Here is a 115,343-nt window from a genome sequence, read left to right as displayed (position 1 = left end):
ATGTGGCACTTGGTCATTTGCACGGTAAAGATGCGTTACATGCGGACCGCGTTCGTTATAGCGGCTCACCAGTGAAGTTTTCAATTTCAGAAGCAACGCAAACCAAAGGTGTTTGGATTGTCGACACCGATCCATTTGAAGCGACTTTTAAACCGTTGACGCCGTTACGAGATGTTCGAATCTTAAAAGGCAGCTTTGATGACTTAACCACGCCAGCTTTTTATCAGCAGCAGGCGCAGGATGACTACTTGTCCATTCAGTTAACTGATCGGCAAGTCATTCCTAATGTGATGGCCGTGTTGCGGGAAATTTACCCTAATATTATCAATCTAGAACGGGTCAATGGCCCGGTTGTGACAGATAATCAGATTACCGAAATCGACCCGAGTCTAGATCCAATGTTACTAATGGCAGATTTTTTCAAACAAACGACAGATGAAACACTGACGAAACAGCAACAGCACTGGGCACAAAACGCGCTAACTGCTGCGACCAAGGAGGACTAAACCCATGCGACCCTTAACCTTAACCTTAGACTATTTTGGGCCTTATCGGCATCAAACGATTGATTTTACCAAATTCAACGATTTCCCTGTATTCCTAATTAGCGGCAAGACGGGAGCTGGTAAAACAACGATTTTTGATGCGATGTGCTTTGCCCTTTTTGGTGGCACTTCTGGCGGTGATCGTGAAGTTAAACAAATGCGGTCAGACTTCGCCACCGACGATGAAAATACTCAGGTGAGTTTTACGTTTGAACATCAACAACGAACTTATGAGATCGTTCGAGAACCTGAGCAGATCATCGCCAAAAAACGTGGTACGGGGACGCATAAACAGATTGCCAAAGTATCATTAACGGTTTTTGATGAAGCTGGTCAAGAAATTGAGCAATTTGTTAAAGTCAATGCGGTCCAGAACTACATTCGTGACTTACTACAGTTGACCCGGGAACAATTTGCTCAGATTGTACTATTACCACAGGGCCAATTTCGACAATTCTTAATGGCCAATAGTGACGATAAGGAAAAAGTTCTGCGTGATATTTTTGGGACGCGGTTATATAGTCGTTGGTCGTTACAATTAAGGCAACAGTTAAAGCAAGCTCAGGCGACTAATGCGGCGGCAACGCAAACCTTACAGACGTATCAACATCAGTTAACTTGGGCTGATTTGTCAGCTGATGATGCGGCAGCGTTAGCGCCACAAGCGGCAGTTGATCAGAAAATGATTGAACAAGCGGCCCAGACTCAGCAACAAAGTGAGTTAGCAATAGCCTTAAAAACGGCTAAAACTGCGTTGGAAAAAGCCCAAGCTGATGAGCAAGCCGGGAAAGCCTTAGAACAACAGCAAATTGAGCTAACCCGACTACAAGAAGAACAGCATCAATTGATGGCGCAAGCGCCTACGATTGATCAGCAACGTGATCAAATTGCGACATTGGAATGGGCACAACAACTTGCCCCTACCCTGAAACAATTGACGTCGGCACAAACGCAAGTGACACAACAAACAGCTACTCAACAGCAATTAGCTACGAAAATGGCGCAAGTGACAGCGGCGTTGCAAGATGCACAAGTCACAATCAAGCAATACCAAGCTCAAGCCGATGGTGCTAGTGAACGGCAGACTTTGATCACGACATTAACAACTGCTCAAGCGGTCTATGAGCAAGTTGCCCAAACCCAGGCAGCGCTACAACGAGCTGAGATTGTTGCGCAACAAGCCCAGGCTTTACCAGCAAAGTTAGCCGCGCAAATCGATCAATTAACGACGCAACAAACGACGTTAACGCAAACTAGTGCTACGTTGCCGACGTTACTTAAACAGGCGGCCCAATTGACTAGTCGTGCACGTGATCTGGAAGCCGTAACGACTCAAGTGGCAGCAGTCGTTCAACAACAGCAAGTCGTGGCTAAGCAAAAGGCTGCGGTTCAAGCCCAAGCAACCATGGTCACAACCCAAACGATTCAAGCCCAACAGGCGTTGGCACATTATCAGCAATTGGATAGCGACTGGGCCCAAGCACAGATCGCCATTTTGAGTCAGCGGCTAAAACCAGGCACGCCTTGTCCAGTTTGTGGTGCCACTAGTCACCCGCAGCCCGCCAGCACGAGTGCAGTGACGATTACCGAGGATGATCTCAAAACGGCTCAAACTGATAGTACTGCGGCTGCCGCACAACAGGCGGCTGCTGAGAGTCAATTGACTAGTTTAACGACACAATATGAAGCTGGTCAGGCCCAATTACAAGAGTTGATGGCGACTTTAAAGACGGTTGCCACTGACAAATTAGCGTTGACGTGCACGACTTTGTCGCAAGTACGGGCGGATTTAGCGCAAATACAAACGCAAGTGGCAACCGATCAAGCAACCAATCAAACCGCACAAACAGTTGCACAACAGGCACATGATCAATTACCAGCATTGGCCCAGCAGCTAACTGACTTAACTAAACAGCAACAACAAGCAACCGATCAAGTGACCACCGCGCAACAAAAAGTGGTGCAATTAAAACAACAATTAGCTGATCAACAGGCACGCTTATCTCCCGAATTTGCGACATTGGCCGAATTGCAAACCCATTTGCAACACTTAAAGCAAGCGCAACAACAATATGAACAAGGTCACGCCGATGCCCAAGCAACTCAGCAACAGTTAAGTGAACAACAAGCTGCCTTGAAGGCGCAACAAACGTCAACAGCTCAATATTTAACAACGGCTCAGACGACGGTTACTGAGACGATGGCGACTTTAACCACCGCGATGCAAGCCCAATGGGAGGCAGTAGATCTCGACCGACTCACGACATTAGTCAACCAGAATGATCAATTGGCCCAGTTGCGGCAACAAGTGCAAACTTATGAGCAACGAACGGCTCAATTAGCGGGGCAATTAGCGGCTATTCAAAAAAATATTGGCGATCAACCCGCACCTGATTTGGCCCAGTTAGCTGCCGCTACCCAGGCTGCCAGCGCGACGGCTACCCAAGTTGAGCAACAGTATTATGATTTAACGCAACAGTTGCAGCATAACCAGCAGTTGGTCCAACAGATGCAAGCAACTTTAGCGCAGGTGAAGACGCAGCAAGCCGATTTAGCCCAACTGGCTGAATTATCGGCGGTAGCGAATGGGACGGGACAACAAAAGCTTAGTTTGGAACGGTTTGTCTTACAGACTTACTTGCAAAAGGTGTTAATTGTGGCTAACCCACGATTACAACAATTAACTGGCGGCCGCTATCAATTCCAATTAGAAGCGGCTGTTGGGACTCATCGTAACGGGACCGGACTGGAAATTAATGTTTACGATGATAATGCGGGTAAGGTTCGTAGTGTGCATACGTTATCTGGAGGCGAAAGCTTTATTGCCGCTTTATCGTTGGCGTTAGCTTTAGCGGAAGTGATTCAAGCCCAAGCCGGTGGTATCAAGATTGATGCGTTATTTATTGATGAAGGGTTTGGGTCCTTAGATGAAGAGGCTTTAGCGATGGCCATGGAAGCCTTACAAACGGTGGAAGGACAATCACGGATGATTGGCATTATTAGTCATGTGAGCGAATTGGAAGAACAGTTGCCCGCGCAACTACAAGTAATACCAAATGGCAACGGTGAAAGCCATATTGAGTATCAGTTGAGCTTTGACTAAAGGTTGAAAGTTAAGTATGACGGTAAAAGCTTTACTAGAATTGACTTAAGTCATGTTAAATTGATCACCTACGCCAGTCAGTGATTCTGCCGGGTGGGGACCGGCTCCAGCCAAAGTACGGGCTTCCACCTCGCTTTTGAGTCTAGCCAAAACCACTAGTCTCAAAAGTCGTCCATATCGTAAAGTCCGGAAAAATCACCCGGACTAACGATATTTTTACGGCCGGCGCCATCACTGGCTGGCTCCGGTTGTATTGCGAATACCAATAGCGGTCACTATCATAACCGAGAGTGAGCGCACATTGAGCCCAGCCGTGGGGGCTCTTAGCGATTTATCGCTTAGAGCCAGGCGTTTTTGAAACGCGGTTTAGGCGGTTCAAAAACGACGGTTCAGACCGTTTTTTGGCTGAACCGGTCCGCCCACAGCGTTCCGGCTCAAGGTGGGCGAACGGTAGGTGGCAAGTATGACTAGTTTTGATCGATAAATGCTTATCATATCAACGATTATTACTAAAAATAGCTTTCAACCTTTAGGCTTTGACTAGAACAGTGAGAAAGGCGGTTAGTGTGTGAAAAAATATGCCATTTTTGATTTAGATAATACGTTATTAGATTTTACGCGCGGTGAGACAGAGGGGGTCACCCACTTCCTTCATAAATATGGCGTAACTGATTTACAACGTGGATTACAGGTGTATCATCAAGTGAATCAACGGGCGTGGCAAGCGATTGAACAAGGTGCTGAGCGCGATCCGTTACTAAATCGTCGCTTTGAACAAACCTTTCAACGTATGGGATTAACGGTGACTGATCCGATCGTGGAACAACAGTATCGTCGGCATTTAGACCATAATTACTATACCTTAGCGGGCGCCCATGCGTTGTTGGCCCATTTGAAGAAGGCCCAGGTGACATTGATTGCGGGGACCAACGGGATAAAAGCCACGCAGTTAAGCCGTTTGGCCGGGTCAGGATTGGATGTTTACTTCGACCAACTCTATATTTCAGAGGATGTTGGGTTTGCTAAACCCGATGCACGCTTCTTTCAACCGATTTTTAAGCAAAATCCAAGCTTAGACTCAACCAATACCTTAATGATTGGTGATGGCTTACGGTCGGATATTTTAGGTGCGCAACAAGTTGAATTGCCGAGTGTTTGGTTTAATCCGGCTCATTTAACGAATGAAACGGCCGTAAAACCGACCTATGAGGTTGATCATTTAGCGACGATTGAAACATTGGTTTTAGCGTAACGGGGTGTTTCACGTGAAACAGTCATGAAAGGAGTCTTAGTGGATGGCGTTATCCTATCAAGCGTTATTGGCGGCAGTACCGGTGGTTTTAAAAGCCGGCAATGTCCCAAATATTGTAGGTGAAGCAGGAATTGGTAAATCTGCATTAGTAGCTGAAGTGGCACAACGGATGCATGCCAAGTTGTTTACAACGGTGGTGAGTTTATCGGAAAAAGGTGATCTTGCCATTCCGGTGCCACCGCTAACCAGCGACTCGTTTATTCAAACGCAAGCTTATGGTCAATTGGCCGATGTGCAGTTTGGGTATGCACATACGTTGATCCAAATTATTCAGGCGGCCGAAGCTCAGCCAGAACAGCCGATTATTTGGTTTTTAGATGAATTCAATCGCGGGACGCAGGCTGTCCAAAGCGAGTTAATGAATTTAGTATTGCAACGCACGATCAATACGCTAACCTTGCCGTCACAAGTCCAATTGATTTTAGCGGAAAACCCGGATGCTAGTATGACTGGTTTTGAAAATAGTCATTACGGGGTGGTGGCTGGAGATGCAGCGATTAAGGATCGAACTGTCCGATTGGTTATGCGAGCCGACGCCGGTGATTGGTTGAAGTGGGCTGCTGAAAAACCAACTGGGCAGACTCAGCCTAATATTCACCCATTGATCCAACAGTTTATTGGTGCGGATGTGACGCGCTTAAATCAAACTGATGCCCAAGGTGATCTTGTGGCAACGCCGCGTGCGTGGCAGCGTGTCTCACGCAACTTATTTGAATTGGAAAAGTTGCCGGCTGATACTCAAACGATCGTCGCTTTGGATATATTTCAAGGGGACATTGGACCAGTACTGGGATTAGCGTTTCAACAGTTTCTGGAACAACAAGCGATTCAACTTACGCCGGCACAACTCTATGCGAGTCAACCAGTCGGCGCGGTGGTCCCGGCACCAGTTTTACGGCAATTCAAAGCCATGAGTGAGCCGCAAAAAAGTGCCGTGCTAGGTAGCTGTTTACAATTGACCAGTCAGTACCCGCTCGTTCAGGATCAGTATGCTGGGCGCTTCTTGCAACTGTTACAGACGATCAGTCAAGATGGTCAGTTCGCGTTGGTTCAACAAATTGGTCAACAGCAAGATTTATTGAAACAACTTTACACGGCAACTATTGCGCAACAAAGTCCGTATGTAACGGCTCTTTATCAGTATTTACAACAAGTGGCTAGTTGGTCGAACCAGTAGGGAGGGGCAACCATGATTAATCATGCTAGTGCCTATGCACAGTGGCGAGAACAACTGCTGCAGTTGCCAGCCGCGGAACAAACAGCAACTGGGACGATCATGTTACAACGGGCGTTGATTGATTTGTTGGCAAGTGATCAGTTTTATGGTGAAGTTTTGCTACGATTGCCGCGACAAGTAGCGGTTCAATTGACAACGCCATTAGCGTTAACGTGGCAAGCCAATCGGTTAACGTTGCAGTTTGCACCGCAACGATTGGCCCAAACCTTTACCCGTTTTGATGAATTAGAAGCGGGGCTAAAACACGTGGCTTTACATGTCATTTGGCAACATCCCTTGCGCTATCGTCAGCAAGTTCGATCTCAAGGTGAACTGGTCCGTTTGGCAACGGATTTGGCAGTCAATCAATACGTGACTGGCTTACCAGCCAACAGTCCACAACTTGCGACTGTGCAGCCGATGGTTGCGCAGCCGTTACCGCGATATGCAGATTCGCAAGTTTATTTACGGTTACTACAGCAGCAATCTCAGTCCCAATCAGCATCACAATCGGGACCGACTGCCGGCAATGGGCAGCACCTAACGACTGGCTCACAACCAACAACGATGATTGACAATCCTGATCAGTGGTCAGCGGATGTTGGACAGATATCGAATCCTAATCTCGCCCAAGCCCGACTACAACAATTAGTACAAACCGCTTGGAATCAAACGCCGACAGCCGCGCGAGGAACAGTTCCGGGACGTGTTCAAGCTGCTTTAAAACGATTGCGACAACCAGCAGTTGTTGATTGGCGGCAACTGTTAGCTCGTCGTTTGGGCCAAATGCCAGCTGGTCGACGGCCGTCACGGGCCCGGTTTAATCGGCGTCAACCTGCCCGGATGGAATTACCGGGACAAGTTAGTGATTATCGGCTGCAAATTCAAGTGTACGTCGATCATTCTGGTTCAATTAGTGATCAAACGTTGCAGCAGCTGCTAGGTCAAGTCGCGACCTTAACGCAGGTGATGACGGTCACGATTACGGTGCAAGCCTTTGATGCCAAGGTGCATACTGGTCAACGCTACCAAGTGACTGATCCGCAACAAATACAATTTAAACGAACTGGTGGCGGGGGAACGGTTTATCAAAGGGTGTTTGATGACCTACAGCAGCGCCACATGACTAATCAGCAGACCATCGCGTTAATCTTGACGGATGGTCAAGGCGAAACAACGGTTGACTCGCATGACTTTACCAATGTTATTTGGTTATTGGCAACACCACAGGCTAAGTTGTCGGTGCAGCCGGTGATTGGTCAAGTGGTTCCGTTGACGTTAGGAGATGATGTCGATGACTAAACCATTAGCACCAGCGGATATGCAGTCATTATTGACGCATGATCAGCGATACGTCCGGGCAGCGGCGATTTTGAAGGATCAGTGGTTGAACGTTGTTGCCAATGAAGACCGTTTGGATCGCCAACGAATTCAACCCGAAGATTTACAATTCGCTAAAGCTTTAGTTGCAAGTGGGGCGTTAACCAGCCGATGGGATTTTGGCAGTTATGCGGGTGTCCAAAAGATACGCCAACAGTTTGGCAATCAGCTTAGTTCGGCTGCACAGCGTATATTAATCCAACCTTATGTCTAATAAAATGGTCCAAGACAAAAAGTCTTGAACCATTTTATTTTTTTATGATCATGAACGGTAAGTATACTTTCAATCGTAATGAGTAAGTAATGATAAAGCAGTTAAATATATATAACATTATTAATAATGTAGGTGTGTAACCTTGACCTGAAAACGGATTCTTGATAATATACCATAGATTAGACTTAACTATTAATAATTAATTTATTTGTTTATTTTTTTGAGGGAAATTGCAATAATTTGTAGCGTGATTAATGGCTATAGCCGTCAAAGAAAATGTGACAACTTATCATTGGCGCATGGTTTAATATAATATGTTTTAGTCAAAATTATAAGAGATCGTACACTTATATAGTGTACCAAGTTAATCATTGATCACTATTAATTTAAAGTAAGGAGGGGATAGCGATGCGCAAATGGCCGGTCACGGTGGCGCTATTAATCTTTAGTTTTGTAGCTGGTATCGTTAGTCAACCAGTTGCGACTTTAGTGACCGCGCAAGCCGCTAGCGAGACAACCGCGACTAGTAGCAGTGCTGCAACGTTGAATACGGAAACGACTGCTAGCCAAGTTTTGGCTCAAGATAATGCAGCTAGTGATGATGAGTCGAGTACTGAAACGACCACAGCCACTGAAGAAAGCCAGACAACTGATAGCTCAAGCGACGTCGCGACAAGTAGTAGTGATAGTACTGACACTAATGAAAGTACCAGCAATAGTTCAGCGACGGCATCAAGTGTGGCTAAAGCCACGAAGAGTGCTGCCGCGGATGATGCTAGTAATATTGGTTCGGGAAATGTTGGCACGGTTGAGTGGTATATTAACGCTGCTGGTGAGTTACATTTGGCAGCCGGCGATTTTGGAACTGACTTGCAGGTGCATCAAGGTGCTGCGGAGTCACCGTGGGCTTCTGCTTGGAGTACAAATTATGCGAGTCAAATTAAAAAAGTGGTCTTTGATGGCGCCGTCACGGTTTCAACCAATACGTCACTAAAAAGTCTGTTTGCTGGGCTAACGGCTTTAACGAGTGTCGAAAATCTGAGCCAATTACAAACAGCGAATGTGACCAGTCTACAAGGTATGTTTCTTGGTGATACGGCCTTAACATCGGTTGATTTTACTGGAAACGACTTGAGCCATGTCACCGATATGAGTGGAATGTTTAAAAATTGTACCAGTTTAGGAACCCTCGCCACGACGAATTGGAATGTTAGTAGTGTGACAACCATGGCTGACATGTTTAATGGTTGTAAAAATTTGACGACACTAGATGTTGCTAATTGGAAGGTTGGACAAGTCACAGATCTTGGTAATATGTTTGCGTCATGTAGCAAATTGTTGAGTTTAGACTTAGGTGCTTGGGACGTCAGTAAGGTGACAACCATGATATTAATGTTTTCTGGCTGTGCTGCGTTAAAAACGATTGGGGATACCGATAACTGGCAAACTAATAGCTTGACTAATTTGGGGTCGACGTTTATAAATTGTGCCGCGCTAACAACGATTGGCGTAACCAATTGGAATGTCAGTAAGGTGACGTCGATGTACAACTTGTTTTCTGGTTGTACGAGCCTAACGAGTCTATCCCTTGACAATTGGCAAACGGATAGTGTGACGATTATGAGTTATATGTTTCGTGGTGATAGCTCGTTAACAACACTGAACGTTAAAAATCTTAAGACAAGTAAAGTATCGTCACTTGCGTCTGTATTTTACGGTTGTTCAAAGTTAAAAGCTTTAGATATCGGTGACTGGGATGTTAGCAGTGTCAACACAATGGCTAGTACTTTTTTTGGTTGTACTGCGCTAACAAGTTTAGCGATTAGTAATTGGGATACTAGTAAAGTGACTATACTGTCCTCTACGTTCCAGGGCAGTGGCCTGTCCACTTTAGATTTATCCGGTTGGCAGACCAATCTTGTGACAACCATGGCTACGACGTTTAAATCAATGGCTAATTTAACCGACTTAGATATTAGTAGCTGGTCAACGGCAAAAGTGACGACTTATACTGACATGTTTGCCAGTAGTTCCAAGCTATCACATGTGAAGCTGGGCTCGAATTTTGGGTTTAAAGGTGCGTCGATGGCGTTACCAACGCCTAGTACAACGGCACCCTATTATGGTAAGTGGCAATATGGCACTAAGGGTTCGACTTACACGGCGGCCGAATTGGTTAGTGCCTATGATGGCACCACCATGGCTGGTGACTATTACTGGGCCAAGCAAGGAACAGTCAACGTGGTTTATTTAAATGAAGATGGTGATCAACTGGCAACCGCGACCCTCAATGGGCCGATTGGGGATGCTTATACGACCACTGCCAAAACATTGACTGGTTATACGTTGTCTGAAACACCGTCCAACGCCACGGGGGTCTACACAGATGCCCCAATTACGGTCACGTATCAATACACGGGACAATTGACATTAGTATCGGCACCAACAACGTTTGACTTCGGTACACATACGATTAGTGCCGATACCGAAACTTATGATTTAACGGCGCAAGATACTGATTTGACGGTTCAAAGTACTCACAAAAATGGTTCAAGTTGGTCGTTACAAGCACAACTAACCCAAGATTTTATAGGTACCGACACGAATCGAGCATTAAATGCCAAACTTTACTATCAAGATGAAAGTGGTCAACAAACACGGATCACGACCACTGGTTTTACACCCGTTATAACAACGACGTCTACTTCCAAAGATCAAGTTGATGTGTCACAAGATTGGTTAGGCAGCGGTGCCGGCTTAAAATTAACGGTTCCTGCTGGGAGTGCACTTAAGGATAATTACAGTGCGACGATTGAATGGAATTTGTCAGATACGGTTGCCAACGAATAGGAGACGAGATGAAAAAGCGACGGTTAATGCTAATAGGAGTGGCCTTGTTGGGGTGGTATGGACAGCCGTTGACTAGTCAAGCAAATACGACTAATAGTCAAGCGCAAGTTGGTTTTTACGGCACTTATCATCCAAAGAAAAAAAGTGAGCAGGCATCGTCGGCTGCTCACATTCAGGATGACCAAGTCAAGACCAACAAACAGTCCCACAAGCATCAGGCAAAGGTAGTTAAGAAGACCACTAGTCACGCGGCCATCAATGATCCGCCAAGTTGGCGGCGGTGGTTGCCACAAACCGGTGAAGAAATAGGTTACGTGGCAGCGTTGCTAGGCATGATTTTGTTATTGTTGTTAATTCTTGTCAAAAAAAGAAAACGGGGTAAATACGAATGAAAAAAGCACTTTTAAGCGGCATGCTCGCCACAGCGTTATTAACTGGTTTAACGGTAACAGCTAATGCTGACTCTACCTCTACAGGTACGATTGGCTTTGAAGCTGGGAGTTTGATTATTGATGATGGTGGGACAGATTTGAGTACGGCTAATTTGGATTTTGGCTCAAATGAGATTAGCAATGCCGATAAAACTTATAGCAATACGAATACCACAGCGCAAGCAACGGTTAACGATTTGCGTGGGAGCAATGCTGGTTGGACATTAGGTGTCGCTCAAACTGGCCAATTTAGTTATACTGATAGCAACAGTAAGACGCATACATTAGATAATGCGACGATGACGTTAAATGGGACATTAGGATCAGATTCAACAACGGGCGTCGGGTCAACTGTAAAGACTGGGGTAACGTTAACGCCGGACAACCAGTCAGCAACGTTGATGTATGCCACAGAAGGCAATGGTAATGGGAAGTCAATCGCCGACATTTCCGGTTCAACATTAGCGGTTCCAGGTGCAACGGTTAAAGTTCAAGGCAACTATACGACGACTTTAACTTGGGAACTAACGGATGGTGTTACTAACGGTTAGTCGGGTAAAACTGACAATATTGACGGTCATTATCGGCGTAATGGCGATGGTTACCGGAGCCCAAGCTGCGAACAGCGGTGTCGGTTTTGAAGTAGCGGCAGTGCGTTCAAGTCGGCAGGTCAATCAGCAAGTGTCATACTTTGATCTTAAGCTCAAGCCCGGTCAAACGACCAATATTGCAGTTAAAGTCAAAAATACTAGCGATCACGTGATTACGGTTAATACGGCGGTGTCCAAAGCCACGACTAATAATCATGGTGTGGTTGAATATAAAAAAATTAAAAGTGATTTGAGCGTTGATTTGCCGGCGAATTTTGAACAAGTGGTGACAACTAAGACACGCAAGCTACATTTGGCTAAAGGCGCCACCAAAACAGTCACTTATCAAGTTAAAATGCCTAAAAAACGATTTAGTGGTGTGCTGGTTGGGGGCTTAACCTTTTTGAAACCAGCTGATCAGCAAAAATCAAAATCGGCAATGGCAGTACGTAATCAGTATTCATATACGATTGCGACAGTTTTGCATGGGACCAAAGACTTAACCAAAAATAACCTAACGTTAGGCAAGGTTAAGGCTAGCCAAACCAATGGTCACAATGCGATTAGTTTGTTTTTGGAAAATCACACGGCCGCCTTTTTAAATCAAGTGAAGACTAAAGTTAAGATTTATCAACGCGGTGGCCAAAAGGTTGTTTATCAACAAACAACGAGCAATGGTCAAATGGCCCCTAGTTCGATTTATAAATTACCGTTACAAGTTGGTCAAACCAAACTTAAAGCGGGAAAATATACGGCTAAGGTAAAAGTGACGTCTAAAAAGCAACATTGGACGTTTACGAAAGACTTTACGATTACTAGCGATGAAGCTAATAAGCTCAACCAGCGGGCTAATTTACCGCAATCACACTGGTTACGGTGGTTGCTCTTAGGCTTGTTATTACTCTTGCTACTGTTATTGCTGATTTGGTACATTCATCGCAAGCAGAAACGGATTAAAGCTTTAGAACAACAGCTAAAAGATAAAGAATAACTGATGATAGTCGTTAAAGAAAATTAGCCTGATCTAAGGTATTTTCAAATGAAAAATAGTGGGATAAAAGGCGAAGAATAGCCTTTTATCCCACTATTTTACTTTAAATTGACTAAAGGTTGTGATGATTAAAAATAGAAGCGACTTGCCGCCTACCATTCGCCCACCTTGAGCCGGAACGCTGTGGGTGGACCGGTTCAGCCAAAAAGCGGTCTGAACCGTCGTTTTGAACCACCAACCCCGTGTTTCAAAAGCGCCAGACTATAAGCGATAAATCGCTAAGAGCCTCCCACGGCTGGGCTCAATGTGAGCTCACTCTCGGCTATGATGGTTACTAAATCAATTAACGACTACAAGATAACCGGAGCCAGCCAGTGATGGCGCCGGCCGTGAAAACATCGTTAGTCCGGATGGTTTTGCCGGGCTTACGATGTGGACGACTTTTGAGACTAGCGGTTTTGGCTAGGCTCAAAAGCGAGGTGGAAGCCCGGTCTTTGGCTGGAGCCGGTCCCCACAGCTGGCAGAATCACTGGCTGGCGTAGGTGGAAATTTAGCCTGACTCAAGCTTAACTTTCACCTTTAGTTAAACTGAGAGCAACCGCGTCCAGAGTTGTTGTCGTTGAGCTAGATCCGGTTGTGCCCCTCGCCGTAATTGGGTTTGCAGGCCGATTCGAGCTTCAAGTAGGCCTTGTGCTAATGGCATGCTAGCTTGGTTGGCAATAATCGTTTGGCTGGCTTGTCCTTTTAAGATGACAGAGGCAAGTAAAGTTAAATAATCAGCGTAAAATTGATCGGTGAGTTGTTTAACCTCAGCATCACTAGTAGCGAATTCGACGACAGCGTTATTGATGAGGTCACCAGTTGGTTGATCAGTGGCGGTTAAACCTTGAGTTAAGAGTGCCATCAAAATATCAACGGGACTAGCACCACTTTGTTCAAGCTGTTGCATCGTTTGCGTGGTCGCAGTTAGCATTAATTGGTGATAATGTTGTAATGACTTTAAATAAAGGGTGTGCTTGTCGCCTAAAGCGTTATAAAGACTTTGTTTTTTAACGCCGCTAGTGGCGACAATTTCATCCATTGACGTATGATAGTAACCATTTTGCCAAAACAACCGCATGATCTGGTCGATGACTTGGGTGTTATCAAAAGTTTTCTTGGCGGGCATATCCGTTCCTGCTTTCGTATAATAAGTACTTTTAGTATAGCATAGGCTTGATTAAGCTTAATAACGGTGATATTACGGTTGAGTTAATTTTGCTGTTTTTATAGTAAGTTTTAATCTAAACGGTGAGCTAAAGGTTAGAAACGTCAATGTTATAGATGCTATTTTACGGGTTTAATAGGAATGGTTGCTTTTTTAAAACAACTTATATAAACAATGAATCCGATATCATTGAGAAAATGGGCTTTTTAAATAGTTATACAAACTCAAAATAATAACTAATAGATATTCACATTAAAATCTAACAAAAATATAATGTTAACAATTTCATTGGTTAAGCGGGTCAATAAATTCTAAGCCGTAGATTTTTTTGATAACTTACAAACACTGATGTTAAACTGATTGCGGTAGTTTATATAAATCATTTTATGTTTTTATGAATATGAGAGATTGCCAAAAAAGCCGTTAAAATAGCCATTTAGAACGTTAGTTAAGGCGTTTCATCAATTGACAATGATTCCGATTACATGATATATTTTCGTTGCTGATAGGGACCGGTTGGTCGAAACTTATCGGTCGTTGTCGATAGATAGCGTGACTAAGATAATTGTATAACGAAGCGAAAGGAGTGATGGGTTATATGCGCTGGTTGCTAGGGATACTTGGTCTTGTAAGTGGTTGGACAACTTTAGCCGCTTCAGCCGATGTCCAACAAAGCACATATCATGTAACAGTCGCGTCACCTGGTAGTACGACGGTCTCAGGTGATCAAATTAATCCTGGACCACTATCCGGTGTTTTACCACAGATGAATGAATTGCAACAATGGATATTATGTGGTTTTGCTTTGCTAATCACTTGTCTAGTCGGGCTACTAATCAAACTATGGTGGAATCGCCATCAACAAATAAAGGAGCAATCGTGATGAAGAAATATGTAGGAACTTTAGTTTTCAGTCTCTCACTATTAACTGCACTACCCTTGGCTGCCCATGCTGATGACTCAACAAAGGATACAGAAGCTAATATTGAATTAACGCAAGATGAAGATAACAAGGATGTGACCTTGGATGCCGTTCCCGGCGTTAACTTTGGATCACATGTGAACTCAAAAGAAACCAAGACTTATACCGCTGAAAGTGTGAGTGGCAATGTTCAAGTAACCAACCCTGGTAGTTCAGATGGTTGGGCCGTTCAAGCTAAACGGACCGCGTTTACTGGTTCAAATACAAGTATGAAGGGTGAAAAGATTACTTTCGCCAATGGGACGGTTGCTGCAACAGATACTGGCAATGCCTCAAAGACACCAACTACGCAAGACTTTGAAATAACCACGGAAAATAGCAATATCTTGGTTGCGACTAAAGGCGAAGGGGTCGGTGAATTTACCATGACCCATGATAAAGGTGATGTGTCACTCTACGTTCCGGCTGGTAACGTGGCCGACAATTACACGTCAACCATCACCTGGAGTTTGACGAATACGCCAGATACGAAGTAAGCGTTAGGTTAAGAACGGTATTAACCTTGAGGTGCGACCATGAGCAAGTTTAAACATTTGACGTGGTGGTTATTGAGTTGTGGGAGCTTAGCAGTCATTGGTAGTGGGCTCGTCACACCGGTCCAAGCGGCTCAACAGTCGCCGGTCCAAATTGAACTAGCCCCTAATAATGATGAAACTGCGGTCACACCGGTTGATCCGAATGACCCATCCAAGCCTTATCCTGGGGACTCGGTTGATCCGGGAAATTCAGGCACTGGCTCAAAAGGTAGCCTGACAATTGACTTCATTAGTAATTTGACCTTTGAAGCAACTAGTGTCAGTAGTGGTCCAGTAACGGTGGCCGCTAAAAATCAGTTAGCAATGGTCCAAGTGACGGATCGCCGTGACACTGGTGCTGGTTGGACACTACAGGTCGTACCGGAAGCCCCGTCGAATGGCAAGCAAACACTGGCCACATCGATTGACCTGGGTGCGGTAAAAATAAAGGCTGCCAGTACTAACGTGAGCGCGGCGCCGCAATTGGTTTCTCGTCAACTAACAGCTGGGCAAGTCAATAATGTGTTGGTAGCGGATAAAAATGCTGGGATTGGAACATGGTTGTTGGTACTCAATCAAAGCAATCCAGCGACCAAGCTGACAATTCATGATACTCAATTAACCACAGGTGATTATCAAGGCACGATGACCTGGATGCTAACTGATGCACCCAGTTCATAGATAGTAAGTTTAGGGGGTAATTACGATTCGTAATTACCCAAATACATAGCTCGTCACTTTTGAAAAAAGGAAAGGTAACTTATATGAAAAAGAAAATCTGGCAATTAATGTTGTTAATGAGTGTTGTTTGGGGTTGTTTAGGAATTGTTGCTAAGGCAGATAGTTTAAATTACAAGGTCACGACAGATTTGCCTAAGAATCAAATCACGCAAGGAACCACGTATTTTGATTTGAAAGTGAAACCCGGCCAAAAACAGACACTAACTATTCATATTAAGAATAGTGACAGTAAACAACATCAATACCGGATTTCAACGAATCGGGCGGTTACGAATGGTAATGGGGTCATTGATTATAGTCAACCTAAGGCTAAGGCCGATTCATCATTGACGTTTAATTTGAATGATGCGGTTTCAAAGGCATCAACCGTGACGGTGGCCGCTAAATCAACAAAAAAGGTTCAGATTAAACTGATCGTCCCAGAAAAATCCTTTAAGGGGATTGCCTTGGGTGGCATCAATATCACCCAAGTTTTAGATAAGGCCAAGAAGACAAGCGGTGTCTCAATTCGTAATCAATATGCCTATGTCATTGGACTGCAATTACGAGAAACTAAAAAAATTACGACTAAGCCAGTCATGAAGTTAATCGATATTAAAGCTAAACAGATCAATTATCAAAATTATGTCACGGCAAAACTCCAAAATACGCAACCTGTCATTATGCATGGGTTGAAAGTGACGAGTTACGTGACGGCGGTTAATTCAGATAAAAAGGTTCTCTCAACGACAAAAGAAAATATGGCGATGGCGCCTAACAGTAGCTTTAATTTTGCAATTGGCGATGGTAATAAACAACTCAAAGCTGGTAACTATACGTTGCATTTAACCGCCACCGCTAGTGATGGCAAGTATAAGTGGAACTTCACGCGCAACTTTACCATTAGTGAACAGAAAGCTAAACAATTGAACAACACGGCAATTAATCAACCAAAATCAACTAATTACTTCTGGTGGTTTGTCGGTTTCGGAATTGTCATTGTCCTCTTGCTGGGTGTTGTAATTTGGTTACTAGTTAAGAATCGTCGTAAGAACCAGGATTAAGTTAACTCATGATGAAGGGAGCGGTAAACCATGCGCAAACGGACGCAACTATTATTAGCAGGGCTTGTAGCCCTGGCTGGTGTGGGAACGGGTATCACGCGAGCACTGGCTGCCGACGCTACGGCGGCCCCCATCACGACAGCTCCGGCTGGGCTCAATCAATTAGATAAATTATTTGATTTACCCACGACCTTTACGAATGGCGTGAGCAATTCGGCTAATATCCAAACGGTCACGAATTCGGCCGCTCCTAATACGCAAGCCATTGAATTTACGAGCGCCAAGAAACAACTAGGCGGTTTCTGGTCGAAGGACGCTAATCGCTTAAATTTAAATGAAGATGCAACGATTAAAATGTGGCTCTATCATGGCGCTTCAACGAGTAAAGCTGGCGATGGTTTAGCGTTTGTTCTGCAAAACGATGCCAATGGGACGGGTGCCGCTTCAACGTACACGAAACAAACGATTATCGGTGAAACGATGGGGGTTTGGGGTGTCGATAATGATACGAAGCGAAAAGAGGCGTCTGAAATCGCAGCCACAGCTATTCAAAACAGTTGGGCACTAGAATTTGACACTTATGCTAATACGTCAACATCGTTTAGTGATGCGGGTTCTGGGGTGTCATTTGACTCTGGCATTAAGGGTCAACACATCGCTTCTGGTTATCCGGGTGAAGCGAGTCAATATCAGTCTGACAGTGCCAGCTCAATATTGAGTTTAGGGCTAGTGACCCGATATTTCTTTACGCAGAACCATCAAAATCCTAAGCCAAGTTTGAGTATGACGGATGGGCAATGGCATCATTTGACCTTGAAATGGGATGCTAGTGCCAGCACCATGACCTATGCGTACAATGATCTTAATGCTGACGGTACCGAAAATGCCAGCGCGATTACGCAAACGGAAACGATTGATAAAAGTAAGCTCAATACTAGTGACGGGATGATTCGTTGGGGACTAATTGGCGACACTGTTGGGAACGCCGGTAATAGTTTCGTCGTTTTCGAAGAGATTCCGAACTTGATGTCGGCAGAAGCTGATGTGAAAGTCACGGATACGACGAAAAATAAAACTGTGACCACTGATACAAAAGTGAAGGCCCAAGACGGTCTGAAATATGACTACACGTTAACGTATGATGCCAGTAGTCAGCAAGATTGGGAAAATGTTGAAGCCAAAATTAACCTACCTAAAAACGTGACCTTTACGAAAGCGGTGGTTGAATACGCGAATGGCGACACTCAAACCGTGACTGTTCCAGATGGTAGCCCGGAGACGCTGAGCTTTACGTTAAATCAAGCGTTAACGGCTGAAAATACGACAGCTAAGATTACCTTGACGGGGACTGCTGATACGGTGAAGATCAACAGTCAAACGACGGCCACTAAAGCCACGTTTACGAGTAATAATTTTGAAACTGATACGACAGCTCCTGACTATATTATTACGGTTAAACAAGATATTAGTTTCTATTGGATGAAAGGGACGCAAACGGTTGATAAAGGAACGGATGCTAAAGTTCGTGGCTTAGTCTTCGGTGAAGGCTCTGAACAGCTGACCAATAGTAAAATCACAGTTCATCTAACCTTAAATGGTAAAAAAATTGATGATTTTAAGATGAGTGATGACGATGAATCCGGTATGTTTGATTATACGATTGCTGCTGATGACTTGAATGTTGGTAAGAATACGTTAGTCGGTTATGTTGAGGATGATGACGAAAACGAATCTGAGGAAATTACGGCAACTATCACTGTTAAAAGTGGTGAACTTGGGTTTAAAACGGTTGCTAGCAAAAGTAATTTTAGTGCCGTTACCTTAAATGGTAAGGCTCAAACCGCTGATCGCGCTGATGACTGGGCCTTGGTAGTCAGTGACGAACGCGGTAAGGGATCGAGCTGGCAATTACAAGCTAGTGCCACAACGTTTACGAATGAAGATGGTCAAGCCGTTCGTGGTCAACTTGTTTACAAGCAAAATGGCAAAGCAACCGAGATTAACAATGAAGCGGTTAAGATCGATAGCCATGAATCCACCAGTGATACGGATGACTATGATGTCACTAAACAGTGGGGGAGCGATACCGGGATGTTCTTTGATACAAATGCCGGGGCCGTGCCAGGTAACTATTCTGGGACCGTGACCTGGACGTTATCAGATGCACCAAGCTAATCAATAATTAGCCGATTAGTCACCTACGCGAGCGAATGGTAGGTGGCAAGTATTAAAGCAACTAGATAACCACTAAAAAAGCTAACCACGTGGGTTAGCTTTTTTAGTGCAGATAAGTTAGTTGGTAACTTTGTTAGCTTCTTGAGCAATTGCGGCTTGACCTAAAATGTTCAAGTAGTTAAATGGCCGGTCGAATTGTGGTTGGAAGAACATATCGACAAAACCAAGATCATCGATGGTGTTTTCGTTTTGAATCATCACAGAAATAGTATTCGCTGATTGCGAGACATCATATTTGCTCATGAATTGTGCGCCTAAAATTGCCCGAGTTTCTGGGTTGTAGACTAGTTGCATGAGCACTGGTGTCGTCGTTGGCATAAATTCTGGCCGGTAGTTGTCTTCAACGGTCACTGCTGCGGCTGGGATATTTTCCAATTTAGCATGTTCGAGGGTCATCCCGGAAGCCACGATGGTGGTGTCAAATAACATTAAGCCAGAAGTTGACTGAGTGCCCATGTATTTCCGCGTTGGTTTGAAGATGTTTAACCCAACTAATGTTCCTTGTCGAACAGCATTTGTCGCTAATGGAATATAAGCATCTTTATGAGTTGGGTTGTAGTGAACCGCAACCGAGTCCCCAGCACCGTAAATGTCAGGATCAGATGTTTGCATGTAATCATTAGTCATGATTGAGCCATTTTTGTTCATATCGACTTTGCCTTTTAGCAAGCCAGTATTTGGTCGGAAACCAACACAGAGGATCGCCATATCAGCAGTATAGTCGCCTTGATCAGTTGTGACAGTGACGCCACCATCAGCGGCATCGCTGAAACTTTGAACCATTTGATTAAGTGCGAGCTTGATGCCACGATCGGTGAAGTCTTTTTGAATGCGATCCGTAAATTCGGTATCTAAGTATTTGTTTAAAATGCGTGGTAACCCATCAATCAAGGTCACTTCTTTACCTTGACGTTGGTAAGCTTCAACGAGTTCAGTCCCGATGTAGCCCCCGCCAATGACGATGACACGTTTGGCGTCTTTGGCGTCGTCCCAGAGCTTTTGGGCATGTTGCCAGTTCTTGCAGAGGTAAACATTAGGGTTATCAATACCATCAATTGGCGGAATAATTGGCCATGAACCAGTTGTTACTACTAATTTGTCGTAATGATCAGTTTTTTCGTCACCGCTAACTAAATCTTTAACTGTGACGGTATGAGCAGTGGTATCAATATCCGTGACATCATGTTGCATATGGACGGTCGCACCAAGTTCAGCGAGTTTTTCTGGACTTGAATAGAAGAGCCCTTGAGGATCTTTGACTTCACCGCCTAAGTATAAGGCGATCCCACAGGATAGGAAGGAAACATTATCATTCCGTTCATAGACGGTTACTTCGGTGGTCGGATCACTTGCTAAAATCTGATTAACAGCTGCGGTCCCAGCATGGGTACAGCCAATAACGATAACTTTCATAGATGGACACTCCTTAGTTAATGTGTGATATTTCACAAACTGGCTCGAATTTATAAAAACTTGTTAACAACTACATTGTACTAAATTAAAAAGAAAACGCAACCAAAAACCCGTAAAAAGTTAACATCTTTGATTAATCAAGTGATAACTAAATTACAGCTTGATGTAATTGAATGAATGAGCGTCAATCTGCTTTGTCCCTAGGGCTAAGAGAGATTAATCATGTTAATAAAAAAACGCCGACTCAATCCTTGAGTCGGCGTTTTGGTAACTTATTGTAAGCTGAAGTGCGTTGGCATAGTGGGATCAATTCGATAACCTAAGGCCGTTAAAATTGGGACACTGATTTGATCAGTAGCGGTCAAAGTGATGCTCAGGTGTGGTCGCTTAAGTTCGTCAGTCGCAAAGTCAGTTAGTCGTGGATAGAGTTCAGTCAAGACTGGGGCGGTGTGCGCACTTGGAATTAACCGAACCTTTAGTGTCGCTTGATCAGGGCTACTATCCAAATGATCAAAGCCGGCCTGGCCGATGAATTGGTCATTTTGACGATCAGTGATCCCCCAGACAAGCTTTTGATCATGGAAAATATCACGCATGATTTGGTTAACCGCATCGGCAGTCGTCAATAGCGTTGCGGTTGGATCAGTTAGTTGATCAAAAGCTAAAATTGCATTCATACGGCTTTGGGTTAACCAATCTAACGTGTAGTGTGGCGTCAAAATCGGATGATATTTTTCGAATTTGGCCATGAGTGACTCCTTTCTAAACTAAAAGTGCCGAGCCTATGCCCGACACTTTTAACAGCATTGAACTACCAGATTTTGACACGTTGATCAGGTGCAAGATACATTGGATCGGTTGGTTGAATGTCAAATGTGGTGTAAAAATCATCGAGGTTCTTTGGTTGAACGTTGGCCCGGAGTTTAGCCGGTGCATGAACGTCAATGGATAATAGGAGTTGCATGTATTGTTTGGTAGCTTTCATCCGCCAGATCATCGCCCAGTTGGTGAAAAAGGCGTGTAAGTCAACGTCGGTTTCGCTTTTAGCAGCTTCTTCGGCACAGCTCAGCCCACCAGCATCCGCGATATTTTCAGAGACGGTCAGGGTTCCGTTAACTTTAGCACCAGCAAAGTCCAAACCATCGAATTCAGTAATCATGGCTTTAGCAAGTTCTTTGAAATGAGCCGAATCGTCATCCGTCCACCAATTGTTTAAGTTCCCGAATTCATCAAACAAGGCCCCATTGTTATCAAAGGCATGTGAAATTTCATGGGCAATCACGGCCCCAATACCACCATAATTAGCGCTGGATGATTGGTCCAGACTGTAGAATGGTGCCTGCAAGATCGCTGCTGGGAAAACAATGATGTTCATGAATGGATGATAATAAGCATTGACGGTATTTGCACTCATTTCCCAACGAGTACGATCAGTTGGCTGCCCCCATTTGGCAAACATATCTTTGCGGGCAACTCGGCCAAAGTGTAAGGCATTGCTGAGAAGATTGCCACCTTCTTCAGCGGTATGGGTCTTAAACTTAGTATAGATGGTTTCCAATTTGTCAGGATAGCCGACTTGAATACCCAAATTATCTAACTTTGTAATGGCTTTAGCCCGAGTATCGGCGCTTAACCAGGTGTTGGCTTTGAGTCGCTTCTTATAAACACCGATCATTTTTTCGACCATTTGATGCACATCAGCTTTAGCCGCTTCACCGAAGTATTTGTGGCCGTAGTATAAGCCCACGACTTGATCGAAAGTGCCGGTGGCTAAGTAATAGGCGCTCTTAGCTTGGTTACGGGGTGTTTTTTGACCAGAAAGTGTCCGTGAATAGGTCGTGCTAAGCGTCCGCAAGTCATCACTCAGGTAGCCACTTAACCGTTGAACAAGTTTGGCTTTCATCCAGTTCTTCATTAAGTTGAAGTTGTCGGGATTAACGACCTCGTTGAAATGATCAAAGTAGGCTGGTTCCGGTAAGATCACCTTATCTGGATTGCCATCAATAACGGCATACGTAATCGCTGCTAAGTCGAGGTAGCGACTGTTATTGGCAAAGTCTTTGAAAGCTCGTGGATTATACATTTTACTGTAGTCAGCGGCTTCTTCGGCACTTTTAACCCAAGGCACAATCAAACGGTCAAAGGCTAACGTATCATCAACAATTTTTTGAGCGGAGATATCATCATAGCCGACTTTTTGTAGCAATTTGGTCATCATTTGGGCATAAACAGCGAGGAGTTTGGGTCCTTGTTGATTACCTTCATCGTAGTAAGTCTTATCTGGTAAAATCGTGCCCGGTGCTTGGACAAATAAGGTGTTGACCTTGGTGTTCTTCATATCGGCGTCAACATCTAAACTGAATGGTAATGGTAACCCATCATAGATCCAGTCTGGCATCCGATGCTGTAAGTCGGCTAGATCACTCAAACTGTCGATTTGCTTCAAGCAAGGTTGAAGTGGTTTGGCACCATCTGCATCGCGTTGTTTAAAGTCTTTGGCTAATTGATAAAATTTAATGAATTCAGCTAATTGTGGGTTGTCGGGAGTTACCTCACCAGCAGCCATGGCGTCAAAATCATGCATTAACGTCTTTTCAATCGCGTCAACGAGGTCCATGAAGCCCCCGGTTGAGGCATGATCGTCAGGAATTTCGGCGGTCTTGAGCCAGTTGCCATTGACGGCGTCATATAAGTCTTGTTTTACTGCGGTTTGACTGATTGTTGCCATTAAATCCACTCCTCAATAAATTTTCTAATTCAATCCTAATTATACCTTAGATGATCGTGAGTTGCGCAAATCTTGTCGTCAGAAAATCGCTTGTAACTTAGCCTTAACGGAATATTAATCTAGCCTGAGGTGGTTAACCAATGGTTCTTAAAGTGGTGGAGTTCAGGCTTGTCACAATTGTAACGGGTATCTCGTGCATTCCTGTAACATTTATTTACAATGTGAACTATTTTCGGGATGTCGTTTGACGTGGGCAGTTATTTTTCGTAAGGTAGATCCAAGCGATATGTGTGACCGGGGGTGCGGGAAACGCCTAGGCAGGCATAAGCTTATATAACACTGATCGGCCCGATAGCCACGGCGTATTCGTCATGGCTATCGGGCCGATTGCTTTTTTATTCAACTAACTAAAGGTTGAAAGTTAAATGTATTGGTCGAAGCCTTACCAACATTGACTTAAGTTGGATTAAATTTGTCACCTACGCCAGCCAGCGATTCTGCCGGCTGTGGGGACCGGTTCCAGCCAAAGTGCGGGCTGCCACCTCGCTTTTGAGCCTAGATAAAATCGCTAGTCTCAAAAGTCGTCCACATCGTAAGCCCGGGAAAGCCACCCGGACTAACGATATTTTCACGGCCGGCGCCATCACTGGCTGGCTCCGGTTGTATTGCGACTACCAATCAATTTCGTAATCACCATCATAACCGAGAGTGAGCACACATTGAGCCCAGCCGTGGGAAGCTCTTAGCGATTTATCGCTTAGAGTCTGGTGCTTTTGAAACACGGGGTTGGTGGTTCAAAACGACGGTTCAGACCGCTTTTTGGCTGAACCGGTCCGCCCACAGCGTTCCGGCTCAATGTGGGCGAACGGTAGGTGGCAAGTATGACTAGTTTTGACCGATGAATACTTATCATGTCAACGATTATTGCTAAAACCTAGCTTTCAACCTTTAGTCAACTAATAAGAGTTGATCAGCATCATTAATTTGAATCAATTTGCCAGGTTTTTGGGTAATAAAGCCTTGCTGTTCAAAACGAGTGAGTTTGCGACTGATGGTTTCGGGTGTCGTGCCTAAAAAGGTCGCCAAGTCTTTTTTCTTTAAGGGTAATTTGAAAGTTGAGACTTTTAAACTAGCGGCCGTCTCGGTTAAGTACGTTGCTAACCGGGCTTCGACGGATTCAGTGGCAGTTCTGGTCGTTTGCTTTTCTAACTGAGCGAGGCGTTTACCAAAAACATTCAAGACATTGATGCTGATGCTCGGGTAAGATTGCATCAATTGTTGAAAGTCTTGGCGCCGAATCCGACAAATGTCAGTTGGAACGAGTGCTTCACCATAAGAAGTTCGCTGCTGATTTTCAAATAAAGCGGCCTCACCATCGATGTCCCCAGTTTGGAGTAAGTAAAGCAACTGTTCACGACCGTTGGCGGCAAGTTGATAGACCTTGACTTGACCGTTAGCAACAATCATGAGACTATCCAGATCGTCAGTTGCGCTGAACAAGGTTTCGCCAGCTTGGTAATGACGATGCTGCACGATTGATTCAATCGTATCTAGTTGCTCGTCCGCTAAGGCTTGAAAGATAGGGACAAGCTGTACACATTCATGTGTGGCGTGGTTCGACATGACAATTTCCTCCTTTGAAGTTCACCATAACGATAACAGATTTTTGATTAAATTAAGCATACAACAAAAAAAGATGACTTTTCTTGATGGCGATCAAGTTTTGAAACGAGAATTGCCGGTATGCTAGAACCATCAAATGAGTGATGGAGGTTATTCAAGATGAGTAAAGCAATCTTACAATTAGGGACGCTAACCTGTCCCTCATGCATGACGAAAATTGAAAAAGCAGTCGCTAAGCAACCAGGCGTTGAAACGGTCAAGGTTTTGTTTAATGCCAGCAAAGTGAAAGCAAGTTTTGATGAGACCACGACAAGTGCCGATCAATTGTCCCAAGTTGTTACTGGATTAGGATATGACGTTGAAAGCGTCAAAGTCAAATAAGGGGTGTTAAGATGAGCGAATTAACAATTGAAGACCAATATGCAGCTGAGTTAAAGCAAAGTGATATTGATCATCATGTGCCAACTGCGGGTGCGATGACGAATCATATTTTATCAAATTTGATGGTCGAATACGTCAAGTTAAACCAAGTGAAATGGTATGTTAAGGGGCCACAAAGCGTGGCGTTACAGCCAATCTATACCCAACTAATTGACCTGAATACACAACATTTTTCAGAATTGGCCGACTTATTATTAGATGAAGATCAACAACCATCGTCCACAACGGCGGAATTAGTGAAGTATGCGATGTTAGAAGAAAATGGCGCTTTTAAGTATCAAGATGCCGCGACTTTAGTGGCCGGTACGGTTAAAGATTTTGATACTGAAAACTTATTCGTTGATCGTGCAATTAAATTGGCAGAAAAAGAAGATCGGCCGGCTTTAGCGGCTTGGTTAGTGGCCTATCGTGGTCGTAACAATCGGCAGATTCGTCAACTCCAAGCGTTCTTAGGACATACGGCTCGTTTTGGATTAGGTGAAGAAGACGATGAGGATTAAAGGTGATCATTGAGCGAAAACGATTGGGATGAAACCCAACCGTTTTTTGTGCCAAATATTTATAGTCGAAACGTGCGCTAAAAGATTGAAAGCACACCATCAGTTGACTGTCTAGACTATGCTCGGTAGCAAACCGCCTTTTGTCGCACTCTTTTTAGGATGAGACCAACTGGCATTTTTAGAACTGCTGCGCTATACTAACGCTAACTTAACATTGGGGGTAGTTGTATGCCAGTTAGTGATATCGTCGTGTGGACCTTTATCTTTATTTTATTTACGGCTTTTGTCACCATCGTCACCACCGCCGTGTTGATGCGACAGGCGAAAAAACGGCCATCTAATTTGCAAGATCCCGAAGATGATCCTTGGAAAAAGGACGATTGGGCGCATGATGATTGGAAAAAAGGTAATTGGGATAAATAACGAGATTAAAAAATCGAGCCACTTGAATAAGCGACTCGATTTTTTAGTCTCGTTATTTGGTTTTTAAAAGCAAATCTAAAGAGTGGGCTAGGTTCTCAACATCGTCAGTCGACATTTGATCAACACAGCCACTGATATTACGCGCAATGACGAGCTTCATCGCCTTATCGACACTAGACTTAACTGCGGCTAGTTGGACGAGGACATCCTCACAAGGCCGATCTTCAGCCATCATTCGTAAGACACCATCTAATTGACCTGCTGAACGTTTTAAACGCGTGGTGATTTGTTTTTTAGTGACATATTCATCGGTGGTTGTGGAGGCTTTTGCGGCTGTCATTAGTCTAACGCCTTTTTGAGTTCAGTTTCAAAGACGCCTTTAGGCCGAGCACCAACCATGTGGCTCACAACTTGACCGTCACGCTTGATCAAGAAAGTTGGAATACCTTGTACTTGGAATTGGCTGGCGACCTCTTGATCATTATCAACATTTAATGAAACGAAGTTGACTTGATCTTTGTAAGCAGGATCTTCTGAGAGTGATTTTAGGATAGGGTCCATCATGCGACAAGGTGGGCACCAGTCGGCACGAAAGTCGACAACAGCAATCCCGGTATCTGTTTCAGCAGCAAAATCTTGATCGTGAATTTCTTTAATCATAATAAGTAACCTCCAACGTTTTTTATCATAAGTAGTCAAACAATATTTTAAATATACCCCCATAGGTATATAGAAGCAACTATTTTGTTTGTTGCTAAAGATCGAAAGTAGATCGGTGCTTACTTGCCACCTGCCGTTCGCCCACATTGAGCCGGAACGCTGTGGTCGGACCGGCCCAGCCAAAAAGCGGTCTGAACCGTCGTTTTGAACCGCTAAAACCGCGTTTCAAAAGCGCCAATCTCTAAGCGATAAATCGCTAAGAGATTCCCACGGCTGGGCTCAATGTGAGCTCGCTCTCGGTTATGATAGTTACTAGATTGATTAATTCCACGATATAACCGGAGCCAGCTAGTGATGGCGCCGGCCGTGAAAACATCGTTAGTCCGGACGATTTTTCCTGGCTTACGATGTGGACGACTTTTGAGACTAGCGGTTTTAGCTAGGCTTAAAAGCGAGGTGGAAGCCCGATTTTTGGCTGGAATCGGTCCCCACAGCCGGCAGAATCACTGGCTGGCGTAGTTGGCAAACTTAGCCTGACTCAAGCCGTTACTGGCGTTGTTGGTGATTGAGCTTGGGTTTTATCGAAGTTAGTTTTGAATTTAAGCAAGCGCATGGCATTAAAGATAACGACCAAAATGCTGGCTTCGTGGACGAACATACCGCTAGCCATATAGATATAGCCAAAGATTAGGCCAACTAATAAGAAGGCTACAGTCGCAATTGCAATAAAGATGTTTTCACGTGTATTCAGTACCGTTTTCTTAGCTAAGCCATGGGCGTGAACGAGCGCGGGAAAACTCGATTGCATCAACACGACATCGGACGTTTCGATCGTGACGTCGGTGCCGCTGCCCATCGCAATCCCAATATCGGCGTTGGCAATGGATGGACTGTCGTTAATGCCGTCTCCAATAAAGGCGACGGTATGCCCAGCTGCTTGCAGTTGTTGGACGTAGGTGACTTTTTCGGCGGGCATCAAATTAGCATGAACGTCATCAATGGCTAATTCATGAGCGACGGCGTTGGCTGTCAGTTGGTTGTCTCCAGTGAGCATGACTAGGCGCTTGATGCCTTGAGCTTTCAAAGCAGCCAAAGATGCTTTAACTTGTGGTCGAATTTGGTCAGCAATGCCAAAGATTGCTTGAACTTGACCATCAGTGGCCATGATGACCGTTGATTGGCCAGCTTGTTGCATCGTATTTAGATCGGCCAATTGAGCAGTAGTGAGCTTAATATGGTGGGCTGCAAGTAATTTTTGATTTCCAATGACCACCTGTTGTTGTGCAATTTGGGCAGTGATACCTTGACCTTTAACGGTTTCAGTTGTGGTTAGCGTTGGTGCACTCATTGACGTTGGGTGTTGTTGCGCATATGTCACGATTGCTTGACCGAGGGGATGATCGGAAAGCCTTTCAATTGCCGCAGCGGTTGTCAGAATAGCGGTGGTTGTTGGCTGATAAGCTTTGAAACTCGTGACAGCTGTTTTGCCTTGGGTTAAGGTACCAGTCTTATCAAAGACTAACGTGTCAACTTTGGCGAAGGTATCGATTACTTCGCCGCCCTTGATGAGGATCCCGCGTTTGGCGCCGTTACCGATCCCTGCGACGTTTGAGACGGGGGCCCCAATGACCAAGGCTCCTGGGCAGCCGAGCACTAATACGGTAATGGCGAGGCGAAAATCACGTGAAAAAATGAACACCAGCGAGGATAAGACTAAGACAGCAGGGGTATAATATTGGGCAAAGCGGTCGATGAATTTTTCGGCTTTGGATTTGGTATCTTGTGCTTCTTCAACCAGCTCAATGATTTTAGCGAAAGTGGTATCATCACCAACTTGGGTCGCCGTTAATTTAACGTAGCCGTTTTCAACCAAGGTCCCTGCATAAACAGGGTCACCGGTCGTTTTAACGATTGGCCGTGATTCGCCAGTAATTGAAGCTTCATTAAGGTAGCCATTACCTTCAGTAACGAGACCGTCAACGGGAATTTGCCCACCGGTTTTAACGAGGACGAGATCGCCTTCATCGACGTCATCAACGTCAACCGTTTTAGTGCCAGTCGTCGTCACGACAGTCGCAGTGGTTGGGGCCATTTCCGTCAGGCCTTTAATGGCCGTTCGTGTTTTTTGTAAAGTCTTGCTTTCGAGGTAAGATCCAAATAAGAATAAGAAGGTCACAATGGCCGACTCGTTGAATTCGCCAATGATAAAGGCACCGATGACAGCGATGCTGACCAGTAGTTCGATACTAAAAACTTTATTGATCAAAGCGCTCCAAGCGCGACTCGCAATGGGAACGACGGCGATAATTGACGCCGCGATGAGGCTGAGTTGATAGCCGCGGGTAAACTGTAAGAGATATTGACTGAGATAACCGAGGATAATTAAAATCCCGGTGATCAGGGTGATTTGAGTGGTATGCTTCGTTAAGAATTGTTGAAATTTCATATTAAGCGCTCCTGACTTGAGTTGATGTCTATAGTATAAGGAGCGGAGATTGATTAGAACTTGATGGCTATCAAGTTTACGGATTTTAACTAAAAACTTGGAGGAAAAGTGAATGGATTATGCACAAACAACGGCTAACAATCCAGTGACGACAGCTTATTTTCAAGGCCGCTGGGTGGCCAAAACGATTGGTCAAACGCCGGTAATGTATACCACAAATTTAGGAGCAGCCTTTTGGTTTCAAGTCCAACAAGCGACTTATGTGATTGTGGATGTATTGAAGACAACGCCAAGTAGTAGTTGGTTAGCCATTCAAATTGATGGCTTGCCTTATCAACGGGTGGCAGTGGCCGACTTGCCATACCGATTGATGTTAGATGGTCAGCGCCATATTATTCGGGTCGTCATGAGTGGCAATACCGATGATGATCAAGTTTGGACGGGAAATGCGGGTTTTGCGATTAAGGCGTTACAAACAGACGGTGAATTAGCCGCGATTAAACCAGGTCAGCACAGTATTACTTGGCTGGGGGATTCAATTACAGCCGGGTGTTGGGTAGCAGGACGGACGCCAGCGACAGATTATCGTGGCGAAGCGAACTATGCCGCCATTGCGAGTGATTTGTTGAACGCGCGTGATGTTCGGGTGGCCTATAGTGCGATTGGCTTAACGAGAGCGGGCAAAGGTGGTGTGCCAACATTACCAGATGCAATGACGATGTTAGATGCGCAAACAACTTGGCAACCAACACCAACCGATGTGGTTGTTATTAATGTGGGGACAAACGATGGTTTAGCGGGCGCAGCCGGATTTACGAAAGCGTTCAGTCAATTCTTAAATCAAGTTCAAGCGTTGTATCCTAATAGTCGACTGGCGGTCTTGATTCCATTTAGTCAACGGTTTGACCGTGTGATTCGACAAGTTGTGCCGACCTTTAACGACATCGATCTTATCGAAACCGCTGATTGGTCGTTAACCAAGACCGATCAGACACATTTAGACTTGGCGGGCTCAAAAGTAGCCGGTCAACAGGTTGCAGCGACACTAACACAACTGTATCCAACGTTATTTAAAGCCTAAGCTAAAAAAGTGATTGCCAAATTCTGGCAGTCACTTTTTTAACGTTCTCGAGTTAAAGGTTGCGCTAATAATCGTTGATAGGCAGCTAAAACGAGTGCTGGTAAATCAACGTGTCGGAAGTAATTGGCACCGGCTGGCCCATAACCAGTGGGGGTATCCCACAAACGTTGAAGTTCACCTAATAAAAGTTCGGTAAAGTAGGCAGGTGGCCAAGCGTTTTGATAAGCTGGCGTGTCAACGAAAGTAAGGGGATCAAGTTGGGTTAGCTGGAAATCTTGCGGTAAGACACGGCTAAATCGCGTCGTGGGTCCCCAAACTTGCTCAAATGTTAATTGCGTTCGGTAAGCCAATAATGGATCTTGTACCAGTAAAACCTGTTGCCAACTTTTGGGTGCTAACGCGCGGGTATTTAGCGCATTGGCACCGGTATTGGTTGAGGTTTTATCAAGTAATAGGTCGCCTTGATAACCAGCGTCACGCATTAATTGTGCCATCAGTTCGGCTTCGCTAAGGTCATTGTCAACGTGCAAATTTTGCCGTAGATATTTGGTTGCATGTCCGATGCCTCCCGCAATGATAACTGCTGGCAATTGCGTTTGGATGGCGATTTTGGCCGCTGTTGTGGCGGTAATCGGTAAACTATTACCACATAGCACTAGGCCGTCAACGTGCACTAAAGGCTTTGCTGGGGCGGTTAACCAGGCTAAGCAACGATTTAAATCAGTTAAACTAGTCATGATGAACCTCCGTTGTGGCCGGCTTGGTGCCAAAGTGTGCGGCCGCCGCCCCGAAGTTAAAGCGTTGGTAATGGACTTGGGTGAAGCCGGTTTGTTGGAATAAGGTCACGAGCTGGCGATAACTGACAAAGTGCCGGGTCGTTTCTTGCAAATAAGCATATTCCTGATATTGATGGGCAAATAAACGACCAAACCATGGGACGACACGGGTGAAGTACCATTGCCAAACGGGTTTGATGAGTGGCTGATCTGGTTGTGATGTTTCTAGGCAAATGAGTTGGCCGCCAGGTTTTAACACTCGATAAATCTCGGCTAATCCTTGCACTTTGTCTGGTAAGTTTCGCAAGCCAAAACCAATGGTGACGACATCGAATTGGTTGTCGTGAAACGGTAAGTGCATCGCGTTGCCGCGACGTAGCCAGACTTGCTTGTCAACGTGGGCTTGATGCACTTTTTGCTGCGCGATTTTTAGCATGGGTGCGGAAAAATCTAAGCCGATGACGCCATCGGTCGCGGTCAACTCTTGGGCCAGGGCAATCGTCCAGTCACCGGTACCACAGCAAAGATCTAGGACGTGATCAGTAGGGCGGAGGTGGATTTGTGCCATCGTTTGACGCCGCCAATGTCGATGAGTCCCTAAGCTAATGATATTGTTCATCCGATCATAATTGGGGGCAATGGTATCGAATAGCCCTTGAACGTTATGTAAGTAGTGGTTTGCCATGAAAATGGCCTCCTTAATTAAAGCGCTTTAAGGCTACTATAGCAGAAGAGACGCATAAAATCCCGGCAAAATTACTGCCGAGATTTTATAGAACACTAAAGTTGGTAAACAGTCTGAGCGTTTTGACCCAGGACTTGTTGGCGAACTGCTTGATCGATAGGTAAGTCTTGAATCATGGCCGGCCCTGCAGTCATCCAAACATCCTTGACTGGATAAGATGAACCGTAGATAACATTCTTAGCACCCAAGACTTTAATCGCAATTGCTAAATTGTCAGGCCCCCATGGTTGGGCGTGCGATAATTCGTAATAAATGTTTTGTTCAAACCGTGTTTGAACAGCTGAGTTATCAGTGTCAAAACGACCATTGCCAGAATCATGTGGTAACAGCATGGTTTTATAAGTGAAGAAGCCGCCGCCTAACATGGAATGAATGAGTTTTAAGTCCGGAAGTTCTGCGAAAAGATCACTGAAAACTTCACGACTAATGGCGATGATTTGATCAGCACAACGGCCATACGATCGTCGCAAGTTTTCGTAGTCCTTAATGGTTTCGTACTCAATTGGTACTGGTGAGTGATGGACGTATACGGGAATATGCCGTTTTGCCACGTGCCGGAAGAATGACCGATAAGCAGGGTCATCTAAATAACCATCGGCATAATGCGTTGATAATTGTAGTCCAGATAAACCAAGTTCATCAATACAGTAATCGAGTTCGGCTAAGTTTTCGGGTGTTGCATAGGGTGGTACCGTCGCTAAAGCCGACATACGACCGTGGCTTGCCTGAATGTGTTTAGCGACGGCACGGTTGAAAACCTTACATAAATCAAGTGGTAACCAAGCTTGACAGCCTGGTAGCTTTAAGATCGCTTGGTCGACCTGACCGGCATCCATATCAGCTAATTGCTTCGTTAGTTGGTAATCATTTTGGAAGTAGTCTAAGCTACTTTGTCCAATCGGTTGTTCAATGACGATCTTTTTAGTGCCATCGGTTAGCGTACTAACTGTGGCTTTAGCATCGTGGCCATTGTCGACCGCTTGGATGAATCGTTGTTGTAGCTGTTCATCAGTGAATAATTCAGCTGGTAGCCAGTAGACGTTGGCATCGATAATCATAGTAAACACTCCTTGTTTTTAATCATTAACCATTGCAGTATCAGTAATGGTGGCTGGATCTTGTAAGTCAACGGCTAGAACTTTTGTCGTATTAGTGACGGGGCCGAATTGGACCGGCATCACATCTTTAAGTTGTGCTGATTTAGTGACAATCAGCATGACGGTTGGATCGTAACCAGCAGCTTGAATGGCTGGCAAATCAAAGTCGACCAGTAAATCGCCCTTTTTAACGCGCATGCCTTGATTAACATGAAGGTTGAAATGTTTGCCTTCAAGGTTAACGGTATCAATCCCAATATGGATTAAAAGTTCTTCACCATCATCACTGGCGAGCCCAACAGCGTGACCAGTTGGATAAGCCACTCGGATGATCCCGGAAACTGGGGCATAGACCTTGCCTTCAGAGGGGGTAATGGCAATCCCATCACCTAATGTTAATTTAGAAAAAACATCATCGTTAACGGTGGTTAAATCAAAGCTTTCACCAGCAACTGGGGCATAGACGTCACTGTGGTCGGCCGGATTAATCTTGGCTGGCTTGGTTTTAGCATCTTTATTAGCACCAATAATAAGCGCAGTAATTAGGGTGAAGGCAAAAGCAACAATGCCACTAATACATAAACCGATAAAACCAGCATCAATTCCTTTAGGATTAATAAAACATGGTAAGCCTAAAAGACCATTAGCTCCGAATTCGTATAATTTAGAACCAGCGAATCCAGCGATGGCACCACCAATCCCAGCACCCAAGAAGGAGGTAATCATAATCCGTTTACGTGGAATCAAAACCCCGTATAGCGCTGGTTCATTAATACCGAAGAAAGCTGAGATAGCAGCGGCAACGGACATACTACGAACGCTTTCTTCACGAGCGCGAATGGCCACGCCTAAAGTTGACCCTAAGACAGCTAGCGCACCAGAGAAAATCAACGGGTTGATGACATCATAACCGTAATGGGCGATATCGATGGCAAAGAACGGAATAACCGCCCAGTGAAGACCAAACATCACCAAAATACTCCAGAAGGCACCTAGGAAGAATCCAGCAACACCTTTGTTCAGACCAACTAACCAAAGCACCGTATCACTTAAGATGTTTTGTAAAATCATGGCGATTGGGCCGATAATAATTAAGCTTAAAACACCTGCAATGAGTAAGGTAAAGAAGGGAACGAAGACCATTTTTAAAACATCAGGAATAACTTTGTCGCAGTATTTATAAACGTAACTGGCAAACCAGACAATAATGATAATGGGAATAACGGTACTTGAATATGATTGCAAGGCAACTGGAATACCCATAAAGGTCATTTTATATTTCAAAGCAAAGATAGTGCCTTTGAAAATCGTTGTAACGGCTGTACTGCTGGCGGCGGAAACTAGGGTTGGATAAACTAAGAAGGCACCCAAAGTTACCCCATAGATTTCTTTAAGACCGAACCGTTTAGCGGCACTCCAACCAATGATAACGGGGAAAAAGTAGAAGAGTGTATCGCCAAGCGCATTTAAAATAATGTAGGTCCCGCCGGTTGTCGACATGAGCCCGGTAACGGTACATAAGGAAACGACGGCTTTGATCATCCCAGCCCCAGATAAGAGGCCAAGGACTGGAATAAAGATGGAACTAATTAGGCCTAGCGCTTTGCTGAGCCAACCCTTTTGTTCGTCTTCGTCATTATTAGTGGACGTACTAGTTTCGCCACCGTTGATGACATCGTCTGAAAATTTAGCCACGTCTAAAATGGCATCATAAACTTTAGCGACACTAGGGCCAATGACAACTTGATATTGCCCACCTTGTTTGACAACATCCAAAACGCCATCTAGCGCTTTAATTGCCTCATCATGAGCTAAACTTTCATCCTTTAGCACGAAACGAACGCGAGTCACACAGTGGGTGATGCTTTTGACATTATTTTTTGAGCCAATCTGACTTAATATTTCTTTGGCTAATGGTTTATAATCCATTTTTGACAACCCCTTAAATTGTTGTTTTTATCGGTTAAAAGTGACATCCAATAATCGACTTATTTACCAGGGAGTCCCGATTATGACTCGTTAAGACCTATTTAGTTTGTTCGTAAGCATCTAATAAGTAGCTACCGCTAACGAATTTGGCAATGATTTCTTCGAAGGTCCCAGCAGGAACCGGATTACCAATGGTTTCAAAAGATAGCCCGTAATCTTGTGCTTGCAGAAAATAGTAGTGGAAACCATTGCAATAACCGGCAACTAAGACGGTCTTATCCGTTGAGGCACGTAATAGCTTAGCACCAGCCGATGCCAATTCACCCGGAAAAACGAAGAGGCGTAAGTCGCCAATATCTAACAGCTGTAGACTGAGCAGGTCGTGGAATTGCGGCTGAGCTAATTGATCAGTGCACTTTTCGATAACGGCTTCAATCGGTTGCGAGCCGACTGACTTAACGGCACCATTTTGTAAGTTGGCAATCATGGTCTGCAAGTCTTGGTCATAATTGGCCTTGTCATTAACAACCTCATGGCTTAACGTCAAGGTCCGAATTTTACCTAGCTGCAAAGTCTTAGGCGTTTGAATTTGTGAAATCGCAGCGGCTAGGCCACTGGATGCTCGTTCTAATTCAGCGAAATCACGACCTTGACGTTCGAAGCGGTTACTTGAATCGGCGGCACAACCAATCAACATTAAGGGGAAGAATCCCCAGTCATCAGCGAGTTTAGTACAAGTGTTACCCGCCAAATCTGCGGTTAAGTATTGATTATCTGGACCTAGTACAGTTGAATGGACCGCCATATTCACGATTCCGGCAACGGGCTTGCCATCTTGCAAGAATTTAATGACGCTGACGGCGTTGTCGGCGGGTTTATTGGCATGGTTACGGTTGCTGTAAAAGCCTAAAACTTCCCGTTGTCCATATTGAACCGTGACATCAGTGAGGGTTTCACGACAATCTTCAAAGGCCGTGACAAAACTATTAATAAAAAAGTCATAGTAACTTTGACTGAATTTGCCAAATTCCCAAGTCCGATGGTAATCGCGGACTGAATGATGGTCGTGAGTGACGCCAATAATAACGTGATCCATTGCAATTCCGAAGCGCCGGCTAATTTTTTGACGAATATCAGCGGCAACAACATCTTCGATTTCTAGTAAGTCACCAGTAGCTAGAAAACATTCATCGCCTTTTTCATCGTAAAAGAGTAGTGCATTGATGAAGATGTGATCGTGAACACCTTTTGCCGGTTGATTTCGTAAATCGGTTTTATAACCTAATAAATAAAATGGTTCAGTAGGAGTGATATCTTTGCGGGCATGGCCAACTAACATGAGTGGTCAACCTCCTTTCGAATTTGAGCGCCAACTTGCGCAAATGTTTGGAGCACTAACTGATCAGCACCTTGAGCCAGTGGTGTGTTCATGGCCTGATACGTGATCCGTTGATAATCTAAAGCTGTCGGTAAATATTTTGCGCCACCATTAATTAAAGTGACCACCATTGTTGTCGCGTTGGTGTTTAAAGCGTCACGACATTGATTAGCAAAAGCACTGTTAAGTTCCGGTTGTGTGCCGGCAATCAGATGCTGGTTGAGACATAACGCAGTCACGCTAAGTGGCATGGTCTGTCCCGCCGCTTCAAAGTTGTAGTGATGGGTTGGTTTAAGTTCAAAAGTGGTTAGTTCTTGAACCTGTGTGGGCACCTGGATTGCCTGAGTGACCAGGGTTAGTTGCGTGAGAGCTTGCCAATTGTCGATGGCCTGGCATGCATGCTGTAATCGCTCAGTTACGATGGCCCCTTGCTCGGCGACATAGGCTTTAGCCACTGCAAATGGCTGCTCAGCGTCACCTACGAATAGCGGGCGCTGATCACCAGCAGCACCAGGTAAAAAGATGGCAACTTGGTCGTTAGTTTCAAAGGATTTTAGGCCATAGCCCATTAGATCACTCGAAATCATGCGTTGATTGTGATCATCAGTGACGTGATCTAAAACACTTTGTTGAATATCATAATTAACAATTAAATGTGTTTGACCAGTTGCTTGTTTAAAGGCGAGCACCCGTAATTGATGATTTGAGTAAGCCTGAAAGTTACGACCGAGCCACCAGCCATCCGTAGTTAATAGATTGCGATTAACGTTTAAGGAACAATCAACTGTGGCCGAACCGATCTGGACGGGTTGCTGGTTTTGTTGTGCTGCGATACAGCTAGCAGATAAGCTGGCGGTTAACTTATCAAAGATCAGCCTATAGGGTTGTGGGGCTTTATCCGGTTGACTAGGTAAATGTGGGGCGGCAAAAGTATGGGTAACGGTAATCCAAATGTTCTCGGTTGGAATCCCCGTTAAGGCAATGACCTGAGCCTTGAATTGATCAATTGCTGCATTGGTTAAGGATGTTAGATCGAATGACACTAACGCAAAGTCTTGGTGACCATGGATCAGCATAACTCGGACATATAGGTCATCCATCTTAGCGGCAAATTCACGAATCGGTAGATCTGATTGGTTAAAATCAATACTGGCTTTACCAAAGCCGGCTTTTAAAGATTCATTCAAAATAAAACACGCCTTTCGTTTGACTGAAATCGCTTTCTTTATTAAATATTATGTGACTGAAACCGTTGACAAGCAATTCTAAGTCTGACTATACTTATTCCCAACGTGAATAAATGAGTTAGGAGCGGAAGAAAATGGATTTAAAATACCTAGATAACTTTCTAGCATTGGCACAATATCAAAGCTTTTCAGCCGCAGCCGAAGCGTGTTATATCTCGCAATCATCATTTTCAAAACGGATTATGCATTTAGAGCAAGAGTTAGGGGTCACACTATTTGAACGAACAACGCGGCAGGTTAACTTAACGGCTTATGGTGAGATTTATTTAAAATATGCGTTGAAAATTAATACCTTGTCTCAACAAGCAACAGATGAAATCAATCGGCGGCATGCAGAGGATGAGAGGCTAGTTATCGGGGGGATTCCATCCATTAATGAATATGGCATTCTGGATTTAATTACGGGGTTTATTGCTAAGACGCATATTCGGTGTCAGGTGAAGACGGCGCCGTCGGAAGAATTGGAACAGATGCTGGCGGCACAAACAATTGATTTTGCGTTCATCAAGGATGTGCAAAATACGACCGATTTGACGCAAGTTCCTTATATGGAAGATCATCTAGTTGCGGTACTACCACGTCAGCATCCGTTAGCGCAACAAACGAGTATTCAAATTAAACAACTAGCACAAGAGGACTTTATTTTTCAGCCAGTACACTCACGCCCATATGACCTATGTGTCAAGCTTTGTCAGGAAAATGGATTTACGCCTAATGTGATTTATGCCGATCGGATTGTTGAAAATATTTTGAACTTTGTTAAAAAGGGGCTAGGTGTTTCACTGCTAATGGAAAAATTGGTGGTGGACGATGAGCTGGTAGTCTTGCCAATTACACCGACGATTGTTGCAGATATTAATTTATGTTATACCCAAAAACAAACTTTAAATCACTTTCAGCAACAATTTATGACTTATTTCAATCAGAAAAATCAACACTAAAAATCTGTTGCCAGTAATCAAGACCGATCTTGATTACTGGCAACAGATTTTTAGTGCCCATTTTATGGACGATGACTCAAATTCACAGAAATATAAAGGTGCTATTGGTTGTACTCACAGTAAAAAAGGCAAGGGGTTATTTATTTTTTTCAATACGTCTAATGTTTTCTGTGGTCGTTTTATTTTGAATAAACGTCTGAAGTTGATGCCGAGCAATATCATTGAGTTTTTTTGTTCTAACTTCATTGGAAACTTTGTCTAAGATCATTTGTGCATTTAGATTTTCAAGGTTAGTTAAAACTAAAAGTTGTTCTATGGTAGCGTTGTCACGGATATTTCCTTTGGAGTCTGGATGTGCGGTACGCCATTCAGATGCTGTAACACCAAATAATGCAATATTGAGACGATCAGCTTCGTTAGCATAGGTAAATTTTACTTCTTGGGATGTTAATTTTTGTGGGATAAGTGTTTCTCTAATCGCATCAGTATGAAGAAGATAATTTGCTTTTGAAAGTGCTCGATTTAATGTCCAATCAAGATTGAAATGGCTTTCGGAACTCCGCTTCAACTGTTGATAATCCTTAATCAGGTAAAGTCGAAATTCAGGAGAGATCCAGGATGCAAATTCAAAAGCGATATCTGAGTGTGCGTAAGTACCGCCGTAGCGTCCAGGTTGTGAGGTAATACCAGTTGCTTGTGTAAGTGTGATCCATTTTTTGGGAGACATAATAAATGAATTGGCTCCGGCCTCAGAGAGGATTTGGGTGAATAGTTTATTATTGAAATTAGAATTATTCATTTGTTCCCAAATTCCTAAGAATTCAAGTGTACTTCTATTTCTAAGCCAATTTTTAATTAAATCTGCTGGAGCATCTGAAGATTTATATTTAGCAATACCGGTAAGGCTGATAAAGTCACTATTATTGGTGCCGTCATTAAATAAATCAATAGTAGTACCTTGAACGTCAATTGATGCATGTTCTCGGGGCATTGAAAACACGTCCTTTTCTAAACTGGTCGAAATCGACCAGTTTTAATGAATATCCTGTGGATAACTTTTAGTACAGACTACAGTATCACTTTCAATATAATTTTAAGGCACGAAACGAAAAGATACAAAGATGTACGATTATTGAGATCAATCGAAATGTTGGATAATCTAGTTAGATCCAAATAAAAAGTCATCGCCGTTTTTTACGGACAATGACTTTTTTTGATGGACCCTACCGGATTTGAACCGACGACCTCCTACATGCGAAGCAGGCGCTCTCCCAACTGAGCTAAGGGCCCGAGTACTATTTCAGTATACAACAAATTTAAGTTTTAGCAAGCGTTCCCAAATAACTTAATGGCGGCTAGAACGGTGATTCTGGCTACCTTTGATTTTGTGCACACGACGCTTAAAGGTCGTTTTCGAGTTGCTGACAAATTTAAAGTGTTGCATCTTACCGTTAAATACTTGGCCATTTAACCGCAACTTTAACCAATCTTGCATGACCGTGACCATGCTGTTAATTTGGTCGACACGCAGCTGATTTTTTTGTTGTTTGGCTAAGGGCAATAAGTTGGTTTGAAGTTGTTGACTGAGCTTTTGATGATAAGCCATTAATTCTGGGGTTAAGGGCGCATCGGTATAAGAATTAAATAGTTTTTGAATCGTTTGTAAGGCATCTTTGATGTCGGTTGGTTGATAATAGCGATCATTTTCGTTGGTCAATTCATTTTCCTCCCTAACTTAACTCAGTATAGCAAATTAATCCGTGAAATAAAGGGTTGAGAATAGCCAAACGAAGTCGGGCCCGTTAAAATAAGGATAATCTAAAAAGGGGGCTTCATGATGACCGAACCAACACGATTGACGCAACAAGCAACGCAAGTCCTTGATCAAGCTTACACTCAGTTTAAAACTGACCAATTAGCACAAACGAAGACCGATATTTTTGATCAAGCGACTAAGATTTTTATGGTCACCACGGTTGTGGATGCGACCCGTCAATATTTATTTGAACCTGCAATTGCCACCCGTGTCATCGACTTAGGTGACCAAGTGATTGCATCAATGTATCAACGGGCAACCGAAGCAGATGTTTTAAAATTGAATTTTACCGGAAATGATATTCGTTGGCTACTAGGGCTACCACGGGTTCGCCGTCATCACGCTGACCAGGCGACTGATTAATCGATAGCAAAAGTGGAGTTTGACTAAAGGCGTCAGACTCTTTTTTTATCGAGAACTCCATCATACTGTTAATCTTTTGTAACATATTGTTATTTAACTGGTACGCCGATGTAACACAAGCTGAGTAGGATAGAAGGTGGCTTGAAGTACATATGCGTGACTCTCTTGTTTTGGAGTGAATCATCATTAAAGTAAAATCAGTTATGTTAGGAACGGCCGCTTTAGCAGGCCTATTAGTGGCCGGCCAAGGGGTGGCCAACGCCGATACCTTTACCATCCAATCGGGAGACACCGTTTGGAACTATTCACAAAAGTATCATGTTTCAATTAAGAAAATTGTTGCTGAAAATAATTTAACCGATGCCAACTTAATTATTGCTGGGCATAAAATTACGATTCCAACCGGTGATACGACGACCACGTCAACCGCTAAAGCGGCGACAACTTCATCATCAACCACTAGTGCGAGTCAGTCGAGTTCAACCACGAGTGCCGCTAGTCAAAGTACGACTAGTACGGCGAGTCAAAGTAGTGTGAGCGCTGCTAGTGTCAGCTCAACGTCAACGGCCAGTGCTACCTCAAGTAGTGCGGCCACAAGTACCACGAGTGCTAGCAGTAGTGCCGCTAGCCAAAGTTCAACCAGTGCGGTGAGTCAAAGTAGTAGCAGTGCGAGTCAAACAACGACGCAATCTACTAGTCAAGCTAGTTCAACTGCCGCTAGCCAGTCAAGCACCACAACTGCTAGCCAAGCAACTAGTAGCGCTGCAACTAGTTCAACGACTAGCACCGCACAAAGCAGTGCTAGCACGGCTAGTTCAAGTGCCTCAACGAGCACGAATTCAACAGCGACTAGTTCAACAACTAGTAGTTCAAGTTCAACTAGTACAACTGCAACGACTGGAACGGTTAGTTCGAGTGCGATTGTTTCAGCGGCCTATTCTTACTTAGGGACGCCGTATGAAGAAATGGACTGTTCTGCCTTTACGCAAGCCGCCTATGCTAAAGCCGGCATTACGATTGGTCGCACGACCTATACGCAAGCGACTGCTGGGACCCATATTTCATTTAGCAAAGCCCAAGTTGGCGATTTGATTTTCTGGGGTTCTGATTCAGCACCTTATCACGTTGGGATTTACTTAGGTAATGGGAAGTATATTGCATCACCTGACTATGGTGAAACCGTCTCAGTTAAGAGTACGGCCTACTTCACCCCAAGTTTTGCGATCCACATTCGTTAAAATCGAGATCAAAAAAAGGCTCCCAATTGGGGGCCTTTTTGTGTGATTAAGCTTTGCTATTCATAAATTTTTTCAACAGTTGAACTTCTTCTTGTGTTGGCGTTAATTCACCAGATTTAATATTGTGAATGCGTTCAACTGATAGTTGACTGCCAAAGGCCAAATCATTGTCGGTTAAATGGTGTTCCCGTTCAAAAGCAATGATTTTTTCGGACAACTGACTTAATGGTAGTTCCATGCTCCTCACCCCGATTATTAGATTCGTAAAAGTTCAGTGCTTGTAACTGATAACTTCATTATAACCTTAATTCATAAAAAACGGGGCTGGAATGAATGGCAACTTCCTATTTTGTTAATTCTTGTTGTAATTTCAGTAAAGCTTTGGTGGTTTCATCAGGTAATCGATCATTGTGGGTATGTTGATAATGATCAATAAAGTTTGACCGAATATTTAATCGAGTCGCCACTAAATCGCGATAGGCTTGATCGTTGTAGTCAACGGGGAAATCAGCCAGTTTTAAGTTTTGCATATGATCCAAACCAGCGAAAGATTCCCATTCAGTGGTATTGTTAACGATTGCTTCTAAGGCACCGAGCGTGATTTCCTTTGGAATTTTGTGAGTACCGAATGAGCCGGTATTTAACAAGTAGCAATCGAGATGGCGTTCTTCAAACAGTGCTTTGAAATCATGGTAATCTTCCGATAATGGGTAAACTCGGAATGGATTAGCGAAGGGTTCAATAACCAAAGCATTACGATCAACGTCACCAATGAGGTTTTCAGCAGAACTCCGTTTAGTGGCTAAGGTTGCGCCAAAAGTTGCCGCGAGTACGGGGTCATCCACTTTGATCACTGGTGGTAAACTATCATCTTTCATGATCCAGAAAATTGCATTGATTGGGGCATTTTCCTTGTCCACACGATTGGTTGACGCGTAACGGGACTTAATAGTCCGACCGTTGCCGTTGCGCAGGTCTTCGGTGACGAGCACTTTTCGACCTTGGTCGTCTAAAGTGACGCCCACATTTTGAATTGTCATGAAGTATTTTGGTTCCGTTGAACTCATTGGATAGTCATTAGTTTTGTCAAAATAGGAAGGTTCCAAAGCAACCGAGCTCCCATTTTGTCGATTGATCACGAAGGCGTCATCATGCAACACCGTAATATCATATTTATAACCATGTTTCGCATGGGTCAACGTTGATTTGCCAGAACCTGATAAACCGAACATGGCGAAGACTTGATCGGACTTGTCCTTAAAGTGGAAAGCCTTTAAACCACCATGGCAGGCCACATAACCATGGCGATGGGCAATCGACCAAGCCAAAGTTAGTGTTGACTTCTTTAGTTCACCAAAATATGGCATCCCGAGAATGGCAGCGACGTTATGTTTTGGATCAAAAATCGCTAATCCATCGGGATAATCAGGATCATGATAGGTTGGGTCAGCATAAATGTAAATGTCGCCTTCAGGGTACGCCACGGATTGATCAAACATGTCTTGATAATGTTGTGTAATGGGCTGGAAGTTGAGCATGTAAGAGAGTAAATTATTCGCATAGTTACTTTGAATAGCTAAATGGGCTCGGACGATGAAGTCTTCGTCGAGTCCAACGACAACATCGGTCTTAATGAAGGATTCGGTTTGTGACCGGTAAATCGCTTCGCGTAGTCGACCAGCCATATCGGCTTCATCAACGCCAGCATCGCCTAAAATACGACGAGCTTGAGCGGTCCGGCCAACGACTTTGCCAGTATTCTCGACGAGCATCGTTGCATCGGCGGGTAAGCCCATGTCAGTTGGTCGATAAATTGGCAAATCCGTTTTCACGGTACCCGGACCTTTAGCGGCTAATTTATAAGCAGTGGCAACGTCTGGGATTGATGTCATGTTATTTGCGTAAAAAGCGGTTTCAACAGTAGAACGAATTTGTGAAAAAATCGGATTATTCCGCCCGATATCGGCTAATGGATATGCATTTTGTGTACTCATATTGACTGCCTCCCTATCACTTTGAATAGTTTAATTTTACCACAAAAGTCGTTATTGAAAGCGCTTTATTTATGATGATATCAACTATTGTCGATTGATGTAGATTGGCTGAAAAACCAGTTGATTTACTGCCGTGAGGGATTAAAAACGGCGTTTGAAAATTATGATAATTATTGAGCATTATTTGTTAAGTCACTGTTATATCCTGTTTTTTTAGTTAAACTATGTCGAATCAGCTTGCATTGAAAACTATATTAGTATAGCTTATAAAGTATGAAAAACGGGTAATTAGCCGGTTTTAACTCATTCGTATGCTAGAATGGTTTAGCTGGTTAATTTGATTAACCATTAAAGTTACAGAGGGGTGAAAGTAGTGCCACGGAAACGTAATACGCAACGACGCATGGAGATTGTGAATACGGCTTTTCGATTATTTGCTGAGAAACGGTATGACAATGTTCAAATGAAAGATATCGCGGAAGCTTGTGATATCAGTAAATCATTACTCCAACACTATTTTCCAAAGAAGATTGTTTTATTAAGTACGATGCTCAATGAGCTAATGTTGAGTGCCTTTATTTATAGTAATGAACAGCTCACTAATCTGTTGCCAGAACAACGAACGATGATTCAAATGAGTTTTTTACTGCGGACTTTAGATGAAAATCCTAAAATGGAAAGCTTTATTAAGGATATTTTTGAAAATCCAGAGTTGACAACGGAGCTGGTTTTGGTGAGTCTGGACTGGCTGGAATCTATCGGGGTTGCCGGTGAAACGTCAGTGATTCGATATGCCATCAACTTTGCTGTATCAGGCGGTATGGCAGTCTTTTTTAAACGCAAATTATTGCATGCTAGCGTGGAAGGCATTGCGGAAAATATTGCGCAAGCCTTTTATCTACTGATAGGTGAAGATCGCCAAAAAATCGACCGTGTTTACCTAAGTACCGCAAAATATAACACCGATCGGTACTTCCAGCAGTTCATCACGTACTTGCATGCACATGCCACGATTGACTTAAGCGCTGAAATAAAAATTTAATATAAAAGATAACCTAAAATCCTTGTATTTCGTAAAATATACTAGTACACTTTAAATCGGGGAAATGATAAAAGACGCTTACTAATTTTAAAATAACTTTGGAACGAATTATGAAGATTTTAACTGACTAATTCGACTTTTGGATTGAAAGGGAGATTTTTAATTATGAATGAAGATATGGAATTTTTCAACCGATTTAGCCACATGTATTTACACGGCTTCAAGAACTTATCTGACATGTTTGCGGAACCAGCCACGGAGCACGGGATTACGTTAGACGAATTTTACATTCTTTATGATATTGCCGAAGCTAAAGGCAAGATTCGTTTGATGGATATTGCGGAAACTCATGGCGTAACGCGTTCAGCTATTTCACGGTTAATCGGCCGCTTATTACGGAAAGATTATTTATACCAAGAAGCCGAAGATCATGATCGTCGTAACAAAGTTTTGAAGCTAACACCTGAAGGTGCGCGGGTTGAACACGTGGTCTTCTCTGAATTGTTACAACGGAATCGTGCTTGGGCCCAATCTTTCAACTTAGCTAAACAATATCAAACGTTAGACTTAGTTGAAGAATTCATGGACAAGTTTGTCAATGAAGGTACTGATACTAAGCAAGTCGAAAAACCAAACTTTACTGAAATTAAGCGCGAAGCCTAATTAAATTAGATTATCATTTTAAAAAGCGCTGTTGTCCAAGTTAAGAGTCTTGGATAACGGCGCTTTTTGTGTTCAGTGAAGTTGCGCCTACAGCGTTCCGGCTCAATGTGGGTGAACGGTAGGCGGCAAGATGATCTACTTCTGATCGGCCGATTTAATGTTCAATCTTTAGTTAAGAATTAAAATGGCCAGTCTACAATTAGCAGACTGGCCATTTTAGGTTTTAGTTAACCAAAAATTGATTTGAAAATAGAACTAAAGAAATTGGTAATTGAGGACCAAACCTTTTGCAAAGCGTTTTGATTTTCTTGGGTATTTAATTTACTAAAAATACCTTTAGCGTTTGACTGAATATTTTTCATTAACGAACTGGCTTGAGTTTTGAAGCTTGATGAATTCAAAGCGCCAGAATCACGAATTTTGACTAACAGGTTAATGATTTGTGTCTTTTGGTTATTGGTGATCACATTAGTTAAGTTATTATTGGTAATTTGATTGTTAACGATGGTGGTAATTTCACTCTTAGTGACGTTACTGCCTTTCTTCGCCATAGCTTGTTTGGCACCGGCAACGGCATTATTTAATTGCGCATCGGTATAACCGGACTTGCCTTTATTGGCTTGAGTGATCCCGCTTAAGGTACTCAATTCATTTTGCGCGGCGCTAACTTGCTTGGTATTCAAACTGTTACCACTCTTAGCATAAGCGGCATAGATCCCGGCCAAAGCTCCGGAACCATCAATCGGGGTGGCCGACGTGATGTAAATATTAGCATCAGCAATCCCAGCGGTTAAAGCCGCGTTTTTATATTGGTTAGCGGTAATGGTGGTGATGTTATTACTGCCGTTGTAGTCTAAAATCTTGACGTTGATCCCAGAACCAGAACTCGTCTTTTGAATCATGGCACTAGACCAGACGCCTGAACTACTAGTGAAACTTTCACCAGATGGGTTTAGATATTTGACCAACGTATCACCGTTAACGGTTAACGTTTGGTAGTTACTACTGTCGTCCAAACTGGCTGTTAAGGTGTCGATGGTACCTTGTTTTTGTGAGCTTGTTAAACTTGAGCCTAACGTGACGATTGGTGTGTCACTGGAACTGTCATCAGCATGTGAGGTTAGTTGCCAACCAGCAAAACTGATTAATAAGGTGGCCAATAAGCCGACCCATTTGAATTTAAAATGGCGTTGTTTATGCATGTTTTTTCCTCCGCAGTTTAACTAATGCACCTTGAATTATAGCAGATTTTCAAAGAACCATTATGTCCCGCGCTTAAACTTGACGGTTTACTAAACAATTTAAGCGGTTCTTTAAGATTTGCCGTGTCGGATGAGATTCGCTATACTCGGGGTAACTAAATGACAGGAGGGGTTAACGATGACACGCTATCGTGTAATTAATAGTTTAAGTTACTTGAGTGTTTTGTTCCTGCCGGTATTATTTCCATTAATTGTTTGGGTATTAACTGGGGATCAACCAGAAATTCGACGGACAGCAGGACGGGCCTTTTGGTTACAACTCATTCCCGCCATTCTTGGTATCGGTGCGTTGGTCATGATTGGTGTGACTGGCTTTTATTGGCAAGATGCAAGTAAGAGTGGTTGGTTAGTCGTGATCTTACTCGCATTACTCGGACTAGTGGCTTTAGCGAGCTACCTTTGGTCGATTGTCCGCGGTATTCAGATTTTGATTAGTGATTAGGAGGTTTCGGTAATGGGTAAAACGACATTAACGGCAGCGGCAGTAACTGAACAACTTATGATTCAGTTTTGGCAAAATGGCTATGCGCAGACAAGCATTGCGGATTTGGTGACAGCTAGTCAGCTATCGCGGTCACAGTTCTATCGACAATATCGCAATAAGTCCGTGGCTTTGCGGCGGAGTTTACAACAATATCAACTCGTATTAGATGAGCTGTTAACGCAATTAATTCAACGTGATCAAGCGTTGGGAACTCCGTTAGCGGCACTTTTAGCAGATTGTCTGTTGTTACCCGCGCAAAGTGATCGTTGGCCCAGCGGCTGTTTACTGGTAAATACCATGGCTGAAATTGGCGGTCATGACACGTTAATTGCTAATCAAACGCAAGCAATCTATGCGGCCCTGCAGACCCGCTTGGTGGGCCTATTGAGTCCGGTGGCGTCACAATTACCAGCCACCGTTGCTGAAACAGCGACAAGCTTAATGCAGGTTCGGAGTGGGCTACAATTACTGGCGAAACAAGCTGTTAACGTCTTGCAACTTAAGCAACAAGCAATGGTGAGCGTGAAGCTGATTTTGCAGGAGGGCTAAGGATGGTGAACATTGAGGTGATTCGTGGTGATATTACCACGATGGCAGTCGATGCAAGCGTCAATGCGGCTAATCCCAGTTTATTAGGCGGTGGTGGTGTGGATGGTGCCATTCATCGAGCCGCTGGACCAGCGCTACTCGCGGCTTGCCGGCCGTTACATGGTTGTGCAGTGGGGGAGGCTAAAATCACGCCGGGTTTTAACTTACCGGCTAAATTTGTGGTGCATACGCCAGGTCCCGTTTGGCATGGCGGTACCCAGCAAGAGTTAACCTTACTAGCCAATAGTTATCGCAATAGCCTTAATTTGGCGGCAACGAACGGTTGTCAAACAGTGGCCTTTCCGTCTATCAGTACGGGGATTTACCACTTTCCATTGCCATTAGCGGCAGCCATCGCGGTACAGACCTTGTTCACCACGGCTCAAACGACAGCCACGATGATTCAACGCATTGAGATTGTTTGTTTTGATGAGCGGACGAAAACGATTTATACAGCGGCTTTACAGGCTTTATCGGCCTAATCTTTACTGAATCCTTACTTAATTGTGCTATTCACGTTGCATTGGGATTGCTATAATAAAAGGGTTTGTGAGCTTAAACTAGTGATTGCGATTGGTAATCACGTCAACAGAAAGGAATTCAACTTGTGTTAGATATTATTAAAGCGGTAATCTTGGGGATTGTTGAAGGGATTACCGAATTCTTACCGATTAGTTCTACAGGACATTTGGTGTTAGTGGATGAATTTATTAAGATGCAACAATCCACGCAATTTACTGATATGTTCAATGTGGTCATTCAACTGGGGGCCATTATGGCGGTGGTCGTCATCTACTTCCATAAGTTAAATCCATTGTCACCACGTAAGAGTAACGTGGAAAAGCGTGATACATGGGTGTTATGGAGTAAAGTGATCTTGGCCGTAATTCCATCGGTCATTATCGGATTACCGTTAAATGACTGGATGGATGCTCATTTGATGAACTGGGCGGTAGTTTCAGCAACCTTGATCATTTATGGGATCTTGTTCATCGTGATTGAAAACCACAATAAGACCTTAACCCCTAAATTTGGGGATTTGCGGACCTTGCCTTATACGACTGCCTTATTCATCGGGGTTTTCCAACTATTATCATTGATTCCAGGGACGTCACGTTCAGGCGCAACGATTTTAGGGGCGATCTTAATTGGGACGTCACGGTATGTGGCAACTGAATTCTCATTCTTTATGGCGATTCCAACGATGTTTGGGGCGTCACTCTTGAAACTTTACAAGTATTTCGATCATGGCAACTCACTTGCGGGGTTGCAAGGGATGGTCTTAGCCGTTGGGGTCATTGTTTCCTTCGTGGTGGCGTACTTGTCGATTCGTTTCTTACTCGACTACATCAAGAAAAACGACTTTAAGGCGTTCGGCTGGTATCGAATTGTCCTAGGGGTCTTAGTGATTGGCTACTTCGCCTTCATTCATTAAAAACAGCAAAAGCGTTTGGGACAAGCCCAGACGCTTTTTTTGATCTCCAACTAAAGGCTGAAAGTTAAGTATGATGGTAAAAGCTTTACTAGAATTGACTTAAGCCATGCTAGATTGATCACCCACCTACGCCAGCCAATGATTCTGCCGGCTGTGGGGACCGGCTCCAGCCAAAATGCGGGCATCCACCTTGCTTTTGAGACTAGCAAAACCACTAGTCTCAAAAGTCGTCCATATCGTAAAGTCCGGGGAAATCACCCAGACTAACGATATTTTCACGGCCGGCGCCATCACTGGCTGGCTCCGGTTGTATCGCAGAGACTAATCAATCACTAATATAACCGAGAGTGAGCCCACATTGAGCCCAGTCCACCCACAAGCGTTCCGGCTCAATGTGGGCGAATGGTAGGCGGCAAGTATGACTAGTTTTGATCGATGAATGCTTATCATATCAACGATTATTGCTAGAAAGTAGCTTTCAACCTTTAGTCTCCAAATAAAACGTGTGTCAGAAATCCGTTAGCGAGCATGCTGTTTTTAATGGCTGAAATGTAAAAATAAATGATTGCAGAACTCCGCAATTAAAAACCCAATGGCAATGACGCCGGCGATAATGACGACTTGTGACAAATAGTGCGTGGCAAGTTGTGGATGTCCAGTCACGAGGTTACGGACCACGCGATAAGCTTGCCCCCCAGGGACGAGTGGCACGAGACTTGGAATATTAAAAATGATCATCGGCATCTGTTTATAACGAGCTGCTAAACCACTGGCAACGCCGATGACGACCGCGGCTACTAAATTACCAATAGCGAGTTTGATATCGACAGTCGTCGGTAACAACTGAAAGAGCACTTCATAAGTGAGCCAACCGGCAGCACCTACCCAGCCGCTTAAATTAACGGCGCGCCGTGGAATGTTTAACAAGACGCCAAAGCCAGCGGTCGCTAAATAGGCGAGTAGCGTTTGCAGTAAGCCGGTGGTGACTAACCAATGTCCCATGTGGCGACCTCCTTAATAGAAAAATGATGTTAATGCAATCCCGAGACCGATCGCGCTGGCCGAGAGAATGGCCTCAATCGCGCGAGCAGGACCGCTCAATAAATTACCGGTCATCGTATCACGAACGGCATTGGTAATCGCCACGCCAGGCACTAACGGCATGATGGCGCCAATAATGATGGCATCGGCGTGATAATCAGGGAGTCCGAGATAGTGGCCGGCAAGGGTGACTAAGCCGATGAGAAAGGCGCCCACAAATTCACTTAAGAATCGCAACGGACTGTGATGATTGAGCCGGTCAAAAGCACTAAATCCTATGCCGCCAGCTAACGCACACGTGATGAGATTAGCCGGTGACGCATGACCCGTAAAAGCGACCATTAACGTCACGCTGACGACTAATGACGCCAGTAAGAGCCAACTAAATGGAAAGGTGGGGACGGCCTGATTTACGCGCGTTAGGGCCGCAGAAAATTCTGATAAGGTTAACGTATGTGCCGCAAATTTGCGTGAGAGCGTATTTACTTGATCGACTTTTTCCAGATCCATCCCGCGTCGATGAATTGCCCGAACTTGACTAGCAGGCACTGCTGGCAGTGCAACCGTAATCCCGGTTAACAAGACGAAAATCTGGGCATCGGGATAGCCTGCGTTGGTGGTGATTCGTTGCATCGTATCTTCAACACGAGCAATTTCTGCGCCATTTTCAAGCAGGATAGCGCCAGCTAATAAGGTTGTTTGCATGACTAAATTGGTTTTTTCCACGAGAACGGCCTCCTTAGATAGATTTATTTTCTCACGAAACCTAAAAAATAGCAGTGGTTTGAAACAGTTTACTTGTGATTGGCGCGGCATAACCGGTAAACTTAGCGTGTAATTAAAAACAGGAGGGTTTTGTAGATGACACAGTTAACTAAACTAACCGATACTTATGAACTCAATAACGGCACACAGATTCCAATCGTTGGTTTTGGCACTTGGCAAACACCAGATGGTCAAGTGGCGTATGATTCTGTTTTAGCTGCTTTGAAAGCCGGCTACCGGCACATTGATACTGCCGCTGCTTATGGCAACGAAGAAAGTGTTGGTAAAGCGATCGCTGATAGTGGCGTTGCTCGTAAAGACTTATTTGTCACAACTAAGTTATGGAACGCTGATCATGGTTATGATCAAACCAAAGCGGCCTTAGCCACCTCACTGGAAAAGTTAGGGTTAGATTATGTTGATCTCTATTTGATCCATTGGCCTAATCCAGCGGCGATGCGTGATAGTTGGGAACAATTAAATGCTGATACTTGGCGGGCAATGGAAGAATTGTACGCTGAACGTAAAGTTCGTGCCATTGGCGTTTCGAACTTTCGTCCTAAGCATTTAGATGCGTTACTTAAAACGGCGAAAGTTATTCCAGCGGTAAACCAAATTTTCTTGAATCCTAGCGATTTGGAACCGGAAATCGTGGCTTACAACGATGCGCATGACATCTTGTCTGAAGCTTACAGTCCACTTGGTACCGGTAAGATCTTTGATGTGCCAGCATTACAAACGATGGCACAAAAGTATGACAAGTCAGTGGCACAAGTGGTTTTACGCTGGTCACTTCAACATGGTTTCTTACCATTGCCAAAGTCTGTTCATGCTGATCGGATTGCTCAAAATACTGAAATTTTTGATTTTGAACTCAGTGCCGATGATATGACGACAATTGATGGCTTACGTGGTGTTGCTGGTTTAGCCAACGACCCTGATACGGTTAATTTCTAAAACTTAATCAGCTGATAAACGAAATGCGCGTCCACACAAACTGGACGCGCATTTTTTATGCGGCTTAATAAAAGTTGAAAACGAAATTAGCCACCTCCGTCAGCCAGTGATTCTGCCGGCGCCATCACTGGTTGACTCCGGTTACTTGCGGACACTAATTAATTCAGAAACCATTGTAACCAAGAGTGAGCTCACATTGAGCCCAGCCGTGGGAGCTCTTAGCGATTTATCGCTTAGAGCTTGGCGCTGTTGAAACGCGGGTTTAGCGGTTCAAAACGACGGTTCAGACCGCCTTTCGGCTGAACCGGTCCGCCCACAGTGTTCCGGATCAATGTGGGCGAACGGTAGGTGGCAAGTTAGTCTATTTTTGATTGGCGATTATGGGTAAAAGTAACTTTCAACCGTTAGTAAATCACCTTAAAGTTAGTCGGTTGAGTGGCCGTGACGACTGGATGTTTAGCAAAGTAGTCGGCGATTAGTACGGTCATGTCAGTTGGTAACTGGCGATCAATTTTGGTGGTGTTATACATGGGATAATTGCCACCGCCACCAGCGCGGTAATGATTCAAGGTGACCGTTAATGGTTGATCAGGTTGGATCGCTTGACCATGATAATCTAATTGAACCACACGCTGCCCCAGTGGTCGTGTTAAATCGAAAGTATAGTCAACGCCACTGTAAACGTCATAAATATAATGTCGTAGTTTTGGATGCAAGAACTCCGGATTAACAATCACGTGCCCATCTTTTAAAAGAAAGTAACCGGCACAACGCTCTAAAGCGTGGCGTAAATCTTTACCCGTAATAGTCTCAACTGCGAGTTTATTAGGATAAACGTAACTATTCATGACTTCACGCAGTGTCACGTTTGGTTTTAACCCAGGGACATCATCATTAAAAAGTGCGGTTGCCGCAATGTCGGTGCCAGTTGCCGCCATTTCTACCTGATTGATAAAGTTGAGGTAGGGATGGTTATGTAACCGGGCCTGCAAGTGGTCGTGGACTAACATATCGCCGTTAATGGTGCCTAGTGGCGTATCGAGCCAATCTTCCATTTGGTGGTTAACCGGTTTGATTAACGCCATCGTTGCTGCATCAGGAATGGCATCAGCGGTACTGATGGTGTCAGCTTGGCTGGCGATGATTTGGCGTTGGTCGTTTAAGTTCAATGTAATCAAACCAACGTTACTGCCCTTCATACCGGGTTGTGTTACAGGGACACCATTGACTTTAACGGCTAAACGCCGATGTTGATGACCAGTGATTAAAGCATCGATCCCAGGCACTTCGTTCAATAAGGCAGACCCGCGGTTTTCACCGTTTAAACGTTCAGTCGGTTGGTTAGTTTGTGGATCACGTTCCAACCCGCCGTGGTAAGCAACTACGACGACATCAGCTAATTCACGTAATTTAGGCACATAATGTTTGGCGGTTTCAACGACATCATGGAATTTCAAGCCATCTAAGTGCGCCGGTAATTCCCAACGGCCAACGAATTGGGTGGTTAATCCAAGGATCGCGACTTTGACGCCAGCCCGTTCTAGGATGGTGTAGGGCTTGGCAAATAAGGTGCGGTGATGAGTATCTTCAATATTGGCAGCCAGCATGGGATAGTGACGGGCTGATTCACATAAGTCCAAGAAATCAAGACCATAGTTGAATTCATGATTGCCAAACACGCCGACTTGAACTTGGTTACGGTTAGCTAAGCGTGAGTATAAAGGCGCGGCCTCTTGATGTTGACGGGCAATAAAATACGTTAATGGTGAGCCTTGCACAAAATCACCGTTATCCACAACGATCGGCCAAACGGCATCGTTATCTGTTTGTGTGAGTTGTTGAATGATGGTGGCGGCACGACTGAGCCCAAATGGAGCGACGTGATCACGTTGGCTATAATCAGTGGGCGCTAAGTAGCCGTGAACGTCACTGGTTGAAATTAGTTTGATTTGCATGAAGCCCACTCCTTCAGAATTAGATTAATAGTTTAATTATAACAATATTCGGCTAAATGTCGTTAATCTAGCGAACAAACTATTTAATATTTTGTACAGTGAGAGGGTGAATTGGCTATGATATAGGTGCTGTAGATTAGTTTCCCATTAAAATAATCATACGGTGATTATAGTCGCAAGTATAAAAATTTGTATATGTCGATTGTTTTACAAAATTGGATCAAGGGTTTATCCGTTTCCAATTCATGATAAACTGGGATTAACCATGAAAAAGGGTTGTGGGGAGGAAATTTAATCATGAAACATAGTATAAACCGGCATCGCCATTGGGTGGCCGGGCTTGGAATGGTTACGATGGGTGTGTTGTTGACAGCGGGGAGTATGACGTTGATTCAACCAAGCGTGCCTGCCGCGGCAGCTACTAGTACGGTAACGGTCAATGCAAAGACGGCCGGTTTAGTAGGTAACAACGATGCGATTGATAATGTTAAGAACTTACAAGCCATTATTGATGCGCATACAAACGCGCCACTCGTGATCAATGTGCCTAAGGGTGACTATCACTTTGGGAGTGACACTGGGACTGAAATTGTGACCTTACATTCAAATATTACCTTTAATTTTGAAGATGGGGCTAATTTTATCGTTGATAATGCGCGTCGGGTCAACTTCGTTTATCCAAGCCCTAAAGCAGGTTACGATGGTGGGATTTCTAACATCACTTGGAAAAATGCCACGTTTAAGGGTAGTCAAACGTCAGCGGGACAATCAATCTTCACGCAAAGTGTGCACCATGCTTCAGCTGTGACGTTTGATGGCTGTACCTTTGATAATGCTGAATCACCAACTGGGCATTATATTGATTTAGATGGTAGTCATAACATTACGATTACCAACTCAACGTTTACTGGTTTTAATGGGACGGATAAGCAGTATAAAGAAGCGATTCAAATTGATTACTCAAATGCTAAGGCGATGTCTTACAAAAATGCGGGCGATCAATATGATAACTTACCAACCTATGATGTCCATGTGACGAACAACAAATTCTTGCCAGTCCAAAAGACCAGTGGCTATGTCCAAAGTTTTGCGCCTAACCCAATTGGTCAACATGCGCTTTATAACCATGGTGCTGCCGGTATTATTCATGATGTTTACTTTGAAAATAACTATGTTCAAGATGTTCGACCACTGTTAACGGCAGATGACGCTAATATTCATTTCCGCGATGTGTCGAATTTATACATTCAAAACAACCAATTTGTTAACAAGTATGCGTTAGGTTCAGGGAATTACATTCGGCTATACAATACCGAAAAGACGATTACCATGGACAATTTAAACATTAAAAACAATACCTTCTCAAATTTGAGTCCCGATAACCGTTACGTTTATTTGGATGCCGCCACTGGCACCAAGATGACCAACATTACGATTACTGGGAACACGATTCAAACGTCTAAAAGTAGTGTGCCATTTGTTACGGCTAACTTCGATACGACTGATGCAAAAATTAGTAATAACAACTCGAAAGCTTTGCCAACCACGCAAGTTGAAGAAGTGCCAACTGGCACACAAATTACCGATTCTGGTAAGTTGACGATCTCGATGCCAACGAAGAAGCGTAAGGCCACTAATAAAGTGGAAAGCTATTTCCATGGAACGCAAGTGCAAACGGCTAAAGTTAGTGCTAAAGCGGTTAGCAAGAAGTATGCCTTATATAACCATGTGAAGGGCCATAAGAACTGGAACTATGTGGTTCCAGACTGGAAGAAACTTGGGTCAACGATCTATGTTGATAAGTATGCTAAGGCATCAAGTGGTCAATGGTATCGGATTGCGTTCAGTAGTGATAGCAAAGCAACCCACTACTGGATTCGCATCGGTGGGGTTTCAGCTTCTGCCAAGAAGAAGAACAACTTACAATCATTGAGCAGTTGGAGTACGAAGAAAAACAAGCAAACCAATAAGACACAAACGTATCGTGCCGGTTTGAACACCCAACATGCCGAATTAGCGACTAATTTACAAGCCAAAAAATTTGCCTTGTATAACCATATCAAGGGTGCAGCTAACTGGAAGACCACTAAGGTTGATTGGACGAAGTTAGGTTACACGCGGGCTTACATTGACATGAAGGCCGAAGCTGATTCTGGGACTTGGTACCGGATTCGCTTCACGACTGCTAAGGATGCTACCAAATTCTGGATTCGTAAGAGTGGCTTAGTCTTTGACAAGATCACATATGAAGACTACAGCAAGACGTTGAACTTAATCAAACGTTACCCAGTCTATGACAAAGTCTTTGATGCCGAAGACTTGGCCAAGGATAAAGGGACGACTGGTGATGTTAGCCAGATGAACGTGAAGATTGTCCAACGGGCGCGTCGGACTGATTCTAAGGGTGCGGTTACCACTTATTATCAAATGGAAAATGGTAATTGGACTCGGGCTTCAGCCTTTGATATCAACTAAACTTGATTTAATAAAGATCGCTAGCGAAATGCTGGCGGTCTTTTTTTGATGGCCTTAAACTGCGCTAGGTCGCTTAAGGTTTGGGTGGTACACTGACCTTGTAAATAAAAGGGGGACGTCATGATGCGTAACTTGTTAATTGGCTGTGGACTGCTGCTAGCGGGTCTTAGCTTTGGGTCTGTTCGAAGTCAGGCCGCAACAACTAGCCAATATTCGGCCAAACGGTCGCGAAATGTACGGTTGGTTTGGCGTAAGTCGATGGGGCGACATGCTTATCATAATCAGCAACGCGGGGCCCGGTATTCGCAACACTTGGGGACAAAGTATGGGGTCAATACGACGACTGGTCAAGTGACCTGGTATACCGATGCGCACGAAAAGCTGTTTAATAAGACAACGAAAAAAAGTGCGATTTATTATCATGTAAAAAACGCGGATCATTCGATGAATGGTTGGATTTGGCGTGGCTATTTGACACCAACGATTGGGTCGAGTAGTCAAGACACTTTAGCTTTGCGGTTAATCGATGAGTTAGGTGGTCTTGAAGGCGCTCATGCGGATGCTACCACGATAGCTCAAGCGAAGACTGTATTGACACAAATGATGAGTACTAAATACCATTTTGTAAATAATACTGGGAATGACTATGACAATTTTGTTGAAACGGCAGCGATTGCGGCCAGTCAAAAAGACGCCAATGCGCAACAATATCAAAAATTGTTAAAGGCTAATCAATTGGTCGAAGGTTTTGGGATGGCTAAGGCTAAGTGTGTAGCGGCAATTGGGACTAAGACGCAATTAACGCAGGATCTTTATAATCGGTTTCAGGTGGATGAAAACTGGGGCATTCCGGAAGGCACTTTCTATCGTAAAGCCAAAGTTGGTATTGCAACCCAACCAGTGGCGAATGCCAAGTATGGGCGTTACGCGATGTTTGTGATTGTGCGTTTACCAGCAGCCTATGCGCAACAAGTTTTTGTGGATGAATAAAGAAAACGGCGTGGCCCATTAAGCGGGTCACGCCGTTTTTAGCTAGTCATCTTAGAATACGGGACGGTTAGCTGGTTTTGATTTTAAGTCATCACAATTGTAAGTTGCTAATTCTTGGAGGCCAGTCTTGCTGGCATCGAAGTAAGCTGTTAAACCTTGGGCAATCATCAAGTTTAGTTGCTTATCGGCATCGAATTGGACAACTAGGACGGGGGTCTTTTCGGCGACTGCTGCGCCAATTTCAAACATGGTCCCAGAATCAGGTTCGTTAGTATCGCTAGTCATGTCGAAGTCGAGTAAAGCAACGACTAAATCAGCGCGATGCACTTGGCGCATGTCAGAAGCGTAAACGTATTGTTGCCAAGCACGACTGCCAAAAGGTTCGTCCTCAAATTGATGTTCTTGGGGTAAGAAAATCCCATCAGCATTGATCGTTGGGTTGGCCATTAAAGCTGCCTTAACTTGTTCAATACGTTCTTTTTGAGCGTCATCGAAAAAGGGTGCCGCTAAATACACGTTATTCATAGGAAAGTCCTTTCTATAGGTGCCATAATTAGTAACCTCTCTATTTTAGCGGAAAACGTCAGCTGGATTCAAGTAAATTTCGCTCAATAATGGTGATTAATTACATAGATAATAATTCTATATAATCTAATTTATACCATAGCTATTCTTGAAATTAACTCTAAATTACGGTAAATTAAATAAGCAATCAGGAGGAAAGTAGATGACCCAAACTTTAGCAACATTTAAGTTACCGGCGTGGGCTGAATTACCTGGAGTACCGGTATATATGGAACAGCTCTGTCAATTGGTTAATCAAGCGTTGGCACCACTGGGCGTTCCCGAAGTGACCAAAACAATGGTCAATAGTTATGTGAAACAACATTTCTTTAGTCGTCCAACCGGTCGGCAATATACGCGCAACCAGGTTGTTGCAGTATTAGTTGTGACTTTATTAAAACAGGACTTTAACTTGACGACGATTAGTCAGGCAATCTTAAAGATTCGTGATTCACGGCAAATTGAGGCCCGTTATCAAGAATTCGTCGTAGCTTTTGAACAAGCGCTGCGGGCACAGCCGGTGACGATAACGACTGCGGACACGACGAGTCAGGCCATTCAATTTGCGGCGCAAACCGTCGCCTATCATTTATTAACACAACAAGCTTTGGCATAAGCGGCATTAAGAGAGGGATTGAAACATGCGTAAACGAAAAAAATGGGGACTGGTGGCTTTAGCTATCGTCATCATCCTCGGTATCGGTATTGCTGGGGGCAGCTTTTATTTGTATCATTTTGCTTTTGAACCGACGCCTAAAGTGTTAAATCACAGTTCACATAAAAGCAAAAGCACCTTAGCCACTAACCAAAAGTGGCTTAAAACAGTCAAAAAGCAAACTTGGCATGAAACATCGGCGACTGATCACCTGAAACTCGTGGCCGATTTTGTACCGGCGGCTAAAAAAACGAATCGGACGATTGTGGTCGCGCACGGCTATATGGGTAATAAAGAACAGATGGCGAGCTATATTCGACTATGGCATCGTCAAGGCTATAACGTCTTAGCACCAGATGATCGTGGTAATGGGAAAAGCCAAGGTCATTATTATGGGTTTGGCTGGCCAGATCGGTTAGACTATGTGAAGTGGACGAAGCAAGTGATTCAACGAGAAGGCACTAAGAGCCGAATCGGCTTATTTGGTGTCTCAATGGGTGGCGCGACCGTGATGATGATGAGTGGTGAAAAATTACCATCACAAGTCAAAGCGATTATTGAAGATTGTGGCTATACGAGTGTCGGTGATGAGCTCAGCTATGAATTGAAAGAACTTTATCATTTGCCGAAATTTCCATTAATCTATACGGCGAGCTGGGTCGCACAAGCTAAAGCCCATTTTAATTTCTTAACGGCGAGCTCAGTGACACAGTTGCATCACAATAAGTTACCGATCTTCTTCATTCATGGTAGTAAAGATACCTTTGTCCCAACCAAGATGGTCTACCAAAACTATCGAGCAACAACGGTCAAAGATAAGCAGTTGTGGGTGGTTCCGGGCGCCGGACATGCGGAATCTTATCCGCAACATCCAAAATTGTATACGAAAAAAGTCACGACATTTATGGCGCGATATCTAAAATAACGTTTTTTGAAGCTCGTTTTAACGACTAATTAGCCGTTAGAACGAGCTTTTTGGCAGTGCCAGCTTGTTGTATCCGGCCATGTTTGAGTTGAACGACATAGTCTGCCAGTTGGGTGGCCGCTACCTGATCGTCAGTGACGATGATCGTGGTCAGGGCTAGCTGTCGTGCTAGTGTTGCCAGTTGTTGTCGCAAACTGTTTGCGAGTAGCGTGTGGCCTAATTGCCAGCTGTCATTAAAGATTAAGACGGCTGGTTGTTGGGATAGACTGCGGGCTAGTGCCAACGCTTGTTTTTGATGGGCACTAAGGGATCCCGGATAGCGATTTTGATCATCAAGTAAGTCGACTTGCGCCAAGGCCCGAGTGATTCGTTGAGTCAATAACGGTTCTGATAATTGATGGCGTAATGGAAAGGCGATATTTTCGCGCAAGGTTAAGTGCGGCCAAAAGGCGAAATCACCACATTGAGCAATCTGGCGTTGTGCTGGTGAGTGGTTTAGATGTGGGGTCGCATGGCTGAATACCAAGCGATCATCAAACCAAATTTGGCCGGCATCAGGGCGTTGTGAACCGGTAATTAAGCCGAGCAGCGTGGCAGCGCCTTTTCCGGTAATTGTGGTGATTTGATGCCTCGGCAACGTTAAATCTAAGTCAGATAGAATGGGTTGATTTAAATATGTTTTTTGGACGTGTTTTAACGTGATGGTTGGCATCGTAAGCCTCCTAATGATCATTTAATAAGCTTAGTTTAACGTTGTCTACTCAGTGCTTAATCGCGAATGCGTAAAGAGTTGGTATTATTATTGTAAAGATTCAAAATGGTCGCTAAACAACACTATCGGGGTGTTGTTTAGCGACCATTTAGGTTATCCTTTTTTCTGAAATGGATGTCGTAACTCAGGAATGAAAAAGAGCACGACGATGAAGTTAAGCAGTAAAGATATTGCGGTGAAGATAAAGACCCCACTGTAACTGAACCAGTTGGAAACGACCCCACCGGCTAGGGAACCTAACATACTACCAAGGGCTTGAAACGACTGATTCCAACTAAAAATTGTGCCAGTTAAGTGGCGCGGGGTGTTTTTAGAGAGCAATGTTTGAACGGTTGGGAATAAGGCTCCGTCCGAAATTCCGATCATAAACCGAAAGACACCGAGTAACCAGATGCTGGAAACAAAGCCTTGTGGGAAATACATTAAAATGGCAAAAACAAAGCCAAAAACTAAGATCCGGCCAGTCCCACGAGTATCCCCTAAATGTCCTAAACGTGGTGCTGACAATAAAGTCGAAATTCCGGGTAATGCGGCGATGATCCCGGCAACGACCGTGATCGGTCCGACGTTATGCATCAATTGTTGAACATAGAGACTGATGATCGGAGTAATTGAGTTATTACCCATTTGAATAATCATTGTGGAAACGAGCAACACGATGATTAATGTTGGATTTTTGAACTGGCTGAGCAAACTGCCCGTTTGTTTAACGACCGCGTGTGGATCTGGCCGGTAATTTTCATGTACTAAGAACAGACTCAAGAAAAAGACGATGAGTAATAAGCAACCCGTGATAATAAAGGTTAAACGAATCGAAAAGACTTGTGCTAAGACCCCACCTAGGATTGGGCCGATCAGATTACCGGAGACATAACCGGTAGTTAAAATACCAATCGCTGTTCCACTACTTTCCTTCGGCGTTTCGGTGGCGATTAACGCGCTGGCATTCGGAATGTAGCCGGCACAAAGGCCTTGCAGGAAACGCAGAAAGATTAACATCCAAATGTTATGAACGAAGCCCATTAAGCCAATGACGATCGCCATCCCAAGCGAAGAGCGCAGTAACATAATTTTACGACCGCGGCGATCGGCCAATTTACCCCAGAGTGGCGACACCACGGCGACCACGAAGAAAGTGACTGCGTATGTTAAACCACTGTACATTGTTAATTGACTGTGTGAAAAATGTCCGAGTTCGCTCACGTATAATGATAAAAAGGGCATGACTTCTGAAAAGCCCATCCCAGCAATAAAAGTTCCTAACCATAGGACGGCCAAATTACGCCGCCAACCCACTAGTGCACCATGCACGTGTGTCACTTCCTTTTTTTATAGTTAAACCTGTCATGACTAAAAGTTGAAAGTTACTTATTTAGCAATCATCGTTGATATGGTAAGTGCTTATCAATCGAAACTAGTGATGCTTGCCACCTGCCGTTCGCCCACATTGAGCCGGAACGCTGTGGTCGGCCCGGCCCGGCCAAAAAGCGGTCTGGACCGTCGTTTTGAACCACCAAACCTGCGTGTTTCAAAAGCGCCGAGCTCTAAGCGATAAATCGCTAAGTGCTCCCACAGCCGGCAGAATCACTGGCTGACGTAGGTGACCCATTTAGCATCACTCAAATCAGTACGGGTACACTTCCTATTGCAATAATTATCTTTCGACCTTTACCTGTCATAAACTTAACTTTTATCTTACGGCTAAAGTTTAATTGCGGCAATATCAGATAATTTGTAAAATCGTGCTTGACCTCACTTGTTAGAAAAACCTACAATGGATAACATTGTAGAAAGGGTGAACAGCTTGAAACAGGAACCTAAATATCAAATTGAAGTTATTGCCACCAAACATCGTCATATGTCGAACTGGGACATGTTTGCGACCTGGATTGGGGCCAATGCCAATAATGGGACGTGGTATGTCGGCGGTGTTTTAGCCGCTTGTGGTCTATTAACGGCACTAAAAGTGATTGTGGCATCTTCAACGCTGTCATATTTATGTTTATCGTTAGTTGGCTTCATGGGTTATCGGACGGGAGCGGCGACGATGAGTTTGATTCGTGGTTCCTTTGGGATTCGTGGGAGTTATGTGCCATCGTTTGTTAATTTAACCCAGTATATTGGCTGGACTGCGGTGAATACTTTTATTGCGGCGACATCGGTCAGTTATCTGCTACACGATATTATGGGCTGGCCAGTCTATGGAAAACCAGGTGGTGCCAAGGGCCTGATTTTGGGAATTATTGTCATGAGCGTTTTACACTTGTTGAGTGTTTCGGTGGGACAAAAGTCTGTTCAGATGATCGAACGATTGGGTATTATTTTAGTGATTCTGTTTGTCTTATGGGAAACCGTCGTTGTTTTCAAAACGGTTTCGTTTTCGCAATTATTAGCATGGCACGCGCCAGCTAAGTTACACATGACAGCGGGGGCTGGGATGGACACACTAGCAGCCTTTAACTTGTCGTGGGTGACCGCTGGGGCGGACTTTACCCGATTCACGCGTAAACGGTCGGGTGCTACCGGTATGCCATTCTTAGGCGCTTTTGCGGGGCTATTCTGGTTCGCCTTTATTGGGTTAGCGGCGACCATTAGTATTGCGATTACGTCGGGGACCTATGATCCAAATAACTCTGATCCTAGTACGATTGCTAGTCGGTTAGGATTAGGTGTGTTGGCGTTACTCGTCATTGTTTTAACGAGTATGACCGCCAATGCGGTGAACTTACTGGCAGCGGGGTCAGCATTGTCGAATATTTTCCCTAAGATCCGGTTACGACCCGCACTTTGGGCAGTGACAATTATTGCAACGTTAGTGACCTTGGTGCCATTGTTCGTTGGGAGCTTTTTGACGGCCTTCACGGCATTTTTAGATTACATTGGGATGGTTTTAGGGCCGATGATCAGTGTGTTGCTAGTGGACTATTATTGGCGTCATCACCAACATTACGATGTTAATGAATTAGCGAACTCACATGGACAATATTGGTATCATCATGGGGTCAATTGGATTGCGTTAATCTGTTGGGTCTTAGGCGTTGGGATCTTCTTGTTGTTGAAGAAAGTGACGATTGTCGCTAATGTTTTTGGCGCAACCTTTATCGATATGATCGTAATTGCGTTAATTTATATGTTATTGATGCGGATTTTCTACCCTTTAAAACCTAAAGCAGCTTAATTTGGATTACAATAGAACAGTAAACTAAATTAAGGGAGATAAAGACGATGTTTAAATTAGCAACGATTGATGAATTATTAGCAAACTTGGGCGACCATACAGATTTTGCAACAATTGCCAAAAAAGAAGCGGATTTAGGGATTCAACACTTAGAATATGATGTTGATGCTGGGATGACCACTTATTTTGGCGAAAATGGCTATTTAGTTGAACGATTGAGTAATGGCCTTGGCACGCCGGTTACTGGCGGTGAGGTTAATGTGGACGCTGTTGAAAAAGCAGGTGCGGCTTACATTGCAGGCACGTTAAGCTTGGCCGAAGCAGTGAAAGCACTCGCGGCGGCTGGCTGTGAGACTTGGACGGCTAACTTGAAACGCAATATTATTGATTTTGCCGGTCCAGAAGGTAAAATTATTGCTGCGATTGAATTTTAGCTATGAGCTATCAGGTGCGCCTTTAAACAAATGATTATGCAAAAAATGGTTGATTCGGAATTTAACATTCTGAATCAACCATTTTTTAATAACGTATTATGAAAGTCTTGCTTGCCGCCTACCGTTCGCCTACATTGAACCGGAACGGGCCTAACCAAAGAGCGGTCTAACCCGTGTTTCAAAAGCGCTGGGCTCAATATGAAGATGATAGTGATTATAATTAATTAGTATCCGTATGATAACCGGAGTCAGCCAGTGATGGCGCCGGCCGTGAAAACATCGTTAGTCCGGATGATTTTGCCGGACTTTACGACGTGGACGACTTTTAAGACTAGCGGTTTGAGCTAGTCTTAAAAGCGAGACGGAAGCCCGCACTTTGGCTGGAGTCGGTCCCACAGCCGGCAGAATCACTGGCTGACGTAGGTGACTAAGTTAGCCTAGCTAATAACCTGCTTTTTTGTATTGCCGACTGAGTTGCCGTTCCAATGATAGCAAAGTCAGTGGGTTTAACTGCCGTAACTGACTGGAATCGTAGCGCAATATCAGTTGCTCAGGACTTGTGGCGGTCACTTGTTGGATACCTTTTAGTCCTTGAACTGCCTGAGATATTGCTTGTTGCAATTCTGGATGGGCGAGCCAAACCGATGATGTCAGTAACACCATGCCGTGTTCTGGATGTTGTAATGTGAGCTGATACTTCGTTAAGTACTTATTGATCAATGCAGATGAAGGCATTGTCGTCCCCCCTTAGAGGCTGGTCCAAAGTGGCACCATGACCCAAATGAAAAATCCGGCCAAACCAACGAATAATAAGCCAACAATTAACCAGATCCACGCCATTAATTTTTGTGAACCATGGCGAAAGCTGACAACCGCTTGCCAGAAACAAATGAGAGCCAGTAGAACACTAGTCCCAATAATTAAATTAACTGTCGTTTCCATTAAATGAATTCTCCTTGTAATGACTCACTTCCATTGTGGCGGAAAACAGGCAAAAGTGCAATTAGAAAAAACAATCACGTCACGATTTATTTGATCGTAACGTGATTGTAAATGAGTCATGGTTAATGAGCCGTTGCGGCTGACTGTTTTTCTACCAATGGATCAACAGATTTAGCTGGTTTGCCATCGACCATAAAGGATAGGCAAGAACCTAAGACGGCTAATGCTAAAGTGAACCAGAAACCATAATGAACGCCATGGACAAAGGCAGTTGCCCCAGTCGCATTGCTGGCACTTTGACCGATACCTAACAGACTAGTCGCAATCGCGGTAGCTAAGGCGCCGAGAATTTGTTGTAGCGTATTCAAAATTGTACTGCCATCGGCGGCAACCGGTCCCCGGAGTGCATTTAACCCGTAAGTTTGGGCAGGTGACATGGCTAGCGGAGCACCAATCATAATGATGACGTGTGCGAGGACAACATACCAATAGCCACTGTGTGTGGTGGTAAAAATTAACATCAAGGCCCCGATGAAGCTGAGTCCAAAGCCGATTCGTGTTAAATATTTTGCACCATAATTATCGAATAAACGTCCAGAAGTCGCGGAAACAACCGCGTTGATCACACCACCAGGTAACATTAAGACCCCAGTTAAGGCGACTGGTACAACCAGGCCTTTTTGCCAATACATGGGTAATAAATACATGGAAGACATGATAATGCCGAAGTCAATCATGACTAAAACTGTCCCGATACTGAAGTTACGGAAGCTAAATGCCCGAAGATTCAAAATAGGCGTCTCGAGATGGAGTTGCCGATAACCATAGAAGTATAAAGCAACCAGGCCAATAATCAGCGCTCCTAAGACTAAGGGATTTCCCCAACCGCGGTCACCTGCTAAGCTAGCACCAACGACGAGTCCGCCAAAACCGAAGGATGATAGGACAATTGATAAGGCATCGACCTTAGGTTTGGTCACTTCGGCGACATTTTGCATAAAGATGATGGTAATAATTAACGCAATCGCCAAGAGTGGGACGAATAACCAGAAAATCCAATGCCAAGATAACAAGCCCAAGATTAAGCCAGCTAAAGTTGGCCCGACTGCGGGGGCAAACATAATAACTAAACCGACTAGTCCCATGGCGGCCCCGCGTTTTTGTGGTGGGTAAACGGCTAATAAGACAATAAAGATCAACGGTAAAATTAAACCGGTTGCAATTCCTTGAATCATCCGACCGATGAGTAAGACTAAGAAGCTCCCGGCAAGGGCTGAGATAATAGCGCCGACCATGAAATCAATCAGCGCAAAGATAATCAGTTGTCGAGTTGTAAAGTGTTTGGTGAGCATACTGGATAATGGCAGCACGATTCCGACCATCAATAAGTAACCGGTCACGAGCCATTGAATTGTCCCGGTGTTCACGTTGAGTTGTTGTTCCAATTGCGGGAGGGCAATGTTCAACGCGGTTTCACTGAACATGCCGACAAACCCGCCTAATAATAATCCAATCATAATCAAAGTTGGATTAGTGTGTGACTTTGTTTGCATTCACGTTCTCTCCTTTTTCCGTACAGTTAACACAATAGGTCACTGTAGCAGAAAAAACGCTTTTTCGTAAGCGATTTCTGAAAAAAAGTCAATTTTTCAGAAATTTAGAACTTAAGTGCGCGCCTCAAATTGATGCCCACATTTTGGACAAGTGATCCGAACTCGACCGTGATGGCGTGGAATGCGAATGCGTTGTTGACACTGGGCGCAGTGAAAGAAGCGAAAACGCCAATGCTGGGTGAGTTGATGCTTGATCCAAGTGAATGGTCGTATGATTGGTTGCCATAATCGTTGAAAACGACGGTTGATGGCGACTTGTTGATAGATCTTTTTGGAAAATAAACGCCAATAACTCACAATTAGTAATAAGAATGCGATTAAGACTAACCATGGCCAACGACCAAATAGACTAATGATAATTAAGAGCAACGCAGTATTGTTTAAAACCCGGTTCAATGTATCGTTTTGACCGTAGCGGCCGCGCATAAATTGTTGGACACGCGCGATCCATTTTGGTGATGGTTTCATCTGATAAACCTCCAAATATTTGGTAAGGGAATAGTTTACCCTAACATAGCGTTATTGGTGTTGCAATTAGGAACTTTGACTGGTCGTTAATCGCAAATTAAGTGTATACTAATTGCTATCCTAGAAAAAAGGTGGGGCGATGGTAATGACCATTAAACAAGCAACAACTCAAACGATGGTTTTGGATGCCATTAGTCGAGCAGCATTAACTTTAGATGTTACTGATGACAATCAAGCCGGGTTACAGCAATTATTAAATGAATTTCGACGGACTTTGTTACAGACGAGTGGGGAACAATCAACGTCGGTGTTGTACCAAGGTCGAATTATGAGCTACTTATTACAACATCCAGCGACTTATCCGGAGACGGTTAACACACTGACAGCGGTTTTGGCTCAGTTTGTTAAACAACTAACTCAGGATTAATTAAATATTTGAGGTAGTTAATTAGGCGTTAACGCAATGAGCGTAACGCTTTTTTGATTATCTATATCCCACACATGTCAGGATAGTACATTATGAATAAAAAGCGATAATTAGCATCTGATCACTGCAATTTCAAAATTGGTATAGTTTTAATTGAATAGCCGGTATTAAGTAAAAGCCTAGACTTTTAATTGCCTTATTTAAAACGGATTTTAAAATCGGTATATTAATAATTTGTTATTGATTTATACTAGATATATGTGTTATTCTATAAATGTAGAAAGGGTTTATTCATTAACGAATGTGATTAAATTAAATAATAAACCCAAAATTGAAAAGACTGATTTATCAGTCTTTAAGTTAAATTTTGATTTTTCAGTATAAATATATGTAATGAAACTGGCATAAGCTTATGGTCGAAAAGCGGTTTTTGACCGGCTCTGGGGGGTATCAGCAATGCGTCAAACGACAACTTTTAAAAAATTACATCAACAAAGTCGACTTTTCTTACTAGCAGGAGCTACGTTAGTTGCACTCAGCTTTGGGACGGTTTTGGCTAACGCTGATGACACAACCACGACCGGTGAAACAACCGCCGTTACGGCAACGACTGATTCAACGACGACCGATGATACGGCCAGCACTGAAGCTTCAAGTGCTGATACAACGACTGATACTAGTGATCAAACTTATGACGCCAATGCTAAGACTAACGTGACTGAAAAAGATGGCACGACGACCACTACGTATGAAGATGGCACGACGACCGAAGAAATTACCGATAAAATTAATTTAACACCACGGCCACAAACGACGGCTAAAACCACTGCCGCTACTAAGACAAGTACCACTAAAATGGCAACGAAATCAGTAACACCAGCAACGTCGGCTAAATCAACGACCGCAACAGCAGTAGCGGCGACAAAAGCCACGGTTACAACACCAGTGTCAGTTAAAGCCACGGCTAAAGTTGCTGCTACGGCCAGTGTGGCAGCCAAGACAACACCTAGTACAACTAAAGCGGTTGTGACTAGTACGGTTAAGCCAGCTGTCAAAGTGTCAGCAACGACAACTAAGGCCAAGACCACGAGTATTACACAAGTGCCAACAACTGTTAAACGGCCAACGACAACCAAGTTAACATCAGCGGTTGCGTTCAGTTTACCAAGTCGTGATACAGCGACCACGAATACCACGTCGATCGCGGGAGGCGTGTTGTTAGCTTTAACCACGTTAACTGGTGCGGCGGGGATCAGCCGTAAATTGCGTCAAGCTTAATTGAAAATAGTAAACACCAAGTTAGTCAAAAACTAACTTGGTGTTTTTTTGATGTTTTAGCTAAATTGGTTGGGTTGATAATTGATAATTAGGGCGTAGATAGTTAGTTGGATATCATTATTTTATTTAAATAAAGGCAGTTTGCCATAATTGTGAATTCACTTAAATAATTAGTGGCTTTTATATAATTGTTGTGTGAGAGTTAGATCGGTTCAATAAAAAATGATATCTAAAAAAGAATAATAAAAGCCGCAAATCATCGCCTTTTATCGATGCTTAATTAAAGTCTGAAAGACAATAAATAAATAACCAATATCTAGAAAATTAGAATGGTTTAATAAACTAATTTATGCTATATTATAATTACGAAAGGCGCTTATTAATCAATAGCTTTAATTATTATAATTAATTATAGTTTTTAAAAATTGGTTGGTAAAAGACGATGGAATCAGGGGCCTTAAAAAAGATCATAAATAATTGTAATCAACCGTCAATTGGGAGTGGCGGTTTGTTGTGATGATGGGTGTGGGTACTCAGTTAAGAAATGGGGAATTTCGAATGCGAGCAACAAAAAATGAAAAAATAATTTATAAAATGTATAAAAAGGGACGCTTTTGGGTCTTTGCCGGAATCGCCGTCACGACTTGGAATGTTAATTTGTTGAACGGGCAAGCCGATACGGTCGATGAAACAAATGCGACTAGTAGCGTCACCAGCAGTAGCGCAACCCAACTGAGTGGCTCGACCACTACCTTAAATCAATCAGATGTTACCACGGCAACATCCGATGGCAGTCAAACAGCAACAACGAAGGCCGATCAAACGACGACTGATGATCAGGCATCGTCAGTCACTAAAGCTGATGATACAACCAGTGAAATCAATGAGACTAGCGAGTCATCCGTAACGGCTAGTGACAGCAAGACGACGAATCAAACGACCACTAATGAGACTAGTAGCCAAAAGGAGACCACGCAAAGTCATCAAACGGCTACTGATCAGGATAAAACAAGCACAAGCCAATCAAACAAAACTGTGACAGTCGACGAGAGCAGTAGCTCAACAACTACGGCGAAAGATGCCGATACCACCACTTCAACAAGTACTAACCAAGTGACTGAATCAACATCAACGGTTACGCAACCAACTGCCGAGACGACCCAGGATACAACGGCACCAACCGCCGATGTCGTTGATGCTGAAACTAATGTCACAGCGGCAGAGACGACGGATACTTTGACGACAGCACCATTGACGACAACCAACACCACTGCAATTAATGCGTTAAGTGGTGCGATGCAAGCAGCAGTTGTTCAAGGAAGTCTATCGAAAAAAATGCTAGCTCGGGCTGCTACAGTGACAGCAACTGTTGTGGCTAGTGGGGACTTTAGTAAAGAGGTCACCGGTGGGAGCACTTGGACTTTAGATAGTAATGGTCTATTAACGATTTCAGCCGGAACTTGGGGTGCAATGCAAGGGGCTAATTCCTGGTACAGTAATCGGGCCAAAATTAAAAGTGTGGTGATTGAGGGCCCTGTAACAGCCGGCAGTAGTTTGGCCTATACGTTCTTCGGTGCTGCTAATTTAACCAGTATTTCTGGACTTAATTATATTGATACGAGCCATGTCACGGATATGGACAGAATGTTTTCCGGAGCTAAGATTAGTGATTTTTCTGGAATTGCTAATTGGGATACGAGCAAAGTGACCGACATGGGTGGTATGTTCTCCTCAAATTTGGCCACGACGATTCCGGTTGCTGGCTGGAATGTTAGTAATGTGACTGCTTTTGACACGATGTTTTCGAATAATGTTAATTTAACGTCATTAGATTTAAGCGGTTGGACGCTCAATGCCACCAAAAATATCACCATGGGTGGTATGTTCATGACTGATACGAGTCTGACAAGCTTAAACCTGAGCGGTTGGCAGACGGCTAATGTCATCTCAATTGCAAACTTGTTTGCGAGTGACAGCAGCTTAACAACGTTGAATTTAACCGGATGGCAACTTACGAAAGCCACATCTTGGATGAATGTTTTCCGAAACACAGCTAGTTTAAAGACTGTGGATCTCAGTGGTTGGAAATCCGATAATGTCACGAATTTTACCAATACGTTTAGTAACACTGGTATTTTAGGGAGCTTAAATCTAGCCCAATTCCAGACGGGTGAGGCCACGACCATGGCTGGGATGTTTGCGGGGACTGATTTAACAGGTATTGATCTTAGTTCGTTGACGACTAGTGCTGTGACCGACATGAGTAGTATGTTTGCGGGCGCAACTTTAGCTGGGATTGACTTAAGCACATTTGACACTAGCCAAGTGACGGACATGAGTAGTATGTTCCAAAACACCAATTTAGCGGGCGTCAATTTGTCTAAATTGGATACGAGCGCAGTCCAATTGATGGCTTCAATGTTTAGCGGCACGCAAGGACTTGAGTCGCTAGACCTCAGTCATTTTAAGACTAATAATGTGACGTCAATGAATAGCATGTTCAGTGATACAAGTATCAAACAACTTAATTTGAGCAGCTTTGATACTAGCCAAGTAACCGATATGTATGCGATGTTTAGCGGCGCAGCGGTGACTAGCTTAGATTTATCGAGCTTTGATATGACGAATGTCGCGTCAATGACGGACATGCTTAAGGCAACGAGTTTAAGCACCTTGACCTTAAGTCCAACGGTTAATTTACAAACGTCTGGTGTCAATATTTTTGGTGATCCTTATCAAGATACTGTGACGTTACCAGCAATCAAAGTGACCGATCAATACACGGGTTCATGGATCGATACCGATGGCAAGACTTACACGAGCGCTGAATTAATGGCAGCTTATGATCAGGGTCGGACAACCAACTTTACTGCACCAATCACCTATACTTGGGAAGTCATTACGTCAAAATCTGATTTAACGGCGAAAAATATCACCTTAATTGCGGGTCCTAAGACAACTTGGACGGCTAAAGATAGTGTTGCGTCATTGAAAGACGTTGATGGTAATGCGATTGACTTAAGCACCGTTTCGACAGATGTCATTACGGCAACTGGTGATACGGTCGAAACAACTAAAGCCGGAACTTACCAGGTGATCTTAGCCTACACAGATGATAAAGGGGTGACCCGAACAGCTGATGCCACTGTTACGATAGTGAATAGCCAGGCGGTATTGGTTGGTCAAACCGTCAGTGTGAACCAAGGCTCAAAAACTTGGCAAGCAAGTGATAGTGTTGATCAAACTAAGAGTTTAAATGCTGATGGTCAAGCTTTAGATGTGACTGAACTGGCGAGCGTGACGAGTTCAACGTTAGATACCAGTAAAGCGGGCGCTCAAACCGTGACGTTAACTTACGTTGATGCGGCTGGTAATACAGTGACGACCGATGTTGTTGTCAATGTGATTGCGAGTCAAGCCGGTTTAGTCACTAAGAATATCGAAATCGTTAAAGGTCAAAATGCCACTTGGAACGTCTTAGATAATGTGATTAGCGCGACTGATTTTAATGGCGACGCTGTGACGGATTTGAAGACACTCCAATTAACGACTAGCACTACCCCTGATTTAACCACAGTTGGCGATTATCCAATGACATTAACTTACACGGATGGCGAAGGCAATGCGCATACTTACACGATTAGTGTCAAAGTCATTGCCAGTCAAGTAAACTTAGCCGGCAAAGATGTCACCGTGATCATGGGACCGAACGCCAATTGGCAAGTTTCAGATAGTTTAGCCAGTGCCACTGGAAGCGATGGTCATGCATTAACGGCCGCTGAATTAGCTAAAGTCACGACCAATGCAACGCCGGATTTGACGAAAGTTGGCGATACTGAAGTGACACTGACTTATACTGATGCAGCCGGTAACACGGCCACGACTACGGCCACGATTCATGTGATTAAATCAGTCGCACATGTAAACGTTAAGGACGGCACTATCATCATGGGGCCAAATGCCACTTGGCAGGCACAGGATAATTTGGTTTCGGTGATTCAAGCTAATGGTGATACGGTTGCAGCTGATGATGTGATTTTGAAAAATGACGTGCAAGTCAATAGTGCGCGGGTAATGTCCATTATGTACAGTTACTTGCGGGCTGATGGCACGACCGTCACAGTTAGTGGTCAAGTTGATTTGAGTAAAATTGGCGACAATACGATTACGTATACGTACACTGATAGCCAAGGTAACACGACTAATTCAGTTGCTAATGTGGCAGTGGTGGCGAGTCAAGCGGCTTTAAATGCCAATGATCAAACGATTGTTCAAGGGCCAAATGCGTCTTGGAATGCGACTAAGGCCGTTACCGTCACTGATGAATTCGGTCAATCAACGGCAGCAACGACTGTCACGGTTGGTGGCGATACGGTTGATTTGACAAAGGCCGGTGTTTATCACGTCACGTATACTTACACGGATGGCGCGGGTAATGTCTTCACCAAAACAATTGCTGTTACGGTTGCCGCGACCCAAGCTGGGTTAACCACGACAAATAGTACGTTGATTGCCGGGCCTACGACGAAATGGACTGTGATGGATAATTTAACGGCTGGAAAAGATGCGACTGGTCAAGCGTTAGATCTGAGCCAAGTCAAAGTTAGTGGGACTGTCGATACCACCAAAGTGGGTAGTTACCCAATCACGTATACGTATACAGACAACCAAGGCAACGTCGTTAAGCAAACGATTACGGTGACGGTCACTAAGAGCCAAGCTGGTTTAACGGTTAAAGACAGTACGTTAACAGCAGGTGGTACTTGGACGGCCGCAGATAATTTTGTTCAAGCCACTGATGCTACAGGTCAAACCCTGACTTTAAGCGCGGTAACCGTCAGCGGTCAAGTCAATACGACAACGGCTGGTAGCTACCAAGTGACGTACACTTATGTTGATGCTGCGGGTAACACGTACACGAAGACCGCCGCGATTACCGTTCAACCGGCAACTGATACTGATGATAATGGCGGCACAACCACTAATTCTGATGGTGACGGTGACACGGTCAACCAAGGTGATGATGGCACGACTGTCAATCCTGACGGTGATGGCGACACGATTAATCCGGGAACTGATGAAAACACGTTAGTTAATCCCGATGGTGATGGTGACACGATCAATCCAGGTACAACCGCAAGTCATGGTGCTAATCAACAACCAACGGTGTTAGCGAAGACCACGGTTGTGTCAGCTGCGGTGGTCACTGCTAATAAAAAAAAGGTTGCACAGTTACCACAAACTGATGAAGATCAAACGCATAATGTTTCAGCGTTAGGATTGACTTTGCTGGCCTTAACAGGTGTGGTAAGTTGGTTTGGAATTGGTCGGAAACGGCGGCATAACTAGATTGAAATAATAACCAAAAGAGACACACGTCATTGAAAGTTGACGTGTGTCTCTTTTGGTTATTTAGCCGTGATTTGATCGCGACCATTGTTCTTGGAGTGATACAAGTATTCGTCTGCTCGTCGATAAAGATGCGTGCTATCTTCATCGGCGGCTTGCTGCATGGTCATTCCGACTGAAATACTGAGCTGAATCTTTTGGTTGTCATATTGAAAATCAGCTTGGTGAATCATAGTCGTAATGGCTTGAGCATGTTGTTTAGCTTTAGTTAAATCATAATCCATGAAAAGAATGGTGAATTCTTCGCCACCAGTACGATAAAGGACCAAGTCGCGATCAGTGGTTTGTAAGTATTTTTCGATTAGTAAGGCTAAATGTTCAAGCACATAGTCACCAGCTAAATGACCATAAGTATCATTGATGTGTTTGAAGTGATCAATATCAAATAACATAATGGTAAACGGCATTTGATGACTACGACTGTGCTTGAAGGCCTGACCGTAGTTGGTTCGAAAGGCAAAGAAGTTCTTGGCATGCGTTAATTCATCGAAGTTCGTATTATGTGTTAATTGGGCTAAAGTCGCGGCATCGTGATATAGTCCGTTCACATAGAAGTAAACAATCACGAGCATAATCCCCATGAATAATAATTCAGAGGTGACGCGTTCTTCAGGCAGTTGTAAGCGGATCGCGACAATTTGCCAGAGCGCGGCTGAAAAAATCATGCCGACAACCAAATATTAAATAAAATCCCAGTAGTTGAAGTGGCGATGGAGTTTTAGCCATTTCATCACGAAGAATAGGGTGACAAAAACCACCGTATACAACCAAGACAAAGTTTGAGAAATGGTCCCATCAATCAGCATGAATAGAATGGCGGTAATCGCCCAATGCCAGACTTTAATACCTAATAGCAAAAAGTAGCTGACAAAGACGACCGCGAAAATCTGAAAGTTAATAAACACCCATGAGATCGATTGATGGCTGACAATTAATTGTAAACTTAAAATTAAAATGGCTAAGTAAACCAAGCCAACGGTGGTGCGAATCTGTTCTTTATCCACAGCTTTGTGGTGGGCGGTACACCATTTGATGGCGCGATCGGCCAAGGTCCAGTAGAGGGTAATGATGCCTAGCAAGAAGAAAACGCTCGTCACTAAAGCTGGGACATACCAATGTGTGAGTGTCATAAGTACTCCTTTCTATCGACAGTTTAAGCTCACATTACGAGTTGCCTTCATGCGGTATGGTTGGCTTACCATAGAGATAACCTTGATTGATCTGAATGCCATATTTAGCGGCTAACTTTTGATCTTGCGGTGTTTCGACACCCTCAAGGACCATTTCTAAGCGATACTGCTGGGCAATCTTAGTCCAAAAAGCCAGTTGTTCAGGAATTTGATTAGCTTGACCACTCATTCGCAAATTTTGCATGGCGAACTTAATCTGATCAACGTAGGGTAACAGGTCCTTAATATTGTCGTAAGTGTTGCTACCAGTACCAACATCATCTAATACTAACTTCATGTCGTATTGATGTAATAAGAGGCTATATTTTTGAATTTCGTCTAAAGTTGGCGCTTCGGTCAATTCAATCGTTAAGGCTGCTGGGTTAATGCGTTTCTTTAGTGCCACCATAGTGCCAATGGTGAAAGGATTGTCGATTTGGTCACGATTTAGATTGAAAGCAATCACTTTGTTAGTGAGGGATGTTTTTAACGTGTCCGCCGTTTCCTCTAACAACGTGGCCTGTTCATCCATGGAAATTTCCGAAAAGTTATTAGGTAATGTCCAAGTGTCTTTTTGACGTTTACGTAAAAGCACTTCATATCCATAGACGGATTGATCATGGCCATTAATTTGGGGCTGTACAAAAAAACGATAGATGATAATCGCCTCCCTATGTTTGAGTTTTGTTGGTTTAGTTTATAAACCAAATTATCTTTATTTTAGTATAGAACCAAGGTGTTATCAATTTAACTGATTGAATTCGCTTAGTAAATATAAATTAATTTTTAGTTGATAAACGTGGTAAACTAAAATGACAGAGTAATTAATAGCGACAAAAAAATTGCAATTCAATGTTTACGGATGTAGACTATATAGAATTATTAGCGAGCTGAGAAGGGTGGCTAATCAAAGTGGAAGCACAAACCAAAATTGAAATTAGTGATGCTGAATGGGAAGTCATGCGGGTGACGTGGACATTAGGTCATGTGACCAGTAGCCAAATGGCTGAAATTATGGCTGAAAAGATGGGCTGGAAAACCGCAACGGTTAAGACATTGTTAGGCCGGTTAATTAAAAAAGGTGCGTTGCGAGCGGAAAAGCATGGTCGAGCGTTTACGTATTATCCAACCGTTGATGAACAACCATCAATGGATGAAGCCGTGACGACGTTGTTTGGTCATCTTTGTCAAATGCGGGTTGGTCAAACGTTGACTGATCTAGTAACTCAATTGACGTTAAGCCAAACGGATATTGAAAATTTACAAGCGACGTTAGCGCAAAAACAAGCGACAGCCCCAGTCACCGTTGATTGTGATTGTTTGCCGGGTGATCAACACTGTTAAAAGTTACGAGAGTTTGGGACAAAATCCAAGCTCTTTTTTTGTGTCAGCGTTTAAGTTGACTTTTAAAGTTTACAGTTGTAAACTTTAGCCATAAATAAAAAACAACACTGATATTTGGGGAGGTCGAGTTGAAATGAAGAAAACAACAATGACCATGGATCATGATCATCAAATGATGGCGCATGACGACATGGATATGGGAAACGGACAAATGATGCATATGGGAAATCTGAAACGTAAATTCTGGGTATCATTAGTATTGACTTTACCGATTATTTTGATGAGTCCCATGATGGGGATGCGGTTGCCATTTCAATTGATTTTTCAACCGTGGTCTGATTATTTAGTTGCCATTTTAGGAACGATTGTTTTTGTTTATGGTGGTCAACCATTCTTTAGTGGCGCCAAAGCAGAGCTGGCTAATCGAAAACCCGCAATGATGACCTTGATTACGATGGGGATTGGCGTTGCCTTTGTTTATAGCATCTATGCGGTCGTTGCCAATGATTGGTTAGCTGTGACGCCACGGGTAACGGACTTCTTCTGGGAGCTCGTCACGTTGATTGACATCATGTTATTAGGGCATTGGATTGAAATGAATACGGTCATGAATGCCGGGTCCGCGGTGGACAAGTTAGCCAAGTTATTACCTAGCACTGCTCACAAAATCGTTGACGGACAAACGCAAGATGTTGCTATTGAGTCCTTAATGACGGCTGATCACGTTCAAGTTCGTGCCGGTGAAAAAATTCCCGCTGACGGGGTCATTGTGAGTGGCGCGACGAGCGTTAACGAAGCGATGGTCACTGGTGAAGCACGGTTAGTTGAAAAGCAAGTTGATGCCAAGGTTGTTGGTGGTTCTGTCAATGGCGAAGGCACATTTGACATGCGAGTAACTGGTACCGGTGAAAGTGGTTATTTAGCTCAGGTTATGAAGCTGGTTAGCGATGCGCAAGCGGCTAAATCAGCGCAAGAAAATTTAGCTGATCGAGTTGCTGGTTTATTGTTCTATGCCGCCTTAACGGTAGCCATTGTGGCTTTTATCGTTTGGTTGTTGGTCGGTAATTTGGCCTTAGCGTTGTCGATTGCGGTAACGGTTTTGGTGATTGCCTGCCCGCACGCACTTGGTTTAGCAGTCCCATTAGTCATTGCTCGCAGCACGGCTTTAGCGGCTCGTCATGGGTTATTAATTCGTAATCGGGATGCTATGGAACAAGTTAAAAAGTTAAACTATGCGTTAATGGATAAGACCGGGACGTTGACCGCTGGTGACTTTAAAGTGGCTGATTATCAAAGCCTGAATGCACAATATCAGGCCGATCAAGTTTTAAGTTTGATGGCTGGTTTGGAAAAAGGGGCCAGTCATCCATTAGCTGTTGGTATCTTGAAAGCCGCTAAAGCGCAACAAGTGCCGACCGTTCAGGCAACCGATGTCCACCAAATTACGGGTGTTGGGTTGAGTGGGTCTATTGATGGTCAGGTGTATCAAGTCGTTTCCGCTGCCTATTTGGATCGACAACACTTGTCCTATGATCAAGCGACGTTTAACCGCTTAGCTTCAGCCGGTAATTCCGTGAGCTTCTTGGTACAAGATCAACAGGTCTTAGGCTACGTGGCTCAAGGCGATCAATTGAAACCAGCGGCCAAACATTTAATTGCGAGTTTGAAGGCACAACACATTACGCCAGTTATGTTGACTGGCGATAATGAACAAAGTGCCCAGGTCGTTGCTAAACAACTAGGAATTACTGAGGTTCATGCGAGTTTGTTACCAGAGGACAAAGTTAAGTTAGTCACGCAATATCAAGCACAGGGTCAACGCGTCATGATGATTGGAGATGGCGTTAACGATGCGCCAAGTTTAGCTCAAGCCGATATCGGGATTGCCATTGGGTCTGGTACGGATGTGGCGATTGATTCAGCTGACGTTGTATTAGTTAAGAGTAATCCTGATGATGTTGTTGATTTCTTAGCGTTAGCGCGGCAGACCACTCGGAAAATGACTCAAAATCTTTGGTGGGGGGCTGGCTATAACGTCATCACAATCCCACTAGCTGCTGGAATCTTAGCACCATGGGGCTTCTTATTGAACCCGATGGTTGGGGCAGTTGTCATGTCACTAAGTACGATTATTGTGGCGATTAATGCGATGACCTTACGGCTTAAAGATTAAACTGATTAGTGTAAATTAATTGTTGCGAATGCGTGTTGTCAGTTGATTTGGGTGCTAAAATAAGAGTATTCAAATCAAGGAAGTGACGCTCATGTGTACGAGTTTAACGTTACAAACTACGGGTGGCGATCAATTTTTAGCCCGAACGATGGATTTTGCTTTTGAACTAGGTGGTCGGCCAGTTGCCATGCCACGACAACAGCATTTTAATAGTGTGGTGACGACAGCCGGTTTTGAGACACCGTATAGTTTTGTGGGGACCGGTCGCAATTTAAATGGGTATATTTTTGTGGATGGTGTCAACGAGTATGGTGTCAGTGTAGCGGCCTTATATTTTTCTGGTCAAGCTCACTATGCACAAACCGCTGTGGCGGATAAATTGAATTTAGCCCCACATGAGGTTTTAATGTGGATTTTAGGGAACGTTAAAAGTGCACAAGAACTTGGTGATCGCTTAAATGAACTCGCGATTGTGGAAGCGGCAGCACCATTGTTAAATATCGTGGTGCCTTTGCATTGGATCATTAGTGATCGTAGTGGTGCAACTTATGTCTTGGAACAAGAAGCTGATGGGATGCATTACATGGTGAATCCGGTTGGTGTGATGACGAATACACCAGATTTTGGTTGGCACTTAAAGAACTTAAGTAATTACGTTCAACTCCAACCAGGGCCACAACCTGATCGGCAATATGGCGACTTCGAAGTAAAGCCTTTTGGTCCAGGAACAGGTGCGCTAGGAATGCCTGGGGATTACACGTCACCATCACGGTTTGTACGCACTGTCTTTATGCGGCAATATGCCGACCCGGTTGAGACCGATGTCGAAGCCATCAATGCACTATCGCACTTGTTGAATTCGGTAGAAATTACCAAAGGGGTGAAATTACAAGCAGATGGCTCTTCAGATTATACGCAGTATCGGGCGTACATGAGTATGCATGAACCAGCCTTCTACATTCAACCTTATGATGATCAAACGATCACGCGGGTGGCATTAACAGCCGACTTAATGACGGCTAGTCAACCAACTGAATTTCCCTTAGCAACGACGCAACAATTTAATCGTGTCAATTAAGATTAAAAACCAGCAATTTTCGAATTGCTGGTTTTTTGTTTGGTTTCACCTAACCGTAACTGTCAATTAATGCTAAACTATACTTAGATTTAGGCTAACATAACTTTAATGAATATGTAACTTGTGGCCTAGGGTTGCATTTTAATGTAAATAGGAATAATATGTATTACGTAATAATGATTACAAAGTGTTCGATGGGGGTCATAACATGAAAAAAAAGATGACGTTAGCGCAACGGGTCAATATTTTACGGGCCAGTGTCATGGGTGCTAATGATGGCATTTTGTCAGTTGCCGGGATTGTTGTTGGGGTTGCTGGTGCGACGACAAATAGTTTCTCAATCTTGATTTCGGGTCTAGCAGGGATGTTAGCAGGGACAATTTCGATGGCAATGGGTGAATATGTCTCGGTCAATACGCAAAAGGATGCGCAAAAGATGGCGATTACGCATCAAAAAGCAGCTTTAGCACAAAATTATGATGATGAAGTTGCCATGGTTAAGCAGAAGTATGTCAATCAGGGGATTAGCGAGCCACTCGCTGCGCAAGCGACTAAGGAAATGATGGCTGATGATGCCTTAACGACCACGATACGTGAACGTTATGGGTTTAATCCAAAGGAATTTATTAGTCCTTATGCGGCGGGGATTGCCTCGATGATTTCATTTCCAACCGGATCTATTTTACCGTTAGTGTCAATTACCTTTTTCCCGGCTAAAATTAAAGTCTTAGCTACGGTGATTGCTGTCGCCATTGCATTAGCGATTACGGGTTATACGGCGGCAATTTTAGGGAATGCAGATCGTCGTCACGGTATTTTCCGTAACGTGGTTTCAGGGCTGTTAACGATGGTTGTGACCTATTTCATCGGTCATTTATTTGCATAAGGTTGAACTAGGGGGAATGACGATATGATGATGTCAAAAGTAAAGCCAAAAAAGACCCATCAAACAATGGATGAGAAACTCAACACGTTGCGGGCCGGTGTGTTAGGGTCTAATGATGGGATTTTAACGGTTGTTGGGGTACTGTTCAGTGTGGCGGCCGCAACGACGAACCAATTTACGATTTTTATTGCAGGTTTGTCGGATTTATTAGCGTGCGCGTTTTCGATGGCTTCTGGGGAATATGCCTCAGTTAGCACCCAAAAGGATACCGAAAAAGCGGTTGTTGAAAAAGAACGGCAATTATTAAAAACAAATTTTGATGACGAAGTGGCGGCGGTTAAGCGGCATTATATGACATTGGGTGTCACTGAAGAAACGGCGATCGCAATTGCGAAAGATTTATTAGCGAAAAAGCCGCTTGAAACGGTGGTCAGCATTAAGTATGACATTAAGTTGGGGCATTACATGAATCCGTGGGATGCGGCGTTTTCATCCTTGTTTTCGGCATCAGCCGGGGGAATTTTTCCATTAGTAGCCATGACCTTTTTGCCAGATGCCATGAAGTGGCCGGGAACGATTATGGCGGTCACGTTGTCTGTGGCATTGACTGGTTATTTATCAGCCGTACTCGGTAAAGGTAATGTCAAAACCGCCGTTATCCGGAACATCATCGTTGGGATTATCACGATGTTTATTCACTATTATATTGGGACGTTATTCTAAAAGATGGTGCAATTAATAACTAAAGGTTGAAAGCTATTTTTTAGCAATGGTCGTTGATATGATAAGCATTCATCGATCAAAACTAGTCGTACTTGCCACCTACCGTTCGCCCACATTGAGCCGGAACGCTGTGGGCGGACCGGTTCAGCCCAAAAGCAGTCTGAACCGTCGTTTTGAACCACCTAACCCGTGTTTCAAAAGCGCCTGGCTCTAAGCGATAAATCGCTAAGAGCCCCCACAGCCGGCAGAATCGCTGGCTGGCGTAGGTGATCAATTTAGCATGACTTAAGTCAATTCTAGTAAAGCCTTTACCGTTAGACTTAACTTTCAACCTTTAGTTGATAAGTATGACCTATTGATAACGTGGACGTCAAAACGACGATTTCACGTTATTTTTTTCTGCAAAAAAGCGACCTCATTTTCAGTAAAATTTAATCAAGGGCCGGTATAATATGCCCATTAATTAAATTGAGGTAAATGAAAATTGAAAACTCCAACTAATCGTTATATGAAAGGTATTTTGTGGGCGATGCTGGCCTCGACGCTCTGGGGGATTTCCGGGACGGTCATGCAGTTTGTCTCGCAAAATCAAGCGATTCCCGCCGATTGGTTCTTATCAGTCCGGACATTGTCAGCCGGGATTATCTTGTTGACGATCGGCTTTATTCAACAGGGACGTGGCATTTTTAAAGTCTGGCATTCTTGGCGGTCGATTGGCCAACTGGTGGCCTATGCTACGTTAGGGCTCATGGCCAACATGTATACATTCTATATTAGTATTGAACGGGGAACCGCTGCAGCGGCGACTATCTTACAATATTTAAGTCCACTATTTATCGTATTGGGCACCCTAGTTTTTAAACGTCAATTGCCATTGCGGAGTGATATGCTGGCTTTTGGTGTCTCACTGTTTGGGGTTTTCTTAGCGATTACGCGTGGAAATATTCATGAATTAGCGATTCCAACTGATGCGTTGATTTGGGGTATTTTATCTGGGGTGACTGCTGCGTTATACGTGGTGTTGCCACGGAAAATTGTGTCCGAAAATTCACCAATTGTCATTCTTGGTTGGGGGACCTTAATTGCGGGGGTCTTGTTCAATGGCTATCACCCGTTATGGGTTGGTGCACCAACGATTACGCCGAAACTGATTATTTCGATTGGGGCAATTGTGTTAATCGGGACGATTGGGGCCTTTTCAGCGCTACTGCACAGTTTACAATTCGCACCATCGGCGGTGGTTAGTATCGTCGATGCGGTCCAACCAGTGGTCACTTTCGTGTTAAGCATTATTTTCTTGGGCTTAAAGGTCAGTGTTGTTGAAATCATTGGTTCGGTGTTAGTTGTCCTGGCGATTTATATCTTGCAACATTATCGTAGTGATCCAGATCTAGAGTAACCAAAAAGCGTGTGTTCCCGAGGGAGCACACGCTTTTTTAGATCAAATTAAGCTTCTGGTTGATAGTCTTCGTCAATGATGAGGACGGGTTTAATCGTCTTCCCACTAACTGAATCAGCATTGGCTTGGTTAATGTCAGCGAACTTGTAGAACTTTTCAGTCTTTTCAAATGGGAACATCCCATGCTTGTAGAAGTCGATTAAACGTGGCACATCAACTTGAGGAATTGAATCACCCATGTTGACGCCGATAACTTTCTTGTCATCAACACAAAGATCATTCCATGAACTGATGGTGATGTTCTTAGCAGTAACGGCAATCAAGGCCGCGGTCCCACCTTGTGCTAAAGCATGAATGGCTGAAATCATGACGGGTTCAACACCAGTCGTGTCAACAGTGAAGTCCACACCATAGCCATTCGTTAACTTCTTAATGGCTTCAACTGGATCTTCGTTCTTGCTATTGATGGTATGGGTGGCGCCAAGTTCTTTGGCCAGTTCCAACCGAGAATCTACGATATCCACGGCAATGACTTCGGTACAGCCTGAGATTTTACCAGCCATCATGGCTGCCAAGCCGACCGCACCAGTCCCAAAGACGGCGATTGTTTGGCCGGGGCGAGGTTGTAAGCTATTCAAAACGGTGCCACTACCAGTCACATAGCCACAGCCTAAAGGTCCTAAGCGGCGTAAGTCGAGGTCTTTGTCGACTTTCACGGCGTTACGTTGGTCAACTACAGTATGTGTGGTAAATGAAGATTGGTCGAACATGTCACTAACATGATGACCGTCTTCTTGGAAATGATCGGTGCCATCTGGACGAGTGCCGCTCAAGTTGTAATCGGCATAGTTCCGACATTTGGTTGGCATGCCCTTCAAACAGTTGTCACAAGTGCCATCGGCGTAAAATGACATGACAATATGATCGCCGGGTTTGAAGTTTTTAACTTGTGGACCGACCTTTTCAACAATCCCAGAGCCTTCATGGCCTAGAATAACAGGGTAGCCGAGTGAAGCGTCACCTTTACGGATGGCTTCATCAGAATGGCAAATCCCACTAGCGACTAATTTAACTTGTAAATCGGTTGGGCCCATTTCGGCCAATTCGATATCATCTTTAATGACAAATGGATCATTTACTTGATCAACAACAGCTGCTTTAATTTTCATAATGCAGGTCCCTCACTTTGATTTTTAATAGTATGTAAACCGCTTACAATTTGTATTGTTACACACGTCACAATTAGATTCAAGCGGTTTCAAAAATGCTAAAAATCAGTATAAAAGCTGTTATAATAGACTTTAGCGATTATTAACCTGTAAATATGATACCGAAGTTCTGTAGATTTGATGATCATTTTTTGATAACAAATGTAGAAATGCACGTTAATCATAAAGGGGGATTTAACTGAAAATGGCAACTTTATTAACAACGACACAACAAGCATTAGGTCGAGACTTATTGACTCAATTTCCACAGTTGGAAGGTTTTGTCCCTGGCGAAGGGTCACTGGAACCCAAGTTAGTGATGGTCTCCGAAGCCCCGGGGGCGGTCGAAGCTCGGGTCGGTCATCCGTTTCAAGGACCAGCGGGAACCATTTTGGATCAATGGTTAACGCAATTGGGGTTAATCCGTGATGAGATTTATTTAACTGGTGCCGTGCGTTCGCGACCATATCAGCTAGGACCTACTGGCTTAAAACGGGATCGTAAACCGACACCAGCTGAAATTGCAGCGAGTGCACCGTTACTGGATGCGGAATTAAGTCAGCTGGTCAATCGATTATTGGTGCCCTTAGGCAATACGGGTTTGCAACGATTATTAGGGCCAAAAGTCAAAATTAGTGCAGTCCATGGCCGGTTATTGACGCAACCGATTCGTCGTTGGTCATCCGACCATCAACGCTTTGAGTGGACCGAGGAAGCTTATTGTATCTGGCCGTTATATCATCCTTCTTATAGCCGCCGATTCAAAAAAATCCGACCAATCGTCACTACGGATTTAGCTGAATTAAAAGCGTATCTAGATTCATCGGATTAAAGTTTGATTTAGTACCAAGCAGGCTTATCGCCGTCGGTATCAGGTTTATTGACTCCCAGTGAAGCCCGAACAGCTTCATCAGGATGAGTAGCAAGCTTGACCACTAACGCTGCGATACTTTGACGTGAGACTTCGGTTCCTTTGAAGGCATCGTGGCGACCGGTAGTTTCGTAAGCCACTTCTGGTTTGTTCGTTAACCAAGCGGGTCGAATAATAGTGTAGTCTAAATCAGAATTTTCCAGCACTTCGGCAGCGCTGTAGTAACGAGTTAAGTAACTGCCTAAAGTGGCATTGTTCCAAGCACCAAATTTTCCAGGAACTTCATCGTAAATCCCTAAGGTGGAAATCCAAATGAGTCGTTTGACATTTGCTGCGTGCATAGCTGCTAAAACCGTTTCGGCTTGAGTTTTAATATTCTGGCCAGCTAAGTTGGCATAAACGACATCTTGACCAGCCATGGCTTGGGTAAGCTTAGCCTCATCGGTGGTGTCGCCATCGATGACCGTAACGCGTGCTGATTTTAGATCGTTAACCCGTTGGGCATTGCGTAAGTAAAGTGTTAAATCAACGTTCGTATCTGCTAAGAATTGTTGTTCGGCTAACCGGGCGATTTGACCAGCAGCGCCGAGAATTAAGACTTTTGTCATATAAATCCCCTCCTGAATGTCTTAACTGTAAATCTAATAATTACAGAATGCAACTGAGAAGTTTTAAAACTTTTTCGAACAAAAATGCGCCACTTTTTTAAATTAGCACTATAATGAACCTGTAGCGAACAATTGGTTCGTTTCCATCATAAAAGAGGCGAGTATCATGGCACAAAAGCTTAGCAAGGAACAAAAGAAAGCTATGATCCAAAAAGCTGAAGAAGAACGTGCAAAGCATCCAAAGCCAAAGAGTGGGGTTTCCGGTTTTGAAACCATTGACGAAGATGCTAAAAAGTTATCCAATAACTAACTTTTAGCCGTTATTAAGGTGTTTAGGCGTTAGCCTAGGCACCTTTTTTAGATTGAGAGTTTTACCACATTAGATGGGCTAAATTAGCCACCTCCGTCAGCCAGTGATTCTGCCGACTGTGGGACCGGCTCCAGCCAAAATGCGGGCTTTCACCTCGCTTTTGAGACTAGCCAAAACCGCTAGTCTCAAAAGTCGTCCACATCGTAAGCCCGGGAAAATCACCCGGACTAACGATGTTTGCACGGCCGGCGCCATCACTGGCTGACTCCGGTTATCTTGTGGATACAAATTGATTAGTAATTACTAACATAACCGAGAGTGAGCTCGCATTGAGCCCAGCCGTGGGAGCACTTAGCGATTTATCGCTTAGAGCTCGGTGCTTTTGAAACGCGGGTTAGGCGGTTCAAAACAATGGTCGAGACCGTTCTGTGGCTCGACCAGTCCACCCACAGCGTTCCGGCTCAAGGTGGGCGAACGGTAGGTGGCAAGGTAGTGGGCCTTTGAACATCAATGGTTGTCAGAATATAACACTCAACCTGTAACTAAGAGTCACGCTGTTTAAAATAATGAAAACGCTGTATAATATTAAGTAAATCGATAGGGGTGATCAAAATGGATACCTTTACGACATTTATTCAACAGTTAGATCAAACGCTTGCACAATCGCAAGTGACACCAACAACGGTCTATGTCCCAGTCACATTCAGTTGGCAGCAACAACATTTACAAGTTGAGATGCCAAGTCTACGGACATCGTTCAATCAAGGTGCCAATGCTTTTGGTGTTGCAGATATTTTGGATCGAATTCGGCAATTAGTTGGGATTGAACTGATGGAAAAGCCCCAGTCACAATGGCCAAGGCACGCAACGGCTAAAGCGCTAACCATCACGATTCACAAAGTGGTACGGGTGATACCTGTCGATATGCAAGTTTATGGTGTGTAACAATTGAAAGGGTGATTAAGCAATGGCAAACGATATGATGGATAATTGGCACAAAGATTTATTTGAACGGTTAAATCCGCTAGATTCTAAAACGGCCGCGACGGTCTTCAATGACTTAGGTCAATCGCTCTCAGCTGTGACGGGCCGAGATGGGGCGTTATTACGGACGGATATTCAAGAAACGGATGATCAGTATCAACTCCAAATTGATCTTCCCGGGGTTGAAAAGTCAGACATTACCTTGAAGTATCGTGATGGTCGTTTGTCCGTTGGGGTTAAGCGCAATGGCTTAGACGATGATGCCGATGTGACCGTTTTAGCTAATGAACGCGCGACAGGAACCTTTAATCGTCAATATTCGTTAGCGGATGTTGCGGCTGACAAGATTGAAGCGCACTATGAAAACGGCGTGTTAGCGTTGGTTTTACCGAAAAAAGCAGCGGCTGATACACACCACATTGAAATTCAATAATTGAAAAAGAGTAACGACGGTGGTCCGAGTTTAATTAGACTAGGACCGCCGTTATTTTTTGTTTTGAGAGAGGAAAGATGACTAGTGACTCAGCAGAATCAATCAGTAACGAAGAACACCTTATACAGTATTTTAGCGGCCGGTTTACTTAGTTTTATGGGGATTTTAGTGGAAACTTCAATGAATGTCACGTTCCCTAAGTTAATGCAGACGATGCATGTCCCGTTGACGACCGTTCAGTGGCTCACGACAGGATACTTATTAGTCGTGACGATGATGATGATTGCCTCGGCCCACTTATTAAAACGCTATCCAGCCAAACAACTATTCTTAGTCGCCATTAGTTGTTTTACCGTTGGCGCCGTTTTAGCGGCTTGTGCGACGACATTTCCGGTTCTCATGACGGCCCGGGTCATTCAAGCATTGTCGACTGGAATTTCAACACCGCTATTGTTTCACATTATTTTGACCCAGATTCCACGTCACCAAACGGGAACCTATAACGGTATGGCGGCGATGATCATTTCATTAGCGCCAGCGCTTGGCCCAACTTATGGCGGTTTGCTAACGACTAACGTCACTTGGCGAGCTATTTTTTGGTGGCTATTACCGTTAATTGTCATTGTTTTCTTGATCGGGCAAACGCATCTAGACTTGCCGGCTAATGATCGTCATGATCGTTTTGATTGGCAAGGCTTCGTCTGGTTAGCGGCTTTATTAATTGGGCTAGATTTGACGTTTAATCAAGCCGGCCAGCATGGCTTTTTGAGTGTGAATTTTGGAATTGGGTTGCTGGTTAGTCTAGGGTTAATGTTTGGTTTGATTCATTACAATCGTCAGAGCACGGTTCACTTGATAGATTTGAAAATTTTTCGAAATCTCGTGGTTGATTGGCACTTATTAGCTTATTTTCTGTTACAATTCATTAATATCGGTAGTTCATTTGTGCTCCCGAACGTGGCGCAATTGGTTTTGGGTCAGGATGCCTTTACCGCTGGGTTGATGTTATTACCCGGTGCGTTGTTAGGTGCCAGTTTAGCGCCTGTAGCAGGGCATTTACTGGATCGGGTTGGTGCCTATCGACCGATATTAAGTGGACTAGTCGCGATGGTGATTGGTTGTTTGGCCTTGGTTTTGTGGCAGGCGAAGTTGACAGTGATCCTGATTGGGAGTTTTTACCTGATCTTACGAGTGGGGTTTGCCTTTGCGTTTGGTAATACGATTACGAACGCGAGCCAACAAGTGGCTATGCACCAAAAAGCGGATATCAATGCAGCCTTTAATATGGCGCAACAATATGCTGGTTCTTTGGGGACCGGGATCTTGGCTGCCATTATTGGGGCCTGCCAATTGATGCCTGGTGCCGCCAAGACAACGACCGCGGCTGGTGCTCACATTGATTACTGGGTGTTACTGTTATTGGCAGGTATCGCCCTAGGTAGTATTTGGCAAAGTCGTAGGATTAGTAAGGAAAGTAGGAATGCGTGATGACGGAAGGTTTTAGACCGAGTCACCCTAAAATATCGATTGACGATGACCCTGGAATACGGTCCCAAATCGAAAGTTTAACCGGTGAGCTCTCACAACAACAACTCGCAAAATGGGCGTTGATTATTGCTAAGAAGGCCATGGCTTTTGTAGATGATGACCAGCAGCATGAACGCCAAATTCGATTAGCGCTTGATGCTAATGAATTATGGCAAGTCAATTTGGCTAGTGTCTATCAAGTTCGACAGGCTAGTGCCAAAGTTGAGGCCTTGGTCGCTAAAAGTACCAGTTCAATTGGTGCGGCCGCTTTAGAATGTATTAGCTGGGCGATTGCTTCGGCGTATGTTGACGATAATGCGTTACGGGCAGCAGATCAAGCAATCAAATTGGTTAACTTGACTCAACCCAATGATGCAGTTGCGGTGACGGCTGAACGACAGTGGCAGTATCAACAACTAGCAGATTTAGCCCGGAATATTAATTTAGGAATACGTCATATGCTATAATGCCTACAGAACGTAAGTTAGGTGGGGATAGAATGACGGCCGAAGTTCATGCCGAGGCGAAAGCCGAGTTGTTGCGTCAATATCAAGAAGTAGTTTCAAAATATATGACTAATATTTATGAAACGGTGGATGCTGACGCGCATTTCCAACTGAAAAATCAGTTGGGCTTTAATTATTTTGTCGATTATTTGTTTTTAGCCAATGTTTGCTATCAAGCAAGTTTAGATATTTTAAATAACGAAGATCAGAAGTATCCAGAAAGTAACGCACGATTAGCTGAAGTGATTGTGAAGTATCCAGAATTTTTAACTTTAGCGATCTTTAATGCCGATTTTCAAGACGCTAGTGTGACTGATCATTATGAAAAAACGTTAGTTAATCTCGCCGAAACGCTAGATTAGCGTGATGACCACGGGTTACCGTTACTTGGTAAGCCGTGGTTTTGTGTTAGGAGGAATAGGTATGATTGAATGGTCACCAGCGACCATTAAGGCGTTTCAAACGACGTTATTGACGTGGTTTGATCAAGAGGGTCGCGATTTACCATGGCGTCGGGACCATGAACCGTATCACATTTGGGTGTCTGAAATTATGTTGCAGCAGACCCAGGTGCAGACGGTAATCCCGTACTATGAACGGTTTATGGACTGGTTTCCAACGGTTCAAGAACTTGCCGCAGCGCCGGAAGATCGCTTGCTAAAAGCGTGGGAAGGGCTAGGCTATTATTCACGAGTGCGAAACATGCAACGATGTGCACGGCAATTATTGGCCGACTATGACGGTCAGTGGCCGAAAACGGCGACCGAGTTGACTGAGTTGATTGGGATTGGCCCATACACTGCGGGTGCCATTGCCAGTATCGCCTTTAATGAACCCGTGCCGGCTGTTGATGGGAATGCCTTTCGCGTGTTTAGTCGGTTGTTAGAAATTGATGCCGATATTGCTAAGCCACAGACGCGGCAATTATTTGAACAAGTGATTGCCAAGATTATCCCAGTCGATCGACCCGGTGATTTTAATCAAGCGATTATGGATCTGGGTTCAAGTTACATGACCGCTCGCAACCCGGATAGTGAGCACTCACCAGTCAAGGCATTCAATCAGGCTTACTTGGATGGTAAGGAATTGGCTTATCCGGTGAAGACCAAGAAACCCCGACCAGTCCCAGTCGATTATGTTGCCGTGATGGCAAAAGTACCGACTGGTGAGTGGTTGATGACGCAACGACCAAGTACGGGGATGTTGGCGAATCTATGGACGGTGCCGTTAGTTAAGGTTGATGACTTAGACTTAGCGGATGACGCAACTGAGGCTGATTTATTAGTAGCAGTTTCGACTTACTTTAAGCACGAATATCAGTTGAAAGTAACGAGTGAGAAATTGTCATTAAAGGCAGTTTCGCATACGTTTACCCACCAAAAGTGGACGATTCAGTTGTTGGCTGGAAAGGTTGAAACGACTGATTTGGCTTACTTTCCTGGTAAGGTAGTGTCGGCAGATCAACTAAGCAAGTTACCGATGCCAAAGGTACAAGAAAAAATTTGGCATCGATATCAAGAAGTTGAACACGATAACTAATTATAGGAAAAACAAAGCGATGCAAAATCTCACAAGATTTTGCATCGCTTTATTTTGAGTACTCATCTAAAAGGGTAGAAGCTAGTGGTAGCAGTCATATTAATATTAGCTTGAATTAGTCAGCACCTACGCCAGCCAGTGCTTCTGCTGGTCCATCCACAGCGTTCCAGCTCAAGGTGCGCGAACGTCAGATGGCAAGTAAGATTATGACTAAAAAGTAACTTTCGACTTTGAGTACAGACTATAAATTTACAAGTCTGAATGTTTGTTAGTTAAAAGTTCTAATGCGTATACTTAAAAGTACAAAAGGGGGAAACGGGATGCTTGGAAGATGGCACGTTGTGTTATTAGTTACGGTTAGTGCGGTAAGCATTGGGGGAATGGTTAACCACGGCGATGGCGGCTAAGCAATCCAAGTATTTACCAAGTAACACAACTTATGTCCGAACTAAAAAAGCAATGACAGTTGGGATTAAGGAAAAAGTCGGGTCTAAGTACAAATTAGTTAAAGTTCGTAAAAACACGCTGTTAAAAATTTCAGCTACCAGTGTTAGAGAAAACGGTAATAGTGATCAAACGACAGCACTGTTTACGTATGGGGCGATCCATTATGCGCGTGCTCAGAAAATAAAGTATGCAAATAGTTTAACAACTCAGGCAACCCTATTGTCTAAGGCCAATTTTAAAGCAGTTAAGCTAAAAGCACCGATGCGAACATTAATTTTTCGACCAGGGACGGGATTTAAAGCCGATGAAAAGAATTTTGACGCTATTCCAACCAGTGGGTTTTATTTAACGTTAGCTAAAGACGTGCATTTGGTAGATTCACAACAAGCCACGGATACTCAAAATTATAAACCAACTCGATCCGTTAAAGTAACCGAGGTCACGGTGATTGGAAATACGACAATAGTTGATTATAAAAAACCATTGAAAGGGTTACCTAATAAAAAGATTGCCAAAAATCATTATCGGTTAACCATTAAGCAGTTAAAAACGACTGGTAAGCTTAATCTGGACATGTCAGACGGCACGTACAATGCCATGGCGTCGTGGACGAATTATCAAATTAACAACAAACCTTACTACAATGGTGAAATTGAATATTCTGATGACTAAACAAAACGACCTCGTTCAGCAAAAACTGAACGAGGTCGTTTTTAGAATGATTACATGTAATATTTAACTAAATTATATAACGTTTTTTCAGTAAGATCGGCGGTACTGCGGCCGGTCCCTTTTTGATTAGAGAAGAAGATGACCCCAGTTTTGTTGCCTTCGGATAAGTACATATGAGTAGTAATCCCGGTGTTCCGTAAACTCCCAGAACTGTACTTCATATGGGTGCTCTTATTGTGCCACATCCCGCCATCGTAAGCGTACTTGTAATTGTTAGACAAGTAGTAGTAGTCACTCTTATTCAAAATCTTGCCATTGCGCAAGCCTTTTTGAACGGTGTAGTAATCTTGAGGTGACATATACATGTTACCGGCACCAGTCAAAGAGGATAATAAGTTCGTGGTTAAGGCATAATATTGATAATTTTTGCCATTTTCATACTTATAACTAGCGGCCGGCGTAATGTTGCTAGGAATTGTATTGTAGAAATACGTTTCTTTTAAACCTAGTTTATTGATGATCCGTGATTGCACATTGGCTTCTAAGGATTGACCAGTTAATTGGCGAATAATCCCCGCTAACAAAATGTAATTGGCGTTGGTATAGTGATGCTTACCGGCACCGGTGGCATTCAATTGGCTGATCGCATATTGAATGGCTTGTGCTTCGGTCAAATTTTTACCGGGATCAATCTCTTCGTTGGTTTGTTCGAGACCAGTGTTGTGGTCTAATAATTGACGAATCGTGATGTCGGCACTGGTTTTAATATTGGGATAAAATTTACTCAAGCGCGTGTACTGGGTCAACTTATGTTCGTTGACCAACTGGACGATAATTGCCCCCGTAATCACTTTTTGCAGTGAAGCGGTTGGGTAGACGGTGTCGCTCGTATTCAATTTACGGCCACCATAATAAGCGTAACCAGTGGAGGCGGTCACACTGTTGCTGGCATAATTTTTGATAAGCATCGCTGTACCGCGATAATGATACTTATCGATCAAAGCAATCGCATTTTGTTTAACTGAGTAGGGTTCAATCGCACTTTTTTTGACCCAGCCAATTGTGTCGCCATAGTAACTGAATTTAACCCAGGTGCCGCTTGCAGTAGTGGCCTCTTGGGTGACTTTGATAAAGCGATGTTCCCAATTTTTCCCATTTAAATCACGGGTTGCAGTTGAACTGCTGGTATTGTAAATCCCATACTTGTAAATGCCGTCATTGGTTTTAGCCTGGTTAACGAATCGTGCCGTGTAGTTCTGATTAGTTTGCTTGGAAATGGTATCGTAAGCGTGTGCCGTGGTTGGCATGAATAACCCCACTGCCGCCAAGGTACCGACAGTCCCCAAAAGTGTTGCTAGTTTTTTCATTTGTCTGAACTCCTAACCCGTAAGTGATAATTAAATCATACCTTCATTAGGCCATTGAAACAAGCTTATTCGCCTAATGTACATCTAATTAAACCCAATCAGGGCGCGGATTCGGTCCCTTTGTGTCAAATCAATTAAGTTTGATAAGGTAGCGTGTCGTCATTTAAGGGGGTTGGTCGGCCATTAGCTAGGTGTTTGTGGTAAACTAATGAAAACTAGTTTACTAATTGGTGCGGGTGGTGCCCGGCTAAGTCACGGAGGAAAAAGTATGCTGAATGTGTTTGACATTATTAAGTTAACCCAGATTGACCACAAAGAAGTCGATAGTAACCAAGTTGTCGTTACTGATGGCAATGGCAAACCAAACGCCGTTTTGACTGAATTGTTAAACGACGTGGTCGGTAATATGCGGATCTTTATTAACATGGATCAGATTTATTCCGTTGATGAGCTGACCGAAGCCCTGGCGACCCACACGCCATTACCAACGGATGTGCTAGATGAATATGAAAAAGTCTTACGCGAACCAATCTATAACATTAATTTTGTCCCAAAGCGGGGCCAAGTTGAATTAGTGGTTGGCGAATAGCGATTAAAAACGTTTGAGCGCTGGTGCTCAGGCGTTTTTTTATTGTCGCCAACCGTGATCGTCACGCCAATCGCGTTTACGACTATCACTTTGATAGGGATTACCCGCAACTACAAAACGAAGCGGGAGTTGTCCACTAGCTGCATCTGGATTGACGCCAACGCGTGGTAAAGCTTGGATTTTAACTGGTTGACGGGTTTGCGCTAAATCAATTGCGAGGTCACTAGTGGCTAAGGGCTGTAAGTTCATTTGTTGATCTTGAATGCCAAGGGCTTGCATTAATTTGCCGGGGCCGTTGGTCGCTAAAACACCATCTTTACTACGGTTAGCGACCATTTTCGGAATATTAAGGGTGGGTTCGATGGCGCGAATCAAGACGCCTTCTGGTGTTTCAGCGGGTTGGGTGACGATGTCTAACAAGAAGTTGGCTCGTAAACGGTAAATGTACAACGTCCCGGGATCGCGATAGAGTGGTTCGCTAAAAGCGGTTCGCCGACCATTAAAGGCATGCGCAGCCGTATCATGTGTGCCGAGATAGGCTTCAGTTTCAACAATCAGGCCACCGACAGTTGTCGTCGGCGTGCGGTATAATAAAGTGGTTCCTAATAAGGCTTGAGCAATTTCAGTCGTTGGCCGCCCAGTGAAAAAGGCCGCGGTGGCTAAATGAGTCATTGTCAAAAGTAAGACCTCGAATTCTAAAGATTGAAGATGGTAATGTGTTATTAAAAGTGGAACGTATCTATACCAAGCCAGCTGATCTAGATGGCTATCGTATTTTAGTGGATCGTTTATGGCCGCGTGGTATTTCCAAAGTGAATGCGCATTTAGACACTTGGGTAAAAGAAATCGGGCCGTCAACTGAACTTCGTAAATGGTTTAATCATGAGCCAGCCAAGTATCCTGAATTCAAAACCCGTTATTTAGCCGAACTTGAGGCTAATCCAATTACGACTGAGTTTGTTCAGCAAGTTGCCACGCAATTAAAAACGATGAACGTGATTTTATTATACGGCGCTAAAGACGAACAACACAACCAAGCTATGGTATTAGCCGAGTATTTACAACAAAGTGGTCAGTTACCGACAAGTTAATATGATAAAAATATTAATTCCGGAATATTCAATTCCGGGATTAATTGGTTAATAAACTGTGATCGTCAAATTATTTTATTTATTTTTTGAAAACGCTAGCAATTAGAACTTAATTTTGCTATGATTAGGATGTTAATTAATGACGTCAACTATTACAGTGCACAATAATGGGGGTTGCATTGTTAGGCAAGCAAGATTGGGGATAATGAAATGATAAACTTATGTGTGTTACCAAGTACCGCAAGTTGTCGCAAAGCCCATCGCTGGTTACTCGAGCATCGAATTCCATTCCATGAACGGAATATGAATGCTCAGCCTTTGACCGAAGTCGAAATTAAGCATTTACTCCAGTACACGTATGACGGGATTGATGATTTAATCAGCACCAAGTCCAATGCGTATCGGCAATTAAGCAAAACCACACCGATTGAAGACATGCCATTGAGTGAAGCGGTGCATGTTTTAAGTCAAACACCACAACTCTTACGGCGGCCCATTATTTTTGATGACCATCGTTTATTATGTGGGTTTAACCAAGATGAGATTCGGATGTTTATTCCACGCGACCAACGCGTTTTGAAGATGAAGTCGTTAGCGGAACATCAAATGGCTTAGGTTAACACTTTGGGGTGTTAAAAAAATTTAAAGGCACTAACTTGCCCGGCAAAACTGATGCCGGCAGTTAGTGCCTTTTTGTCATTTTCTAAGGTGATTAAGCATATTTATGGGCAATTTTAGCAGCGACAGCGGCCGCAATGGCCCCAACAAGATCGTCAATAAACGTATTAACCACACCGGATTTGTCGGTGTCGAGTTGTTTAATGACGCCTTCTTTGACTTTGTCGACATAACCATAGTTAGTGACTCCGATTGTGCCGTAAATGTTGGCCATGTTTAAAGCCAAACCTTCATCAACGCCAAACACGCCAGCATCGTTAGCGACGATTGTTTGTAAAGGTTCGCTGAGTTGTTTTTCGGTTGCCAGGCGATCGAGCTCTAGGGCGACCATCGCGTTATTTAACAATTCGCGTTTGTGAAGGACTTCTTGCGTTTCTGTTTCACATTCTGCTAGTGTTAAGCCTGACAAATATTTTGTTTGTAAGTTAAACGTAATTTGTGCAATTTCTTTGTAGGTGATGCCCTTTTTAGCCAACGCATCGATCACGAAGGTGTAGGCCGCCTTATCCGGATATTTAAATGTTTTGTTATACATACGGAACCTCCAAATTTAGCATAGTTGATTAGTTAGATTGCATAACTCATTATACTGATCTGAGAAACAAAACGGTATTAAAGGGTTCCATTTTGGTGATAATAACCACAAAAATTTCAAAAGTTATGGCATAATTGTTAACGTAACCTGTTGCTAAGGCATTAGGTCACTTTTACATAGAGGGGAACGTGAAACCTGTTGTTGAAACGAATCAGGACGGTTGGACAGTTGTTACTACTGGCCTTCGTGATTGGGGCAACCGTCATTTTGTTAGGAGCCGGTGGCAGTAGTACTAAAATTACGCGGGTAACGAGTCAGCTAACACCTACAACGGCCAAAGTTATTCAGCCAAAATACCAGCAGTCGAAAACGGCGACCGTCTTTTTGCATGGTTATAATGGCGGGGCTTATTCGACGAATTATTTGATTAAAAAAGCAGAACAAGCTGGTGCTGCGCAAAAAGCACTCGTGGTTAATGTGTATAAAAGTGGGGTCATGGCCTTCAAAGGGTATTGGCAAAAGTCGCTGAAGAATCCCATGGTGCAAGTCGTGTTTAAAGATAATCATGCGACTCAAAAGACACAGATTTATTGGTTGCATCAAGTTTTGGTGCAATTAAAGGCTAAGTACGGCGTGACCAAGTATAACGCCGTGGGTCATTCGCTTGGTTCAAATGACATTGTCAATCAAGCGTTAACCTATGGTGATGATCAAGCGTTACCTACGTTAAAGAAGATTGTCACGATTGCCGGTCCGTTTGATGGGTTAACCGGTTATTTGAATACGGCGACTGAACGGCACGTTCAAGCAGTCGCGGCTAAGCCAACACGGTTTACGCGACACTTTGCGGCGATGTTGAAGTTGCGAGCAAACTTCCCAGCTAACGTCAAAATGTTAAATGTGATTGGTGATACCAATCTAGGGTTTAACAACGACGGTTATGTTGGCGTGGCTTCGGCCAGATCTGTGAGTTATTTATTGCGTGGACAACTGGCACAGTATCGCGAAGCGTTTTATAGCGGAACTACGGCGGCGCATTGTGCGTTGAACCAGAATCCGCAAGTGGCAAAGTCGATGATTTCATTTTTGTGGTAATTAACGTTTCGATGATCTATCGCAGTATAAAAAATCGTCCTTGGAAAGAAAATTTCCAAGGACGATTTTTTAGTTAGTTGTTAATCAAATTCAGTAGCATTAATCCAGTAGGGGTCACCAGTGGTTGGAACAACGCGATACCAAGTAGTTTGCACACCATCAATGGTTCGGATACCTTCACAGTTAATATTAACGGTTTGACCTTGTAAGCTAGCGGTCGACCCAACTGATTTGGATAAGTAATGTGTGTTTGGAATATGGTTATACGTTGCTGTATTGCTGGTGGTTTTGACCGTCTTTTGTAACGTTAAGTCTTTGTTGAACGTTAACGTCCCAAAGTTCAAGGCCTTCTTGTAAACCCAGTATTTTTGTGCTGAAGTTGATTTACGGAAACGGATACGATACCATTTCGACTTGCTAGCCGTTTTGGTGCCGATTTCGTCAATATAAACGCGCTTACCAGCATAAGCCTTTGAACGCGTCCAAGTGTATTTCTTAGTTGCTCGCGTGCCTTTAATGTGATTATAGAGGCGGTACTTGGTATAACTGCTACTCAACTTAGCGGTTTCACTGCCAGAACCCTTTTGATAAGTTGCTTTGGCATAGGTTGAGGTTGATGAACCATGCAATAAGTTGTATTGACGTTTAACTTGTTGATAAAATTGAGCCATCGTATAGGCTTGACCAAAATACTTCCGACCAGCCGAAGCATAATAACCAACGGGATCAGTATGAGTGGTGCCGCCTAAAAATTTAGAAACGGCGTTGTGTGACCAAACGGTTCCTTTACCGTCATAAGCGGCGTCGTTAGGTTTTAAGTTGTATTCTTTTAAAAGGTAAGCCGTATAGTAAGCGGCATTAGCGATTTGATGTGCGAAGGCCGATTTACTGTGCACTTCGACTTGTTCAAATTGAACGAAACGTTGGTTAGCAGCGGGGCCAGCGCCCCAACTTAAATAGTTGGTGTTGGCGATGTTAACGATTCGTGAGGCGTCAACAAAACTGTGAACAAAGGCATTGCTGTAATGGGCCTTCATATAGGCGATTTCACCGTAAATCGTTGAGGTTGAATTGGCGGTTTCGTGAACGACGACGCCTTCTGGTTTACCGACACCGTTACGATATTTATACTTTGGAAAACCACTCCAGATAGACTTAGTGATAGTGGCATGGCCAATTTTTTGACTACTGATGTAACTATTGACGCTTTCAGCGTGGGCGGTAGTGTGCTGTACCGCCACGCCGATGCCGAGAACTGCTACCCCAGTAGCGATTGCTCGTAAAATGTGGGACCCCGTTGATGCTAACTTCATTGATTTGCGACCTTCCATTCTGATATCAGTCCGGCGCAACCCTGATAACGCCGTCCTTAAAACTTGTCTATATTTTAGAATAACACTATTAATCCGTAGCGAGAACTATACAAATCCCCAGTGTACCTGGGAAATGTTGCAATTGGATTACAATAAGCTTACATTCTGAACTAGTTCCAAGGGTTTTCAATTATTCTTATGATAAAGTCACAAATAATTAGGGAGGTGGCTCGAAATGTCATGGCAAAAATGTAATGTGGGCTGGTGGTCTTATATTTGCTTACTGCTCGGATGGTGTCTCGTAACGCCCGTGATTCATGGTTGGTTACCGCAACAAGTCTCGGGATGGCGTTATGATTGGTTAACGGTCGCCGCTAAAGGCATGTTGTGGGGTGGGTTAACTTGGTGGTGTTTGGGACATTATCGGGCGAAATTAACAGAACTGCCAGCCAAATTGTGGCAATTCCGTTTACCGTGGGCATTTTGGCTGAGTCTGTTAGGACTACTGGCTGTTCAGACATTAGGTCAACTGATGCGACCGGCGCCATTTGCAGTAGGCAAGTTAGATATGGGGCAGCTGATTAATGTCACGTTAGCGGCTGGCTTTTTTGAAGAATGGTTTTTCCGCGGCTGTTTGCTGAATTGTTTGTTAAAGACCGGTCCATTTTGGCGGGTTAATTTGATGCAAGCACTGGCTTTTCAGGTAATCCACTTTCCACTGTACCTCGTGATGGGTTATAGTCCGTTAGTTTGGTTAGGCAACATCGCCTGTGTCTTTCCGTTAGGATTGCTGTTCGGTTGGAATTACCAACGAAGTCACAGCATCTGGCCATCGATGATCTTACATATCGTTTGGAATAGTAGTGTTTTCTTTTTAAATTAAAAATAAATTAAAAAATGGCTTGACGATTAAAAACAAGGGTGGTATTGTTGACTACAAGTTAATAAGCGAACGTTAAACGTTACATCAAGTAGAAGCAGGTCTGGGTGTCAGGAAGTCGGTGGTTGCTGCGAACCGATCAGGAGCTGTTGTTGAAATACGGTAACCGAGTTTCGATTGAACGGAATAACTAGAACCGTTATCTTCTAGTGAGTGGTGGCTTTAGTCTGATGATAAAAGCCGCAACCTGGGTGGTACCGCGACTAGTCTAATCGTCCCTGTTGTTCTTAACGAACAATGGGGGCGATTTTTTTATGAAGAGGATGAGAACAATGATGATGAAAACTTGTGGTGGCTTAGTTCGATATTAGGTGAGTTTAGTTGACCGTTACTTTGACAACTTAAAAAGAGGAATTAATAATGAAAACAACTAAAAGTACCCCTAAAATTAGCACCTTAGAAGCTGTGATTGTGTTGCTCGTCGTCCTAGGCATTATGAGTTTAGGTGTGATCGGCTTCGGTCTGTCTCCTCAAGTTCCGGTATTACTGGCAATGGGTGTCGTTACCGCGTGGGCGATGCTACGTGGCTTTCCATGGTCGGCGGTGAACGCTGGCATTAAAGAGGGGATCGACCAAGGGATTATTCCCATTTTCATCTTTATTTTAATTGGCGCCATGATTTCCACTTGGATTGCCGCAGGGACGATTCCCACGTTAATGGTGATTGGTTTTAAACTCATCAATATTCAATGGTTCTTGCCATCAGTCTTTATCGTTTGCACATTGGTAGGTGCTGCCGTTGGGAGTGCCTTTACCGTGACCTCGACTGTCGGGATTGCCTTCTTCGGGATGGGTGTTACGATGAATTTGACCCCAGCTTTAGTTGCTGGGGCCATCATTAGTGGTGGGATCTTTGGCGATAAATTATCGCCACTATCTGAAACAAATAACTTAGCTTCAGCTGTTGTGGATACTGATTTGTTTGCCCACATTAAACACTTAATGTGGAGTACGATTCCAGCGGGCGCAATCTCATTAGGCTTATTCGCATTATTAGGTCATGGTGACCATGGGACAAGCTTAGCGAAGATTAACCAAACTGTCAGTGTCTTAAATGGCCATTTTAGTATTTCGGCATTGTCACTGTTGCCAATCGTGTTAGTCTTCGTCTGCGCGGGGTTCAAGATGCCAGCTATTCCAACGATGCTACTCAATATCTTTGTTTCGGCTGGCTTGATTTTGTTTGAACAACCTCAGATGAGTATGACCAAGTTAACAGCAATTATTAATACCGGGTTTGTTTCAAAAACGGGAAACACGAGTGTTGATACCTTATTATCACGCGGTGGTATTGTCAGCATGATGAGTATGGTGGCTTTGATTGTGGTCACGTTGTCATTAGGTGGTTTATTGATGAAATTCGGCTTGATTGGTCAAATCATGACACCGATTGCTAAGCATTTAAATAGTGACGGCAAGCTTATTACGGCTGGCGTTGTAACCTGTATTGGGGTCAATGTCTTCGTTGGTGAACAGTTTTTATCAATTATTTTGCCAGGGCGTGCTTTCCGCCAAGCCTTTCATAATGGTGGCTTAGCTGATCAAGCTTTAGGCCGCGTCTTAGAAGATGGTGGGACCGTTATTAACTACTTAGTTCCGTGGGGTGTTGGTGGCGTCTTCTTGACCACGACGTTAGGTGTTCCAACCGTTCAATACTTACCATTCGTCTTCTTTAGTCTACTTTGCCCAGTAATGTCTATTCTCAGTGGCTTTACTGGCCTGGGGTTAGCGCACTTACATGCGTCAAAAAAAGCGACAACTAAATTAACGCAAGCTACTGAATTAAATTAGATTATATTGTATTGGATACTTGCGGTGGTTGGTGGCTTCATCAGCTGTGGGGACCGGTTCAAGCCTGAGGAGCGGTCTTGAACCTCGACTTGATCAACGGCAAAAGCCGCCGTTGATCAAGATCGTCCGTGGCGTTAATCCGGTAAGTCGCCGGATTAACGCCACTTTCACAGCCAATTACGTCAGCAACCACCTCCAGCTAATGTAGTTAAGCAGTATTTCAGTGGAGTTAGACTAGCTAGTGTTCCGTGTCGGCAACGTTAGATGACGTTTTGTGTCATCTTAGGTTGCGGGGCGACTTTAAAGACTTGAATTGTAGGCTTTAAAGCGAGATTCCAGACCGCTTTTAGGCTGGAATCGGCCCCCACAGAACGCTGGCTAGTCTAACGGAACGATTAAATAGCTCAACTCAAAAAAACAGCTTCGCCACGATAACTTGTGGGGAAGCTGTTTTGAATGAACGGTTATTTGGGTTGATCGACGCCATCAACGACCGTTTGAAATTTAGTGAAAATTGAATGCGATAAATTAATCCCTTTGGCTTTGGCAATGAACCAAGCTAAGACTTGGAACGGAATAATGGCAAGTAATGGGGCTTTTAAGACGTCATCCACTTGATGAAGGATCAAGGTCTGTTCATCTTTTTCAGTTGGCTGTTCACCAGTAAAACTAATCGTATAAATGTGTGGCGTGAGATTAGATTCAAAAGTTTTAACGGCAGCCTGTTTTTGCATCACGTTAGGTAAGGTATTTAATTCAATATAAAATTGACGGTGGTTTTCATGGGCACCGAGATAAGCCCCGTGAGTAAAGTCAGCGACTGTGTAGCCGTTTGTTGGGACGCGGACAATTTCAGTGAACTTAGTCTCCATTTCGGCTAGTGTACCCGCAACGACGCTTGGTCCGATGGCCGTAAATTGATCAGCTAACCCAAAATCAATCGTGAATTTCCGGTAGTAGTCATTTGACCGTTGGATCGTTTCATTGATGTGTTCGATCAAGAGACCAAATTCATCGAGTTCTTGATTTGCGGCTAATTCAGTCATTAAATTGCGGTTAGCGGCACTGCGTAACCCTAAGAACATTAAGGAAAGCATTAAGGCACTGTAACTCAAGGTGATATATGGAATGGTTTCCTTACCAGTTAAAATATCGACCGTTGCATCCGTTAATGTTGGTAACTGACTCTTGACCTGGCTAGTCATGGCAATGGTATAGGCATGGCTACCAGCCGTGACCTTTTTAAGTGCGGCGATGGTATCTGGATCTTCACCGCTTAATGAAATGGCGATAACCGTGTCAATACCAGGATTAATGTGGCCATAGTTAGCGTAGTATTCCGCATCTTGGACATCAACTTGGATATTAGCGGTGTGTTCCATATAAAGGCGCGCACTTTTAGCGGCGTTGAGACTTGAAGCCGTTGTGAGGATCAACCAGTGGTGGGTATCCTCAGGCGCTTGGGCCATGGCATTGCCGATTTGTTCGGGATAGGCGGCAAGTATTTGATTTAAAACAGATTGTTCACGACGAATATAAGATAACATGGTGGGGTTATTCATCATCATCATAGTTAAGTCCAGCTCCTTTAATTATTAAATTATTCATGAACATTATATCGCTTTCATTGTCACTAGGCTATGGCAGTCATGCACTGGGTGATGATAATTTTTAGGGCTGAAAGTTAAAGGTGACGGTTTGCATTTATGCGCAAATTTTGCTAAGGTTACTGACAACCAAAAAATAACTTAAACAACAATTGCCTATATAATGCCGTAATATGGACGGCGAGTTTCTACCCAACCCCGTAAAGGTTGGACTATAAGCGAATTGAGCCGCTGGATCTCTCTCTCAATTTGCCGGGAGGGGTCCGGCGGCTTTTTTCTCCGGATAGGCAGAAGGAGAAACCAAGAATATGAAAAAGACAGTCGATATGGTGATTACAGGGGCTCAGGTTTTAAATACGTTGACGCGTGAATTTGAAAAGACGAGTCTTTGGATCGATCAAGGGTACGTGGTCAGTAATTTAGTGGATGCGCCTTATGACGCTCGTCAGCGAGTAGATGCGACGGGGCAATGGATTGTACCAGGGATGATTGATGCGCATGTGCATATGGAAAGCTCGTTAGTTGCGCCAAGTGAACTCGGTAAAGTCTTGTTAGCGCACGGCGTGACTGCGATTGCGACCGATCCCCATGAACTAGCTAATGTGGCTGGAACAGCGGGTATTCAGTATTTGATTGACGATGCCCGGCAAACACCGTTGGATGTATTTTTCATGTTGCCATCATCGGTACCGTGTGTGCCATTTGATGATAATGGCGCCACATTGCATGCAGCCGATTTACGACCACTCTATGCGCAACCGGAAGTACGCGGGTTGGCTGAAGTGATGGATTACGGCGCGGTAGCCCGCGGTGATGAAGATACGATGGCTAAGATTCATGATGCACAGACATTTGGTTATCACGCGGATGGACATGCGGCTGGGTTAACGCCGCAACAATTGGCAGTCATGCGCAACGCGGGGCTTGATACTGATCATGAGTGCACAACAGTACAAGAAGCGCTGGATCGAGTGCAAGCTGGCATGATGGTCTTTTTACGTGAGGGGACGGTCGAACGCGATGTGCAAGCCACAATTGGGGCAGTGACCGAAGCTAATGCCAGTCGGTTTGCCTTTTGTACTGATGACAAAACGATTGCGGATCTGATGACGGAAGGGTCAATCGATTATAACGTGAAATTGGCGATTGCCAGTGGCATGCGTCCAGCATTGGCGTATACCCTAGCGAGCTATAACGCGGCCTGCGCACATCGCTTAAGTGACCGTGGTAGCCTAACACCAGGACAATTAGCGGATCTGGTGGTATTAGATCACGTTGAGACGGTCCAAATCGCGAAGACGATGAAGACCGGCCAGTGGGTTGAATCGGTGGTTAAGTCCAAACCGCTTCCATTTACAGCGACTAAGATTCAGCATCACGCGACTTTAGCCGATTTAGCCTTACCATTAATACACGACCGAGTGAATGTCATTGGAGTGCAGCCTAACCATATTGAAACCGATCATTTGGTGAAGACGGTACCTGTAGTTGACGGACAATTTGTCGCTGACTTGGACCAGGATATTTTAAAAATGGTCGTGGTCGAACGTCATCATCAAACCGGCCGGGTTGGGGTCGGATTAGTACACGGCTTTCGATTAAAACATGGGGCAATTGCCAGTTCCGTGGCGCATGATGCCCATAACATTGTCGCGGTTGGAACATCGGATGCGGCGATTCTAAGAGCGATTGAACAAATTACTGCTACCGATGGGGGACTAGCGGTTGTTGATGACGACCAAGTCATGGCGGATTTGCCGTTAGCAGTTGGTGGCTTATTGTCTGCCACCACTTATCAAACGACGGCGCAACGATTAACAACGCTTAAACAGGCTTACGATCAACTTTGTGAGACGCCGTTACCATTTGATCCGTTTATCACGTTGTCATTTTTAACGTTACCCGTGATTCCAACGTTGAAACTTACTGATCGCGGTTTGTTTGATCAAACAATCTTTGATTTTATTTCAGTAGAACAATCTAAAGGTTAAAAGATAATCATGGCGATGGAAACCGTACCAGTACTGGTTTGAACTGTACTAAATTAGCCACCTCCGCCAGCCAGTGATTCTGCCGGCTGTGAGACCGGCTCCAGCCAAAATGCGGGCTTCCACCTCGCTTTTGAGCCTAGCCAAAACCGCTAGTCTCAAAAGTCGTCCACATCGTAAGCCCGGAAAAATCATCCGGACTAACGATGTTGTCACGGCCGGCGCCATCACTGGCTGACTCCGGTTAGTTTCTTGTTGCTAGTTAAATTTGATCATCCCACCAGCTTAGACGAGAGTGAGCCCACATTGAGCCCAGCCGTGGGGTTCTCTTAGCGATAGAGACTGGCGCTTTTGAAACACGATTTTGGTGGTTCAAAACGACGGTTCAGACCGCCTTTTGGCTGAACCGGTCCGCTCACAGCGTTCCGGCTCAATGTGGGCGAACGGTAGGCGGCAAGTAAGCTTAATGCCCCATCAACGATAATTGTTAAAAAGTAAGGTTCAACCTTTAGTCAAAATAATAAAAAATCCTGAGAATCTTTTCTCAGGATTTTTTTATTGGCGAGGACGTTTGCGAGTAGACCAGGCAAACGGTAACGCCACAATCATGTAGCCAAAGTCGACGAGAATGGCTTGGCGTAACGGGACTTTTAGTAAGAACACGGCAATCGAGGTCAGAATAGCAATAAAAATTAGTGATTCTTTTGACCAATTTAAAACCCAATCAGGCATACGCTCACATCCGTTTCTCTCGCAAGCATAGCACTGGTGATTGGGTTTTGGCAACGCTTTAATGTACTTGTTGCGAATTCAATTGGGTTAATTGTGAATTGGCGCGTGGACGATCACGTAAGGCGCGCAAGGCCCACAAGATGGAGACGGTATCGACGACTTCTTGAAGCATCGCGCCAAAGAGCGCTGGAATGATGCCGGAACTAGCGATTAACATTAGGATTGTACAGATGGCAATACCAATCCAGACCGCTTGTTTTGCCACATTCATCGTGTCTTTGGAGATTTGAATCGCGGTGACCACGCGACTGAGATCATCTTTTAAGATCACCACATCAGCAGATTCACTCGCAGCAGTTGACCCATGAGCCCCCATAGCAATCCCGACATCGGCCACGGCAAGTGAAGGCGCATCATTGACGCCATCACCCACCATGATGACTGGTCTGTCGGATTTAGCAATGGCTTTTAAATTCGTAATCTTATCGGCTGGCAACAGGTCGGCTTGAACGGTATCAATACCAACTTCTTGGGCAATTTTGGTGGCGATGGCCCGTTGATCGCCAGTCAGCATCATGACATTTTGGACGCCTTCAGCGTGTAAGGCTTGTAAGGTAGCCGCAGCTTCTGGACGGACATTATCGATAAACGTAATATGACCGGCGTACTGTCCATCAACGGCAACGTAAATCGCCGTTTGCGCCAGAGGTGTTAAGTCAGTATTAGGTGCGACAAAGCGTAATTTACCGACTTTAACAGTGTGGTCATCGATTTGTGCCGTGACCCCATTGCCGGTGACTTCGTCTAACTGATCAACGGGACTAAGCGGTGTGTCACTGGCATATTTAACGATTGAACGTGCCAGAATGTGACTAGAATTTTGTTCAGCACTAGCTGCTAAATGTAAGATTTGTGTTGCGGTAAATCCGGGTTGTGGGACGATTTGATTGACCGTTAATTGACCACTCGTAATGGTACCCGTTTTATCAAACGCAGCGGATTTAGCGGTCGCCATTTTTTCAAGCATGTCACCAGTTTTAACGACAATCCCGTTACGACTTGTGCGACTCATCCCAGAAACTAACGCTACCGGTGCCGCGAGAATCAGTGGACATGGTGACGCAACCACTAAGACTTCTGCGAAGCGGTGGGGATCGCCGCTCAACCACCAGGCGATACCAGCGATGAGGTAGGCCACTAATGTAAATGGAATCGCATATCGATCGGCTAGCCGGACGAACTTAGCTGGCCGGGCTTCGGATTCCTTAACTAACTTGACTAGTTGTTGATACTGACTATCGGCGGCGACTTTATCAACGACCATTGTGATGGCACTGTCTCCATTGACTGCACCAGACATGACATCGTCACCCACTTTTTTCTCAACCGGTTTAGATTCACCAGTTAATGAGGCTTCATCAAAAAGTGCGGTTCCTTGAATAAGATGACCATCAACGGGCACCAGTTCGCCTGGTTTAACGACTAATTGATCGCCAATTTGTGCGGCTTCAACGGCAATATCAGTTAATTGACCGTCGACTTGTCGATGGGCGATTTGAGGTGAGTTGTCGAGCAAGGCCTTCAATTCAGTGTTGGCCCGTTTAGCCGCGTAATCTTCTAGTGAGTCACCACCAGTTAACATAATTAACACAATCAAACTGGCCCAATATTCACTAACCGCTAAGGTCGCGACGATGGCAGTAATTGCCAGTAAATCGACGCCGTATTTACCGGTTCGCAAGGTTTTAATCATTTCAATCAACATTGACAAGGTCATCAATGAGCCCAGAATAGTGATGATCACTTGCGCCGTGCCTGGTTGGTGCAGCCCAAATTGTAAAATTAACGCGATAACCCCCACGGCAACCGTCAAACTTAATTTGTAATAATGTCTCATTGTGGTCTCCTCCTTTACATCATGAAACCGATTCCTTTATACTTATAGCAAGGATAGCATGAAACGATTGAAATTCAAACAGATAATAATGATTCTAAAGTAATTTTAATAATTTGCGCAAATGATGATTAATTTTCAGAAAGATTGGCCTTTTTTGACGACTGAAAAATGGTCTCAGGCCTTTCATGATAGGCTTTAAACCCCGAAAAACCGGCAATTTGAATTATTTTCTAATGCTAGTATAGTTATAAGTGAACATTCAGATATATCAGAAAATACTGAAATCAGCATTTGTATAAGACGTCGCGCTGTACAGGTGGTAACTTGTTACCCTGTCGTGCGACTTTTTGTGTATTATGGGGCCGATCATGACGCCCACTTTACAAATGACGTATCTGAATTCAAGGGGGTTTTTCATTAGCAAGATACGGTAACTATGTATAGTTACATGGTGTGTTAGCGGTCAGTTGACCACAACATGCGGCTATCAGCGCTAAAGCATTGGCGACTGCCAATGGTGATGATGCAATTTAACTAGTTTTGTCAGTATGGCGTAGTTTTAGCTCACCCAACGGAAAGAAGGAAATTCTGCTACTGATTTTGAGATAGCACAAACCGAGCTAGAACTGCAAGCCGTTTACCTTATTAAAACTAAGGGTACTGAGTGCTGCGAAGCTTTTTCGCAGGGGTGTACCGATTGCTAGTCGGAAATTAACGCGTGGGGACTCCCAGTTGATTGAGCTGGGAGGGTGAACCACGAAATTTTTTGATATCGAGAGGATATTTTCAGTAGCAGGTTTGCTATTTTAAAAAGTAAGAATATTGATTGGTGGGTGTATTTACCAACGATTGCGCTCTTCGCGCTCGCGTCCGTCGTGTTACTCGTCGGGGGTAAGTCGTTAGAAACGGGGTTAACGTCAATCTTAACCTGGTTAACCAGTAATATGAGCTGGTTGTACATGTTGGTCTATGTCATCAACTTTATCTTTTTCATTTACTTAGGATTAAGTAAGTTTGGGAAAACAAAACTCGGTGGCCCTAATGATAAGCCAGAATTCTCAACGTTCCATTGGGGGAGCATGGTTTATGCCACTGGGATTGATGCCAGCATTTTAATGTTGAGTATCGTGGACCCCTTACGCTATTTACAAAGTCCATCATTCGGCGCTAAGCCGTTTTCAAATACAGCGTATAATTATGCGCATATGTTAGGCCAGTTCAACTGGGGACCCATGGCGTGGATGATGTTTGCGCCGGCCACCATTGGAATTGCCTATGCAATGTATGTTAAGCACGTCAAGGTTCAACGGTTGAGTGCGGCGATTTCAGTCTTGGAAGGCCAAAGCTTGGCTAAGCGGGTTGCTCGTAATCTGGTCGACTTTTTAGTCGTTATTGGGATTATGGGTGGTGTCGGAACTTCTGTCGGTATGGAAATTCCAGTCATTTCCAAAGTTTTGAGTACTGTCACTGGGATTCCTGATACGATGACCTTGAAGTTAGGTTTATTCGCGATTTTATTTGTGATCTTTGCGTTGGCCGTCTTTAATGGCCTCAAACGTGGGATTGGCCGGCTGAGTTCGGCCCATATTTGGTTGGCGATTGGCTTTTTAGTGGTCGTTTTACTAGTAGGTCCCACCGTTTATATTTTAAATTCAGAAACCAACAGTATTGGTCTGTTTATTAATAAATTTGTTAGCATGAGTTTCAATACGGCGGCTAATGGTCCGATGACCGCGATGCAAAGTCAAACGATCTTCTATTGGGGCTGGTGGTTATCCTTTATGCCAGTGATGGGCTTATTTATTGCCCGGATCTCACGCGGTCGGACGATTCGTCAGGTCTTAGGCGGGATGCTCTTATGGGGCTCGCTTGGTTGTGTCAGTTTCTATGCCGTTTTAGGTGGTTATGCCTTGTACTTGCAAAAGATGGGGATTGTTAATTTGGTTCACATTTTGAACACTCAAGGTCAAGCTGCGGTAATTGCAGCGGTCTTAACGACATTGCCATTGAAGATGATTATGTTGGTTTTGTATTGTCTATCATGTTTCATCTTTTTGGCCACCACGGTGTCATCATTTGCGTTCATCACGTCATCATTTACGAGTAAAGAATTGGCAGTGGGTGAACAACCGAGTCGTTTTAATCGGATGAGCTGGGTTGTTATCTTCTTGCTCTTCTCGCTAGGGTTAGTGACGGTCGGTGGTTTTAAAGCCATTCAGTCGATTTGTGCAATGTCAGGTTTTCCACTGATTGCGGTTTGTCTGGTCTTGTTGTACTCGATCTATCATGATTTATCGACGGATCCAGTCAAAGAAGCGGCTAAAGCGCAAGCTAAAGCCACTGCCAAGGCTCGGCGGCAACAGTTGGCTCGAGATGTTGAAATTTCGACGAAGACCGATTATGCGCGCGAACGGCGGGCAGTCGGTAAGTCGGCCTCAGAGACTGACTAAGTTAATCATGATTTGGAGACACTAAAGAGCTGCGACGTTTGTCGCGGCTCTTTTTTTGATAGTCTTTACAGAAATGAAACTCGAAATTTACGTTTTCAATACCGGAACTTTACAATGGCTCACTATACTCAAGGCGTAAGTCAAATGAATAGTTAGGTGGGTATCGGGATGCGGTTAGGAACCAAAACAATGGTAGTTTTAGGATTTAGCCTGGTCTTAGGCGGTTCAACTGAACGCAGCGTGCGGGACTTACCAACGTTAGGTCAGTCATGGCAATTCGAGCAACCGACCACAGTTGCTAAGCAAATGCCAGTGCGTTGGCAAGTTGGCGTACGCATGGGGATGTTTAAGCGGGTAACGCCATTGCAGTTTGGCTCAAGGTCAAAAGGGATATAGGTTCGTGATATGGGGAATAAAAAAAGACATGATCACTAATGGTCATGTCTTTTTTGCTGGTTATTTTGTGGCTTTTTGAGATTTAGCTTTTTTACGGTCCCGCAAAGCCGTTTTGAAGGTTTCGATTTCATCAATGTGCTTGGACACCCATTCTTTATAGTTCGAATGTGAATCAGTATCACTGATTTTTAAGCCAGTCTCTAGCCAGAACAAAGCTTCTGTTAGTGAACCAAAGTTATGTAACCAGAGTGTATGGCCGTTATCAGAATCTAAAGCCACGTAAGATTTATAATGCGGCGTTAAAAAGGTATGTTTAACGATTTTAAAGGCTGCCCGTCGTCGGGTTAGCTTGTAGTCCGGTAAAATGTAACGACCCGGATGAGCTAAGTGTGGGACGGAATTTTTACGTTGTTCTTTATATTCTGTCAGCATCGCTTTAGCGCGTTTAGGGCTGATGAGTGTAATGTTGAATTTTGGCATGGCAGGGCTCCCTTTAAGCATGGTCTTAACGATTAACTTTATAATTGTATGATAGCTAAGTTTTATACCTTTAATGATAGCGCATTTTTGGTCAAACTCGAAATATAAAAGCCTAACTTTCTTTAGATTTAAGAATTGGTGGGTTAGGGTGATTGATGTTGAAGGAGTCAATTGATCAAAAAAAGTTTGAGACAAGGCCCAAACTTTTTTGTGGTAACAACTATGATATTGTTTTGTACCCGTTTTTAGCTCATTAGGGTAAGTCATGTCCGGCAGCTAAGTATAAGTCGTACCAGTCTTGACGACTAAGCGTTACCTCAGTTCCGGCAGCATTTTCAGTTAAATGAGTCGGATTCATGGTCCCTAAGATAACTTGGAAGTGAGCCGGATGTCGTAGAATCCAAGCTGTTGCAATGGCACCTTTAGTTGTGTTGTAAGTATCGGCTAACGTTTGCAAGGCGGCGTTGAGTTCAGGAAACTTAGGATTATCCAAGAATATCCCAGCAAAGGTGCCATATTGATAAGGTGACCACGCTTGAATGGTCATCTGGTGTAAACGTGAATATTCAATGATGCCACCATCATGGTTGATGCTACGTTCGTCTTGCATATTAGTATGGAACCCAAAATCAATAGCGCCGGTATGCATGAGGCCAAATTGTAATTGATTAATGATGAGTTTTTGTGAAACCGCTGCTTGCAGTAAGTCAACTTGCTGAGGATTAAAGTTGGACACCCCAAAGTAGCGCACTTTCCCAGTTGCTTGTAAGTCATCAAAAGCTGCGGCAACTTCAGCAGGGTCCATTAAAGCGTCCGGCCGATGGAGCAGGAAGGTGTCAAGATAATCGACGCCTAACCGCTGTAATTCGGCGTCAACACTAGCAATTAAATGTTCTTTTGAAATGTCGTAACGTTTGCCAGGAACGATGCCACCTTTAGATTGCAAATAAAATTGGTCACGTGCTAAGTGGGACTGCTTAATTGCGGTTCCAAGTAGCGTTGAAGACTGACCACCACCATAAATATCGGCGGTATCAATATAATTAATGCCCTGATCAACGGCGGTTTTTAAAATGGTCGTTGCTTGTTCAGCGGTGAGGGCATTCATGCGCATAACGCCCAGCGCAACAGCGGAAACTTGCCGTGTCGTTGGGCCTAAAGTAATCATTTTCATGGTTTTTTTAACTCCTTGATGAATTGAATTTAAAAATAAGCAAAAAAATAGGACTCAAGGCTTCTCGTGCTTGAGTCCCATTTATGAGGAATAACCTTGGTTAGCAAGAACACGTTGTTCATTGTTCTTAATGTGTTACACCTTCATGCTATTCAATTTTACGTGCGTCCAACTTCTAACGGACTAACCCGTACTTGTTGTATCTATCTGCTTTAGTCGATCAAAAGTAATCAATTACTTGATTCGTGACTCATCAAACGGGTTTTAACGAAAGTCGAACTCGCGTTTAAAACTTAGGAATGTCTTCGTAACAGACATGCACCTCCGTTTAAACTTTTAATACTAAGCTACAATGGAACTGTGAAACAATTGAAACTGATAAAACCTGGTACTAGTGGAACATACAATTGGTCATCGGCGACACCTGTTTCCTAACAAATCGTTAAAATCTAGATAGTCTTGATAACTCCGGTTAAATCGTCTTGCGGTTACTGTTTATTCAAGGATCAACGTTCAGCCATTCAAAGAAATTTACAACTTGCTTTAAACCGATAACGCTTAGCGACGCCTGAACTGGTCTCAGTAACGACCAATGCTTTTGAAGCTAGATATCTAACGTTGCCACGATATCTACTTATTTGAGAAGCTTGCTAACGAGGTTATTACCTTTCCTCACTTAGTATAATAGCACACGATGTAAGCGGTTGCAACATAAAGAGCTAAAATGTTAAAAAAGATGTTAACGTTGCTTTTATGGGAGTTTTCGTTATGATAAAAGGGTAATTAATAATTAAAACGGCATGACTAGTAACGTCATCGACCATTATGAAAGGTAGGCTCGTGACTAGTGATTAAAAAAATAACACAGTATCTTGATAGCTGCATCGATGCCGGCGATATTTTTGGGGCCTCGTTTGCGCTGATTACCCCGCGGGGAATTGATCAATATTATCATGGTAAGCAAGGTAATGATGAATTTGGCATTGGTTTAGATGCCTCGATGATTTATGACTTAGCTTCGGTGACGAAAGTGGTTGCCACCACAACACGGATTTTCCAATTGTTGTCTGATCATACGATTCGTTTAGAAGACTCGGTAACGCGCTTTTTACCAGGGTTTCAACACCCAGAAATTACGATTAAACATCTTTTACTTCATAATAGTGGGTTACCTGCGGATATTGAACATTTAACCGCAATGAATCGTGAGGATTTAATTACTGCAGTTTATGGGGCGAAATTAATCAATCAGCCGGGTGAGAAAGTTGTATATTCTGACTTAGGCTATATTATCCTAGGCTGGATCATCCGGACGGTTGACGGCGCCCTCGCACGAAGTATTCAAGATCATGTTTGTTATCCATTGGCAATGACCAATACGGGTTACAATTTGAATCGGCCTAAGATTCGGTTTGTACCGACTGAGTTTGACCCACGTCGAGGACAAATTCAAGGTCAAGTTCATGATTACAAAGCTTTCTTATTGAATGGTGAGAGTGGTCATGCAGGGTTATTCTCAACACTAACTGATTTGACCGTTTTTGTTGAGATGATGTTGAACTTTGGTGAATACCAAGGTAAACGGGTCCTGGATGAAAATGTCTTTGATTGGTTAGGGGAATACGATGTTGACGGTCGAACGTTGGGCTGGGAACGTCGGCCAGGAAAACATCAGTACTTCCATACCGGTTACACGGGTCCTGCGATTGCGTTTGATTTAGATCGCCAGATTGGATTGGTCTTATTAACGAATCGTGTTTACCCAACGAGTGATAATCAAGTTTGGAATCAAGATCGCGCACATGTCTTTGATCTGTTCTTTGACGAAGAAGGCTAAAACTAAAGAAGTGACGCCTGTTTCGCATTTGCGAATAGGCGTCACTTCTTTAGTTTGTTACCATTTAAACCAGGTTTGGCGATTTAGCCAATAACTAAAGGCACCACCGATGATAACGCCGGCCCAGTTAGTGAGCACATCATCGACTTCAACCCAGCGATTAATTTGAACAAGCCAATCTAAAATAAATTGCCCAGTTTCTAAAGTTAAACCAGTGAGCAGTCCGATAAAAATGAGTCGTCGCCACGACCAGTGTGGAAAGTTCCAAATAATCAAAAAACCAAGTGGCATGGTTAAAAGCACATTTAACCAAAATTCAATGTCGAGATGTTGAAATGGTACTAGCGTTAACTTGACCGGACCAAATACTAAATAGTGAATGATCTCGGTGCCACTGAAATTATAAGCCGTTGGGGTATAACAAATACCAGTTAAAACCCAAATAAAGCCGAGCAAAGCGCAACACTTTAACTTGATTAATAAAGAGTCAGACTGGCGACTGAGATAAATAAGACCAATGCCAGTACCGATTGAACTAATGATGAAAGGCAACCATGCAAGCAAATTTCGTCATCCTCCTTGATACTGATTACTGCCTATTATATGAAAGAAACTATTGATTGACGAGACTGTTTTCGAAAAAGTGAAAAAAGTTTTGAAAAGTTGTTGACATGGATAACCGAAATTGATATATTTGTATACGTTGCTGCTACGGCAGGCAAGGAATTCAAAAATAAATTATTGAAATTAGTTGTTGACAACTTCTTCATTGATTGTTATGATTATTCCTGTTGTCGCAACGGCAACCAAAACAAATTAAGTTGTTACTTCTCAAAAAAAAGATGTTGACATGAAATGCTTAAGATGTTATGATGATTAAGTTGCGTTGAGGTAATCAGCCAACAAATTAGACCTTTGAAAACTGAACAAAGTTTCGACAAATCAAATGTGTAGGGTCTGCTAACTTAGGTTAGCACAACAAACATTTGC

General features: G+C 43.8%; 107 protein-coding genes, 1 tRNA gene and 1 riboswitch (1 of these 109 running past the window's edge). Of the genes, 63 read left to right on the top strand and 45 right to left on the bottom strand.

What is annotated here, in order from left to right; all coding sequences use genetic code 11:
• The 10 genes from FFM84_RS05410 to FFM84_RS05365 form a co-directional block, all read left to right on the top strand.
• Positions 1 to 506: the 3' end of an exonuclease SbcCD subunit D gene (locus tag FFM84_RS05410; RefSeq protein WP_130844632.1), read on the top strand. The gene continues 613 nt to the left of window position 1, outside the view; the window shows 506 of its 1,119 coding nt (coding positions 614–1,119); the start codon falls outside the window, past its left edge; its stop codon occupies positions 504 to 506.
• 4 nt (positions 507 to 510) lie between these two features.
• Positions 511 to 3,648, top strand: a complete 3,138-nt coding sequence (locus FFM84_RS05405; protein ID WP_130844633.1) for an AAA family ATPase — start codon at positions 511 to 513, stop codon at positions 3,646 to 3,648.
• A 568-nt stretch (positions 3,649 to 4,216) separates the two neighbouring features.
• Complete coding sequence (locus FFM84_RS05400) at positions 4,217 to 4,900, top strand: HAD family hydrolase (protein WP_130844634.1); 684 nt, start codon at positions 4,217 to 4,219, stop codon at positions 4,898 to 4,900.
• A 43-nt stretch (positions 4,901 to 4,943) separates the two neighbouring features.
• Positions 4,944 to 6,137: an AAA family ATPase gene (locus FFM84_RS05395; RefSeq protein ID WP_130844635.1), complete on the top strand. Its 1,194-nt coding sequence runs from the start codon at positions 4,944 to 4,946 to the stop codon at positions 6,135 to 6,137.
• Positions 6,138 to 6,149: 12 nt separating this feature from the next.
• The gene (locus tag FFM84_RS05390; RefSeq protein WP_130844636.1) at positions 6,150 to 7,478 is read left to right on the top strand and encodes a vWA domain-containing protein; all 1,329 of its coding nucleotides are present in this window, start codon (positions 6,150 to 6,152) and stop codon (positions 7,476 to 7,478) included.
• Positions 7,471 to 7,770: a hypothetical protein gene (locus FFM84_RS05385; RefSeq protein WP_130844637.1), complete on the top strand. Its 300-nt coding sequence runs from the start codon at positions 7,471 to 7,473 to the stop codon at positions 7,768 to 7,770. The genes FFM84_RS05390 and FFM84_RS05385 overlap by 8 nt, the downstream gene beginning before the upstream one ends.
• A gap of 408 nt (positions 7,771 to 8,178) precedes the next feature.
• Positions 8,179 to 10,620: a BspA family leucine-rich repeat surface protein gene (locus tag FFM84_RS05380; protein ID WP_130844638.1), complete on the top strand. Its 2,442-nt coding sequence runs from the start codon at positions 8,179 to 8,181 to the stop codon at positions 10,618 to 10,620.
• A gap of 8 nt (positions 10,621 to 10,628) precedes the next feature.
• The gene (locus FFM84_RS05375; protein ID WP_165444475.1) at positions 10,629 to 11,012 is read left to right on the top strand and encodes an EF2685/EF0750 family sortase-dependent surface protein; all 384 of its coding nucleotides are present in this window, start codon (positions 10,629 to 10,631) and stop codon (positions 11,010 to 11,012) included.
• The gene (locus FFM84_RS05370; protein WP_130844640.1) at positions 11,009 to 11,602 is read left to right on the top strand and encodes a WxL domain-containing protein; all 594 of its coding nucleotides are present in this window, start codon (positions 11,009 to 11,011) and stop codon (positions 11,600 to 11,602) included. The genes FFM84_RS05375 and FFM84_RS05370 overlap by 4 nt, the downstream gene beginning before the upstream one ends.
• Positions 11,583 to 12,632: a WxLIP family cell surface protein gene (locus FFM84_RS05365; protein WP_130844641.1), complete on the top strand. Its 1,050-nt coding sequence runs from the start codon at positions 11,583 to 11,585 to the stop codon at positions 12,630 to 12,632. The genes FFM84_RS05370 and FFM84_RS05365 overlap by 20 nt, the downstream gene beginning before the upstream one ends.
• A gap of 583 nt (positions 12,633 to 13,215) precedes the next feature.
• Here FFM84_RS05365 and FFM84_RS05360 read toward each other — a convergent pair.
• Positions 13,216 to 13,800, bottom strand: coding sequence for a TetR/AcrR family transcriptional regulator (locus tag FFM84_RS05360; protein ID WP_130844642.1), 585 nt, complete (start codon positions 13,798 to 13,800; stop codon positions 13,216 to 13,218).
• A gap of 637 nt (positions 13,801 to 14,437) precedes the next feature.
• On the opposite strand from FFM84_RS05360, the gene FFM84_RS05355 reads away from it, so the two are divergent.
• The 5 genes from FFM84_RS05355 (at position 14,438) to FFM84_RS05335 (ending at position 19,295) form a co-directional block, all read left to right on the top strand.
• Positions 14,438 to 14,722, top strand: a complete 285-nt coding sequence (locus tag FFM84_RS05355; RefSeq protein ID WP_225424757.1) for a cell surface protein — start codon at positions 14,438 to 14,440, stop codon at positions 14,720 to 14,722.
• Positions 14,722 to 15,297, top strand: a complete 576-nt coding sequence (locus FFM84_RS05350) for a WxL domain-containing protein (protein WP_165444476.1) — start codon at positions 14,722 to 14,724, stop codon at positions 15,295 to 15,297. Before FFM84_RS05355 ends, FFM84_RS05350 begins: the two co-directional genes overlap by 1 nt.
• Before the next feature lie 39 nt (positions 15,298 to 15,336).
• Positions 15,337 to 16,017 carry a WxL domain-containing protein gene (locus FFM84_RS05345; RefSeq protein WP_130844644.1) on the top strand — a complete coding sequence of 227 codons (681 nt, stop codon included), beginning with the start codon at positions 15,337 to 15,339 and terminating at the stop codon, positions 16,015 to 16,017.
• Positions 16,018 to 16,100: 83 nt separating this feature from the next.
• On the top strand, positions 16,101 to 17,120 hold the full coding sequence (locus FFM84_RS05340; protein ID WP_130844645.1) for a WxLIP family cell surface protein: 1,020 nt from the start codon (positions 16,101 to 16,103) through the stop codon (positions 17,118 to 17,120).
• A 30-nt stretch (positions 17,121 to 17,150) separates the two neighbouring features.
• Entirely contained in the window at positions 17,151 to 19,295 is a 2,145-nt protein-coding gene (locus FFM84_RS05335) for a lectin-like domain-containing protein (protein ID WP_130844646.1), read from the top strand.
• Positions 19,296 to 19,412: 117 nt separating this feature from the next.
• On the opposite strand, the gene FFM84_RS05330 is transcribed toward FFM84_RS05335, so the two are convergent.
• The 4 genes from FFM84_RS05330 to FFM84_RS05315 form a co-directional block, all read right to left on the bottom strand.
• Entirely contained in the window at positions 19,413 to 20,768 is a 1,356-nt protein-coding gene (locus FFM84_RS05330) for an FAD-dependent oxidoreductase (RefSeq protein WP_130844647.1), read from the bottom strand.
• Positions 20,769 to 21,040: 272 nt separating this feature from the next.
• Entirely contained in the window at positions 21,041 to 21,517 is a 477-nt protein-coding gene (locus FFM84_RS05325; protein WP_130844648.1) for a GNAT family N-acetyltransferase, read from the bottom strand.
• A 62-nt stretch (positions 21,518 to 21,579) separates the two neighbouring features.
• Positions 21,580 to 23,496: a M13 family metallopeptidase gene (locus FFM84_RS05320; protein ID WP_130844649.1), complete on the bottom strand. Its 1,917-nt coding sequence runs from the start codon at positions 23,494 to 23,496 to the stop codon at positions 21,580 to 21,582.
• Positions 23,497 to 24,444: 948 nt separating this feature from the next.
• Complete coding sequence (locus FFM84_RS05315; RefSeq protein ID WP_130844650.1) at positions 24,445 to 25,119, bottom strand: Crp/Fnr family transcriptional regulator; 675 nt, start codon at positions 25,117 to 25,119, stop codon at positions 24,445 to 24,447.
• Between the two features lie 159 nt (positions 25,120 to 25,278).
• On the opposite strand from FFM84_RS05315, the gene FFM84_RS05310 reads away from it, so the two are divergent.
• The 3 genes from FFM84_RS05310 (at position 25,279) to FFM84_RS05300 (ending at position 26,483) form a co-directional block, all read left to right on the top strand.
• On the top strand, positions 25,279 to 25,500 hold the full coding sequence (locus FFM84_RS05310) for a heavy-metal-associated domain-containing protein (RefSeq protein ID WP_130844651.1): 222 nt from the start codon (positions 25,279 to 25,281) through the stop codon (positions 25,498 to 25,500).
• 11 nt (positions 25,501 to 25,511) lie between these two features.
• Complete coding sequence (locus FFM84_RS05305) at positions 25,512 to 26,060, top strand: ferritin-like domain-containing protein (RefSeq protein WP_130844652.1); 549 nt, start codon at positions 25,512 to 25,514, stop codon at positions 26,058 to 26,060.
• 228 nt (positions 26,061 to 26,288) lie between these two features.
• Positions 26,289 to 26,483, top strand: coding sequence for a hypothetical protein (locus FFM84_RS05300; RefSeq protein WP_130844653.1), 195 nt, complete (start codon positions 26,289 to 26,291; stop codon positions 26,481 to 26,483).
• Between the two features lie 52 nt (positions 26,484 to 26,535).
• On the opposite strand, the gene FFM84_RS05295 is transcribed toward FFM84_RS05300, so the two are convergent.
• The 3 genes from FFM84_RS05295 to FFM84_RS05285 all read right to left on the bottom strand — a co-directional run bounded on the left by FFM84_RS05295 (position 26,536) and on the right by FFM84_RS05285 (position 29,589).
• Positions 26,536 to 26,823, bottom strand: coding sequence for a metal-sensitive transcriptional regulator (locus tag FFM84_RS05295; protein ID WP_130844654.1), 288 nt, complete (start codon positions 26,821 to 26,823; stop codon positions 26,536 to 26,538).
• Positions 26,823 to 27,143: a thioredoxin family protein gene (locus FFM84_RS05290; protein ID WP_130844655.1), complete on the bottom strand. Its 321-nt coding sequence runs from the start codon at positions 27,141 to 27,143 to the stop codon at positions 26,823 to 26,825. Before FFM84_RS05290 ends, FFM84_RS05295 begins: the two co-directional genes overlap by 1 nt.
• A gap of 538 nt (positions 27,144 to 27,681) precedes the next feature.
• On the bottom strand, positions 27,682 to 29,589 hold the full coding sequence (locus tag FFM84_RS05285; RefSeq protein WP_130844656.1) for a heavy metal translocating P-type ATPase: 1,908 nt from the start codon (positions 29,587 to 29,589) through the stop codon (positions 27,682 to 27,684).
• A 112-nt stretch (positions 29,590 to 29,701) separates the two neighbouring features.
• Here FFM84_RS05285 and FFM84_RS05280 point away from each other — a divergent pair, with 112 nt between their 5' ends.
• Positions 29,702 to 30,670, top strand: coding sequence for a GDSL-type esterase/lipase family protein (locus FFM84_RS05280; RefSeq protein WP_130844657.1), 969 nt, complete (start codon positions 29,702 to 29,704; stop codon positions 30,668 to 30,670).
• Positions 30,671 to 30,708: 38 nt separating this feature from the next.
• Here FFM84_RS05280 and FFM84_RS05275 read toward each other — a convergent pair whose 3' ends face one another.
• The 6 genes from FFM84_RS05275 to FFM84_RS05250 form a co-directional block, all read right to left on the bottom strand.
• Complete coding sequence (locus tag FFM84_RS05275; RefSeq protein WP_130844658.1) at positions 30,709 to 31,407, bottom strand: YdcF family protein; 699 nt, start codon at positions 31,405 to 31,407, stop codon at positions 30,709 to 30,711.
• Complete coding sequence (locus tag FFM84_RS05270; protein ID WP_130844659.1) at positions 31,400 to 32,131, bottom strand: demethylmenaquinone methyltransferase; 732 nt, start codon at positions 32,129 to 32,131, stop codon at positions 31,400 to 31,402. The genes FFM84_RS05275 and FFM84_RS05270 overlap by 8 nt, the downstream gene beginning before the upstream one ends.
• Positions 32,132 to 32,226: 95 nt before the next feature.
• Positions 32,227 to 33,249, bottom strand: coding sequence for an amidohydrolase family protein (locus FFM84_RS05265; RefSeq protein ID WP_130844660.1), 1,023 nt, complete (start codon positions 33,247 to 33,249; stop codon positions 32,227 to 32,229).
• Between the two features lie 18 nt (positions 33,250 to 33,267).
• The gene (locus tag FFM84_RS05260) at positions 33,268 to 35,217 is read right to left on the bottom strand and encodes a beta-glucoside-specific PTS transporter subunit IIABC (RefSeq protein ID WP_130844661.1); all 1,950 of its coding nucleotides are present in this window, start codon (positions 35,215 to 35,217) and stop codon (positions 33,268 to 33,270) included.
• 97 nt (positions 35,218 to 35,314) lie between these two features.
• Complete coding sequence (locus FFM84_RS05255; protein ID WP_130844662.1) at positions 35,315 to 36,556, bottom strand: neutral/alkaline non-lysosomal ceramidase N-terminal domain-containing protein; 1,242 nt, start codon at positions 36,554 to 36,556, stop codon at positions 35,315 to 35,317.
• Positions 36,550 to 37,782 carry a hypothetical protein gene (locus FFM84_RS05250; protein WP_130844663.1) on the bottom strand — a complete coding sequence of 411 codons (1,233 nt, stop codon included), beginning with the start codon at positions 37,780 to 37,782 and terminating at the stop codon, positions 36,550 to 36,552. The genes FFM84_RS05255 and FFM84_RS05250 overlap by 7 nt, the downstream gene beginning before the upstream one ends.
• Before the next feature lie 134 nt (positions 37,783 to 37,916).
• On the opposite strand from FFM84_RS05250, the gene FFM84_RS05245 reads away from it, so the two are divergent.
• Positions 37,917 to 38,783 (top strand): LysR family transcriptional regulator, encoded by an 867-nt coding sequence (locus FFM84_RS05245; RefSeq protein ID WP_130844664.1) that lies wholly within the window; start codon positions 37,917 to 37,919, stop codon positions 38,781 to 38,783.
• A 136-nt stretch (positions 38,784 to 38,919) separates the two neighbouring features.
• On the opposite strand, the gene FFM84_RS05240 is transcribed toward FFM84_RS05245, so the two are convergent.
• The 3 genes from FFM84_RS05240 to FFM84_RS05230 all read right to left on the bottom strand — a co-directional run bounded on the left by FFM84_RS05240 (position 38,920) and on the right by FFM84_RS05230 (position 40,500).
• Positions 38,920 to 39,774 (bottom strand): KilA-N domain-containing protein, encoded by an 855-nt coding sequence (locus FFM84_RS05240; RefSeq protein WP_130844665.1) that lies wholly within the window; start codon positions 39,772 to 39,774, stop codon positions 38,920 to 38,922.
• 226 nt (positions 39,775 to 40,000) lie between these two features.
• A tRNA-Ala gene (locus FFM84_RS05235) sits at positions 40,001 to 40,073 on the bottom strand.
• Positions 40,074 to 40,128: 55 nt separating this feature from the next.
• Positions 40,129 to 40,500 (bottom strand): hypothetical protein, encoded by a 372-nt coding sequence (locus FFM84_RS05230; protein WP_130844666.1) that lies wholly within the window; start codon positions 40,498 to 40,500, stop codon positions 40,129 to 40,131.
• A gap of 120 nt (positions 40,501 to 40,620) precedes the next feature.
• Here FFM84_RS05230 and FFM84_RS05225 point away from each other — a divergent pair, with 120 nt between their 5' ends.
• Positions 40,621 to 40,962, top strand: coding sequence for a hypothetical protein (locus tag FFM84_RS05225; protein WP_130844667.1), 342 nt, complete (start codon positions 40,621 to 40,623; stop codon positions 40,960 to 40,962).
• Between the two features lie 203 nt (positions 40,963 to 41,165).
• A complete protein-coding gene (locus FFM84_RS05220; protein WP_130844668.1) occupies positions 41,166 to 42,200 on the top strand; it encodes a C40 family peptidase in 1,035 nt (344 codons plus the stop codon).
• 46 nt (positions 42,201 to 42,246) lie between these two features.
• On the opposite strand, the gene FFM84_RS05215 is transcribed toward FFM84_RS05220, so the two are convergent.
• Together FFM84_RS05215 and FFM84_RS05210 are read right to left on the bottom strand one after the other, a co-directional pair.
• Entirely contained in the window at positions 42,247 to 42,438 is a 192-nt protein-coding gene (locus FFM84_RS05215) for an LBP_cg2779 family protein (protein ID WP_130844669.1), read from the bottom strand.
• A 106-nt stretch (positions 42,439 to 42,544) separates the two neighbouring features.
• Complete coding sequence (locus FFM84_RS05210) at positions 42,545 to 44,194, bottom strand: phosphoenolpyruvate carboxykinase (ATP) (RefSeq protein ID WP_130844670.1); 1,650 nt, start codon at positions 44,192 to 44,194, stop codon at positions 42,545 to 42,547.
• Positions 44,195 to 44,597: 403 nt separating this feature from the next.
• On the opposite strand from FFM84_RS05210, the gene FFM84_RS05205 reads away from it, so the two are divergent.
• The gene (locus FFM84_RS05205) at positions 44,598 to 45,236 is read left to right on the top strand and encodes a TetR/AcrR family transcriptional regulator (protein ID WP_165444485.1); all 639 of its coding nucleotides are present in this window, start codon (positions 44,598 to 44,600) and stop codon (positions 45,234 to 45,236) included.
• Positions 45,237 to 45,401: 165 nt separating this feature from the next.
• The gene (locus tag FFM84_RS05200) at positions 45,402 to 45,899 is read left to right on the top strand and encodes a MarR family winged helix-turn-helix transcriptional regulator (protein ID WP_130844672.1); all 498 of its coding nucleotides are present in this window, start codon (positions 45,402 to 45,404) and stop codon (positions 45,897 to 45,899) included.
• A 227-nt stretch (positions 45,900 to 46,126) separates the two neighbouring features.
• On the opposite strand, the gene FFM84_RS05195 is transcribed toward FFM84_RS05200, so the two are convergent.
• A complete protein-coding gene (locus FFM84_RS05195; protein ID WP_130844673.1) occupies positions 46,127 to 47,101 on the bottom strand; it encodes a DUF1002 domain-containing protein in 975 nt (324 codons plus the stop codon).
• A gap of 178 nt (positions 47,102 to 47,279) precedes the next feature.
• On the opposite strand from FFM84_RS05195, the gene FFM84_RS05190 reads away from it, so the two are divergent.
• The 4 genes from FFM84_RS05190 (at position 47,280) to FFM84_RS05175 (ending at position 49,668) form a co-directional block, all read left to right on the top strand.
• Positions 47,280 to 47,603: a magnetosome magnetite crystal formation protein family gene (locus tag FFM84_RS05190; protein ID WP_130844674.1), complete on the top strand. Its 324-nt coding sequence runs from the start codon at positions 47,280 to 47,282 to the stop codon at positions 47,601 to 47,603.
• A gap of 12 nt (positions 47,604 to 47,615) precedes the next feature.
• Positions 47,616 to 48,194: a TetR/AcrR family transcriptional regulator gene (locus FFM84_RS05185; protein WP_130844675.1), complete on the top strand. Its 579-nt coding sequence runs from the start codon at positions 47,616 to 47,618 to the stop codon at positions 48,192 to 48,194.
• Positions 48,195 to 48,196: 2 nt separating this feature from the next.
• Positions 48,197 to 48,715, top strand: a complete 519-nt coding sequence (locus FFM84_RS05180) for an O-acetyl-ADP-ribose deacetylase (protein ID WP_130844676.1) — start codon at positions 48,197 to 48,199, stop codon at positions 48,713 to 48,715.
• Positions 48,716 to 48,840: 125 nt separating this feature from the next.
• Entirely contained in the window at positions 48,841 to 49,668 is an 828-nt protein-coding gene (locus FFM84_RS05175; protein ID WP_130844677.1) for an undecaprenyl-diphosphate phosphatase, read from the top strand.
• 537 nt (positions 49,669 to 50,205) lie between these two features.
• Here the strand turns inward: FFM84_RS05175 and FFM84_RS05170 are convergent.
• Together FFM84_RS05170 and FFM84_RS05165 are read right to left on the bottom strand one after the other, a co-directional pair.
• Positions 50,206 to 50,670 carry a threonine/serine exporter family protein gene (locus FFM84_RS05170; RefSeq protein ID WP_130844678.1) on the bottom strand — a complete coding sequence of 155 codons (465 nt, stop codon included), beginning with the start codon at positions 50,668 to 50,670 and terminating at the stop codon, positions 50,206 to 50,208.
• Positions 50,671 to 50,682: 12 nt separating this feature from the next.
• Entirely contained in the window at positions 50,683 to 51,414 is a 732-nt protein-coding gene (locus tag FFM84_RS05165; protein WP_371852221.1) for a threonine/serine exporter family protein, read from the bottom strand.
• Between the two features lie 156 nt (positions 51,415 to 51,570).
• Between FFM84_RS05165 and FFM84_RS05160 the strand changes: the two genes are divergently transcribed.
• Complete coding sequence (locus FFM84_RS05160) at positions 51,571 to 52,431, top strand: aldo/keto reductase (RefSeq protein WP_130844680.1); 861 nt, start codon at positions 51,571 to 51,573, stop codon at positions 52,429 to 52,431.
• 404 nt (positions 52,432 to 52,835) lie between these two features.
• Here FFM84_RS05160 and FFM84_RS05155 read toward each other — a convergent pair whose 3' ends face one another.
• Complete coding sequence (locus tag FFM84_RS05155) at positions 52,836 to 54,386, bottom strand: bifunctional metallophosphatase/5'-nucleotidase (RefSeq protein ID WP_130844681.1); 1,551 nt, start codon at positions 54,384 to 54,386, stop codon at positions 52,836 to 52,838.
• A 297-nt stretch (positions 54,387 to 54,683) separates the two neighbouring features.
• Here FFM84_RS05155 and FFM84_RS05150 point away from each other — a divergent pair, with 297 nt between their 5' ends.
• Positions 54,684 to 56,861, top strand: a complete 2,178-nt coding sequence (locus FFM84_RS05150; protein ID WP_130844682.1) for a glycoside hydrolase family protein — start codon at positions 54,684 to 54,686, stop codon at positions 56,859 to 56,861.
• 123 nt (positions 56,862 to 56,984) lie between these two features.
• Entirely contained in the window at positions 56,985 to 57,851 is an 867-nt protein-coding gene (locus FFM84_RS05145; RefSeq protein ID WP_130844683.1) for a hypothetical protein, read from the top strand.
• A 51-nt stretch (positions 57,852 to 57,902) separates the two neighbouring features.
• On the opposite strand, the gene FFM84_RS05140 is transcribed toward FFM84_RS05145, so the two are convergent.
• Positions 57,903 to 58,376 (bottom strand): nucleoside 2-deoxyribosyltransferase, encoded by a 474-nt coding sequence (locus FFM84_RS05140; protein WP_130844684.1) that lies wholly within the window; start codon positions 58,374 to 58,376, stop codon positions 57,903 to 57,905.
• A 202-nt stretch (positions 58,377 to 58,578) separates the two neighbouring features.
• On the opposite strand from FFM84_RS05140, the gene FFM84_RS05135 reads away from it, so the two are divergent.
• The gene (locus tag FFM84_RS05135) at positions 58,579 to 59,031 is read left to right on the top strand and encodes a DUF1836 domain-containing protein (protein ID WP_130844685.1); all 453 of its coding nucleotides are present in this window, start codon (positions 58,579 to 58,581) and stop codon (positions 59,029 to 59,031) included.
• Between the two features lie 25 nt (positions 59,032 to 59,056).
• Entirely contained in the window at positions 59,057 to 59,995 is a 939-nt protein-coding gene (locus FFM84_RS05130) for an alpha/beta hydrolase (protein ID WP_130844686.1), read from the top strand.
• 25 nt (positions 59,996 to 60,020) lie between these two features.
• Here the strand turns inward: FFM84_RS05130 and FFM84_RS05125 are convergent, their stop codons facing one another.
• Positions 60,021 to 60,707 carry an ATP-binding cassette domain-containing protein gene (locus FFM84_RS05125; protein ID WP_165444477.1) on the bottom strand — a complete coding sequence of 229 codons (687 nt, stop codon included), beginning with the start codon at positions 60,705 to 60,707 and terminating at the stop codon, positions 60,021 to 60,023.
• A gap of 153 nt (positions 60,708 to 60,860) precedes the next feature.
• On the bottom strand, positions 60,861 to 62,078 hold the full coding sequence (locus FFM84_RS05120) for an MFS transporter (protein WP_130844688.1): 1,218 nt from the start codon (positions 62,076 to 62,078) through the stop codon (positions 60,861 to 60,863).
• Between the two features lie 493 nt (positions 62,079 to 62,571).
• Here FFM84_RS05120 and FFM84_RS05115 point away from each other — a divergent pair, with 493 nt between their 5' ends.
• Complete coding sequence (locus FFM84_RS05115; protein WP_130844754.1) at positions 62,572 to 63,945, top strand: cytosine permease; 1,374 nt, start codon at positions 62,572 to 62,574, stop codon at positions 63,943 to 63,945.
• A 47-nt stretch (positions 63,946 to 63,992) separates the two neighbouring features.
• Positions 63,993 to 64,379 (top strand): DUF1398 family protein, encoded by a 387-nt coding sequence (locus FFM84_RS05110; protein WP_130844689.1) that lies wholly within the window; start codon positions 63,993 to 63,995, stop codon positions 64,377 to 64,379.
• A gap of 441 nt (positions 64,380 to 64,820) precedes the next feature.
• Here FFM84_RS05110 and FFM84_RS05105 read toward each other — a convergent pair whose 3' ends face one another.
• The 4 genes from FFM84_RS05105 to FFM84_RS05090 form a co-directional block, all read right to left on the bottom strand.
• The gene (locus FFM84_RS05105; RefSeq protein WP_130844690.1) at positions 64,821 to 65,114 is read right to left on the bottom strand and encodes a hypothetical protein; all 294 of its coding nucleotides are present in this window, start codon (positions 65,112 to 65,114) and stop codon (positions 64,821 to 64,823) included.
• Between the two features lie 12 nt (positions 65,115 to 65,126).
• Positions 65,127 to 65,321, bottom strand: coding sequence for a hypothetical protein (locus tag FFM84_RS05100; protein ID WP_130844691.1), 195 nt, complete (start codon positions 65,319 to 65,321; stop codon positions 65,127 to 65,129).
• A 122-nt stretch (positions 65,322 to 65,443) separates the two neighbouring features.
• Complete coding sequence (locus tag FFM84_RS05095) at positions 65,444 to 66,874, bottom strand: DHA2 family efflux MFS transporter permease subunit (RefSeq protein WP_130844692.1); 1,431 nt, start codon at positions 66,872 to 66,874, stop codon at positions 65,444 to 65,446.
• A gap of 111 nt (positions 66,875 to 66,985) precedes the next feature.
• Positions 66,986 to 67,402, bottom strand: a complete 417-nt coding sequence (locus FFM84_RS05090; RefSeq protein ID WP_165444478.1) for a Zn-Finger Containing protein — start codon at positions 67,400 to 67,402, stop codon at positions 66,986 to 66,988.
• 145 nt (positions 67,403 to 67,547) lie between these two features.
• Here FFM84_RS05090 and FFM84_RS05085 point away from each other — a divergent pair, with 145 nt between their 5' ends.
• The 3 genes from FFM84_RS05085 (at position 67,548) to FFM84_RS05075 (ending at position 74,456) form a co-directional block, all read left to right on the top strand.
• On the top strand, positions 67,548 to 67,829 hold the full coding sequence (locus FFM84_RS05085) for a hypothetical protein (protein ID WP_130844693.1): 282 nt from the start codon (positions 67,548 to 67,550) through the stop codon (positions 67,827 to 67,829).
• 456 nt (positions 67,830 to 68,285) lie between these two features.
• A complete protein-coding gene (locus tag FFM84_RS05080) occupies positions 68,286 to 69,107 on the top strand; it encodes a hypothetical protein (protein ID WP_130844694.1) in 822 nt (273 codons plus the stop codon).
• 558 nt (positions 69,108 to 69,665) lie between these two features.
• Positions 69,666 to 74,456 carry a BspA family leucine-rich repeat surface protein gene (locus tag FFM84_RS05075; protein ID WP_165450287.1) on the top strand — a complete coding sequence of 1,597 codons (4,791 nt, stop codon included), beginning with the start codon at positions 69,666 to 69,668 and terminating at the stop codon, positions 74,454 to 74,456.
• Between the two features lie 59 nt (positions 74,457 to 74,515).
• Here FFM84_RS05075 and FFM84_RS05070 read toward each other — a convergent pair whose 3' ends face one another.
• The 3 genes from FFM84_RS05070 to FFM84_RS05060 are packed head-to-tail and all read right to left on the bottom strand — an operon-like array spanning position 74,516 to position 76,343.
• Positions 74,516 to 75,181 carry a GGDEF domain-containing protein gene (locus tag FFM84_RS05070; protein WP_130844696.1) on the bottom strand — a complete coding sequence of 222 codons (666 nt, stop codon included), beginning with the start codon at positions 75,179 to 75,181 and terminating at the stop codon, positions 74,516 to 74,518.
• A gap of 15 nt (positions 75,182 to 75,196) precedes the next feature.
• Positions 75,197 to 75,646: a hypothetical protein gene (locus tag FFM84_RS05065; RefSeq protein ID WP_130844697.1), complete on the bottom strand. Its 450-nt coding sequence runs from the start codon at positions 75,644 to 75,646 to the stop codon at positions 75,197 to 75,199.
• A gap of 34 nt (positions 75,647 to 75,680) precedes the next feature.
• Positions 75,681 to 76,343, bottom strand: coding sequence for an EAL domain-containing protein (locus tag FFM84_RS05060; protein ID WP_130844698.1), 663 nt, complete (start codon positions 76,341 to 76,343; stop codon positions 75,681 to 75,683).
• 254 nt (positions 76,344 to 76,597) lie between these two features.
• Between FFM84_RS05060 and FFM84_RS05055 the strand changes: the two genes are divergently transcribed.
• The 6 genes from FFM84_RS05055 to FFM84_RS05030 all read left to right on the top strand — a co-directional run bounded on the left by FFM84_RS05055 (position 76,598) and on the right by FFM84_RS05030 (position 83,288).
• Positions 76,598 to 77,029: a CopY/TcrY family copper transport repressor gene (locus FFM84_RS05055; RefSeq protein WP_130844699.1), complete on the top strand. Its 432-nt coding sequence runs from the start codon at positions 76,598 to 76,600 to the stop codon at positions 77,027 to 77,029.
• Positions 77,030 to 77,162: 133 nt separating this feature from the next.
• A complete protein-coding gene (locus FFM84_RS05050; RefSeq protein ID WP_130844700.1) occupies positions 77,163 to 79,202 on the top strand; it encodes a heavy metal translocating P-type ATPase in 2,040 nt (679 codons plus the stop codon).
• A 91-nt stretch (positions 79,203 to 79,293) separates the two neighbouring features.
• Positions 79,294 to 80,280, top strand: a complete 987-nt coding sequence (locus FFM84_RS05045) for a choloylglycine hydrolase family protein (protein WP_130844701.1) — start codon at positions 79,294 to 79,296, stop codon at positions 80,278 to 80,280.
• 208 nt (positions 80,281 to 80,488) lie between these two features.
• Positions 80,489 to 81,166 carry a VIT1/CCC1 transporter family protein gene (locus FFM84_RS05040; RefSeq protein WP_130844702.1) on the top strand — a complete coding sequence of 226 codons (678 nt, stop codon included), beginning with the start codon at positions 80,489 to 80,491 and terminating at the stop codon, positions 81,164 to 81,166.
• A gap of 27 nt (positions 81,167 to 81,193) precedes the next feature.
• Entirely contained in the window at positions 81,194 to 81,889 is a 696-nt protein-coding gene (locus FFM84_RS05035) for a VIT1/CCC1 transporter family protein (protein ID WP_371852220.1), read from the top strand.
• A 508-nt stretch (positions 81,890 to 82,397) separates the two neighbouring features.
• Positions 82,398 to 83,288: a DMT family transporter gene (locus FFM84_RS05030; RefSeq protein WP_130844756.1), complete on the top strand. Its 891-nt coding sequence runs from the start codon at positions 82,398 to 82,400 to the stop codon at positions 83,286 to 83,288.
• 47 nt (positions 83,289 to 83,335) lie between these two features.
• On the opposite strand, the gene FFM84_RS05025 is transcribed toward FFM84_RS05030, so the two are convergent.
• Positions 83,336 to 84,457, bottom strand: coding sequence for an NAD(P)-dependent alcohol dehydrogenase (locus tag FFM84_RS05025; RefSeq protein WP_130844704.1), 1,122 nt, complete (start codon positions 84,455 to 84,457; stop codon positions 83,336 to 83,338).
• A 244-nt stretch (positions 84,458 to 84,701) separates the two neighbouring features.
• On the opposite strand from FFM84_RS05025, the gene FFM84_RS05020 reads away from it, so the two are divergent.
• Entirely contained in the window at positions 84,702 to 85,328 is a 627-nt protein-coding gene (locus tag FFM84_RS05020) for a uracil-DNA glycosylase (protein WP_130844705.1), read from the top strand.
• Between the two features lie 8 nt (positions 85,329 to 85,336).
• On the opposite strand, the gene FFM84_RS05015 is transcribed toward FFM84_RS05020, so the two are convergent.
• Positions 85,337 to 85,975 carry an SDR family oxidoreductase gene (locus tag FFM84_RS05015; RefSeq protein WP_130844706.1) on the bottom strand — a complete coding sequence of 213 codons (639 nt, stop codon included), beginning with the start codon at positions 85,973 to 85,975 and terminating at the stop codon, positions 85,337 to 85,339.
• Between the two features lie 166 nt (positions 85,976 to 86,141).
• Here FFM84_RS05015 and FFM84_RS16095 point away from each other — a divergent pair, with 166 nt between their 5' ends.
• The 8 genes from FFM84_RS16095 to FFM84_RS04980 all read left to right on the top strand — a co-directional run bounded on the left by FFM84_RS16095 (position 86,142) and on the right by FFM84_RS04980 (position 92,393).
• On the top strand, positions 86,142 to 86,285 hold the full coding sequence (locus FFM84_RS16095; RefSeq protein WP_165444480.1) for a hypothetical protein: 144 nt from the start codon (positions 86,142 to 86,144) through the stop codon (positions 86,283 to 86,285).
• A 612-nt stretch (positions 86,286 to 86,897) separates the two neighbouring features.
• The gene (locus FFM84_RS05010; protein ID WP_130844707.1) at positions 86,898 to 87,230 is read left to right on the top strand and encodes a hypothetical protein; all 333 of its coding nucleotides are present in this window, start codon (positions 86,898 to 86,900) and stop codon (positions 87,228 to 87,230) included.
• 22 nt (positions 87,231 to 87,252) lie between these two features.
• On the top strand, positions 87,253 to 87,702 hold the full coding sequence (locus tag FFM84_RS05005; protein ID WP_130844708.1) for an Hsp20/alpha crystallin family protein: 450 nt from the start codon (positions 87,253 to 87,255) through the stop codon (positions 87,700 to 87,702).
• Between the two features lie 84 nt (positions 87,703 to 87,786).
• Positions 87,787 to 89,190 (top strand): MFS transporter, encoded by a 1,404-nt coding sequence (locus tag FFM84_RS05000; protein ID WP_130844709.1) that lies wholly within the window; start codon positions 87,787 to 87,789, stop codon positions 89,188 to 89,190.
• Entirely contained in the window at positions 89,190 to 89,696 is a 507-nt protein-coding gene (locus tag FFM84_RS04995; RefSeq protein ID WP_130844710.1) for a putative immunity protein, read from the top strand. Before FFM84_RS05000 ends, FFM84_RS04995 begins: the two co-directional genes overlap by 1 nt.
• 32 nt (positions 89,697 to 89,728) lie before the next feature.
• Positions 89,729 to 90,097 carry a hypothetical protein gene (locus tag FFM84_RS04990; RefSeq protein ID WP_130844711.1) on the top strand — a complete coding sequence of 123 codons (369 nt, stop codon included), beginning with the start codon at positions 89,729 to 89,731 and terminating at the stop codon, positions 90,095 to 90,097.
• A gap of 61 nt (positions 90,098 to 90,158) precedes the next feature.
• A complete protein-coding gene (gene mutY, locus FFM84_RS04985) occupies positions 90,159 to 91,274 on the top strand; it encodes an A/G-specific adenine glycosylase (protein WP_130844712.1) in 1,116 nt (371 codons plus the stop codon).
• Positions 91,275 to 91,646: 372 nt separating this feature from the next.
• The gene (locus tag FFM84_RS04980) at positions 91,647 to 92,393 is read left to right on the top strand and encodes a hypothetical protein (RefSeq protein WP_130844713.1); all 747 of its coding nucleotides are present in this window, start codon (positions 91,647 to 91,649) and stop codon (positions 92,391 to 92,393) included.
• 50 nt (positions 92,394 to 92,443) lie between these two features.
• On the opposite strand, the gene FFM84_RS04975 is transcribed toward FFM84_RS04980, so the two are convergent.
• Positions 92,444 to 93,760, bottom strand: coding sequence for a serine hydrolase domain-containing protein (locus FFM84_RS04975; RefSeq protein WP_130844714.1), 1,317 nt, complete (start codon positions 93,758 to 93,760; stop codon positions 92,444 to 92,446).
• A 268-nt stretch (positions 93,761 to 94,028) separates the two neighbouring features.
• Between FFM84_RS04975 and FFM84_RS04970 the strand changes: the two genes are divergently transcribed.
• Complete coding sequence (locus FFM84_RS04970) at positions 94,029 to 94,349, top strand: hypothetical protein (protein ID WP_130844715.1); 321 nt, start codon at positions 94,029 to 94,031, stop codon at positions 94,347 to 94,349.
• Between the two features lie 39 nt (positions 94,350 to 94,388).
• On the opposite strand, the gene FFM84_RS04965 is transcribed toward FFM84_RS04970, so the two are convergent.
• Positions 94,389 to 95,021, bottom strand: a complete 633-nt coding sequence (locus tag FFM84_RS04965) for a DNA-3-methyladenine glycosylase (RefSeq protein ID WP_130844757.1) — start codon at positions 95,019 to 95,021, stop codon at positions 94,389 to 94,391.
• A gap of 44 nt (positions 95,022 to 95,065) precedes the next feature.
• Here FFM84_RS04965 and FFM84_RS04960 point away from each other — a divergent pair, with 44 nt between their 5' ends.
• Positions 95,066 to 95,440, top strand: coding sequence for a DUF488 domain-containing protein (locus FFM84_RS04960; RefSeq protein ID WP_130844758.1), 375 nt, complete (start codon positions 95,066 to 95,068; stop codon positions 95,438 to 95,440).
• A 210-nt stretch (positions 95,441 to 95,650) separates the two neighbouring features.
• Entirely contained in the window at positions 95,651 to 96,055 is a 405-nt protein-coding gene (locus FFM84_RS04955) for a Spx/MgsR family RNA polymerase-binding regulatory protein (protein ID WP_130844716.1), read from the top strand.
• 97 nt (positions 96,056 to 96,152) lie between these two features.
• On the opposite strand, the gene FFM84_RS04950 is transcribed toward FFM84_RS04955, so the two are convergent.
• Positions 96,153 to 96,653 carry a phosphatidylglycerophosphatase A family protein gene (locus tag FFM84_RS04950; protein WP_130844717.1) on the bottom strand — a complete coding sequence of 167 codons (501 nt, stop codon included), beginning with the start codon at positions 96,651 to 96,653 and terminating at the stop codon, positions 96,153 to 96,155.
• 198 nt (positions 96,654 to 96,851) lie between these two features.
• Here FFM84_RS04950 and FFM84_RS04945 point away from each other — a divergent pair, with 198 nt between their 5' ends.
• Positions 96,852 to 97,748, top strand: a complete 897-nt coding sequence (locus tag FFM84_RS04945) for an alpha/beta hydrolase (protein WP_130844718.1) — start codon at positions 96,852 to 96,854, stop codon at positions 97,746 to 97,748.
• Positions 97,749 to 97,828: 80 nt separating this feature from the next.
• On the opposite strand, the gene FFM84_RS04940 is transcribed toward FFM84_RS04945, so the two are convergent.
• Positions 97,829 to 99,061 (bottom strand): peptidoglycan recognition protein family protein, encoded by a 1,233-nt coding sequence (locus FFM84_RS04940; RefSeq protein WP_130844719.1) that lies wholly within the window; start codon positions 99,059 to 99,061, stop codon positions 97,829 to 97,831.
• 235 nt (positions 99,062 to 99,296) lie between these two features.
• Between FFM84_RS04940 and FFM84_RS04935 the strand changes: the two genes are divergently transcribed.
• Together FFM84_RS04935 and FFM84_RS04930 are read left to right on the top strand one after the other, a co-directional pair.
• Positions 99,297 to 99,944, top strand: coding sequence for a CPBP family intramembrane glutamic endopeptidase (locus FFM84_RS04935; RefSeq protein WP_130844720.1), 648 nt, complete (start codon positions 99,297 to 99,299; stop codon positions 99,942 to 99,944).
• Positions 99,945 to 100,361: 417 nt separating this feature from the next.
• Positions 100,362 to 101,792: a Na+/H+ antiporter NhaC family protein gene (locus tag FFM84_RS04930; RefSeq protein ID WP_130844721.1), complete on the top strand. Its 1,431-nt coding sequence runs from the start codon at positions 100,362 to 100,364 to the stop codon at positions 101,790 to 101,792.
• Positions 101,793 to 102,256: 464 nt separating this feature from the next.
• Here FFM84_RS04930 and FFM84_RS04925 read toward each other — a convergent pair whose 3' ends face one another.
• A complete protein-coding gene (locus tag FFM84_RS04925; RefSeq protein WP_225425268.1) occupies positions 102,257 to 103,363 on the bottom strand; it encodes an SIS domain-containing protein in 1,107 nt (368 codons plus the stop codon).
• A 172-nt stretch (positions 103,364 to 103,535) separates the two neighbouring features.
• Positions 103,536 to 103,634: riboswitch (purine riboswitch) on the top strand.
• A 73-nt stretch (positions 103,635 to 103,707) separates the two neighbouring features.
• Between FFM84_RS04925 and ade the strand changes: the two genes are divergently transcribed.
• The gene (gene ade, locus FFM84_RS04920; RefSeq protein WP_130844722.1) at positions 103,708 to 105,390 is read left to right on the top strand and encodes an adenine deaminase; all 1,683 of its coding nucleotides are present in this window, start codon (positions 103,708 to 103,710) and stop codon (positions 105,388 to 105,390) included.
• Between the two features lie 552 nt (positions 105,391 to 105,942).
• Here the strand turns inward: ade and FFM84_RS16090 are convergent.
• Positions 105,943 to 106,119, bottom strand: a complete 177-nt coding sequence (locus FFM84_RS16090) for a hypothetical protein (RefSeq protein ID WP_165444481.1) — start codon at positions 106,117 to 106,119, stop codon at positions 105,943 to 105,945.
• 58 nt (positions 106,120 to 106,177) lie between these two features.
• The gene (locus FFM84_RS04915; protein ID WP_130844723.1) at positions 106,178 to 108,016 is read right to left on the bottom strand and encodes a heavy metal translocating P-type ATPase; all 1,839 of its coding nucleotides are present in this window, start codon (positions 108,014 to 108,016) and stop codon (positions 106,178 to 106,180) included.
• Between the two features lie 782 nt (positions 108,017 to 108,798).
• Here FFM84_RS04915 and FFM84_RS04910 point away from each other — a divergent pair.
• Together FFM84_RS04910 and FFM84_RS04905 are read left to right on the top strand one after the other, a co-directional pair.
• Entirely contained in the window at positions 108,799 to 110,466 is a 1,668-nt protein-coding gene (locus FFM84_RS04910; protein ID WP_130844724.1) for a BCCT family transporter, read from the top strand.
• 168 nt (positions 110,467 to 110,634) lie between these two features.
• Positions 110,635 to 110,862, top strand: a complete 228-nt coding sequence (locus tag FFM84_RS04905; protein WP_130844725.1) for a hypothetical protein — start codon at positions 110,635 to 110,637, stop codon at positions 110,860 to 110,862.
• 60 nt (positions 110,863 to 110,922) lie between these two features.
• On the opposite strand, the gene FFM84_RS04900 is transcribed toward FFM84_RS04905, so the two are convergent.
• Positions 110,923 to 111,342 carry a hypothetical protein gene (locus FFM84_RS04900; protein WP_130844760.1) on the bottom strand — a complete coding sequence of 140 codons (420 nt, stop codon included), beginning with the start codon at positions 111,340 to 111,342 and terminating at the stop codon, positions 110,923 to 110,925.
• Positions 111,343 to 111,595: 253 nt separating this feature from the next.
• Entirely contained in the window at positions 111,596 to 112,516 is a 921-nt protein-coding gene (locus tag FFM84_RS04895) for an aldo/keto reductase (RefSeq protein ID WP_130844726.1), read from the bottom strand.
• Between the two features lie 847 nt (positions 112,517 to 113,363).
• Between FFM84_RS04895 and FFM84_RS04890 the strand changes: the two genes are divergently transcribed.
• The gene (locus FFM84_RS04890) at positions 113,364 to 114,353 is read left to right on the top strand and encodes a serine hydrolase domain-containing protein (RefSeq protein WP_130844727.1); all 990 of its coding nucleotides are present in this window, start codon (positions 113,364 to 113,366) and stop codon (positions 114,351 to 114,353) included.
• A 57-nt stretch (positions 114,354 to 114,410) separates the two neighbouring features.
• Here the strand turns inward: FFM84_RS04890 and FFM84_RS04885 are convergent, their stop codons facing one another.
• Positions 114,411 to 114,917, bottom strand: a complete 507-nt coding sequence (locus tag FFM84_RS04885; protein ID WP_130844728.1) for a VanZ family protein — start codon at positions 114,915 to 114,917, stop codon at positions 114,411 to 114,413.
• Positions 114,918 to 115,343: the final 426 nt, after the last annotated feature.

This window comes from Lactiplantibacillus mudanjiangensis, assembly GCF_005405385.1.
In the GTDB taxonomy this organism is placed as follows: Bacteria; Bacillota; Bacilli; order Lactobacillales; family Lactobacillaceae; genus Lactiplantibacillus; species Lactiplantibacillus mudanjiangensis.
The sequence above is the reverse complement of the archived record's forward strand: the minus strand, read 5'-3'. Positions and strand labels throughout refer to the sequence as shown.

Bases quoted from the DNA above. Each gene is read 5' to 3' on its own strand.
- FFM84_RS05405 (WP_130844633.1), top strand. From the start codon at position 511: ATGCGACCCTTAACCTTAACCTTAGACTATTTTGGGCCTTATCGGCAT.
- FFM84_RS05395 (WP_130844635.1), top strand. From the start codon at position 4,944: ATGGCGTTATCCTATCAAGCGTTATTGGCGGCAGTACCGGTGGTTTTA.
- FFM84_RS05390 (WP_130844636.1), top strand. From the start codon at position 6,150: ATGATTAATCATGCTAGTGCCTATGCACAGTGGCGAGAACAACTGCTG.
- FFM84_RS05385 (WP_130844637.1), top strand. From the start codon at position 7,471: ATGACTAAACCATTAGCACCAGCGGATATGCAGTCATTATTGACGCAT.
- FFM84_RS05380 (WP_130844638.1), top strand. From the start codon at position 8,179: ATGCGCAAATGGCCGGTCACGGTGGCGCTATTAATCTTTAGTTTTGTA.
- FFM84_RS05375 (WP_165444475.1), top strand. From the start codon at position 10,629: ATGAAAAAGCGACGGTTAATGCTAATAGGAGTGGCCTTGTTGGGGTGG.
- FFM84_RS05370 (WP_130844640.1), top strand. From the start codon at position 11,009: ATGAAAAAAGCACTTTTAAGCGGCATGCTCGCCACAGCGTTATTAACT.
- FFM84_RS05365 (WP_130844641.1), top strand. From the start codon at position 11,583: ATGGTGTTACTAACGGTTAGTCGGGTAAAACTGACAATATTGACGGTC.
- FFM84_RS05360 (WP_130844642.1), bottom strand. From the start codon at position 13,800: ATGCCCGCCAAGAAAACTTTTGATAACACCCAAGTCATCGACCAGATC.
- FFM84_RS05355 (WP_225424757.1), top strand. From the start codon at position 14,438: ATGCGCTGGTTGCTAGGGATACTTGGTCTTGTAAGTGGTTGGACAACT.
- FFM84_RS05350 (WP_165444476.1), top strand. From the start codon at position 14,722: ATGAAGAAATATGTAGGAACTTTAGTTTTCAGTCTCTCACTATTAACT.
- FFM84_RS05345 (WP_130844644.1), top strand. From the start codon at position 15,337: ATGAGCAAGTTTAAACATTTGACGTGGTGGTTATTGAGTTGTGGGAGC.
- FFM84_RS05340 (WP_130844645.1), top strand. From the start codon at position 16,101: ATGAAAAAGAAAATCTGGCAATTAATGTTGTTAATGAGTGTTGTTTGG.
- FFM84_RS05335 (WP_130844646.1), top strand. From the start codon at position 17,151: ATGCGCAAACGGACGCAACTATTATTAGCAGGGCTTGTAGCCCTGGCT.
- FFM84_RS05330 (WP_130844647.1), bottom strand. From the start codon at position 20,768: ATGAAAGTTATCGTTATTGGCTGTACCCATGCTGGGACCGCAGCTGTT.
- FFM84_RS05325 (WP_130844648.1), bottom strand. From the start codon at position 21,517: ATGGCCAAATTCGAAAAATATCATCCGATTTTGACGCCACACTACACG.
- FFM84_RS05320 (WP_130844649.1), bottom strand. From the start codon at position 23,496: ATGGCAACAATCAGTCAAACCGCAGTAAAACAAGACTTATATGACGCC.
- FFM84_RS05315 (WP_130844650.1), bottom strand. From the start codon at position 25,119: ATGTCGAACCACGCCACACATGAATGTGTACAGCTTGTCCCTATCTTT.
- FFM84_RS05310 (WP_130844651.1), top strand. From the start codon at position 25,279: ATGAGTAAAGCAATCTTACAATTAGGGACGCTAACCTGTCCCTCATGC.
- FFM84_RS05305 (WP_130844652.1), top strand. From the start codon at position 25,512: ATGAGCGAATTAACAATTGAAGACCAATATGCAGCTGAGTTAAAGCAA.
- FFM84_RS05300 (WP_130844653.1), top strand. From the start codon at position 26,289: ATGCCAGTTAGTGATATCGTCGTGTGGACCTTTATCTTTATTTTATTT.
- FFM84_RS05295 (WP_130844654.1), bottom strand. From the start codon at position 26,823: ATGACAGCCGCAAAAGCCTCCACAACCACCGATGAATATGTCACTAAA.
- FFM84_RS05290 (WP_130844655.1), bottom strand. From the start codon at position 27,143: ATGATTAAAGAAATTCACGATCAAGATTTTGCTGCTGAAACAGATACC.
- FFM84_RS05285 (WP_130844656.1), bottom strand. From the start codon at position 29,589: ATGAAATTTCAACAATTCTTAACGAAGCATACCACTCAAATCACCCTG.
- FFM84_RS05280 (WP_130844657.1), top strand. From the start codon at position 29,702: ATGGATTATGCACAAACAACGGCTAACAATCCAGTGACGACAGCTTAT.
- FFM84_RS05275 (WP_130844658.1), bottom strand. From the start codon at position 31,407: ATGACTAGTTTAACTGATTTAAATCGTTGCTTAGCCTGGTTAACCGCC.
- FFM84_RS05270 (WP_130844659.1), bottom strand. From the start codon at position 32,131: ATGGCAAACCACTACTTACATAACGTTCAAGGGCTATTCGATACCATT.
- FFM84_RS05265 (WP_130844660.1), bottom strand. From the start codon at position 33,249: ATGATTATCGATGCCAACGTCTACTGGCTACCAGCTGAATTATTCACT.
- FFM84_RS05260 (WP_130844661.1), bottom strand. From the start codon at position 35,217: ATGGATTATAAACCATTAGCCAAAGAAATATTAAGTCAGATTGGCTCA.
- FFM84_RS05255 (WP_130844662.1), bottom strand. From the start codon at position 36,556: ATGTTAGTTGGCCATGCCCGCAAAGATATCACTCCTACTGAACCATTT.
- FFM84_RS05245 (WP_130844664.1), top strand. From the start codon at position 37,917: ATGGATTTAAAATACCTAGATAACTTTCTAGCATTGGCACAATATCAA.
- FFM84_RS05240 (WP_130844665.1), bottom strand. From the start codon at position 39,774: ATGCCCCGAGAACATGCATCAATTGACGTTCAAGGTACTACTATTGAT.
- FFM84_RS05225 (WP_130844667.1), top strand. From the start codon at position 40,621: ATGACCGAACCAACACGATTGACGCAACAAGCAACGCAAGTCCTTGAT.
- FFM84_RS05220 (WP_130844668.1), top strand. From the start codon at position 41,166: ATGTTAGGAACGGCCGCTTTAGCAGGCCTATTAGTGGCCGGCCAAGGG.
- FFM84_RS05215 (WP_130844669.1), bottom strand. From the start codon at position 42,438: ATGGAACTACCATTAAGTCAGTTGTCCGAAAAAATCATTGCTTTTGAA.
- FFM84_RS05210 (WP_130844670.1), bottom strand. From the start codon at position 44,194: ATGAGTACACAAAATGCATATCCATTAGCCGATATCGGGCGGAATAAT.
- FFM84_RS05205 (WP_165444485.1), top strand. From the start codon at position 44,598: ATGGAGATTGTGAATACGGCTTTTCGATTATTTGCTGAGAAACGGTAT.
- FFM84_RS05200 (WP_130844672.1), top strand. From the start codon at position 45,402: ATGAATGAAGATATGGAATTTTTCAACCGATTTAGCCACATGTATTTA.
- FFM84_RS05195 (WP_130844673.1), bottom strand. From the start codon at position 47,101: ATGCATAAACAACGCCATTTTAAATTCAAATGGGTCGGCTTATTGGCC.
- FFM84_RS05190 (WP_130844674.1), top strand. From the start codon at position 47,280: ATGACACGCTATCGTGTAATTAATAGTTTAAGTTACTTGAGTGTTTTG.
- FFM84_RS05185 (WP_130844675.1), top strand. From the start codon at position 47,616: ATGGGTAAAACGACATTAACGGCAGCGGCAGTAACTGAACAACTTATG.
- FFM84_RS05180 (WP_130844676.1), top strand. From the start codon at position 48,197: ATGGTGAACATTGAGGTGATTCGTGGTGATATTACCACGATGGCAGTC.
- FFM84_RS05170 (WP_130844678.1), bottom strand. From the start codon at position 50,670: ATGGGACATTGGTTAGTCACCACCGGCTTACTGCAAACGCTACTCGCC.
- FFM84_RS05165 (WP_371852221.1), bottom strand. From the start codon at position 51,414: ATGCAAACAACCTTATTAGCTGGCGCTATCCTGCTTGAAAATGGCGCA.
- FFM84_RS05160 (WP_130844680.1), top strand. From the start codon at position 51,571: ATGACACAGTTAACTAAACTAACCGATACTTATGAACTCAATAACGGC.
- FFM84_RS05155 (WP_130844681.1), bottom strand. From the start codon at position 54,386: ATGCAAATCAAACTAATTTCAACCAGTGACGTTCACGGCTACTTAGCG.
- FFM84_RS05150 (WP_130844682.1), top strand. From the start codon at position 54,684: ATGAAACATAGTATAAACCGGCATCGCCATTGGGTGGCCGGGCTTGGA.
- FFM84_RS05145 (WP_130844683.1), top strand. From the start codon at position 56,985: ATGCGTAACTTGTTAATTGGCTGTGGACTGCTGCTAGCGGGTCTTAGC.
- FFM84_RS05140 (WP_130844684.1), bottom strand. From the start codon at position 58,376: ATGAATAACGTGTATTTAGCGGCACCCTTTTTCGATGACGCTCAAAAA.
- FFM84_RS05135 (WP_130844685.1), top strand. From the start codon at position 58,579: ATGACCCAAACTTTAGCAACATTTAAGTTACCGGCGTGGGCTGAATTA.
- FFM84_RS05130 (WP_130844686.1), top strand. From the start codon at position 59,057: ATGCGTAAACGAAAAAAATGGGGACTGGTGGCTTTAGCTATCGTCATC.
- FFM84_RS05125 (WP_165444477.1), bottom strand. From the start codon at position 60,707: ATGCCAACCATCACGTTAAAACACGTCCAAAAAACATATTTAAATCAA.
- FFM84_RS05110 (WP_130844689.1), top strand. From the start codon at position 63,993: ATGTTTAAATTAGCAACGATTGATGAATTATTAGCAAACTTGGGCGAC.
- FFM84_RS05105 (WP_130844690.1), bottom strand. From the start codon at position 65,114: ATGCCTTCATCTGCATTGATCAATAAGTACTTAACGAAGTATCAGCTC.
- FFM84_RS05100 (WP_130844691.1), bottom strand. From the start codon at position 65,321: ATGGAAACGACAGTTAATTTAATTATTGGGACTAGTGTTCTACTGGCT.
- FFM84_RS05095 (WP_130844692.1), bottom strand. From the start codon at position 66,874: ATGCAAACAAAGTCACACACTAATCCAACTTTGATTATGATTGGATTA.
- FFM84_RS05090 (WP_165444478.1), bottom strand. From the start codon at position 67,402: ATGAAACCATCACCAAAATGGATCGCGCGTGTCCAACAATTTATGCGC.
- FFM84_RS05085 (WP_130844693.1), top strand. From the start codon at position 67,548: ATGACCATTAAACAAGCAACAACTCAAACGATGGTTTTGGATGCCATT.
- FFM84_RS05080 (WP_130844694.1), top strand. From the start codon at position 68,286: ATGCGTCAAACGACAACTTTTAAAAAATTACATCAACAAAGTCGACTT.
- FFM84_RS05075 (WP_165450287.1), top strand. From the start codon at position 69,666: ATGCGAGCAACAAAAAATGAAAAAATAATTTATAAAATGTATAAAAAG.
- FFM84_RS05070 (WP_130844696.1), bottom strand. From the start codon at position 75,181: ATGATTTTTTCAGCCGCGCTCTGGCAAATTGTCGCGATCCGCTTACAA.
- FFM84_RS05065 (WP_130844697.1), bottom strand. From the start codon at position 75,646: ATGACACTCACACATTGGTATGTCCCAGCTTTAGTGACGAGCGTTTTC.
- FFM84_RS05050 (WP_130844700.1), top strand. From the start codon at position 77,163: ATGAAGAAAACAACAATGACCATGGATCATGATCATCAAATGATGGCG.
- FFM84_RS05045 (WP_130844701.1), top strand. From the start codon at position 79,294: ATGTGTACGAGTTTAACGTTACAAACTACGGGTGGCGATCAATTTTTA.
- FFM84_RS05040 (WP_130844702.1), top strand. From the start codon at position 80,489: ATGAAAAAAAAGATGACGTTAGCGCAACGGGTCAATATTTTACGGGCC.
- FFM84_RS05035 (WP_371852220.1), top strand. From the start codon at position 81,194: ATGATGTCAAAAGTAAAGCCAAAAAAGACCCATCAAACAATGGATGAG.
- FFM84_RS05030 (WP_130844756.1), top strand. From the start codon at position 82,398: ATGAAAGGTATTTTGTGGGCGATGCTGGCCTCGACGCTCTGGGGGATT.
- FFM84_RS05025 (WP_130844704.1), bottom strand. From the start codon at position 84,457: ATGAAAATTAAAGCAGCTGTTGTTGATCAAGTAAATGATCCATTTGTC.
- FFM84_RS05020 (WP_130844705.1), top strand. From the start codon at position 84,702: ATGGCAACTTTATTAACAACGACACAACAAGCATTAGGTCGAGACTTA.
- FFM84_RS05015 (WP_130844706.1), bottom strand. From the start codon at position 85,975: ATGACAAAAGTCTTAATTCTCGGCGCTGCTGGTCAAATCGCCCGGTTA.
- FFM84_RS16095 (WP_165444480.1), top strand. From the start codon at position 86,142: ATGGCACAAAAGCTTAGCAAGGAACAAAAGAAAGCTATGATCCAAAAA.
- FFM84_RS05010 (WP_130844707.1), top strand. From the start codon at position 86,898: ATGGATACCTTTACGACATTTATTCAACAGTTAGATCAAACGCTTGCA.
- FFM84_RS05005 (WP_130844708.1), top strand. From the start codon at position 87,253: ATGGCAAACGATATGATGGATAATTGGCACAAAGATTTATTTGAACGG.
- FFM84_RS04995 (WP_130844710.1), top strand. From the start codon at position 89,190: ATGACGGAAGGTTTTAGACCGAGTCACCCTAAAATATCGATTGACGAT.
- FFM84_RS04990 (WP_130844711.1), top strand. From the start codon at position 89,729: ATGACGGCCGAAGTTCATGCCGAGGCGAAAGCCGAGTTGTTGCGTCAA.
- mutY (WP_130844712.1), top strand. From the start codon at position 90,159: ATGATTGAATGGTCACCAGCGACCATTAAGGCGTTTCAAACGACGTTA.
- FFM84_RS04975 (WP_130844714.1), bottom strand. From the start codon at position 93,760: ATGAAAAAACTAGCAACACTTTTGGGGACTGTCGGTACCTTGGCGGCA.
- FFM84_RS04970 (WP_130844715.1), top strand. From the start codon at position 94,029: ATGCTGAATGTGTTTGACATTATTAAGTTAACCCAGATTGACCACAAA.
- FFM84_RS04965 (WP_130844757.1), bottom strand. From the start codon at position 95,021: ATGACTCATTTAGCCACCGCGGCCTTTTTCACTGGGCGGCCAACGACT.
- FFM84_RS04955 (WP_130844716.1), top strand. From the start codon at position 95,651: ATGATAAACTTATGTGTGTTACCAAGTACCGCAAGTTGTCGCAAAGCC.
- FFM84_RS04950 (WP_130844717.1), bottom strand. From the start codon at position 96,653: ATGTATAACAAAACATTTAAATATCCGGATAAGGCGGCCTACACCTTC.
- FFM84_RS04940 (WP_130844719.1), bottom strand. From the start codon at position 99,061: ATGAAGTTAGCATCAACGGGGTCCCACATTTTACGAGCAATCGCTACT.
- FFM84_RS04935 (WP_130844720.1), top strand. From the start codon at position 99,297: ATGTCATGGCAAAAATGTAATGTGGGCTGGTGGTCTTATATTTGCTTA.
- FFM84_RS04930 (WP_130844721.1), top strand. From the start codon at position 100,362: ATGAAAACAACTAAAAGTACCCCTAAAATTAGCACCTTAGAAGCTGTG.
- FFM84_RS04925 (WP_225425268.1), bottom strand. From the start codon at position 103,363: ATGATGATGATGAATAACCCCACCATGTTATCTTATATTCGTCGTGAA.
- ade (WP_130844722.1), top strand. From the start codon at position 103,708: ATGAAAAAGACAGTCGATATGGTGATTACAGGGGCTCAGGTTTTAAAT.
- FFM84_RS16090 (WP_165444481.1), bottom strand. From the start codon at position 106,119: ATGCCTGATTGGGTTTTAAATTGGTCAAAAGAATCACTAATTTTTATT.
- FFM84_RS04915 (WP_130844723.1), bottom strand. From the start codon at position 108,016: ATGAGACATTATTACAAATTAAGTTTGACGGTTGCCGTGGGGGTTATC.
- FFM84_RS04905 (WP_130844725.1), top strand. From the start codon at position 110,635: ATGCGGTTAGGAACCAAAACAATGGTAGTTTTAGGATTTAGCCTGGTC.
- FFM84_RS04900 (WP_130844760.1), bottom strand. From the start codon at position 111,342: ATGCCAAAATTCAACATTACACTCATCAGCCCTAAACGCGCTAAAGCG.
- FFM84_RS04895 (WP_130844726.1), bottom strand. From the start codon at position 112,516: ATGAAAATGATTACTTTAGGCCCAACGACACGGCAAGTTTCCGCTGTT.